This window comes from Clostridium sp. AF35-15 (genome assembly GCF_003477745.1).
GTDB classification, from domain to species: domain Bacteria; phylum Bacillota; class Clostridia; order Lachnospirales; family Lachnospiraceae; genus Otoolea; species Otoolea fessa.
This window is the reverse complement of record NZ_QUDY01000007.1, coordinates 1-115,343: the sequence shown is the minus strand read 5'-3', so window position 1 is coordinate 115,343 and position 115,343 is coordinate 1. Positions and strand designations below refer to the sequence as shown.

Below are 115,343 nucleotides of genomic sequence, written 5' to 3'. Positions count from 1 at the left end.
GCAGTTGTACGGCAAGATCCCCAGAATCGCGTGCGCCAGCAGGCTTTTTCCCGAACCACTCGCCCCGACCACCGCCGTCAGCTCCCCACTGAAAAGTTTGCAGGAAAGGTCGCGGAGCGGATGGAGTTCGCGCCGTCTAAGCCCACGCGCGTACTGCGTAAAATATAAGTTTAGATTTTGAATTTTCAATATCGGCTTTTCCATGGAATCACGATTTTCACGCAATCTCCGTTCTTTGAGAACGTCTGTCTGTTCCAAATCTGATAGCCGCATCGTTTTTGATTGTTTCTGTCTTAATCGCATCATTTTATCAAAATATATGTTTTTCTGCCTCATTCCCAGCATCCTCTACTCATGCACGCTCCCCGGATCCATCAGCCGCCCCAGGCTCTGCCCGATCGCCTGAAATCCCAGCGTTACCAGCACCAGTGCCGCGCCCGGAAAGAGCGCCAGCCACCATTTTCCGGTAATCAGGTACGACATACTCTCGGATAAAATAACACCGATCGCCGGTTGCTCGGAGGAAAGGCCGAAGCCCAGAAAGGTCACGCCCGCCTCATGAAGAATCGCATGGGGAAAGAGAAGAATTAACCCGGTTACAAATTGCCGCGATACCTGCGGTACTATGTGGTTCCAGGCAATCCACCAGGGCTTTTTCCCCAGTTTTTCGGAGATCCGCATATACGGACTGTCCCGGATCTGTAAGATTTCCGCCCGCAAAAGCCTCGCCAGGGACGCCCAGTGCGTCAGGGCAATCCCGGCTGCTACACCCCGGAATCCCTTTCCCAGACTGTAGGAAATCAGGATCAGGAGAAGCATGTGCGGGATTCCCATTACCAGATTAATCAGCCCGCATACCAATGAATCCATCAGGCCCCCGCCAAGCGACGCCAGCAATGCAAGCGCCAATGCCACCGCGGCGCTGATCGCCGCGGTCAGAAGCCCCAGCCGGATGCTTAAAGAAAGCCCCGCAACCGTCCGTTTCAGCATATCCCGCCCCATCCAGTCGGTTCCAAACAGCCCGCCGGTTCCCGGAGGCAGGTTTTTTCTCGCAAAATCGACCTGCTGTGCGGCATCCTCCCAGACGATTCCAAGCACTGTCACCAGAATCAAGAAAAGGAGGGAAATTCCCAGCAGCCAGAGTGTTTTCTTTCTCATGCCCTACCTCCTTTCCTAAGTCTCGGATCGACCAGCCGGTACAGCCCATCCGCCGCTGCATTTCCTGCAAATACAAGCACGGCACTGATGAGTGTAATTCCCAGCAGAAGCGGGATATCGCTTCCCAGCCCCGCCGTGACCGCCGCCCGTCCGAGTCCCGGATAGGAAAAGACCTGTTCCACCAGCACCGAACCGCCGAAAATCTCGCTGATCGAGCCAAATTGCAGCGTAATTACCGGGAGAAGCAGGTTGCGGAGTCCATGCCGGAAAATCAGCCGCCAGCCGCTCTCGCCCCGCGCCCGCGCATAGAGTACGTAATCACTTTCCAGAATCTCAATCACTTTTTCGCGCGTGTGCATCGCAATCGAAGAAATCCCTGTCAGTCCCAGCGTACACGCCGGCAGAAATGCGTGATACAGGCGATCCGCCAGGCTGACCTCGTCCGCCGCCATTCCCACCGGGACACTGAACCCGATTGGGAAGATGGGAAGCTGCACTGTAAAGAGAAGCAGCAGCACCAGCGCCAGCCAGAAGGACGGCGTTCCCGCGATCACGATGCAATAGCCCGTAATCAGGCGATCCACCCACTTGCCCCGTTTTGCCGCCGCTGCAATTCCTAAAAATATCCCCACGATTCCCGAAAACAGCCACGCAGACAGAAGGAGCCACACTGACGCAGACGCCTTTTCCGCGATCACCTCCAGCACCGGTCTGCGGTACAGAAGGGAAATGCCAAAATCACCATGACAGATGCCCGAAATCCAGCTAAAGAAGCGCTTCCAGACCGGCACACCAACGCCCCAGTACGCCTGCAGCTTCTCGATCTGCTCCGGCGCCATCGAGCCGAGCGCCGTCTGCCCGACATTCGTCTGCAGCGGATCGACCGGAGACATCGACACCAGCAGAAACGATACCAGACTGACTGCCAAAAGCAGCAGAATCAGGTGCAGCAGACTGCGCCCAAACCATTTCATCCTACTCATAGTACCACCGATCGACATTGTTGACGATGGACCAGCCGTGACCGTGCGGATGCACCTTCTGCTCTGCGACATGAAGCCCGTCTCTCACCCAGTACAGATGATCGACATTTACCAGCCAGATCCACGGAAGATCACCCTCGGCTGAAACGCCCGTCTCGCCGTCCCACTGCGCCGTTTTCCACAATTCATACGAACTTTCCAGATCCGGTGCTTCCAGGGCCTCATCCATATAAGCGTCCACGGTCTCATTCGCATACGGCGAATATTCTGCCAGCCCCGTATCTGCCTTTGTATGGTAAATATTATAAAATTCCATCGGCGTGTGCGCGCCCCAGCCCCAGAGAAGCGGCTGCGACTGTGCCTCGTCATACGCAGTATCCCAGCCGGTGCCGCGGATCGATGCGTCAATTCCAATCTCTTTTAACTGCTGTGCCGTATCGGCTGCCAGCGCCTGACGCACCGAATCCCCGGTCGGATAGAGAAATTCCAGAATGGCTTTCACTCCATCCTTTTCGCGGATGCCGTCAGCATTTTTCTTCCATCCCGCCGCATCCAGCATCTCTTCCGCCTTCTCCACATCATAGGAAATTTTCTCCATTTCATCGTTGTACCACGGCATCTTGTCACAGACACTATATGCCGGGCTGCCGTAACCATTTAACACATGATCGATCATTTCCTGCCGGTCAATCGCCAGGTTGATCGCCCGGCGCACCTGCACATCCGCGGTAAAATCATTGCCGATTTTTACGCCATCCCCCCGTACCGTCTCCGGCACTGCCGGGAGGTTAAATCCACGGTTGTCCACCGTCTCACAATCCAAAAGACTGAATTCTGGAACCGACTGGTCTGCATAGGACGCCGCCGTGTACGCCACATCCACCTGCCCGGCGCGCACCGCCACAAATGCCGCATCCTCTTCCATAAAGAGAATCGTGACCTGCCGCATCTTCGGCGCATCCCCATAATAATCCGGGTTGGCTTCCAGAATCACCTGCTGCCCCTTGTCCCACTGTTTCAGGATATATCGCCCGGAACCGATCGGATGTGTGCCGTAATCCGTTCCATATGCATGCTCCGGCACAATTCCCGTCACCGCCATCGTGTATGACCAGATAGCAAACGGGCGTTCCATCTCAAACACAACCGTCACATCATCGATCGCCTCCGCCTGTTTCAGCATTGAAAAATCGTTGACGGAACTCGTCTTTTTCAATGTGTTATAAGTGAATGCCACATCCTCCGCGGTCAGCGCCTCGCCATCCGTGAATTTCGCATCGTCGCGGATCGTCACCGTCCATGTCATTCCATCCTCGGAGGTCTCCACATCCGTCGCCAGATCATACCCGATACTCAAATCTGCTTCTGTCACCGTCAGGGTGCTCTGGATCAGCGGTTCATGCATATGCTCGCCCGCGCCCCAGCCATATGCCGGATCAAAGCCCGCCTCCGGCTCTGAAGTCGGCGGCATCGCGATAATAACGCTTGTTTGGGTATTTTCCGTCTGTTCTGCGCCGGAACCGCCTTTCTGTGCCTGATTTCCAGCGTTTCCGCATCCGGAAAGCATGACTGCCGCCGCTAAGGCAGTAACGCCAAGTTCCCTGGCTTCTCCGAACACCTTTCCAATGATTTTGCCTGTATTTTCTCGTTTTTTCATATTTTCTGTTGTACCCCTATATTTTTCTTTATGAAACAAAAGGATATCAGAAAAGTGCGATCCCTACTGAACCGCTGTACCTTCCTGGTATCCTTCTCCATTTTTCTTATTTATTTTATGTGCGGCTATTTAACTCGCTTCTCTGCCAACAGCATAGACACCTGATTCCTATTTTTTCGTTCCCCCGCTTCTGCAAGGCAGCATCTGCTTGTGCAGCGCTGTTTTCTTTTTCTTATATACATTTAGACTCATTTTAGATGTCTGTTATCTTATTATTATTCCGTCGGCGTCGTCTTTCTCACATTCGTCTCCAGGAAACGGTTATATCCGAGCCAGCCCGGATTCTCCCCGCCGCTCTTTAAGACTTCCAGCATCGTCTCCATCTTCGCATCGGTATTGTCCGCGAAATTCAATGCCAGCGCCTCCAGAAGCGCCGGTTTCTTCGGGGAACCGTACTCTAATTCGCCGTGGTGCGCAAGGATGCAGTGCTTTAACTCCGCCGCTGTCTTTGCCGGGAATCCCGGAATCTCCTTAATACGGTCTGCAACCATCATCGTGCCGATCACGATATGACCTAAGAGCTGACCGTCGTCCGTATAATCATTTTCCGGAAACGCGGATAATTCCTGCACTTTTCCGATGTCGTGGAACAGCGCCGCCGTCAGAAGCAGATCGCGATTCAGCGCCGGATATGACTTCGTGTAGAAATCACAGAGTTTCATAACACTTAACGTATGTTCCAAAAGTCCGCCCACAAAACCATGATGCACACTCTTCGCCGCCGAATGGAAGCAGAATTTCTTCACAAACGCCTTATCTTCCAGGAAATAGCTGGATGCCAGCTTTTTCAGGTACGGATTCTGGAAAGACTGCACCAGAGCCGTCAGATCCTGATACATTATCTTGATATCCTTTGAGCTGACCGGAAGGTAATCACTTTCCTGATACTCGCCCTCGTCTGCCTTGCGTATGCGCTTGATATTTAACTGGTTGGAACCCTGGAAAACCGTCACATCGCCGTCCACATAGACGTACTGCAGCGGCTCAAAATCATTGATGCCCGGAGAACTTAAATCCCAGATTTTGCAGTCTACCGTGCCTGTTTTATCCTGAAGCAGCACGGAAGCGTACTCTTTTCCGTTTTTCGTCACCGCGTGCTGTTTCGTCTTACATAAATATACGTCCGAGACTCTCATTCCTTCCCGGAACTGTTCAATATATCTCATTCTGCCTATATCCTCCTGAATTTCTATCTGGCGCGCAGAGATACCAAAAATGGAATTTCCGTGTATCCGTCGCGCCCTTTCCGCATCACATTTACCGATACAGACACGCCGCTCGCGGAATTTTCAATCTGCGCCTGGAGATCTTTGAAACTTCCGATCTCCTTTGTGCCAAATTTCACAATAATATCGCCGGGCTGGATGCCAGCGTCATATGCCGGGCTGCCGGAGACTGCCTCCGTCACGTAAACGCCCGCCGGAATGCCGCTCCCCTGCATCGCACGGCTCACATCCTGTCCCAGGATGCCCAGATATGCCGCCGAAGCGCCATTCGTCAGCCGCTCCAGAATCGGCTTGTAGCTGGAAATGGTGTACGCCGCCGTCCGATCCGTACAGCTCTCGCTGCGGCAGGACTCCGATGTCCAGCCGACCATCTCTCCGGCTGTATTGATCAAAAAGGTACCCGTCTGCGAATTGCTGCTGATATCCGCATACAGGATCCGCGTCAGTCCATCTGTAATCTGCACATTGCGCGCCACGTAGGATACCGTTCCGAACGAAAGCGAATGCACCTGTCCGGACGGACCGCCGATACCTACGAGGACATCGCCTGCCTTGACCGTATATGAATTGGCAAGTGAAAGCACCTGCACCTTTTTCCGCTCTTCTTCCGGCAGATTGCCGGACGGCACCGCCACAACTGCCATTCCGAGCACTTCGTCAATCTGGCGCACTGTACCAGCGATCTTCGTTCCATCCGAAAATCTCACATTGATCGAATCTGCTGCCCGCACCGCATCGGCGTAAGTAAAGATCAGAAATTCTCCATCACTCTCCGCGATGACTGCACCTGCATAATCACCCGTATTTTCCACCGGGTTTCCAAATATATCCGTATCCTGTTTGCCGGAGCTGACCGTCACGATCGACTTATCACCCTGTTCCCCGATTCCACGCAGCACCGACGTCATCGAATTGAAATTGTCTGCGGAAAACTGATAGCTGGAAAGCGCCTCGCTGACCGCCTCATCAATCTCCTGCTCCATTTGTTCCGGCTGCGCTGTCATATCCGCATCTGCACCGTCCGACGGCGAAACAGAGTCCGGATCGTCCTTGGAAAACTCGACTGAGGATGTCTCCTGCATCCCATTTTCCTGAAAACACCGATCCGCAAACGGCTTTACCGCCGCAAACGAAACCGCCGCGACTCCTCCAAATGCGGCTGACGCGCATACAAAGAGAGCCACCCGCTTCGCAATCTGTTTTCTGGTCAGCGGCGGCTTCACTATCGTTTCTCTCATGAATTCCCGTTTTTCCTTTTTTTCAAGTTCTTCTGAATCCGGCATTTCACTTTCCCCTTTGCATAACATATCCTAATTATACTTTCCTTCTTAAGGTTATGCAAGAAAAAAGTGCGAATGCTTGGCTAGACGGCGGGGAATGTGATATAATGTGAACACTTGACGAGGTCTTTTCGAGTCTAGTGAGAACTTATACCTGACCACTTAATGAGGTCTTTCACGAATTTAGTGGTCACGGTATCATGTGAACACCATTTAAATTAAGAGGATTACCACAACATGAATGAAAAAGCATTAAAAACTCTCGAATATACAAAGATCATCGACCAGCTCACGGAGTACGCCTCCACGGAGATGGGAAAACAGATGTGCCGGGAACTGCAGCCGTCCTGTGATCTGGGGACGATCCGGCAGAGCCAGACGGAGACGACCGATGCCCTGACGCGCGTCCGCATGAAGGGAAGTCTCTCCTTCGGCGGCGTGAAGGATGTGCGTGGTTCCATGAAACGTCTGGAAATCGGAAGTTCCCTGGGGATCCCGGAGCTTCTCGCTGTCAGCTCCCTGCTGACAGTCGCTGCCCGCGCGCAGAGCTACGGACGCCATGAGAAATCCGAAGAATTTCCAGATGATTCCCTCGATGAGCGCTTCCGCGCCCTGGATCCGCTGACGCCGGTCAACAATGAGATCAAGCGCTGCCTGCCATCCGAGGATGAGGTCAGCGATGACGCAAGTCCGGGACTTGCCAAAGTGCGCCGCTCCATGAAGATCGTGGGCGGACGCGTCCATACCCAGTTAAATTCTATTTTAAATTCCAGCCGGACCTATTTACAGGATGCCGTCATCACAATGCGCGACGGGCGCTATTGCCTGCCGGTCAAGGCTGAGTATAAATCCCAGGTACCAGGCATGGTGCACGACCAGTCCTCAACCGGTTCGACTGTATTTATCGAGCCGCTCGCGATCGTCAAGCTGAACAACGAACTGCGCGAGCTGGAAATCCAGGAAAAACGGGAAATTGAATTTGTTCTGGCAGCTCTTTCCAGCCAGCTTATGCCTTACACCGACGCGATCCTCTCGGATCTTTCGATTCTGGCAGAGCTCGATTTCATTTTCGCAAAGGCAGCTCTTTCCCGCCACTATAACTGCGTGGAACCGAAATTTAACAACAAACGGTATATCAATATCAAGGACGGACGCCATCCGCTCTTAAATCCGAAACAGGTCGTTCCGATCAACATCTGGGTTGGCGATTCGTTTGACCTTCTGATTGTGACGGGTCCAAACACGGGTGGTAAAACCGTTTCTTTAAAAACCGTCGGACTCTTTACCCTGATGGGGCAGTCAGGACTCCATATCCCGGCATTTGAGGGATCCGAGTTGGCTGTTTTTGACAATGTATTTGCCGACATTGGCGATGAGCAGAGCATCGAGCAGAATCTGAGTACATTCTCCGCCCATATGACGAATATCGTTTCGATTTTAAATGAGGCGGACGCCAATTCGCTCTGTCTCTTCGATGAGCTCTGTTCCGGTACCGACCCGACCGAGGGCGCGGCGCTGGCGATTGCGGTTTTAAATTTCCTGCACAACATGACCTGCCGGACGATCGCAACCACGCATTACAGCGAATTAAAAGTCTTTGCGCTGACCGCGCCAGGCGTTGAAAATGCCTGCTGCGAGTTCAACGTCGAGACTCTCCGCCCGACCTACCGCCTGCTCATCGGTATTCCAGGAAAAAGTAATGCATTTGCCATTTCCCGCAAGCTGGGGCTGCCGGATTATATCATCGACGAGGCGAAAAACCAGATGGAGCAGAAGGACGAATCCTTCGAGGATCTGCTTGCCAATCTGGAAAACAGCCGCGTGACCATTGAAAAAGAGCGCGAAGAGATCGCCTCCTATAAACAGGAAATTGAAACGCTGAAGAACCGCCTCCAGCAGAAGGAAGAACGTTTCTCCGAGCAGAAGGAAAAAATGCTTTCCAAAGCCCGCGAGGAAGCTCAGAAGATCCTTCAGGATGCGAAGGACACCGCCGATCAGACGATCCGCAACATCAACAAGCTTGCCAAGTCTTCCGGCGTCAATAAAGAACTGGAAGCTGAGCGGACCAAGCTACGCGGCAAGATCCAGGATGTAGACAAGAAACTGGCAGTTAAGAAAACCGCCGCACCGAAAAAAGCCGTTTCCGCGAAAAAGCTGCGTCTCGGCGATACCGTGCGCGTTCTCTCGATGAATTTAAAGGGAACCGTCAGCTCCCTGCCGAACGCCAAGGGCGATCTGTATGTACAGATGGGAATTCTGCGCTCCCTCGTCAATATCCGCGATCTGGAAATGGTCGAGGAAGCATCCATCACCGGACCGGGACTTTCCGGCACGCATACGGGTGGTTCCCGCGGATCCGGAAGCGGAAGCAGCAAGATCAAGATGTCCAAGTCCTTCAGCGTATCGCCGGAGGTCAACCTGATTGGCATGACCGTCGATGAGGCGATCCCGGTACTCGACAAATACCTGGATGATGCCTACCTGGCGCATCTTCCGCAGGTCCGCGTCGTACATGGTCGTGGAACCGGCGCTTTGAAAGCGGGCGTACACCGCCACTTGAAGAAATTAAGCTATGTCAAGGAATACCGGCTTGGCGAGTTTGGCGAAGGCGATACAGGCGTTACAATCGTGACATTTAAATAAGAAATATCCATAACTGTGAAGGTACTGAACAGTTACAAATATCCAAAAAAACAGGAGGAATCAACATGGCTGAAAAGCAGCGCATTCTCATCGTAGATGACGACTACAACATTGCTGAACTAATCTCACTTTACCTGACGAAAGAATGTTTTGAAACGAAAATTGTCGGAGACGGGGAAGAAGCTCTCCGGGTATTTCCCGAATTTCAGCCCAACCTGATTCTCCTTGATCTGATGCTTCCGGGCATCGACGGCTATCAGGTCTGCCGGGAACTGCGAAGTACCTCCCAGGTGCCAATCATCATGCTCTCCGCCAAGGGCGAAATCTTTGATAAGGTGCTGGGGCTGGAGCTGGGCGCCGATGACTACATGATCAAACCATTCGATTCGAAAGAGTTGGTTGCCAGAGTCAAAGCCGTTCTGCGGCGCTACCAGCTGCCGGTGCAGATGCCTGCATCGTCCGTGACCGAACAGCATGGCAATTTTGTCGAATATCCGGATCTCATCGTCAACCTGACGAACTACTCCGTCATTTACAACGGACACTCGATCGAGCTGCCGCCGAAGGAACTGGAACTGCTCTATTTCCTCGCGTCCTCACCAAACCAGGTATTCACAAGGGAGCAACTTCTCGACCATATCTGGGGATATGAATACATCGGCGACACGCGGACGGTAGATGTCCATATCAAGCGGCTCCGTGAAAAAATCAAGGGCAACGACAAGTGGGCGCTGACGACCGTCTGGGGGATTGGATATAAATTTGAGGTAAAACGGTAACTGTTAGTAAAGGAACTGAACTGTTACGTGAAGAGGTAACCGGAGGTTTACCATGAAATCAAACCACTACACACATTCTCTTTATTATAAACTGCTGATCGGCTATCTCATCTTCGGTCTGCTTGGATTCATCACGATCGCGACCATCTCATCTGAGATGACCTACCACCATCTGGTGGAACGCGAATCGGAGGTTCTGTATGACGAGGCGACCATGATTGCCGATCGGTGCAGCAAAGCCTACGAGGGCAAAACCATCAATCTCGACTCGGCATACCCACAGCTCGAGGCGGTTTCCGCCTATCTGCAATCGGATATCTGGATCCTGAACCATGAGGGCACCATCGTTGCGGACAGCAGCGACAGTCGTACCGGCATCGCAATCGACGATTTCGACCCGACCGCACAGGGCAATCGGCTCTATTCCATCGGACAGTATTACAACCTGTTTGACAGCAAAGTACTCTCCGTTTCCGCCCCGATCACAGGCAATATGAAGACCTACGGCTACATCGTGATTCATATGCCAATCCAGAACATTGAGGCGGAACAGAACGGATTTCTAAATATTATTTACATAACATCGATCATCCTGTTCTTCCTATCCCTGGTGGTGCTTCTTGTTTTTACAAAAGTGGTCTATTTCCCGCTCAAAAAGATTACGGTCGCAGCCAATGAATATGCAGCCGGAAACCTGGCACACAATATCCCGATTACCACCCACGACGAGATCGGCTATCTCGCCAGCACATTAAACTATATGTCCAGCGAGTTAAATGAAATGGAACAGTACCAGCACAATTTCATCGCGAACGTATCGCACGATTTCCGCTCGCCGCTGACCTCCATCAAGGGCTATCTCGAGGCGATTCTCGACGGCACAATCCCGCAGGAACTCTATCATAAATACCTGCACATCGTCATTTCCGAAACCGAACGCCTCAACAAGCTGACCCAAGGCATGCTGACACTCAACTCCCTGGACAGCAAAGGCTACTTAACCCGGACAAATTTCGATATCAACCGGACGATCAAGGATACCGCCGCAACCTTCGAGGGCACGTGCAGCGCGAAAGGCATCACGTTTGACCTGACCTTTGCGGATAGCATCCAGATGGTCTACGCCGATCTCGGAAAAATCCAACAGGTTCTCTACAACCTGATCGACAACGCGATCAAATTCAGCCACGAGGATTCGATCATTTACATCCAGACCTCCATCCGGTATGAAAAAATCTTCATTTCCGTCAAAGACACCGGCATCGGCATCCCGAAGGACAGCCAGAAGAAAATCTTTGAACGTTTCTACAAGACCGACTTATCGCGCGGAAAAGATAAAAAGGGGACCGGACTGGGGCTTGCGATTGTCAAAGAGATTGTTCAGGCACATGGGGAAAATATCGACGTTGTCAGCACCGAGGGCGTGGGGACGGAATTTATTTTTAGTCTGCCGAAGGCGACTGCGCTATAGCAAATTGAAACTGTCCAATTCCTTCGCAATTACAGCAAATCTTCCATCTGGCATCCCAGTGACCGTGCAAGCGCACGCACGGTTTCTGCGGATGCTTTTTGAATCTTCTTTTTTCCCTGTTCATACTGCTGAATACTCCGCAGCGTAACCCCCGATTGCTCTGAAAGATCCTTTTGGGTATATCCCGCCATCTTCCGGATCCGCCGCAACGCGTTTTTCCCCTGCTCTTTTCTTCGAATGATTCTGTCTGCCGCCTCAACAAATTTATCCTCCGGAGCTTCATGAAGTGCCGGATACATTTCCACAACCTCCCGGACCGGAAGCCCTGCTTCAATTTCCTTAAATTTCTTCTCACTGTACCACTGATAATACGCCAGTATCCAGCCACTCCAATACTCTCTGGAACAGGTAAATTCTACCTGCGGTTCCGGCAGTTCGTCCTTTTTTCCCGCTTTTCGAAGCACTTCCTCCGCAAGCTCCGTTCCAGAAAAGCCGCTCACTACTCTTGGTACACCTTCCCCAAATTTTTCTGCATACCCGGTTGTAAGAAACAATTTCCAAAAATCTTCCAGATCCATCCCACAGGCATTGACCGCATAATCTGTCATTTCCCCCAGATTCCTCATCGCATCATCCAGATATTCAATCCCATAAGCGCTCATCCTCAGCCGACACCTCCCCTCGAATCAAATCCCGCATATAAATACCGTCGATATCATCCTCTTCCACCTTTTTCCGGTATGCATTTCTAGCTTGCTCATCTCTGGCTCTTCGTTTTACATAATATTCCACTGAATCTACTCCTTCATAAGAAAGAAAGTGTATCGCCTGAAATGCCTTCTGACTCTTTAATACATACTGCTCTCCCAATTTTCCCAGCCGCATCGCATACGAAAGCTGCTCTAACGATATTTCATTATTTACAAACGCCCTTGCAAATGAAAAATACGAATCATCCGCCCGGTACCCAATCACCACATCATATCCGTCCACATCCGGGAGGAAATGTTCCAGCAGCCACTCTCTTCCCCGTTTCATGACCGCCGAAGAAAGGCGGATTTTCCGGTATTTCATCAAAATCGCCAGCCAATGAAGAACGCTGTAGTGCTTCTCCATCAAATTTAAAATCAAAAGACCGGTTTCATCCATTTCATACTGATTCACATAGCCGTCCTCCCGCTCGGCGCACGACCACTCCTTCGCCAGCTCCAGACTCTCCGTACAATAAAAGCCCTGTCCGTAGTCATTATAGACCTTTCCCTGACCATACATAGGAGTAGAAATAATTTCCAAGGAACCGTGATATAAAATTTTTCTCATTCTGAGGCAACCTCCTTATCTATTATGGGAGCAAGTAGAAACATGGGGTATATAAAAAATAGATTCGTTTTAATAAAAATAACTCTATAGAGATATTTTTATTAATATTATATCTCTATAGAGTTATTTAATCAATTTTTATTTCAGATCTTAAAAAGATATGCCACCTTACAGTACGCACCTTACACAAACTGTAACTGTCCTTTCACGATGTTTTGAATTACACCTACCGCGCCTCTTCCCCCGGAAAATGCGCGTCGGACCGCTTCAGAATCTCCCGTGCGGTCTTTGTCTTTCCAAGACCACCAAAGGTACACCGCAGTTCCAGCGGCAGCGACAGACCGATCTCATAGATTGCACCAATTGTCTCATCCAATGGGATCACTTTGTCATAGCCTGCCAGAATCATATTGGCGCTGGCGAGCGCATTGCTTCCGCCCATGATATTTTTGCCGAGACATGGCCATTCAACACGGTTTCCAACCGGATCGCAGGCAAGCCCTGTGATATTCTGAAGCCCTACAGACGCCGCATCCATACAATTTTCGATGGTTCCGCCCATCATCGCCGTGAGTGCCGCCGCTGCCATACCGGAACCGGCACCGCACTCTACCTGGCATCCTGCTACTTCCGCCGAAAACGTCGCTTCCTCTGCGAAAAAGACACCGACCAGACCCGCAACCAGAAGTCCCTGTACTACCATTTCTCTCGGAAGTGACAGCGCCCGCGCCAGTCCGATGACCGTTCCCGGCAGGCATCCGCAGGAGCCACAGGTCGGTGCTGCTACGATCACGCCCATGGAGCTCTTGCTTTCCATCACCGCCGTGATGCAACGGATGAGCTCATTGACAATCGGATCCGGAATCAGGCGTCCTGCCTGTTCGGCTGCTGCCACCCTGCTGACCTGCTCGCCCAGAATACGGTCCTGATATTTCGTCCCGGCTAATCCCGTCTCAACCGCCTGTTCCATGACCGACAAGATCTGTTCCATCTGACGGTATACGGCTTCTCTCGACTGACCGCCCCGACAAGCTTCATATTCCAATGCATACTCCCAGGACTCCATCGGATGCTCTTTCGCATAATCAACCAGGGCGGCTGCCGTTGAAAATGGAACCTGACAGGTTCTGCTGGAATGCGTCGGAAGCACCGGTTCAAGATAGCACGCCTGGTTGACACCCGCCACATCACGGACGGCTTGGATCACATTTTTTGTCAGCGGAACAGCTAATTTCCAATTATATAAGATCTGACCATTTTTCTGATCGCTCTGGAAAAATTCAGCATCCGGCAAAAGTGCTTCTATTTTTTTCTCAATTCCCGGTGCCACATCCGCAATCACCAGAAGCTCATAGAAATCTCCGGCTATCTGCACCGAAAATTCCTCGTATTTCTGCATCTCGACCATACCGCCGCCGACTGCGATCGCCTCCCAATGCACGACATTTCCATTCTGGTCCCAGACCTCTGCCCGGTAATTGCCCGGATGCTCTGCCCCATAATCAAGGATCCGGTATTCAATCTCCAATCCCCGTTCTTTCGCAATCGCCTCATACTGTGCGACATCCGGCGCATCCAGCTCCATATTCAAAAGCCCGCTGGCAAATCCCATATCCGTTCCGTGTCCCGTGTGCGATGCCGCCAGCGCACCATTGACATCAAAATCAACGATCGCTTTTTTCACCGGTGCATCCAGAGATTGCCGGATCATGGAGGCGATCCGCGCCGCCCCCGCCACATGGGAACTGGAAGGTCCGCGCATCACCGGACCGAGTACATCATTGAAGATACTGCAGGGTAGTTTTTCCATGGTTTGTCCTCCTTTTTGTATCAATCATTCCATGTTTTTTATTCATCATTTTTGATTCGTGTTTTTGTAAAGGAAAAGGGAACGTCCAACTTCAACGTCCCCTCTCGTTTCTATCGTCCCATTAAAATAAATGGAATTCTGGATACTACCGGAACATTCGTAATAATCGCTAATGCTGCCAGCATCGCTACCAGGAATGGTATTGCATTTCGAACCGTATCTCCAAATTTACATCTTGCAATATTGGTTGCCGTGTATAAGCAGACACCTACCGGCGGAGTTGCCAGACCGATGGTCAGGTTCAGGCAGACAATCATACCAGTCTGAATCGGGTCAACGCCCAGGCTTGCCATCGCCGGTGCCAGAATCGGCGCTACCAGCATGATTGCCGGAGCACTATCCATAAACATACCAACAACCAGAAGAACCAGATTGACCAGTAACAGTTTCACTGCTAAAGAAGTATGAAGGCCAACCAGCATATTCGTTACAGAAACTGCCCATCTCTCATTGGAGATAACCCATCCAAACAGATAGCAGCCGCCGACAATCAGCATAACCGTACCACTGTCGATCGCGCTGTCGATAATCGATTTCCAGAGCTCTTTCCAGCCAACGGTCCGGTATACAAATGCCGACAAAATCAGGGAATAAAGAACCGCTGCCGCCGCTGCCTCGGTCGGAGTAAAGAAACCACCCATGATACCGCCAACAACGATGATCGGAAGTCCGATACATGGAAGTGCCTGTCTGGTTGCTTCCCATTTTTCCTTCCAGCTTGTCTTAGGACCTGCTGAAAAATCACGTTTCACTGCAAATACATAAACAACCAGCATCATGATAATACCCATCAGGATACCCGGTACTACTCCGGCGATAAACATATCGCCAACGGATACCTTCGCTGCCGCACCGTAAATAACGAATGCCAGACTCGGTGGGATAATCGGGCAGCAGCAGGATGCACACGCGGTCAGACCTGCTGTAAACGCCGGATCATACTTTTCATCCTTCATTGCCGGAATCATCAGGCATCCAACTGCCGCCGTACCAGCTACCGCCGAGCCTGAAACTGTACCAAACATCATACATACCAGGATGTCTACCATCGCCAGACCACCCTTGATATGTCCAACGAATGCCTGTGCGAAACGAACCAGACGCATGGTAATACCGCCGTGATTCATAATATTTCCTGCCAGAGCGAAGAATGGAAGACAAAGCATGGTAAAACTATTAATACCATAGATAATTCGCTGCGGAACCAACGCCAGGTTGGCATCACCGGTACTTAAAAGCGCATAGGAGACCGTCGCTACGATCAATACAAAAGCAATCGGAACGCCTAATGCAAGAAACAAGAAAAAGCTTCCAAATAAAATTATACTGCTGAACATATTGACCTCCTACTCTTCATCCCCCGGAAGAGGAATCTTTTTCGCTTCCCCGTAACATATATTTTCAAGAAGCTGCACAAATGTATAATAAATCATAATGAGACCGCTGACCGGAAGGGCTGCATAAAAGAGCGCCAGCGAAACCTTGATCGTCGTTCCCAGATGTGGAATCTGTGCAACTGTATAGTTCCAACCTGAAATTGTAAATAAAACAAGTGCAAATAATAAAATCACATCCGCCAGAACCAGCATAAACTGACGTGTTTTTCCATGGCACAAGTTAATTACCATGTCAACACCGATATGAAGCAGATGACGGCTTGCTACGGCACTGCCAAGCATCGTGGTCCAAACGAAGATATAACAGGAGAACTCCGTTGCCCATGGCATCGTAGCTCCAAACCATCGCAAAATAAACTGGCCGATTACCGCGATACATAAAGCAATTGACGTAACCCCTAATGCAACTCTGGCAACCGTATTGATCACGTCGCCAATCTTGTGAAGTTTTTCAATCAATCCTGCCATTTTTCTCCCCTCTTTGTAAATGTACTCCCGAAAACAGGCTCCGGGAGTACATGATAGTTCAAAAATTATTGTACTTTATTTCGCTGCGCGAACCATCTCAACCAGACCTTCCCAGGTCGGATGTGCCGCGTACATTTTATCATATACCGGAGCAACTTTTTCTTTCCATGCATCAATATCAGTCGGACGTGTTACGGTATAACCTTTTTCTTCATACTCAGCAATCTTTGCCTCGTCATTTTCCAGGAACCAAGCTCTCTGCTCTTCGCCTGCTTTTATAGCTGACTCTTTCACGAGTTTCTGGTCTTCTTCGCTTAAACCCTCATACCATTTTGAAGAAGCAACAATGATACCGCTGGAATAGTAATGATGAATATCGCAGATATTATTAACAACCTCAATATAACCATCTGCTACTGCATATAATGCACTATTGTCTGTTCCATCTACAACGCCATTCTGAAGTCCTGTGAACTGCTCGCCAGATGCCAATGCAACCGGTGTAGCACCAAGTGCTTCGTAGGTTGCCACGCAAACTTCATTCTGCATGGTTCTCATACGAACGCCCTTCATATCATCTACGGTATTAATTGTCTTATCTTTAGTCAGGATATTTCTCCAGCCATCCTCATGGAAACCAAGTCCTGTAATTCCATCAACCGCGCTTAACTGTTCCAGAAGGGAATTGCCAAATTCTCCCTCCAGCGCTTTATTGACATTATCCTCATCCTCAAACAGGAATGGAAGCTCAAAAATGCCTAAATCTGGTACAAATCCGCCCAGGGCACCAGTTCCTACCCAGCCGATTTCCAGGTTATTATTCTGAACCATCTCAACACACTCAACCTCGTCGGTTGTCATATCGCCTGCATAAACCTCTACTTTAATCCGTCCGTTGCTGCCCTCCTCGACCAGCTTTTTAAAAGCATTCGCACCGTAATCATACGGAGAACCGGTTCCACATACATGTGCTACACGGATCGTCATCTCCGCTCCGGAAGTATCTACGCTGGAACCACTATCTGCTGCTTCGGTTCCGGCTGCAGATGCGGATGAAGAAGAATTTCCGCCTGAACACCCCGCCATTGCCATCGCTCCGATTACCAATGCCATCGTACCGCAAAGCCATCTCTTTTTCATAAAGTATCCTCCTTTATACTGTTTTTATGTGAACTCCCGAGGTACTTCTTTCCCTCAGAAGTACCTCCCTGTACCTTTAAACTCTTATTTTGTTTCTATCAATTTAGCCTAATAAGAAACCTTCCGGGAATGGATCGTCCGGATCGAATAACCATGTACTCTCTCCCATCACAAACGCCCGTCCGCTGATCTCCGGTACTACTGCCGGAATTCCTGCCACCTCTGTCTCTTCAACGATATGGCAGTGGAATAAACTTCCAATCAGGCTCTCATGCACAAACGGCTGTCCGACTGCCAGCTTTCCTTCCGCATGAAGAAGTGCCATCTTCGCTGATGTACCGGTTCCGCAAGGGCTTCGGTCAATCGCTGCCGGGGGAATGACAACTGCATTTTTTACATCCGAAACCCCTTCTGTACCCGGTTCGAAAAATTCCACATGCGTTACCTGGTTCATGATTTCCAGATACGGATGCTTGACTGTTACCTGCTCATTGATAAACTTTTTAAGATAATTTCCTTTTTCGACAATCTCTTTTGCATTTTCTTTATCCAGCTTTAAGCCCATTGCCGATGCCGGTACTAACGCAAATACATTTCCGCCGTATACGATGTCTAACGGAATCTCACCATATCCAGGAACCTGTACCTTTACATCCCGATTCATCACAAATGCCGGGGCATTTTTAAAGGATACCCGCACCGCCTTGCCATCTTTCACCTCAATTTTCACTTTTACCAGTCCAGATGGTGTATCTAAGGTCGCATATGTATACGGTTCCTCCGCTTTTAAGAGTCCGCTTTCAATCAGTGCCGTTGAAACTCCGATCGTATCATGTCCGCACATCGGCATCCAGTTTCCAACCTCGTAATATAAAACACCAAAATCTGCCTCCGGATTGCACGGCTTGGTAACAATCGTTCCGGACATTACGTCATTTCCACGCGGTTCAAAACAAATTGCTTTTCTCATCCAGTCCTGTTCCTGCATCATATAGAGCATCTTTTCTTCCATCGTGTTCCCCGGAATTTCCGGAAATCCCGATAAAATGGTTCGGGTTGGCTCTCCCTCTGTATGTGTCTCGATACAGGTTACTGCCTTTCTCCCCTTAATCTCCTGCAAACAAAATTCATTCTTTTTTTCCATAGGCTCCTCCGTATTAAAAATTTTGTCCGTTCTCTTTCAGTTTTCTGAAATCTCGTTGTTAAAATCATATCATGATGAAAACTTTCAAAAAACATCATTTTTAATACAAAGTTTTTTGTGTTTTGGTTATTATGATGCATGACGTCAGTTAACGGTAGATACTTTCGGTTCTATCATAGTATACTTTTGGATACTTTTTCTATTTTCAAAGTTTTTCCACTTGCAATAATCATAACAACATTTTATTATGCTTTATATATTATCAGTCTATTAAAAATAGTTTAAAACAATAGTTGGACTATAGTCTAGTATTGATTCCATTTTGTTTTCACTAATTGAATACTCACGGGAAAGGAGGCATCTTCATGAGTGCTGAAAATCTTTTTACAACATCACGAATTGAAAACGTCAATCAGATCATTGCTGAACTTTACGACGATTCAATTCTTCTTGAAAAACGGATGGAGAGTTTTTTCCTGAACCTGAACAATATTGTTTTCTTTGAAAAAGCAAATTTTTTGTTTTACCAAAAGCAGGGACAGAATTACAAAACCCATTCCATCTACACCATCAACTGGAATGATGAACAGAAACGGCGATATCAGGAAGAATACTGCCATATGGATGATGTTCTGTCGATTCTGGACTCCGACAGCAATGTAACTTTCCTGACTAACCAGCTGTTCAATCAGGAGGTTCGAAAAAATTCTCTTTATTTTCAGGAATTTCTACTTCCCATGGGGCTGCATGATTCCATTGAAACGAATTTTTCGATTCGGAACCGGGAGCTGCGGGGTGTGTTTTCCATCCACCGATCCAACGATAAAAAAAATTTCCTGCCAGATGAATTAAGCCTTGTCCGGTTATTCCAGCCGCATTTCTGCAACGTATTTAAAAATTACGGGCGGGAGCTCAACATCGGACGGGCATTTCATGTACTGGAAAATTACAACTGCATCGGAATCGGCTGTTTTGACGATAAACTGAATTTTATCGGGTGCAACACAACCTACCATACATACATGGAGAATCATGGATTTGCAGATTTATCTAACAACCCCATTTCCAATTGTTTTCGCTCTCTTTGCCGTCAGCTGCTCCGTTCTGGAAGCATTACCGGACAAAATATCGAATACAAGATGGAAAACAGCCCTTTGTTTCTGGAGGTAAGCCGCTCCCATCTTAAGGAGGGACCAGACAACGACTGCTTTGTATGTCTGTTCTTCGATTTATCCTATGTGATGGATCGTACTCTTTCCCAGATCAGCCGGGATTTTTCCCTGACGAACCGAGAAGTAAATGTTTTAAGCCTTTTACTGCGCGGCTATTCCAACGATCAGATATCTTCCACCCTCTTCGTCAGCATCCCTACTGTCAAAAAGCATCTGGCTTCCATTTATTCCAAAATGGAAATCAAAAGCCAGAAGCAAATTCTGGAACGCCTTCATTTCTACGACAAATATTTTTCGCATTAATCTTGTTTAACCACGAAAAAAGGGAGTCCGCTCATCCTGCAGACTCCCTTTTTCGTGCCCCTTTTTACTCTAGCTTTCCTCCTTGCTCTTCCTGGGTTTCTCTTTTTTCGTTCTTGATCTCCCAATGAATCAAAAATGTAAGCATTGCCCGAAGGACAATGATGGCTCCCAAAATTCCAAGTTCCGACCATTCCCGTACCACAACCGTCCTGAGTACCTCGCCGCCCATCTTAAATTCCAACGCCAGCGCAATTCCCTGTGCCAGATTCAGGCGGATCAGCTGACGCTTGTTTCGTATCCACTGAACAAAGCAGGATACCGCTGTCGAAACCAGCACAATGATTCCAAACAATTCTAGCACGACCGTGCATATCTGTACCAAATTCTCTAACAACCAGTCTAATACTTTAATTACTTCTCCCATTACCCCTTCCTTTCCAGGTATTCTTCCCTTCTCGCTTGTGCTAATTTTATCCATTTCCTGTAGCTCAGTAAATGCGTAAACCTACTGAACCGCTACAATTTTCTTTACTATACACGCCCCATTTCAAATATGCAACTTGATTTTTATTCTGTTTTCATCTTGACAATGAAACGTGAAACTGCTACAATCCAGCTATACAAACCACATTTGATTTGTGATAAATCTATTTTTAGTATATATGTTTTATTTCATTCATAAATATTCAGGAGGTTTTGATATGTTATTTCTCAGCGAACAAGAAATGTGGCAGTCCGTCACCTTAGAGGATGTCATGGACGCGATCGAAGATGCGTATGCGATTCACAAAAGCGGCAATTATAAGATGCCGGATCGTTTTATCGCACAGCGTGATAAAAATATGATGCTCTATATGCCGTGTTTTCTGGATTCCGTCATCGGTACAAAGATGTTATCCGAATTTCCGGACAATTCCTCTCTGGGAATTCCGTATCTGAACGGACTTATGATTTTAAATAACGCAAAGACCGGTCTGCCGAAGGCGATTATGAACGGAAGTGTCCTGACCGCAATGCGGACCGGTGCGGTCGGCGGTGTCGCACTGCGCTATCTGGCTCCAGAGGATGCTGCCTCAGTTGGTTTGGTTGGCTGCGGTATGCAGGGACTACACCAGCTTCTCTATGCCTGCGAGGTGCGCCCGATCACAGATATTTATCTGTATGACGCATACGCTAAGGATCTTTCCGGCTTTATCGAGCGCTTATCGGCGCGTCTGGCATCGTTTGGAAAAAACGACATCCAGATTCATACCTGCGCGGATACCCGTGAACTGGCTGAGCACAGCCGCGTCCTGATCTCCGCCACCCAGGCGGTCGATCCGGTCTACCCGGATGATGAAGAGCTGCTTCGCGGCAAATGCTTTGTTGCCATCGGCTCCTGGCGTCCGGAACGGCGCGAACTGCCGGATGCGGTGTGGAAACTCGTCAAGAACGCGTACACCGAGCTTCCGTATGCCTGCGAGGAGAGCGGCGATCTGAAAATTCCGCTGGAAAAGGGCGTTCTGACACAGAAGCGCGTCCACTTTATCGAGGATCTGATCGAAGATACCAAGCAGGGACATCCGCATGAGCAGAACGAGACCCGCTGCTTTAAATCAGTCGGCATGGGACTCTTTGATGTGCGGACGGCACAGCTTATCTATGAAAAAGCATTGGAAAAAGGAATTGGACAAAAACTTAATTTCTAGGAAAAATGGTTGGAATAGAAAAGGCTGTATCACCTACCGCGCGCTTCCATGCGGCAGGCAATACAGCCTTTTTCTTATTGTTATATGTGCATTAATTTTCCAGCATTTTTCTGAATCTATAGACTGGCAAATTTTTCGCTCCATATTCTTCTCTACTTATTTATATAACGGATACTTCTCACACAGTTTCGTCACTTCCGCACGGATGTAATCTGCCTTGTTCTCGAAGTCGGTAGCTGCCAGCCAGATGCACTCTGCAATCACTTCCATGTCCTCTTCTTTCAGTCCACGGGTGGTAACAGCCGGAGTACCGATGCGGACGCCAGAAGTAACAAACGGGCTTCTCGGGTCGTTTGGAACGGTATTTTTGTTCAGGGTAATGTATACTTCATCGCAGCGGTTCTGCAGCTCTTTACCGGAAATATCCATGCCGCGCAGATCAACTAACATCAGGTGGTTATCGGTTCCGCCGGTCAGAATCTTGAATCCCTGCTTCTGAAGTGCGGCTGCCAGCGCTGCTGCATTCTTCTTTACCTGAAGCTGATACTCTTTAAATTCTGGCTTCAGCGCCTCGCCGAAGCAGACTGCCTTGCCAGCGATGATGTGCTCTAACGGACCGCCCTGGGTTCCCGGGAAGATCGCCTTGTTGAAGTTGAACTTCTCAGCTGCTTCCTTATTTGCCAGAATCAGACCGCCTCTCGGTCCGCGCAGTGTCTTATGTGTGGTTGTCGTAACAACATCTGCATACGGAATCGGGCTCTGGTGAAGACCGGCTGCTACCAGACCAGCGATATGAGCCATATCGACCATCAGGTATGCGCCTACTTTGTCTGCAATTTCACGGAAACGTTTGAAATCAATCTCTCTTGCATAGGCACTTGCACCTGCAATGATCAGCTTCGGTTTTGCTTCCAGTGCAATGCGCTCTACCTCTTCGTAATCAATCACGCCATTGTCATCGACACCATACGGCACAATGTTGAAATATAAACCGGAGAAATTGACAGGGCTTCCGTGTGTCAGATGTCCGCCGTGATCCAGGTTCATGCCCATAACAGTATCACCCGGTTTCAGCATTGCGATAAATACCGCCATGTTTGCCTGCGCGCCGGAATGCGGCTGTACGTTTGCATAATCACAGCCAAACAGTTTTTTCGCTCTCTCGATCGCGATGGACTCTACAACATCGACACACTGGCATCCGCCGTAGTAACGTTTTCCCGGATATCCCTCCGCATATTTGTTGGTTAATACCGATCCCATCGCCATCATAACCGGCTCCGATACAATATTCTCCGACGCGATCAGCTCCAGGTTTCTTCTCTGACGGGCTGCCTCTGCTTCAATGGCTTCTCCCACTTCCGGGTCTGCCTCTGTAATGAACTTCATTACCTCATCTACCATGTCTGTTTCTCCTATTCTTTTCTGTCATCCATACAAAATCATCAAGTGGATTTTTCATATATAAATATAAAACCACACTTTTGTCTCTCCGGATTTTTTATTTAAAAAAGCCTTTTTCAGGTCTCATTAAATACTGTCACCAGACGCTTCTTATGCCAGCAGCGCTTCCGCCATCTGCTCCAGCGACGGAATATCGCTCTCCTTGAGCGCCCCGCGAACCGTAACGACCGGTTCAACCACCGTGATCTCCTTCATCGCATCCAGCATTCCCTTCATCGTGCGCGCTGCACTCGGCGCCCAGGAACCGTTTTCAATCAGGGCAACGGTGCGTTTCTGGTAATTCTTGCTCTGTAAGTGGTGCAGGAAATCTGCCATAACCGGCATCACACCCGCGTCATAGGACGGTGCTGCCAATACAATTTTTCCATACCGGAATGCATCTTCCAGCGCCTCCGCCATATCACCGCGCGCCAGATCCGCGATTGCCACTTTCGGGCATTCTTTTTTCTCAAGAATTTCCTTGCATTTCTTCGCCGCATCCTCGGTGTTGCCATGCAGGGACGCATATGCGATAAATACACCCTCAGACTCGACGCCGTAGCTGCTCCAAATCTGGTATTTTTCAAGCACATGACCGATCGTCTCTTTCAGAACCGGTCCATGCAGCGGGCAGATGATCTGGATCTCAAGACCGGCTTCTTTCTTAAGAAGTGCCTGCACCTGCATTCCATATTTTCCTACAATATTGAAATAATACCGTCTCGCCTCGCAGTCCCAGTCCTCATCCACATCAAGCGCACCGAACTTGCCGAAACCGTCGGCGCTGAACAGCACCTTGTCGCAGGAATCATAGCTTACCATAACCTCCGGCCAGTGTACCATCGGTGCCATGACGAACGTCAGCTCATGGCGCCCCAGTTTCAGGGTATCGCCCTCCTTGACCGTCAGCGCACAGCTGGTATCAAGATCAAAGTACAGTTTCAGCATCGGAAATGTCTTCGCATTGCCTACCAGTGTGATTTCCGGGTACCGTTCTAAGACTGCCTGGATACTTGATGCATGATCCGGCTCCATGTGGCTGATTACCAGATAATCCGGGGTTCTTCCAGCCAGTGCGGTTTCCAGATTTTCCAGAAATTCTGTCTGTTTGCGCTTGTCTACCGTATCCATGATCGCGATCTTTTCATCCATAATCACGTATGAGTTATATGAAATACCATTTGGCACCTGATACTGCCCCTCAAATAAGTCAATGTCATGGTCGTTTACACCGATGTAGCGAATATCTTCTGTGATCATCTCCTGCTTCCTCCTGTTCTTTTCGCAGCTGCTCCATCTCTTTACAGCTGCCTCTTTTTGTTCTCACAGGCATCTCGCATCCTGCTGTCAGCCTGCCTTATGATTTCATCCGTTACCTCTGACTCTGAATCAGTCTTTCTCCTCAATCGCCATAATCATATCCACGCGTCTCTGATGGCGTCCGCCCTCAAATTCTGCGTTGATCCACTCGTCAACGATCATCTTCGCAAGCTCACTTCCTACCACGCGGGCGCCGAAGCAGAGTACATTGGCATCGTTGTGGCGGCGGGACATCACCGCTGTGTACGGCTCGCTGCATACGCAGGCGCGCACGCCTTTTACCTTGTTAGCTGCCAGTGAAATACCAAGACCGGTACCGCAGATTGCAATACCCAGATCGGCTTCGCCGGAAACAACTGCACGGCCTACCTTCTCTCCGTAAACTGGATAATCACAGCTCTCGCTGCTGTCTGTACCCAGATTTAACACTTCGATTCCTTTTTCTTTCAGGAAATCCACAATAATGTTCTTCAGTTCTACCGCCGAATGGTCATTTCCAATCGCAATTTTCATCTCATCTTCTCCTCATCTGACTGACTTCCGGAACAAATGATATAGTCCGGTCATTATGGAATCATTTTAGTAAAGTTGCCGGGCAATGTCAAGACTGTGAAAATCTCAGAAATACATAAAAAGAGCGCAGAGGAAGCTCTTTCGCACTTCTCCGCGCCCTATTGTTTCTTCTATATAATAGTTATAAATCCGCCGTAAGACGTTTTCCGCTTACGCGCTATGGACAGCCGAAGCCGTCAGCTTGCCATCCGAAAGCCCGATCTCTATCGTATCGCCCGCACGGACGCCGTCCGCCAGAATCAGCTTCGCTGCCAGTGTCTCGACGTTCTTCTGCAGGTACCGTTTCAGCGGTCTTGCACCGTAAACCGGATCGTAGCCATTTTCAATGATGAAATCCTTTGCCTCGTCCGTCAGGGCAATCTTTAACTCCTTATCCGCCAGACGTTTGTTGACATCTGCAATCAGAAGCTCAATGATGCCTCCGATGTTGCCTTTCGTCAGCGGCTTAAAGAGAATAATCTCATCCAGACGGTTCAGGAACTCCGGACGGAAGTGAGCTCTCAAGTCATGCATAACGGAGCTTTCCGCCTCCGGCTTGATCTGTCCCTTTTCATCGATGCCGTCCAGCAGATACTGGGAACCGATGTTGGAGGTCATAATCAGGATCGTATTCTTGAAATCGACAGTTTTGCCGGTCGAATCCGTGATACGTCCATCATCCAGAACCTGCAGCAGGACGTTAAATACATCCGGGTGCGCTTTCTCAACCTCATCGAAGAGGACAACGGAATACGGTTTGCGCCGTACTGCCTCGGTCAGCTGACCGCCCTCGTCATATCCGACATATCCTGGCGGCGCTCCGATCAGACGGGAAACGGAATGTTTCTCCATGTATTCACTCATATCGATACGAACCATGTTGTTCTCATCGTCAAACAATGCCTCCGCCAGCGCTTTTGCAAGCTCTGTCTTGCCGACACCGGTCGGACCTAGGAACAGGAACGAACCGATTGGTTTCGTCGGATCCTTGATGCCCGCTTTGGAACGGATAATCGCCTCCGTTACCTTGGTAACGCCCTCATCCTGTCCGATGACACGTTTATGCAGCAGTTCGTCCATATGCAGGGTCTTGCTGCGCTCGCTCTCGGTCAGTTTGGCAACCGGAATACCGGTCCACTTCGAAATAATCCTGGCAATCTCATCCTCGGTGACACTCTCATGTACCAGACTGAGATCCTGATTTTTCACTTTCTCTTCCTCTTCCGCCAACTGTTTCTGCAGTTCCGGCAGCTTGCCGTACTGGAGTTCAGCCGCTTTGTTTAGGTCATATGCCTGCTGCGCTGCCTGAATCTCGCCATTTACATGCTCAATCTCTTCACGCAGTTTGGACAGCTTATCAACGGAAGATTTTTCATTCTCCCACTGGGCTTTCTGGGTCGAAAAGCTGCTCTTGAGCTCTGCCAGTTCTTTCTGCAGTTCTGCCAGGCGATCCTGACTTAAGCGGTCAGTCTCTTTCTTAAGCGCAGCCTCTTCAATCTGCAGCTGCATGATACGTCTCGACAGTTCATCCAGCTCCGCCGGCATTGAATCCATCTCCGTCTTGATCATCGCGCACGCTTCATCAACCAGATCGATCGCCTTATCCGGAAGGAAACGATCCGTGATATAACGATCCGAGAGAATTGCCGCCGATACAAGCGCAGAGTCGGTAATCTTGACCCCGTGGTAAACCTCATATCTCTCTTTCAGACCACGCAGAATGGAAATCGTATCTTCCACGGTCGGCTCATCAACGTGAACCGGCTGGAAACGACGTTCCAGAGCTGCGTCTTTTTCGATGTATTTACGGTACTCATCCAGGGTCGTCGCACCGATACAGTGCAGTTCACCTCTAGCCAGCATAGGCTTCAGCATATTCCCGGCGTCCATCGCGCCCTCGGATTTGCCCGCGCCGACGATCGTATGCAGCTCATCGATAAACAGAATAATCTGTCCCTCGCTCTTCTTGACCTCGTCAAGCACCGCTTTCAGTCTCTCTTCAAACTCGCCGCGGTACTTCGCGCCCGCCATCAGAGCGCCCATATCCAGGGCAAACAATTTCTTGTCCTTCAAGCCCTCCGGGACATCGCCGCGCACGATACGCTGTGCCAGTCCTTCAACAACGGCTGTCTTACCAACGCCAGGTTCACCAATCAGAACCGGGTTGTTTTTCGTCTTTCTGGAGAGAATCATAACCACGTTACGGATCTCACTGTCACGACCGATGACCGGATCGAGCTTCTGATCTCTCGCACGTTCCACCAGATCGTAACCGTACTTATTTAAAGTGTCATACGTTGCCTCCGGATTATCGCTGACGACACGCTGGTTGCCGCGCACAGTCGAAAGCGCCTGCAAAAAGCTCTCTTTCGTGATACCGTAGAGACGGAACAGTTCCTTGACCGCCTTATTCGGCTGTTTTAACATCGCCAGAAATAAGTGCTCGACGGAAACATACTCGTCTCCCATCGCCTTGGCTTCGTCCTCCGCGTTCACCAGCACCTTGTTGGCATCGTTGGAGAAATACACCTGACCGCCGGATACCTTCGGCAGCTTTCCAATCGCCTGCTGCACCTCATCACGGAACTGGTCGCCCGAGATTCCCATCTTTGTTATTAATTTAAAAATCAAGCTGTCTTCCACAGTCAAAAGACTGTACAGCAAATGTTCCTGATCAATCTGCTGGTTTCCATATTCATACGCCAGCTTTTCCGTATTTTGAACGGCTTCCAGAGACTTCTGGGTAAATTTACTGATATTCATAAACCTGCCTCCTTTCGAACAATCTGTGAAAACCTTTTGGTCTCCTTTTGTTCTAGCAGTAATATAACACTTGTTATTAGCACTGTCAAGAGTTGAGTGCTAATAATTTTGTGAATAATTTGTGAAAACATTTTTTTGAAAAACGGCACACCGCATTCTCATCACTAAGTAACGAGAATGCGGTGTGCCGTTCTTCAAATCCTATTTTGTAAAATATTTCTCTTTAATGATCTCCACCGGCATCTGCTGTCCTGTCCAGAGTTCAAAGGATGCAGCTCCCTGATAGAGAAGCATGTACATACCGTTGCTGGTCTTGCAGCCTGCCGCTCTTGCTTCGCGCAGTAAACGGGTCTCCTGAGGATTGTAGATGACATCGAATACGAACAGGTCTTTGTGGAACATCGTTGTATCAGTAATGATTGTGTTGTCTGTCTTCGGAGCCATGCCGACGGAAGTACCATTTACCAGAATCGCGCTGTCTGCGATGGACTGGCGCAGGATCTCCAGATCGGAGTAATCATGCAGGGTTACCTTGCACCCTGTGCGCTCGTTCAGTTTCTTTACAATCTCCTCGGCTCTCGGATAGAACGCGTCCTTGACGTTAAATACGTTAATTTCTGCCACGCCGTCTAAAGCTGCCTGTACAAGAATCGCGGTTGCGGCGCCGCCAGCGCCTAAAAGCGTCATTTTCTTGCCAATGATGTCTACACCATTTTCTGCAACTGCACGCATAAATCCGACGCCATCGGTCGTATAAGCAGTCAGAACACCGTCGTCATTGACAATCGTATTGCAGGCGCCGGAAATCTCGGAAGCCGGTGAAACCTTGTCTGCCAGCTTGCACATGATATTTTTGCCCGGCATCGTGATATTCCAGCCGCGCGCGCCCATCGTCCGCAGTCCCTCAACCGCCTGCGGCATCTTCTCTTCCGGCACATCAAACGCCAGATATGTATAATCCAGCCCCAACTGGCTGCACGCCTCGTTGTGCATCTCCGGCGAAACACTGTGTGCGACCGGGCTTCCCAGTAAACAAAGTAAACCTGTGTGTCCTGTGATATGATTCGACATCTTTTTTCCCCTTTCGTTTTCTCTGTCAGAACTTTCTGAGCAGTCACATTATTTAAACTTCTTCACCTGTGCAATGATCTCCTCGCAGATCTCATTCGCTGATTTTCCATCGGTCGCGATCACAATATCCGCTGCCGCTTCATACGCCGGTCTGCGCTTCTCCATCAGTTCGGAAACATATTCCACTGTCTTATTATTTTCCAGAAGCGGACGGTCATGGTTCTCTTTGACACGCTCCAGAATCGTCTCCGGCTTCGCGGTCAGAAGTATAACCTTGCCGCTCTTTCGCATCTCCTGTACATTGACCTCGCGCATCGCTACGCCGCCGCCGCAGGATACAATCTTGTTCTTCTCGTTTCCTACCTCTTTAAGCAGGTTTGTCTCCTCGTTGCGGAAATATTCCTCGCCGTGCAGATCGAAGATCTCGGAAATGCTCATGTTGTTCTTTTTCGCGATCATTTCATCCATTTCCACCACATCCATCGCAAAGGTATTCTGCAGTGCATTCGAAACGGTGCTCTTTCCGACTCCCATAAATCCGATCAGGAAAATATTGAATCCAAACAACTCATGGGACTGGATCCGTTTGCTCCGGTAGAGGACGCTGTCGTAAACTGCCATGATTGACTTTTTGTATTCATAATCATCCAGCTTCGCAAGCATCTTGCTCTTCTTGCGCTCTTCCTCCTCTGCCTGATAAATCGGAAGTCCGTTTTTCTGTTTATAATTTGTAATCTCCTGGATAATCTGGTAGCGCATCCGCAGGGCATCGATCAGAATCTCGTCGCACATGTCCAAATCATTTCGCAGCTTCTTTAATTCATCCATCTGTCTCATCCTTCTTCACTTGTATTCATTCAAATCACTTTTGCACTTTACATTGAAAGTGTGTTTTATTATTATACCCGAATCAGGATATGAACGCAAGTGCTAATGCGGAATAGCAGGTATAACTGTGGGGGCTATCGTTTAATTAGATTCCCAGCTTCTCCTTCATGTAATCCACCGGTGTTGATTTTCCTGTATACAGTTCAATCGCGATCAGCGCCTGGAACAGCATCATGCTCATTCCGTTGTATACGCGGGTGCAGCCAGCTTCTTTGGCCTGCTTCATCATCACGGTCTCACGCGGTGCATATACTGTATCAGTTACGATCAGATCCTTGCGGAAATAGGACGGATCCGGAATATTGGACAGATCCTCCAGCGGGTGCATACCAACGCCGGTTGCATCACAGAAAATGTCTGCTTCGTGCATTTTCTCTTTTAAGAGTGCCAGATCGCCCAGGTCATGCATCTCGGCCTTGCAGTTAGAGTTCTTGTTGATGATATCAACGATCTCCTCGCCGCGTGCATAGAATTTATCTTTGATATTGAAGATATGCAGCTCTGCAATGCCGTCCAGTGCGCCGCGTACTGCGATAGCGGTTGCTGCACCGCCAGTACCGATGAGAACCATCTTCATTCCCTTGAAATCAATGCCTTCTTCCTTGATTCCCTGCCAGTAGCCCATACCGTCAGTGTTGTAACCCTTCAGGTATCCGGTTACATTGCCGTCTTTGTCACGGGTGTTGACTACAGTGTTGATCGCACCGCACAGCTTTGCAGCCTCGTCTACCTCATCCAGATATTTGTGAACGACGGTCTTGTTCGGCATGGAGATGTTGGAACCCAGCATCTTCAGCGCACGGATACTCTCAACCGCTGCTTCCAGGGTATCGTTGTCTACCTCGAACGCAAGCTGGATAACATCGTCGCCATTCTTGTCATAGGCAAGGTTGTGGGTAGTCGGAGACTGTGTATGACGGATCGGGTAAGCCATTAATCCTACTAATTCGGTATGTCCTGTAATGTTTGGCATGATAATTTCCTCTTTTCTTCTCTATTTTTTATAATTAAATAAAACGATATTATTCGTTCAGCGAACAGTCAGAATCTTTCAAATGCAATATTCAATTCCCTACTCCAATGGTGCCAGCTCTAAAAATCCTCTCGCTTCCAGCACGTTCAGAATCGCACGTCCTTCCATCGTTCCCTCCATGATACGGCGGGCGCGGACGGAGTCTCCGATCGGGTAAATGAAGGTATCTGTGTTGTCAAATGCCTCTTCGAGCTGTGCCAGAATCGGATTGTTGGCGCGCATTCCCAGGCAGTTGAAACCGAGTTCAAAGTTCAGATCCTCGATCGTGCCATCCGGCAGCTTCACGGTAAATGCGTTCTCTTTGACTTCCTGCAGCGCAGTATTCACATACTCTTTCACACCGTATTTATCGTGTGTCTCACGCATGGAACATTTCGTAATCGGATCTGCCATCATGCCAATCTGCGGAAGCATATCCACGATGGTACACTCCGCGCCGCGCGGTGCGAAATACTCCACAACATCCAGACCAACGGAGCCGCCGCCGACTACAACCACTTTTTTGCCCTTGCAGAAATCATCCGGGTATTCTCCGGCTTTTACTTTCTGAATCATCTCGAAAATGGTATCGACATGACCGGCTGCGATGTTTTCCTTGAGTCCCTTGATCGGCGGAACGACTGGAACGGAACCGGTTGCGTTGACAATGATATCCGGCTTGAACTGTTTGATCTTGTCCACGGTTGCCTCGCAGTTCAGAAATACATACAGATTTTTCAGTCTCTTCGCACGTGCTTCCAGATATTTCGGGAAGTCTTTCATACGGTTCTTGCTTGGCAGGTCGGAGATAAAGGTGGAAAGTCCGCCTAATTTACCACTCTTTTCTAATAAGAATACGTTGCATCCAACCTCGGCTGCCGTGCAGGCTGCTTCCAGACCGGCTGTACCGCCGCCGACTACAACTACGTTGCAGTTTTTATTGACTTTCAGCTTCTTGTAGATATCGCCCTCCGGAACAGCCGGGTTGACGGTACAGCGGATCGGGCGGTTGACGCCGATTCGGTTGCCCGCACAGCCAACGTTACAGGAGATACATTTACGGAGAATCTCTTCCTCGCCGTTCTGCACCTTGCTGACCCAGTTCGGCTCTGCAATGAGTCCGCGTCCCATGCCGACAATATCGACATCGCCGCTCTCCAATACTTTCTCAACGACCTCCGGATCGCGGTAGTTGCCCGCATTGATAACCGGTTTACCAAATTTATCCTTCACGGCTCTTGCCATGTAGGAACGCCAGCCATCCGGCAGGAAGTTCGAGTCAATCTGATACTGTAAGGACGGGTTCAGACCGCAGGATACATCGTACATATCTACGTACTCATCCAGATATTCGAGGTATTCCAGTGTGTCTTCCAGCGTGTTGCCGCCCGGCACGCGCTCTTCCGCAGAGATACGGACGATGATCGGGAACCACGGACCTACATTTTTCCGCACCTCTTCCAGAACCATCTTCGGGAAACGGAGACGATTCTCGACAGAGCCGCCGAATTCATCGGTTCTTTTGTTGTAATACGGGGAAATAAACTGACTCATCAGATAAGAATGACCGCAGTGGATCTCAATCGCATCAAATCCGATCGCCTGTACACGTTTCGCCGCCTCGCCGTATTTTTTTACGGTCGTCAGGATCTCTTCCTTTGTCATCGGACGCGGAATCTCGCCGCCTGCCTTGGTCGGGATATTGGAGGAAGACACCGTCTCCATACCGGTTCTGGCAGAGGATGCAGAAGCACCCGCATGGTTGACCTGAATCGCTACCATCGCGCCATTCTTATGAAGATTCTCGACTAACTGATAGTAACGCGGCATAAAGCTGTCGTGATCGATGCGGATCTGGCTTGTGCCATTGGAACCAACCGGATATTCAATATTGGCATTCTCCAGAATAATCAGACCAGTTCCTCCCTTGGCACGCAGGGAATAATAATTCATATGGCGGTTGCTCATCTCACCGCTCGTCTCGCCATAGTTAGTACCCATCGGCGTCATGGCAACACGGTTTTTGATTGTCATGCGCTTAATGGTAATCGGTTCAAAAATTTTCGGGTATTTGCTCTTCATGATGAAATTCTCCTTCTCCATTGCATGAGAGGCATCCCTGTGTTTGTGACACTTTTATCATAACCGTTTTGCTTAAAAATTAACAATATCTTTCAAGTAAATTTTCAATACGTTTTTGCTATCGGTTTCCCGTTCCGCCTGCAGACCGTCCTGACGCGCCTGCTGTTTCATATATTCAATAAAGCGTTCCACCGCCGGAAGCCGGTAGCGTTCTTTCATCCAGAACATAAAAATCTGGTGATAAATGTCCAGATTTTCAATCGGATGAATGCAGACTCCCGGAGCAAGCTCCAGAATGTCCGTGCGCGGCATCAGTGCGATGCCAAAACTCTCCCGCACCAGCGCGACGATCGAATATTCGTCCGGACACTCCACAATGATGTCCGGCTGGATGTTGTATTTCGCATAGAGTGCGCGGGTGCGCGTCCCCATCCAGGAGTCCTTATCATATCCAATTACCGGATACCGGTTCAGCTCCGCAAATGGAATTCTCTCCCGTTCCGCCAGCGGATGATCCTTCGGTGTGATGATAACAAGCTTCTGGTTCGCCACCGGGAAAAATTCCATGTCATCCTTTTCCAGACAGCCGCCAAAGCCTACATCTAATTCACCCGTTTTTACCTTTTTTGCAATCGCCGGTGTGTGATTCTGCCAGAAATTAAACACAACCTTTTGATTTTCCGGTTGTTCTAAAAAGAGCTTGACCCGGTGCGGGATATAGTGGCCGGCCAGCGGAAACACGTAACCGATGTCGATCTTTCCCCCATCCATCGAAATCTCCCGCATTTTTCCGACCGCGATGTGGCAGTCTGTGAGAATCCGGTCCGCGTACTCCAAAAACATCCTCCCCGCCTTCGTCAGGGTCACCCCGCGTCCTTCTTTTTCAAAGAGCGTCACGCCCAGCTCATTTTCCAGTGATGCCATCGACCGGCTCAGGGATGGCTGTGATATATATAATTCTTCCGCCGCCTGATGATAATTTTCCAGATTCGCTATCTTCTGAAAATATAAAATCTGATTCAATGTCATTCCTAACGTCCCCCGTCTTTATGTATCTTCGTATTAACTCTTCGCAATATCAGCCGTAAATGCATCACACCAAACTTCCATAATCGTTACTGTTCACGCATACGTGCCCAGTAACGGAATTTGCCGTGGCTTCGCATTTAAATACGGCAAATTCCTGCTGCCACCACGTTTTCTTACGGCACTTTCGGTTCCAAAAGTGCCTACCCGTGAGCAGTAACCCATAATCATATTTATAACACATTAATGCTTAAAATGCATTGGTTTTTTGCTATAAAAGTATTAGACTTCGGCTATAATAATTATTAGAATAAAGGCATCAAACGTGTTATTTTTCTAACACTAAAACAGAACTTTTTATATCGGCATCTCCTTTGTGTCTGTGACAGAACATCAGCCATCATCCGCCCGGTTTCCGAAACGGCAGCACGACAGGCGGATCTTGAATTAAGGAGAAAATCATGAACAAGAAATATCTGCCAAGTGCACTTATCATGTACTTAAACTACTTTATCCATGGCGTCGGCTGTTCGATTCTCGGACAGGCAGTCATCAAGGAAGCGCTTGCCGCAGCCTGGGGCGTTGAGGCAATGGCGATCACCGCGATTTCCGCTGCTTTAGGACTCGGGCGTCTGATTGCACTTCCATTTGCCGGACCACTTTCCGACAAACTGGGACGCCGCATCTCAACCGCCATCGGCAGCGCCTCCTACGCGGTTTACCTGATTGGACTTGCTTTCGCTTTCAGCGCCGGACAAAACGGCGGCTATCAAATCGCTTATGTATGTGCAATCATCGGAGGTATCTCCAATTCGTTCCTTGATACCGGTATCTATCCGGCGGTTGCCGAGATTATCAGCAGCGCTCCGGGTGTCGCTACCATGGGAATCAAATTTTTCATTGCGATCGCGCAGATGCTTCTGCCGTTCGTACTCGGTGTTGCTGTGACAACCACCGCCACCGGCATGGTATCTTACAATCCGTTATTTATCGGATGCGGTATTATTTACGCTGTTTTATTTGTACTTATTTTCCTGTTCCCGCTGCCAGATTCTGAGCAGAAGGCAGAGGGCAAATCCGAGGGACTCATCGCCAGCTTAAAACACACAAATTTTTCGTTTGAGTCCATCGCCATGATCGTGATTGGTTTCACCTGCACCGGTACCTTCCAGTTATGGTTAAACTGCGCGCAGAACTTCGCAAAAGAAAATGCAGGCTGGGCGAACCCGTCCATCATGCAGACCTACTATTCCGCAGGTACCCTGATGGCGCTCGTTGTCACCTCCCTGCTGACCCGTAAAATCAAGGATGTACGTTTCATCCTCGTTTACCCGGTTATCTGCCTCGTTACTTTGGTTGCCGTACTCATCGGTCACAGCCAGACCCTTATGATTGCAGGCGCTTTCATCATCGGCTGGGCAGGCGCGGGCGGTCTGTTACAGATTGTAACCTCCGTCTGCAACATGCTGTTCCCGAAGATCAAGGGAACCGTAACCGCACTGGTTATGATTGCTTCTTCCTTATGTAATTACACAATTTTGACTGCCGCTTCCAAAATGGCACCATCCCATGTTATGATAATGAATATCGTACTGACTGCCATCGGCGTTCTCTTGGGACTCTTTGTCAATGCCCGCTACGCGAAAATGGTGTCTCTGGCAGAAAGCGACGAATAAATATTTATTGATAAAATGAAAGGATTCTCTGATTATGAATACTATCAAAGTTAGAAATATCGAAATCGGCTCCGGCACACCGAAGATCATCGTTCCGATCGTAGGCGTTACCAAACAGGAAATCATCGACGAGGCCAAAACGTTTGATTCTATTCCGGTTGATATGGTAGAATGGCGTGTAGACTGGTTCGAAGGTGTCTTTGATTTTGAGAAGGTAGAAGACGTCTTAAAGGAACTGCGTGCCGTTCTCGGCGAGACTCCGATTCTGATGACCTTCCGTACCTCCAAAGAGGGCGGCGAGAAATCCATCGAGCCGGAAGATTACGCAAAGCTGAACATCAAGGCAGCTCAGACCGGCTATGTTGATTTCATTGACGTAGAGATCTTTACCGGCGACGCGATTGTAACCAAGATCATCGACGGCGCACATGCGGCTGGCGTGAAAGTCATCGCTTCCAACCATGACTTCCACAAGACGCCGGAGAAATCCGACATCATCTACCGCCTGCGTAAGATGCAGGATATGAATGCAGATATCCCGAAGATCGCAGTTATGCCGCAGAACAAGAAAGATGTTTTAACACTTCTCTCTGCCACTGAGGAAATGACTTCCCTCTATGCGGACCGTCCAATCATTACCATGTCGATGGCTGGCACCGGCGTTATCAGCCGTCTCTGCGGCGAGGTATTTGGTTCTTCCATGACCTTCGGCGCTGCCAAAAAGGCATCCGCACCGGGTCAGATGGGCGTAAAGGAGCTGGAGACTGTACTGGGACTGCTTCACAGTGCGATGTAATATCTGGCTTATCCAGTTATTCGGTTACTGTTCACGCTAACGTGCCCAGTAACTGAATTTGCCGTGGCTTCGCATTTAAATACGGCAAATTCCAGCTGCCACCACGCTATCTTACGGCACTTTCGGTTCCAAAAGTGCCTATATTATACTTTTAGCCACCTATTTTTTTACTCCCGGAAATCCCTGTACCTGCGGGTACGGAGGGATTCTCCGCGAGACACTCAAGACCTGCTACCTCCATCGCAGGTCTATTATTGTTATCAAGCGGCACATCCGTTTTCAAACGTGCCTGCATAAACAGCAACCTATTATCCGTATTTACAAGGGGATTATTCATGAAAAAAACACTTCACTGGCTGGATGAAAACCTGGAAGAATTTCTGCTGGTTGTCATGCTGGCTGCGATGACACTCATTATGGGAATCCAGATATTTTCCCGCTACGCGCTGGGACAGTCTCTGTCCTGGTCCGAGGAGGTTACCCGTTTTCTCTTTATCTGGAGCGGTTTTTTAAGCGTCAGTTATTGCAGCAAAAAATGCCTTTCTATCAAGATCGAACAGTTCGTCGCCGCCTTCCCGCGCAGAGGAAAGGCTCTTTTTAAGGTTGTCAACCACACCTTTGAGCTGATTTTTTTCCTCTATATGATCCCATTTGCATACTCTTACATGATGTCCGCCATTCACAGCGGACAGTTATCCCCCGCCTGCGGGATTCCGATGTACTATATTCAGGCAGCGCCGTTTGTTTCCTTTCTTCTGGTAACATTCCGCATTCTGCAGCGCTGGATCATCGAATTTAAGGTTGCCCGCGGCGAAGATGTCTACGATCCGGCCCACCCGGAGCGCAATACACCGGAATCCTTTATCCATGCAAATGCAGATATGCCGGAAACGGAATCCAATGAAATCGAATCTCTCATCGAGGCAAATACACCATCTGGAAAGGAGGAACACTGATGCCTGCTGCTCTCTTATTTGTTATCTTTGTCGTGCTGCTTGTCATCGCGATCCCGGTATCGATCACGCTCGGTATCGCCTCGGTTCTCCCTTCCGTTTTTGACCCGTCCTTCACGGTCGGCGCTAAGTATCTGATCCGCGCCATGTTCGGCGGACTGGATTCTTTTCCCCTGCTCGCCGTGCCGATGTTCGTCTTATCCGGCATCATCATGGCAAAGGGCGGTATTTCCAAGAAACTGTTTGACGTATTCGCCTTCTTTCTTGGCAATTTTACCGCCGGTATGCCATGCGCGGTCATCGTGACCTGCCTCTTCTACGGCGCTATCTCCGGCTCTGCCCCGGCAACCGTCGCAGCCGTCGGAAGCATGACGATCCCGATTTTAAGCGCCCTCGGCTATGACCGGACTTTCTCTACCGCGATCGTGGCAGTCGCAGGCGGTCTGGGCGTTATCATTCCGCCGAGTATCCCGTTTATCATGTACGGCATGGCGTCCGGTGCCTCTGTCAGCAGCCTGTTCTTAGCCGGCGTCATTCCGGGTCTGATGATTGGTCTGCTCCTGATGCTGTATGCCATCTATCACTGCCGACGTTACGGTGAAGATAGAGAAAAAATCCACGCTGAAATCCATCTGCTGCACGAAAAAGGACTGTTCCGGGTGCTGCGCGAAAGCTTTTTCGCTCTCTTAAGCCCGGTCATCATCCTTGGCTGTATCTACAGCGGCATCGCCTCCCCCACGGAAGCAGCAGTTATCTCCGTTTTCTATGCCCTGTTTGTCAGCCTGTTCCTCTACCGGACCATGAAATTCCGGGATATCCCGCCGATTTTTGTGGAAGCGATCCGCACATTCACACCGATCCTCTTTATTCTGGCAGCTTCCACGGCATTTTCCAGAGTCCTGACCCTGATGCAGGTGCCGCAGGCGGTCAGCAGCTTTATCCTGGAGCATTTCAACAGCCCGGTCATGATCCTGCTTGTCATCAACCTGTTCCTGCTTATCGTGGGAATGGTCATGGATACAACCCCGGCGATCCTGATTCTGACCCCGATCCTGCTCCCGATCGTGACAGCGATCAACATGGATCCGGTCCAGTTCGGTGTGATCATGGTTGTCAATCTGGCAATCGGCTTCGTAACCCCGCCGATCGGCGTCAACCTCTTTGTCGCCAGCTCCCTGACCGACGTCCCGATCATGGCGATCGCCAAAAAAGCGATGCCGATGATTGGATTGTTCCTGGTGGCGCTGCTGCTGATTACGTTTATACCGGCTTTGTCGCTGGGATTGTTATAATGCTGAATGGACGCTTGGAAATGTTGAAGTTCTGAAAGATTTCATATAACGACCTGCTTCACGCTTTCAGGCTGTGAATGGAATATTTCACATATGAAATGGATGTTTTTAAATTTGAAAGGATCTCCCATTATGATTTATATTTCAAACCTAGTGTCCCGCCGATGCCGGACTTCTTCCCGATTCGCTGCGGCGCTCATTTCTTCCTCGGTTCTTTTATTCGGTGCCTCGCTCGCGCTGAGCGGCTGCGCCTCCAGCAAGGAAGAACAGCGCTATTCCTGGCCACTGGCGACCGCCAGCCCGGAGGACACGGTAACGCAGCTGTTTGCCGAAAAATTTGCGGAGGAAGTACATGACTTAAGCAACGGCGCAATGCGGATTCAGGTTTACGCCAACTCCACACTCGGCGGTGACCGCGACCTGCTCGAAACGTGCGCGGACGGCGATATCCCGTTTGTCGTGCAGAACACCGCCCCTCAGGTTTCTTTCATGAAGGATCTCGCCGTTTTTGACCTTCCATGCGTCTTTGATTCGCTGGATGACTGCCGCAAAAAGCTGGATGATCCGGATTTTTACAATCTCATCAGCCAGGTGTACACCGACGGCGGTTACCACCTGCTCGGCATGGCAGATCAAGGATTCCGCATCATGAGCACAAATAAACCAGTTTACTCCCTGGCAGATTTCAAAGGGCAGAAAATCCGTACCATGGAAAACAGCTATCATCTCGCATTCTGGAAAGCAATCGGCGCCAATCCGACGCCAATGACCTTCAGCGAGGTGTATATCGGTCTCCAGCAGCACACGATCGACGCGCAGGAGAACCCGTATGAGGTCATCGTCTCCAACCGTCTCTACGAACAGCAGGATTATGTGGTCGAGACGAACCACCTGCCGCATCTGATCTCCTTGATTGTCAATGACGATTTCTTCCAGAACCTGACTCCAGAAGAACAGGAAATCATGACGCAGGCAGCCAAAACCGCGACCGAGTATGCCAGAGAACAGTCCGACGCGCGCATCTTTGACCGTATCGCTACGATCGAAGCGAGCGGCACCGCGATTTTAACTCTCTCGGATGAAACGCGCGATGCCATCCGGGAGGCGGCTGGAAGCGTATATGAGAATATCCGCGAGAATATTGATCCGGAAATTTATGACGCATATATGGAGCCATAACCTCATCCTCTTTTACCGTCTGCAAAAAAAGTTCATACAAAATTCAAAAGCGGATATACCGACCATCTGGTCAGTACATCCGCCTTTTCTCATGTTTCAATCATTCCGCGAAACTTTTTATCTGCCTTGCGGACAGCATCCCGTTTCGCTTCATCCTGGCACTGCGCTTCAATTATTTAGCTTCTTCTGCGTCAGCCTCTTCATCGGTCTCCGGTACATTGTTGTGAACCGCTGTGACGGTAGCAACTACTGCCTCCAGATCGGTCAGAATATCAATGTCTTTATCTTTTGCGATCGAAAGGTCTTTGACACGAATCGTATCACCAATCTCCATCTCACCAACATCAACTTTGACTTTCTCAACCAGTGCAGCCGGTAATGCACGGTACGATACTTCTTTCAGTACCTCCTGCAGAACGCCAGCTTCTACCTTGTCGTGGTTCTCGAAGATAATCTCAGCAACGGAATGAACCTTCTCATTGCTTACCAGCGCCTGGAAATCTATCTCTACAACCTGATTTGCCATTGCATCATAGTCAACTTCCTTGATCAGGACATCGTAGACTTCACCTTCTACATCCAGCATAATCTGTCCGCCCTTGGTCTCGGTCTTCAGCAGACGATCCACGTCTTTCTTTTCCATCTTAACAGGAATGGAGCCCTGAATCTTCTTACCAAATACGTTGCCTGTTACATAGCCTTCTCTTCTGAGTCTCTTTGCCTTAACATCCATGCTTCTTTTTTCAGCTTTTAAAGTAGTCATTTGTCTTTTCCTCCAAAAATCTGATCTGCGCCTTCCGCACACCCTGTGTGGAAAACACATTGTGCTTAGCAGCCCTCAGCCATGGGGTTTTGTTAAGTATCTATCTCCTTGTTACGGCTCATATTATAGCAGGGTTCTCTGAAAACGATTCACCAAAAATAAAATCATTTCGGCTTTATTTTCAGCATTTTTTAGCTTGAAATTTAGAATTTGTATATTTTTCTTTCTGTCTTTTTTATACAAGAAGTATCTCCCTAAATCCGCCACCCGGTTTCAGGGCACACACACTTTTAAATCCACACGCCACCGCCAGCTCCTGCGCCTGCTTAAACCCATATCCGATCGTGTCGGTACTGTGGCTGTCGGAGTTGATGAGGATACGTCCACCGCAGGCACACAGCTCTTTTAACAGAGCTGCGGACGGGTACGGCGCACTCCGATAGCCGCGGGACATGGCGCCTGTGTTGATCTCAAACGGAATCCCCAGAGTCGCCAGTTTGTGCATCGCCGTGATCGCCGGTTCCAGATAGGCGTCTTTCGTCTCGTCAAAATGTTTATATCCCTCGTTAAATTTTGTCAACAGATCAAAATGTCCGATGAAATCGCATTTTGTCCGGTCATAAATCTGCGCCTCTGCCTCGAAATACTCCCGTGCAAACGCGTACCAGTCACCATGCCACAGCGTCTCGACTGCTTTTACCAGTTTCTCCTCCGTATCATCCACACAAACATACTCGCCATCCTTGATGAGCGCATGGGTCGAGCCGATCGCGTACTCTGCTTTCTGCACCGGTCCCAGTCCATCCAGCTCGATCCCGATATAGAGATTCATCTTTCCCCGGTATTCCTCCCGGAGTTCTTGAAGTTCTTCGGTATACTGGCGAAGCTTCTCGTCGTCCATCCCGAATCCCGGCTCAAACATCGAAAAATCAGCATGTCCTGAAACGCCCAAATCGGTCATTCCCATCCGGTATGCCGCCTCCACCATCTCCCGCGGCGTACTCTTTCCGTCGCAGAACGTGGTGTGGGTGTGAAAATCCGTATGAAGCATCGGTAATCTCCTTTCTTATTTCACTCTGTCAAAACGGTTCAGCCTCTTCACAGCTGGGGGCAAACATCCTTGCGGATTTGTCTTCAACAAAGGATTTATCGCAAACTCCGCTCCGCCATCTGCATCCGCTTTTCAAACTGCTCGTAAAAGTCCTTCTCTCCATCATACGGAAGCAGATAGAACAGTTTCATAATCAACAGATTGCGCCGTTTTTCGCGCTCGGCTGCCGCAGCGGCACGGTTTTTCTTCTGTATCTCCTGTTCCTCCGACGTTCCGATGCATGGTTCTGCCAAAAGGTTTTGCGCCGCCTCCGTTTCCGCCATTCTTATATCTTTTAAGAAATAATGCCACCGGCTGATATACGCCTCATACCGCTTTAAATCTGGCGTATCAATCCATTTTTTCACTTTAACTTTCGTCCGGTTTTCCTTTTTACACTCATGAATCTGGAGAAAATACTGGAAACTTCCATTTTCATAAAAGCGCCCCAGTGGAAACAGGCGGCAGATACCCGGCCGGTATGCATGGATCCGGCAGCGCCCTGCTTCATCGAGAAACCCACAGGCTTCATCCGCCCCGCTCCGGAGAGCCAGATTCGGCAGAATCTGTCCGTCCACGACGTTCCACTCCACCTTTTTCTCCTCCAGCAGATGTTCCAGCGTGTCCCCGCGCAAGGTGGTCAGACGGTACACATCATATGGATCCAGCACGATCGAATTACCCATTCCGTGGCAGCACGCCGAACAGCCCCGGCAATCATCGCATCCGACTTTTACCATATCGTCCCGGCTGTACAGCTTTCCATCTGAAATCTCCGCCATCGTTACATTACGTTCCATCTCTACTTCTCTCTTTCTGCCTCAATCCGATCTAAAATCTCCCACAAATGTTCCAGATCCGCCTCTCTGGTCGCCCAGCTCGTCGCAAAACGGACAACGGTGTGATCCTCGTCATACCGCTCCCAGAAGCTCACGGAAACCTCTTTTTCAATCTGCTCCATCCGATCATTTTCCAAGATCACAAACTGCTGGTTGGTCGGGGACTCACGGAAAAACGTATAACCGCGCTGTTTTAACCCTTTCTTTAAAGCTGCCGCCATCTCTACCGCATGGCGTCCCAGGCGCTCGTACAGCCCGTCTGTAAACAGCACATCAAACTGGATTCCCAGCAGGCGTCCCTTTGCCAGCAGCGCGCCCTGCTGCTTGATCCGGGTAATAAAATGCGCCGGAACATTCTTCTTCTCACCAAATACAACTGCCTCTCCGCAGAATGCGCCAACCTTCGTGCCGCCGATATAAAATACATCACACAGATGCGCGATCTCCGAAAGACTCAGGTCATTTTTCTCTCCCGCCAGACCATATCCAAGACGCGCTCCGTCCAGATAGAGCGGGATTTCATACGAACGGCAGATCTCCGAGATCGCCTGCAGCTCCTTCCGGCTGTATAAGGTTCCGTATTCCGTCGGATGGGAAAGATACACCATTCCCGGAAATACCATATGATCATTGTTTGCGTCCGCCTCGAAATTTTGCAGATATTCCTGCAGATCCGCCGGATCAATCTTCCCATCTTTTTCCGGAAGCTGCAACACCTTATGCCCGGTGTACTCGATCGCCCCGGCTTCATGAATACTCACGTGCCCTGTCTGCGCTGCCACTACGCCCTCATACGGTGCAAGCATGCTGCTGATCACGACCGCATTCGTCTGGGTACCGCCCACCAGAAAATAAACCTCCGCCTCCGGGCATCCGGTCGCCTCCTGTATTTTTCTGGCGGCACTCTGGCAGTACCGGTCCATGCCATATCCCGGCAGACTCTCCCGGTTCGTCTCCGCCAGCTTCTGAAGTATCTCCTCGCAGGCGCCCTCTGTATAATCGCTTGCAAATGAAAGCATCGTAGTATCTCCTCCTGTTCTTTCCTCGAGCAAACACAATCCTGCGTTCTCGAAATTGTTTGTATTTTTATGTCCTCACCAGTGCCAGAGAAGCCCCCGCATCAGCATCGCCGTCAAATTTGCTGCACTGTGAAATAACACAGGTTCCCACAGACGGTTCTTTTTTTCATACAGCCACGCCAGTATAAGTCCCATGAGCGCCGCATAAATCCCCTGCGCCCAGTTTCCATGCACCAACCCGAAAAATACCGCCGATCCAAGTGCCGCCCAGAAAAATGGAAGCGCCATACGCAGGCGCTCAAATAAAATGCCGCGAAACAGCAGTTCTTCGGAAAGTGGGGCGGCAATGCCCATGAGAAAGAACTGCTGCCACAGGGCGCCGGAAAATAAAGCGGCGGCGCCCTCCGACGCACCTTTTCCCAGAGCTGCCGCAAGCATATCCCCCTGAGGCATTTTCAAACACAGAGACACCGCTTCAGCTGCCTGCCCAGTCACCCGAACCTTTTGCACTGCAATATGCAGCACTCCCAGGAAAATCTCCTTTTTTTCTAATGCCCAGAAAATCATGTTAAACACAGCGCTGAACGCAGCTGCCCCCAGCAGGATTTTCCACACATCTGGCACTTTTTCCCAGAAATATCCACATTTCTCTTCCTTTGTCGTCTTTATCTGTGGAGAGACCTGCTCTTTCATCCCGTCTGCCTCTGCTATGCGCCTTTTTTCTTTCTTTTTCTGGATCCTCCGCCAGTAAAATGGATAAATCACGGCAAATGTAAGAAACGACGACACGGTTCTTCCCGCATTTCCCTCCAGATGTCCCAGCACCTCCACACATCCGCCGATTAAATCGCTGATGACGCACGGAAAAAACATCTGCCAGACGATACGCCAATCCGCTGTCTCCTGCCGTTCTTCGTCCATTTTTCTGCCTCCTGTCATCCTTTTCCTATCTGCATCTGTTTCCATGACTTTTTCAGACTTTCTACTCCACGCCTGCCTTCGCGCAGATATCCTGCAGACAGCACTTGTCACAGTACGGCTTCGTCCGCGCCGTACAGACTTCACGCCCGTGATACACCAGGCGGTGGCAGAAATCGCTGCCTTCCTCCGGTGGAATCAGCTTCCAGAGTGCCATTTCCACGCGCTTCGGGTCCTTGATTCCTTCCACCAGCCCTATCCGGTTTACCAGGCGGATGCAGTGCGTATCCGTGACGATCGCCGGTTTTCCAAACACATCCCCCATAATGAGGTTGGCACTCTTTCTGCCGACTCCCGGAAGCTTTAACAGAGCGTTAAAATCATCCGGCACATGCCCGCCGTACTCGTCGCGCAGCACCTTCATACAAGCGCTGATGTCCCGCGCCTTGCTGTGTCCCAGACCGCACGGCTTCACAATCGCCTCGATGTCTTCCACCGGGGCATCCGCCAATGCCGCCACATTTGGATATTTCTCAAACAATCCCTTGACTACCACATTGACACGCGCATCGGTACACTGCGCCGCCAGACGGACACTGACCAGCAGCTTCCACGCCTGATTGTAGTCCAGCGTACAACCCGCATCCGGATATTCTTTTTTCAGGCGGTCAATTACCTCTAATGCAAGCTCTTCCTTTGTCATGTTCCTGTCTCTCCTATCTGCTATCCTTCACTTTTCAATTTACAGTCTGTCTTTGTAACACCTGACACAACACTACAACCACTGCTGCATTCTTCCAGCCTCATACGAATCACAGCCGCTTCTGCAACTTTTTATTCTCATACGAACCGCATATGCTTACTATTCTTCCGCGTCCGCATCCTTCTTTCGTTTTCCGCCGCGCCGTACCTTGGAAAGTACCGGCTTTTCTTCTTTCTGTTTGACACGCACATAGATGATCGACAGAATCTTATTGTGCGGATTGCGCGCTGACCGAACCTCAACGGAATCAAACAGCTCGATAAACTGCTTTAACTTCGTGCATTTATAATTTCGCGGGTCAAATCCCGGCACACGCTTTGGAAGATTGTCTCCCAGCTCCGATAAATCCACCCATCCGTCATCGTCCGCATGTGTGTTGATGATCGAGATAATCTCTTTCTCCATCTCCTCCATGTTCGGAATATTGCTGACTGCATTCGGATCGCTTTCTTTCTCTGCCTCTTTTCTGGAACCATCCGCCTCACTCTCCTTGCGCGTCTGCGGCAGGGACGGATTCTGCGACGGATTTTCATCGTTTAATAAAATATCCAGGAATTTAAATGTCTCACACGCCGAGACAAACGCATTCGGCGTCTTGCGCTCTCCCATGCCGATCACCGTCATGCCTGACTCACGCAGGCGCAGCACCAGCTTCGTAAAATCACTGTCCGAGGTGACGATACAGAAGCCATCCACATTGCCCGAATATAAAATATCCATCGCATCGATGATCAGCGCTGAATCGGAGGCATTTTTCCCCTGCGTATAATTGTACTGGAAAACCGGCGTGATCGCATAGTCGCGCAGGTTCTTCATCCACGCCCGCACGCTCGGCGTCTGAAAATCGCCGTAAAGGCGCTTGTATGTCGCACTTCCATAATTGCTGACCTCATCTAAAATCAGCTTGATATACTTGCCGGACACATTTTCCGCATCGATCAGTACGGCTATTTTTTTGTCATCCATCTCCTGTTTCCTTTCTCAAATACCGCTCAAAATATTCTCTGCCGCTTTCATCAGGGCGCACTTTCCTTTGAAATAAAAAGGCACCGGAACTTTCGCACAGTCGCATGATCGTGACTCTGAAAGCCTCCGGTGCCGGAATTTCTCAATTTCTCATCTTCACACCGCCGAAACGGTCGTGATCGACAGCCGATACAGCTTATCTATAAGTGTATCACGTTCATGAGAAATCAGCAAATATTCTTTTTATTGTTCAGGCAAATGGATTCTCCGTCTTATAAAGCATTCCCTTCGGCTGGTTAAAGCCAATCTCCGGGATGGCAAAAATACCGATGAAACCAAAGGAATGCGTCGCGACCGGAAGCACCTCGCCCCATGCGATATACGCACGCAGGATACCCTGAATTTTACACTTCTCTTGTCGCTATCTTTTTAGTTAATAAAGCTACCGTCTCCACATGCCCGCTCATCCCGAACATATCACAGCATCTCACGCGCTCCACCGCGTATCCTCTTTCATCCAGATACTTCACATCGCGCGCCAATGTGGCGGAATCGCAGCTGACATAGACTACCCGCTTTGGCTGCATCCGGACGATCGTGTCGAGGCAGACGCTGTCACAGCCTTTGCGCGGCGGATCGACGACGATGACATCGGCATAGACCTGATTTTTTTCATACTCCCTTGGAAGTACCTCTTCAGCTTTTCCGACGAAAAACTCGACATTTTCCATGCCATTTAATGCCGCGTTCCGGCGGGCATCCTCGATCGCCGGAGGGACGATCTCTACACCGTACACTTTCTTCGCTTTCTGCGCCAGAAACAGGGAAATGGTTCCGATTCCGCAGTACAGATCCCATACAGTCTCCCCACCGGTCAGCCCCGCGTATTCCAGCGCCGTTCCATAGAGTTTTTCCGTCTGCACCGGATTGACCTGATAGAAAGAAAGCGGCGAAATCTGGTATGATACATTTCCGATTTTATCTGTGATATAGCCCGGTCCGTATAAGTTTACAAGCTCCGAACCAAGAATCACGTTTGTTTTTTCCTGATTGATGTTGTAGGAAATACTGGTCATGCCAGGGACTTCTTTTAAGCGTTCCACAAAAATATCCGCGTGCGGCAGCTTCTTTCCATTGATGACGAGACAGACCATCAGCTCGCCGTTTGCAAATCCCTTCCGAATCAATGCATGGCGAATCAGACCCTTGTGCGTCTCCTCGTCATATGGCGCAATCTGGTATTCTTCCATGATTTTCTTGATAATATCCAGAATTACCGCATTTTCTTCGACACCCAGCAGGCAATCCTCCGCTTCCACAATATGGTGGGTGCGTCCCGCGTAAAATCCGGCAATGATTCTTCCATCCTTATCGCGTCCAAACGGAAACTGTGCCTTGTTGCGGTAGCGCCACGGGTGCTCCATCCCCAGGATCGGCTCCATCACGATGGTTTTATCCACAATCACACTATCCGCCCGCTCCGGCAGCCGCAGGTTCTCCATCCCGCCGATCCGGCGCAGGTTATTGTAGACCTTGCGCTCCTTAAAATGAAGCTGCGCCTCATAACTCATCATCTGAAGCTGGCAGCCGCCGCACTGTCTTGCGACCGGGCATTCCGGCATCACGCGGTCTTTGGATGCTTCCAGCACCTCCATCAGACGGGCAAAGCCATAATTTTTCTTCATTTTCATCGCCCGCGCCCGGATCCGATCCCCGATCACGGCATCTTTTACAAACCAGATATAGCCGTCCTGCTTTCCGATCCCGGCTCCATCTTCGCTCATATCTTCGATTGTCAGTTCAAATTCATCATTTTTCCTGATTTCCACGTTTTTTTGTACTCCTCATTTTCTTTATTTCGCATCCAGATAATGCGCCCGCTCTCCGCCAATATATTTCAGCCTCGTTCTCGCACACGTCACATGGGCGCCGCCGATCGCACGGATCGAGGTCCGCACCGGAACTGCAACCGGGCGCAGGTGCATACCGATGAAAGTGTCTCCGATATCGATGCCCGCGTGTGCCTGAATCCGCTCTACGGCTGTCGGATGTTCAAATCCCGCATAGGCTGCCGTTGCAAAGGAACCGCCTGCTTTTAGCTGCGGCACGACGTTTACCATCTCCAGACCATATTTTTCCGCCGCTTCTTCTTCCACAATCAGCGCCCGGTTCAGATGTTCACAGCACTGTGCCGCCAGATAAAGCCCCTGCGACTTGGTAACTGCATACAGCTCCTCAAACACCACTTTTCCGATCTCAGCGCTGGAATAGGAACCGATCTTATGCGATGCTATCTCGCTGGACGAACATCCGACCACCAAAATCTGTCCCGGCTTCATATTTGCCGCACTGAGAAGTTCCTCTGCGGCAATCCGTACTTCCTGGCGCAGCTCCTCTAACTGTCCTGCTGTCTCTATTTCTTTTGAAATTCCTGTTGCACTCATCCTGCTGCCTCCTGATTTAATGCCAGAAAAAGCCGCGGTTCAAACAGGCTGAGCCCGCCGCAGCTTTTTCAAAATTTTTATTTGCATTCCCTTACTTCCGGTAAAACTCCTGAATCCGATCCAGCCTCGCCGTCATGCCGCCCAGCAGCATATCCGCCGCCGCAAATGCCGCCATCGTCTCAACCACGACAACCGCTCTCGGCACAATGATCGGATCATGGCGTCCCTTGATGCTGATGCCGATCTCCTCGCCGCTCTTATTGACGGTTCTCTGCTCTGCGGCAATCGACGGGGTCGGTTTAAATGCCGCACGGAACACAACTTCGCTTCCATCCGTCATACCGCCTAAAATGCCGCCTGCATGGTTCGTCGCCTTGCCGACGCTTCCATCCGCCTCCATGACAAATGCGTCGTTGTTCTCGCTTCCTGCCATCTGCGCCGCATGGAAACCCTCTCCGATCTCGAAGCCTTTAACGGCACCGATCGAGCAGATTGCCTTTGCCAGGTTCGCATTAAATTTATCAAAAACCGGTTCACCAAGCCCTGCCGGAAGACCGGCAATCACGCATTCCACGATACCGCCAGCAGAATCTTTCTCCGCCATCTTCCTTTCCAGATACTGCTCTGCCTCTGCGGCTGCGGCAGCATCCGGCATATACAGCTTATTCTTTTCACATTCTGCCAGATCAAACCGATCCGGCGCCACTTCCACCGGTCCGATCGCTTTCGTGTATGCTTTTACCCGAATGTTCAAGGATTCCAGCAGCTTTGTCGCGATAGCGCCTGCTGCCACGCGTCCGATCGTCTCGCGTCCCGAAGAACGTCCGCCGCCCCGGTAATCCCGGAAACCGTATTTTTCATCGAAGGTATAATCTGCATGTCCAGGACGGTAATAACTGGCGATCTCACTGTAATCCTTCGAATGCTGATCCTGGTTCCGCACCAGCATCGAGATCGGCGTGCCCGTCGTCCGCCCTTCAAAAACGCCTGACAGGATCTCCACCGTATCGCTCTCGCTGCGCTTCGTCGTAAAACGGCTCTGCCCCGGTTTGCGGCGGTCCAGATAACGCTGAACGTCTTCCTCACAAAGCGCAAGCCCCGCCGGACAGCCATCTACGACCACGCCCACGCCTGCGCCGTGGGATTCGCCCCACGTTGTCATTGTCAGTATTTTTCCGTATGTTGATCCTGCCATTCTCGCTATTAACTCCTTCTGCCATTTAGTCTGCTTTCTTTCCTCTCGTAGGTACCTTTGTAATCACACAGCAGTTCGGCTCATTCACCGAAATACTGCGTCCGCTCATCACCAGCAGTTTCTCCTTATATTCCACCTGGAAGAAAGAAATGCTGTTACTGCCGTGGTTGATCGACGCCAGATGGTTTCCATCCGGGAAAATCGCGATATCCTTCGGGTAATCTCCACTGATCGGCAGACAGCAGAGCAGCTTCAAAAGCCCCGTCTGTGCATCGCGCTCGTAGACACTGACTGAATTATCGCCCGCATTGCTGCAGAACAGATGTGTCTCGTCCTCGGACATCCGGATCGTGCACGCTGCGGTCAGCTGGCTGGTGCGCTCCGGTGCGGTCGATGGGATCGTCTGGATCTTCTCGATCTTCGGCACACGATCGCCCGTTTCATACGTGTATACATCAATCACATTTTTGATTTCATACATCAAATACAAGAATTTTCCATCCTTGCTGAACATGAAATGTCTCGGACCAGATTCCAAATCACAGCGGATCGCGTCCACCAATGAAAGTGTTCCCTTCTCGCCATCAAACCTGTAAATCTTGACCTGGTCAATTCCCAGATCGGCTACCAGCAGGAATCTGCCATCCGGTGTGCGCTCCGCACAGCTCACATGCGGGCGGAACGTGCGCTCTGCCACGCTTCCAAGTCCCTTGTGGTAAACGCCGTCGGTCACTTCCCCGATAGAACCGTCCGGCTTCAGGCGGACCACCGTCTCCTTGCCGTCATGATAGCCGGATACGAAGATAAACTTGTCCTCCGCATCGGTCGCAATATGGCAGCCGCGCATCGCCTTGATATTTGCGCTGTTCACACGGCTGAGTGCGCCGTTTTCCAGAATCCGGAACGCCACAACGCCCTCGTCCGCGATGGAATAGAGCATCCGCCCGTCATGTGAAACAGTTAAATAGGAAGAGTTGTCCACTTCCACCTCGCACCGGTAGATAAATTTTCCCTTTTTTACATCCACATCATACACGGTAATTCCCTTTGCCTGACCGTTGTATGAGTAAGAACCCACATATGCCATATACTTATCCTGCATGAAATGTTCCTCCTTTGATCCCCCAGAACCGTTATAACGGTTTCTATCAAATTATCTGCCCCTATTTTATCATCATACCGCCATTTTTGCACCCTTTTTTCACACAATTTGAGAGCCCCCGGATTTTCCCGTTTTTTTCCTTGACACCTTCCCCACATTCTGTATAATAGATACTCGGAAGCAAGTTTATTATTTCTAAACAAAAAGATTAATTTTACATTCATTTTAGAATTTCTAAACTTTCATCTTACTTTTGTATGTTTCTAAAAACGCCGGACGGATGGTTTTCCCACCCGGTTTTTATAAAAAAGAATGTGCCCTAGCGCATCCTCGCGGAGCGTTTTTTGTTTCATAGGACGCAATTTCCTATGAAACCAGGAAAGGAGGTTCCCTCTGTTGAGTATAGGAGGAAAATTAAAGGAACTGCGAATTTTAAAGGGTCTGACGCAGGAAGAGCTGGCTGACCGCGCAGAGCTTTCGAAGGGATTTATCTCCCAGGTAGAGCGCGATCTGACCTCCCCGTCCATCGCTACTTTGATGGATATTCTCCAGTGTCTCGGCACAACCATAGGGGAGTTTTTCAACGAGGCTCCGGAAGAGCAGATTGTATTTGAAAAAAACGACTATTTTATCAAGGAAGATCCAGAACTGAAAAATGAGATTCAGTGGATCATCCCGAACGCCCAGAAGAACACGATGGAACCGATCCGCCTGACACTCGGTGTCGGCGGCTCCACCTATCCGGACAGCCCGCATGAGGGTGAGGAATTTGGCTACGTTCTTTCCGGCAGCATCCTGATTCATCTGGGGAACCGGACGTACAAAGCCAAAAAGGGCGAATCTTTTTACTATACGAGCGACAAGACGCATTACCTTGAAAGCCGCTCCGGCGCGACGATCCTCTGGGTCAGCTCGCCGCCAAGTTTCTAATACTACACATTATTTTACTATTTACGGAGGAAACGCATGAGCCAGCCATTAATCGATTTACAGCATATCTCGAAACGCTTTGACGACACCCTGGTCCTGGATGACTTGAGCCTTTCAGTAAAGGAAAATTCCTTTGTAACGCTCTTAGGTCCCAGCGGCTGCGGCAAGACGACCACGCTCCGCATCATCGGCGGATTTGAATCCCCAAATACAGGAAAAGTAATTTTCGGCGGCGAAGACATCACCAAACTTCCGCCAAACAAGCGCCAGCTAAACACCGTATTCCAGAAATACGCACTGTTTCCGCATATGAGCATCGCAGATAATATCGCATTTGGGCTAAAAATTAAGAATAAATCAAAAGCATATATTGATGACAAAATTAAGTACGCTTTAAAGCTTGTAAACCTAAACGGCTTTGAGCATCGCAGCATTGACTCTTTGAGCGGCGGTCAGCAGCAGCGTATCGCCATTGCGCGTGCGATTGTCAACGAGCCAAAGGTCCTGCTTCTCGATGAGCCGCTCGGTGCCCTAGATTTAAAACTGCGCCAGGACATGCAGTACGAGCTGATCCGTCTGAAAAATGAGTTAGGCATCACTTTTATCTATGTTACCCACGATCAGGAAGAGGCATTGACGATGTCCGATACCATCGTTGTCATGAACCAGGGTTATATCCAGCAGATGGGTTCCCCGGAACAGATCTACAACGAGCCGGAAAACGCATTCGTTGCCGACTTCATCGGCGAGAGCAACATTGTGGACGGTCTGATGATCCACGACGAGCTGGTTGAAATCTTCGGTGCGAAATTTGCCTGCGTCGATAAGGGATTCGGAACAAACCAACCTGTAGACGTTGTCATCCGCCCGGAGGACATCGACCTCGTAAAACCGGAGGAAGGCACGCTGCAGGGCATTGTCACCCACCTGATTTTCAAGGGCGTCCACTATGAGATGGAAGTCACCACACCGGACGGCTATGAATGGCTGGTTCACAGCACGGATATGTTCCCGGTCGGCGAGAAGGTCGGCATCCATGTAGACCCGTTTGACATCCAGATCATGAACAAGCCGGCGTCAGAGGACGAGGAAGCTGTGGGCGTCAATGAATAGAAAGGAGTCGGACTTAGCATGAAATCAAACGTGAAACGGCTCTTCGCCGGTCCTTATATTCTCTGGATGATCGGTTTTACCATCATCCCGCTCCTGCTGATCGTATACTACGGTCTGACAACCAAAAGCGGGGCATTTACACTGGCAAATGTCTGTTCCATCACGACACCGGAGCATATGAAGGCGCTGCTCTTATCCCTGGGTCTGTCTCTGGCTGCGACCGCCATCTGCCTGCTTTTGTCCTATCCGCTGGCTTTGGTGCTGCGCCGCCGCGGCATTGGGGCAGGCAGCTTCATGGTATTCGTCTTCATCCTTCCGATGTGGATGAATTTCCTGCTCCGCACCCTCGCGTGGCAGACGCTCCTGGAGAAAAATGGCGTTATCAACGGCATTCTTTCCTTTCTCCATCTGCCAAATATTGCCATCATCAATACCCCGTGGGCGATCATTCTGGGTATGGTATACAACTTCCTGCCTTTCATGATTCTCCCGATTTATAATGTGCTGGCAAAGATCGACGACAATACCATCAACGCCGCCAAAGACCTGGGTGCAAACAATTTCCAGACACTCATTCACATCTGGATTCCGCTCAGCATCCCGGGCATCATCAGCGGCATTACCATGGTATTTGTCCCGGCGCTGACAACCTTCGTTATTTCCAGTCTCTTAGGCGGCAGCAAGATCCTGCTCATCGGAAATGTCATCGAGCAGGAGTTCACCAAGGGAAGCAACTGGCACTTAGGTTCCGGTCTCTCGCTGGTTCTGATGATTTTCATTTTACTGAGTATGGCGCTCATCGCCAAATACGATAAAGAAGGGGAGGGCAATGCGTTCTGATGAAACATAACCGCTTAAAACAGTTTTTCCAGGACTTTTACCTGGCGCTCATCCTGCTCTTTTTATACATCCCGATCGTGACCATGATCGTTTTGTCCTTTAACAACACAAAATCGAGAACCGTCTGGGGCGGTTTTACCACCCGCTGGTATACGCAGATGTTCCAGGATTCCGCCATCATGAATGCCTTAAACAATACGCTGCTCATCGCGTTTGCGTCGGCTCTGATCGCGACCGTCATCGGCACGATCGCCGCCATCGGCATCAACAGCATGAAACGGATTCCGCGCACCATCGTCATGGGAATCAACAACATCCCGATGCTGAACTCCGATATCGTAACCGGTATCTCCCTGATGCTGGCATTTATCGCGTTCGGTATCTCTCTCGGATTTAAAACCGTGCTGATCGCGCATATCACATTTAATATTCCATATGTGATATTAAGTGTCATGCCGAAACTCAAGCAGACGAACCGGTACACCTACGAAGCCGCTCTGGATCTCGGCGCCAGCCCGCTATATGCTTTCTTCAAGGTCGTATTTCCGGACATCGTCCCGGGTATCCTCTCCGGCTTTTTGATGGCATTTACGATGTCCCTCGATGATTTTATCATTACGCACTTTACAAGAGGTGCCGGTATGGATACCTTATCCACCCTGATCTACAGCCAGGTGCGCCGAGGCATCCAGCCGACGATGTACGCCCTGTCCACGCTGATTTTCGTGGCAGTCCTGGTGCTCCTGGTGATCACCAACTTTGCCCCGGAGAAAAAATCCACCGGCAATGCGACTGTGATTGACACAGAGACCATCAAGCGCCGCAAACGCAACAACCAGATCAAGAACGGCGTTCTGGGACTTGCCTGCACGCTGATTCTGCTTGTCGTTGGTGTCAGCACCTACAGCCGCTACACCACGACTCATTCAAACGAACTGTACGTCTACAATGCAGGCGAATATATTGATCCGGACCTGATTGAGGAATTTGAACAGGAAACCGGAATCAAGGTTACCTACGACGTATTTGAGACCCTGGAAGAAATGTATCCGGTCATCGAAGCCGGCGGCGTCAACTACGATGTAGTCTGCCCATCCGACTACATGATTCAGAAAATGAAGGAAAATGACCTGCTTGCCGAACTCAACTTTGACAATATTCCAAATGTCAAAAACATTGACCCGCAGTACATGGAAATGTCCAAGCAGTTCGACCCGGAAAACAAATATTCCGTGCCATACACCTGGGGAACCGTCGGTATTCTTTATAATACGAAGCTCATCGAAGAAAAAGGACTTCCGGTTCCGACCAAATGGTCCGATCTCTGGAATCCGGCTTATAAAGGCGAGATCCTGATGCAGGACAGCGTCCGCGATGCCTTCATGGTAGCGCTCAAAAAAGACGGCTTCTCTGCCAACTCGACCGACGAAACCGAACTCCAGCAGGCAAAGCAGGATCTGATTGACCAGAAACCGCTCATACAGGCTTACGTCATCGATCAGGTACGTGACAAGATGATCGGCGGTGAGGCAGCCATCGGCGTCATCTACTCCGGCGAGATCATGTACATCCAGGATGAGGTAGCCGCACAGAACCTCCCATTCTCCCTGGAATACGTGATCCCGGAAGAGGGAACCAACGTCTGGCTCGATTCCTGGGTAGTTCCGAAAAATGCGAAAAATAAGGAAAACGCAGAAAAATGGATCAATTTCCTCTGCCGCCCGGATGTCGCAGTCAAAAACTTTGAGTACATTACCTACGCGACGCCAAACAAGGCAGCCAAGGAAATGCTGGACGAAGAAATCCAGAACAACAAAGCCGTCTTCCCAGATGCAAAGCAGCTGAAAAACTGCGAGGTTTACCGGTATCTTGGGGATGAGGCGGACGAGCTTTATAATAGTTTGTGGAAAGAAGTTAAGTCGGATTAAGCGGTGTGCCGTTTTTCAAATCATATTTGCAAAAAAGAGTCAACAGAAGTGTATTCTGCTGGCTCTCTTTTTCTATCAAAGATATTATACTTCCAATGCCGCTTTTAAGTCTTCCATACTGGAATATCTCGGTGCATTTGGATCTTTTACAATCGTTCTTCCTTCTTCGATTGCTATCAGTAACGCATTCTTCTTTTCATTCTTCTCAATATTTACTCCATCCATACAAGCCACCTCCATATATGTCTATTATATATTTTTTCATAAATAGCATATACATTTATATTGATTTTTCAATTCTAAGCGCTATACTATCTCTAAAAAAGGAGGTCACTCATGAAAATTGCAGTCCCTTATGAAAACGGAGAAATCTGCTCCCACCTGGCTCAGGTGAAAGAATTTTTAATTTTTGATGTAGTTGACGATGAGATTATTTCCACCAAAACCGTGAAACAGACCTATGCAAACGATCCCGGCGCGCTGGTCGAGTTTCTGAAAAAAGAAAATACTGCCGTTCTCCTCTGCGACGCCCTTCCGATCCCGATGATGATCGCCCTGCGCGAAACCAGCATCCAGGTTCTCGGCGGCGCCAAAGGCGCTCCTAAAGACCGCGTCGAAGACTTCTTAAACGGAATGCTTCACTTTGACCGGAGCGGAAATAACGGACCATCCTGCGGCGTCCACCTGCCGGACAACAATAAAAATGGCACTGACTCCGACGCCGAATGCGACGGAAATATCAGTGCCTGTGGGACTTGGTGCCACTAATTCCTGTTTCATCTGAGACGTTGATGACGCACGTGTGGGAGAGAATCCACCTTATTTCCACTGGAGGTGATGCAGATGCCCCTCCGTATTCATCTTCTCAAACCCATTCTGCCGCAGCGCCTCATACAGAATGATCGCCACCGAGTTTGACAGATTCAGAGAACGCGTCTCACCCCACATCGGGATGCGGACGCAGCGCTCCGGGTCTTCGATCAGGAGTTCTTCCGGGATGCCGCGGCTTTCCGGTCCGAACATGATATAGCAGTCCAGATCGTAGTGAACGTCCGTATACACCTGCGTCGTCTTCGTGGTCGCCATATACGGGCGCGCGCCCGGATTCTTCTCCAGAAAATCTTTAAAATCGCTGTAAACTGTCACATCCAGATGCGGCCAGTAATCAAGACCCGCTCTTTTTACCATTTTATCATTCAATTTAAAACCGAGAGGCTCGATCAGATGAAGCCGCGTGTTCGTTGCCACGCAGCTTCGTCCTATATTTCCTGTATTCATCGGCATCTCCGGTTCATAGAGTACAATATTTAACATTTCTTCTCTCCATCCAGCCGTGCCACAAACCGCTTGATGCGCTCGATCGCCTTCTGCAGATCCTCCAGCGAATACGCATAGGAAACACGCAGATAGCCCTCGCCGCAGTTTCCAAACGCGGTGCCCGGCACAAGCGCCAGCTTCTCTTCCTGTAACAGGCGGTTTGCGAATTCATCCGAGGTCATGCCAAACCGTTTGATGCACGGGAACATATAAAATGCTCCATACGGCTCGAAACAGTCCATGCCGAGCCCCCGGAACTCTCTCAAAAGATAGCGGCGGCGCTCATCGTAGGCTTTCTTCATGCGGGCAATGTCCTCATCGCCATTCCGCAGGGCGTCAACCGCTGCATACTGGCTGGTGGTCGGCGCACACATAATCGCAAACTGATGGATTTTCAGCATCTGTTTTAAGATAAGCGCTGGAGCCGCCGCATAGCCGAGACGCCACCCGGTCATCGCATATGCCTTGGAAAATCCGTTGATCAGCACCGTGCGGTCACGCATCCCGGAAATTTCCGCGATGGAAACGTGCTTGCCGCTGTAGGTCAGCTCGGAATAAATTTCATCACTCAGCACAAACAGATCCTTCTCCTCAATCACCTTCGCGATCGCCTCCAGATCGGTGCGGTTCATGATCGCGCCCGTTGGATTGTTCGGGAATGGAAGAATCAGCACCTTTGTTTTCGGTGTGATTTTCTCCAGCAGCTTCTCCGGCGTCAGACGGAACTCATCCTTCTCCTCCAGCTCGATAATGACCGGCGTACCACCCGCCAGCACCGTACACGGCACATAAGAAACGTAACTCGGCTGCGGAATCAGAACCTCATCGCCCGGATTGAGCATCGCGCGCAGGGCGATATCAATCGCCTCGCTGCCGCCGACCGTTACCATCACTTCTGTATTCGGATCATACTCAAGGCGCTGACGACGTTTCAGATAATGGCAGATCTCCTGGCGCAGTTCCTTTAAACCAGAGTTCGACGTATAGAAGGTACGTCCTTTTTCCAGCGAATAAATGCCCTCCTCGCGGATATGCCACGGTGTATCAAAATCCGGTTCGCCCACGCCCAGGGAGATCGCGCCCTTCATCTCGCTGACAACGTCAAAAAACTTCCGGATTCCGGACGGCGGAATATTTACAATCGTATCTGATAATGGGTTTCTCACGGAACAATCAACATCCTTTCATCCTGAGGACCGTCGCAGAGAACGGTACCATGGTCTTTGTATTTTTTAAGAATAAAATGGGTCGCGGTACTCAGCACAGAATCGATCGTGGAAAGCTTTTCTGCCACGAACTGTGCAACTGCACGCATGGTTTTCGCCTCGATCATAACGGTAAAATCATAGCCGCCGGACATCAGGTATACCGAAGTCACCTCGCTGTACTGATAGATTCTCTCGGCAATCTTGTCAAAGCCCATCTCGCGCTGCGGCGTTACCTTTACTTCGATCAGTGCAATGACCTTCTCCTCATCTGTATTATCCCAGTTAATCAGGGTATGGTAACCGCAGATGATATGTTCATTTTCCATTTCGGCGATCTCCGCCGCGACCGCAGCTTCATTTTCCCCGAGTAAATCCGCCAGCTCTTTGACGCTGATGCGGCTGTTTTTTTCAATGACCGCTAAAATTCTCTCTCTCACTTTACTACCTCCTGTTAATGGGATTTTGGTAAGTCTTTCATTTTATCTATCTCATCCGGTTTTGGCCGGTCAAGAAAGCTATGTACTTCGCCGCTGTAAATCTCGCGTCCGATCGCGGTGCGCGTCCGACCGATGAGCGCCGCCGGAATGCCCTCTCTCTCCAGATTCTGGAGCAGTTTCGGACCGCTAGACGCCGTCAGCAGAATGCAGCCCTGCGACTGTAAACGGTATGGATTGAGGTCAAATACCTCGCAGACCTCCACCGTCTCCTGGCGGATCGGAAGTTTCCTAAGATCCATCTCAAATCCGAGTCCGAATCCATCAAAAAAATGCCACAGCGCTGCCATGACGCCGCCCCCGCCCGCCGGATACCACGCAGATGCGCCGAGACGGGTCAGCACTTTCCGCTCTTTATGTGCAGCAAATGCCTCCAGAAGCGGAGACGGATTCCATTTCTCATAGAGATTCTGGCATTCTCTCACATACCGTGCAGAAAATCGGTTCAAAAGCGCCGCCTCGCCGCTTTTTGCCGCCATCGAGGTACCAAGAAGCGCGGTGTAACCGACCGCCAGAAGATCCTGCTCGGCTTTCATCTCCCCGTATACCTCGAAAATTTCATCTTTTATGTTCATTCTGATTCCTTTCCCAGCTTCACATTCAAGTACAGTAATTTTCTGCGTTTACCACGCCATGTTACCACAAATCTCTGCTCTCATACCATCACTATATATGATCCGATATAAGCTATCACTCCATCGGCGGCGCTGCTTCCTGCGCCGGACCGGCTGGTCCCTGCGGCTGTGCCGGGGTCGGCTCCTGTGCTGCCGGTGCTTCCGTCGGTGCCGGAACCGGATTTTCCGGCTGTGGCGTCTCAGGCTGCGGTGTCTCAGGCTGCGGTCCAGCCGGAACCGCCGGTGCCGCAGCTGCAACGGCCGGACCTACACGGTAGATTGCCTTCGATGCCATATAGGTATCCGTCTGCAGCAAGGTTTTCTCCGTCTCCACGCCGTCCACGTAGACGTATTTCCAGAGCCGTGACTGCAGCCCATAGTGCGCCGACTGTTCCTTCACCCTCGCACCCGGCTTCAAAGATGCGTCCACCTTTGTGATCGGCTCGCCCGGATCCTTCTTCGACAGTGTCTCCGAAACGTATTTGATCGTCCGGTTTGCCGGCCGTGTCTCTTTTCCATATATCGTAAATGAAATAGTTCCACCGTTCACTGCCCCTTCCATATAGATCGGGGTATCGTATGGATTTTTAAATTTCAGATCCTTATAAGTACCCGCAATCGCCGAATCCTGCGATGCCGGAACGTAAGTAACAATCATCGAATGATTCTGGCGCTGGGTGATATCCATCTCCGCCAGAAGCGCTGCATTGTAGAGCGTCGTGCAGATCTGGCAGGCGCCACCGCCGACCGTATCGACTACCTGACCGTTCGCATAGGAACCTGCCGATGCATAGCCATTTTCCACCGTAAATGGGGTCAGCCATGTATAAGCCGAAAATTCTTCTCCCGGCATCAGAACCGTGCCGTTGATCTTCGCCGCACCGTTCCGCAGATTCTTGGAACGCGACACATTTCCCGGGTTGAATCCGGTACTGAATGTTCCAAGTGCATCCTGAATCGTAGATAATGCCTCTGTCGTGCGGGTCGGCTCTGCATTTTTGACTGTTGCATCCACCGAAACCGGTTCCGAAAGACCGCCCGCGAGCGCCTCATTCAGTGCTTTTGTCGTCGCATCTATGTCCACTTCCTGTCCCGCCGAAGACTGGCTGACCTGAAAGACTCCATTTTCATGCGTGATCACAGCGTCCTGCGGCGCTGTCGTAAATTCCGCGCACCGGGTCTGCACAAACTCGGCAACCTTCGCTTCATCGACCGCTGTCTCAATCTGCAGATCCACGCCGGACTGCTCTAATTCCTTCTGATTCAGATACCGGCGCAGAAGATTTCCGCCGGAAAGTTTCTCCACTTCCTCATCAATCTCGTTCTGGTTGACCCAGGAAAATCCCAGCTCCGCCGCCGTCGTCTGAACCTCATGACCTTCTACCCGGATCGAAATGGTCTGATTTTCCATCTCCCCGATCGATTTCTCAATCGTCTGATCCGCCTCTTCCCGTGTCATCCCGGAAAGATCAAACCCACCGACCTGAAAGCCCGTGGGAATCGTCCCCGCTGACGCGGTGCCCGTACCGGCTATAAGCAGTCCCATCACTGCCGCACCGCATACGCCTGCCATCCAATTTCTTTTTTTCATCATCTACCGAACCTTTACATCATAAGACCTGCCAAAATGGTTCCCGCTACCATCGCTACTACTACGATTATAATAACAACCGCTGATACGATCTGGCGTGTTTTCTGATTTGAAAATTTAAACATATCTCTCACCTCTTCTGCATTCTGCCATGCTGCGCGATAATCTGATCCGTAAGTCTCGAAATCTCATTTTTCGAAAGCGAATCAATCTGCGCAGATAAGTTTATTCTATGATATTTTAGTAATTCCCGCAAGACTTCTTTTTGCTTTTTTGACGCGGGCTGTTCGCGTTTTACCTTGTAAATCAAAGGCTGCGGTGCAAACACCTCCGGCACTTCCAGAAAATACCTGTTTTTAAGCTCCTGATACAGATGGTGCGCCGCCAGCGCATCCGAAAACGCCCGATGGCTCTCGCCCGGATCCACCGCAAAATACCGGCACGCGGCTGCCAGATTCTTCTTTTCCTCCTCCGGCATAAAATGGCGGCAGATTTTCAAGGTATCAAGCCCCGCGCGCTCAAATGTATACTTCCGGTTGACCGCCGCCCGCTTGAGAAAGCTGAAATCAAAGATAACATGATGCCCCAAAAGCGGCAGCTCCCCGCAGAATGCCAGAAGTTCCGGCAAAACTGTATCCAGCACCGGCGCATCCTTCAAATCATCGTCACAGATTCCCGTCAGCTCCCGGATGCGCGCATCCAGTTCCCGCTCCGGGTTGACAAACGTCGAATACGTCTGCACCACGGTTCCATCTTCCACCCGCGCCGCTCCGATCTCGATGATCCGCTCGGTTTTTGGATTTAACCCTGTTGTCTCCAGGTCAATCGCTATATAAGAATTGTCTGTTTGTTCCATTTTATTTATCCATCGTAACTGTTCAGTACCTTCACAGTCACGCGCAGTAAATGCACAGACCTACTGAACAGTTTACTATCCATCTAATTTAAAATATGGCTGTCTTACATTTCTTCCCATTCTCAGGTGTTCAGACTGCCGCCATCTGCAATTTCTTTTTCCTGTCTTTCTCTGGAAAATCCCATTTCTCACTATATTTCATCCTGGGAAATGGAAAATGCCGCCGCATTGCCAAACAGAGCATCCCGGTTTTTGTAATCAAACAGCACAAAGCTTCCGTCTTCCATCCGCTCTAAATGCGCCATTTTCGCCATCTGTCTGGAATCGTATGCCTCGTAGCCCTTCAAATAACGGCGTTCCTTCGCCTCGCGCATGAAAAACTGCTTCGTCTCGTTCTTCCACTCCGACGGATCCGGGGCAAAGGATGGGCGGCTCTTGACGTTTTCGCGGAGGTAGAGGTCATACATTAAAAGATCCTGATAGGATGTCTCATCGATAGAAAAAATTTCTGCCTGCTTCCTCCATTTCTGAATGAACCTGTATAAAATCTCATACCGCGCCAGCCGGTTATGGCTCACGCCATTCAATCCTTCATCCTCATAAAATGCCGCCAGGCGGTCATACAAATCAAACGCATCGCCCCATTCCTGCGACAGGCATTTCATCGTGCGGCGGAACTGCCCGCTGTTGTAATAGACCTCGACCATCTCTTCCACACCCTTGAGACGGATCACCTCTTCATAGGAAAGCCAGTTGGTTCTAAGCACCTCATACGGCGGCTTGCTCTGGCTGAGCAGACCGTATTTCTGCTTCATTTCTTCCATATAGGAACCTTTCAGCACCTTCAGAAAGCCAAGCTGAAGCTGTTCCGGCTCCATTTTGTATACATCGTTGAAGGAACGATGAAAGCTCTCGATATCCTCATACGGAAGCCCCGCAATCAGGTCGAGATGCTGATGGATGTTGCCAAAGGTGTTGACCTGCGCCACACGGCGCGCCACCTTGTCTAGATCCATCGTCCTCCGGATCTCCTTCACAACCACCAGGTTCGTCGTCTGCACGCCGATTTCCAACTGAATCAGCCCCGGACGCATCTGTTTCATCAGTGCCAGCTCGTCATCATCCAGAAGATCCGATGAAATTTCAAAATGGAAGTTGGTAATTCCATTATCGTGTTCCAGCAAATACTGCCAAATCGCCATCGAATGGCTCTTTTTGCAGTTAAACGTCCGGTCTACGAACTTTACCTGCGGCACCTTCCGGTCAAGGAAAAACTGCAGCTCCCTGGTTACCAGCGAAAGGCTGCGGAACCGCACTTTTTTGTCAATCGAAGACAGACAGTAACTACAGGAAAATGGACATCCACGGCTGCTCTCATAGTAGATAATGCGGTGTTCCAGCCCGCTTAAATCTCCGTAGGAAAATGGAATGTCGTCCAGATTCATGAGCGGCGCCGGGCGATGGACCTCGATGGTGCCATCCGAACGGCGTAGGACAATGCCTGGGAGCTCTGAAAAACAAACCTCCGTCCCGCACTCACACGCCTCCACCAACCGCGTAAAGGTCTCCTCGCCTTCGCCCTGCATGATCAGCTCGACCTCCGGCAGCTCATCCATCAGGTGAACCGCGTCATACGAAGCCTCCGGACCTCCCATCCAGATGCGGACCTGCGGAAGAACCTTTTTCAAATCGTGGATCAGTTCCTTCACGTAAACGATATTCCAGATATAACAGGAAAATCCCACCACATCCGGTTTTCTCCGGTAAATATCCTGCAGAATCTGATCCATCTGGTGGTTGATGGTGTACTCGCCGAGATCGATCTGGATTTCCGACACGGTTTTCGTTCGATTCGCGCCTTCTGCTGCCTCCGAAACCATTTCCATTCCAACAGCCGCACCCTGCTCATCCTTCTGTCCCAGCCCCAGCCGCTCCATCGCATATCGTCTCAGGCTGTAAATTCCCAGATTTGAATGTATATATTTGGCATTAATCGCCGCCAATAAGTACCGCATCGTCTCACACCTTCAAAATATGATAGCCAGCCGCCTTATTGAGCCGGTTCATAATCGCCCGTCCTAAATTGTCTTCCGAAAATCCTTCCGAAAAGATATATTCCGCGCCGCGATCGTCGAAATCGCGCAGAACTGCATACAGGTTGTGTGCAACAGTCTCCTGACGCGCCCGCGCACCGATGCTTTCCAGCATTCCCGCCGGGTAACGATCTTTCGTCTCGTCCGTGCAGATAATTCCAACCTTGCGCCCTTCTGCCAGCTTTTCGCCTGCCAGGCGGTTGATCGTCTCCACAACTGCCTCCGTCTCGCCCTCGACCAGTGTCAGATCGGCTTTCGGTGCATAATGGCGGTATTTCATTCCCGGTGCTTTCGGGCGCACATCCGCGCTGACCGGTCCTAAAATCGCCGGATCAATGCCGACTTCCCCGACCGTTTCACGCAGCATCTCCACGGTGATCGCACCCGGTCTTAAAACCATCGGCATTTCCTCCGTAACATCCACGATCGTCGATTCCAGACCAATTCCAACCGGACCGCCGTCGATGATCGCATCGATCTTTCCGTCCATATCCTGAAGCACGTGATCCGCGCGCGTCGGGCTTGGGCGTCCCGATGTATTCGCACTCGGAGCCGCGATCGGCACGCCGGACAGACGGATTAACTCTGCCGCGATCGGATCAGACGGCATCCGGATTGCCACCGTGTCAAGCCCGCCGGTCGTTCCATACGGCACGATCGCGCTCTTAGGAAATACCATCGTCATCGGTCCCGGCCAGTATGCCTTTGCAAGCTTTTTGCCATTTTCCGGCATATTCGATACCAGCGGCGCGATCTCCTCCAGACAGGACACATGCGCGATCAGCGGGTTGTCAGACGGGCGTCCCTTCGCCGCATAAATCTTCTTCGCTGCTGCCTCGTCCAGCGCATTCGCGCCCAGGCCGTACACAGTTTCCGTCGGAAATGCCACCAGACCGCCCGCGCGGATGATCTTTGCCGCCTTCTCAAGCACCTCCCGGTCATGCGCCGTAAAGTCCTTTGGATTTTCTATCTTCCACATCTGGGTGTGAAGTTCTTTTTTCGTTTCGTTTTGCATATTGACTCTTCTTTCTACTATCTCACAATGAATAAATCTATCTTCCGTACTAAGCTCGAAAACACCTCGCTAAGTACTCCTAGTATGCGCGGCATGACTCGTACTAAGCTCGAAAATACCTCGCTAAGTACTCCTAGTATACACAAGATTCCTCGCCAGTTCAAGGTTTCAGCGCCCATTCAGATACTCCATAATCCCCATATGCAGCGTATACGCCACGCGGTCCTGATATTCTTCTGTTTTCAGCAATGCCGCCTCTTTCCAGTTAGACAAAAATCCGCACTCGACGATGACAATCGGGCATTTGACGTGGAGCAGGAGGTAATAGCTGTCATTCGGTTTGGCTTTTCTGCGGTTCTGGTCTCCCAGCGCATAGTCAAAGCGCTTCTGCAATATCTCCGCCAGCCGTTTTCCCTTCTCCGACTTCCGGTAATAAAATACCTGAGCGCCGGATACGTCCTCCTGGTGGTAGCTGTTCTGATGGATGCTGACGACCAGATCCGCGCCGGATTCCTCGACGCGGGCGCAGCGGTTTTTCATGTCGGACATTTTCCGGCTTCCGGCTGACGTATCGTAAAGTCCCCGGTCATCCTCCCGGCTCATCACGACCTCCACATCCGACTGCTCCAGATACCATCTAAGGCGCTTCGCGATTGCCAGATTGATGTCCTTTTCCAGGCTTCCGTCCACACTCACCTTTCCCGGATCAAAATCCCCATGTCCGGCGTCCAAGAAAACAACCGGCTTTTCCTTTCCAAGCACAGCGTCCGCCCCCGCTGATGCCAGCCCCGCATACCGTGCCGCCAGAAAGACGCCGCAAAATAAAAGAAGGCAGACTGCCAATTCCACTGACAGCCGCCTTCGCATTTGTTTTAGAAACGGGTGTGTTTCAAACCATTCGTTCAAGTGCACCGCTCCTGATGCATTCTTATGATATCTATATTCGCCTTGTTCGCGGCATATCCCGCTATTTTCTAATTCTAATCCCGGCTCCTACTGCTGCGCCTCCGCTACATCCTTAAACCCAAGTCCAAAAATGCCCGAGGTTTCCTTCACAATCACAAACGCATTCTCATCCGTCTCCGCAATAATGCGTTTTAAACGATTGAACTCCGTTTTGCGGACGGTACATAAAACCACCGTCGTGTCCTCGCCGCTGTAGCCGCCCTTGCCCGGAAGCAGCGTTACCGTACGGTCAATTTCCTTAATGACACGTTCTGCGATTTTCTGCGGGTATTTCGTCACGATCGACGCCTCGCTTCCGGCATCATTTCCGTAGATGATCATGTCGATGACCTTCGTCTGCGCGTACAGGGAAATCAGTCCGAACAGTGCCGCATCGACATTTCCAAAGACGAAGATCGAGGTGGAGAGGATGATTCCATCGATCATCATCAGGGCGCGCCCGATCGAGACATGCGGATATTTCTTCTGGAGCAGGTAGCCGACCACATCGCTGCCGCCCGTCGTCGAACCGGACAGAAAGATGAACGCCATGCCAACGCCGACCAGAATGCCGCCGTAGAGACTTCCCATAAGCTGGTCGCCCATATAAACCGGAAAGACCGGGGCGATCACGTAGTCAAGCACCACCGAACAGATTCCGCACGCAAACGCCGTCCGCAGCGCAAAGGCACGGCTCAAATGAAACCACGCCAATATTAAAAGCGGCACATTGACCATCAGTGTCAGCCGTCCGACCGGCAGGTTCGTCACATGGTTTAACATCAGTGCCACGCCGACCGCACCGCCCGGCGCAATATTCGCCGTCTCAATAAAGCTGTGCGTGCCGATACTGTAGATAAATGCGCCCAGAATCAGATATAAAAAATCTTTTACAGAATATTTTCCAATGTATTTCTCCATTTCTGCATTTCCTCCTGTTATTCTGTCTGAGCGTTCCATCCTTTCCGGGCTGATTCCGCTTCCCGCATCGTCCTCAATTTTCCGTATCTATCCTCCATCGCTCAGATTTCTTTTTCCTGTTTTTCCTTCGCCTTTTCGCCCCGCAGCTGGCTCGCCTTTCTCTGCAGCGTCTGCCTCGGCACATCCAGAATCCGCGCTGCCTCAGATATATTTCCGTGCGCCGCCTCCAACGCCTGCCAAATCAGTTTTTCCTCATAGGCAGCCACCGCCTCACGAAGCGACGAGCAGAGTTTTGGAACTTCTTCCAGGCTTTCCGGCGCCTTTTTCCTGTCCGCCTGCTTTTCCAGCAGAAGCTTTCCCTTGATGTCTTTATACTGGAGCAGGGCGCTCGTCTCATCCACCATGCTCATGCCGTAAACGATCACGTGTTCCAGCTCCCGGACATTGCCTGGCCAGTCATATTCTTCCAGTTTTTTTAGCAGATCCTTTGACACATACTGAACCTGCTTGTGGAACGTGCCATTGTGTTTGTTTACATAAAACTTGACAAAATGTCCAATATCCGCCTTCCGTTCCCGCAGCGGCGGAATCCGGATCGACATCATGCTCAGACGATAATAAATATCGCGCCGAAGCTGTCCTTTCTCGATCGCCTCAAGCGGTTCCACATTGGTCGCCGCAATGATCTTCACATTCGTGCGTTTCGTCTCACTGCCGCCCAGGCTGCGGAAACTGCCGTCCTGCAGAACCCGCAGAAGCTTTGACTGCAAAAACAGAGGCATCGAATTGATCTCGTCGAGAAACAGTGTTCCGCCGTCCGCCAGCTCAAAGAGTCCCTTATTTTCCATTGCCCCGGTAAACGCGCCCTTGGACGTTCCAAATAAGATACTTTCGAGCAAGGTATCCGGCAGCGCCGCACAGTTCTGCGCGATAAACGGTTTATCCCTCCGTTCACTGGCATTGTGGATCGACTGTGCAAACACCTCTTTTCCGGTTCCCGTTTCCCCATAGATCATAACCGGCAGATCGCACGCCGCCACCACCGGTATATAGTCTCTGGCATTTTTCATTTTTTCATCCACTGCGATGATATCTTCCATCGTAAAAGATGCGCCGCTGTGTTTTTTCAGCTTTCCAGCGCCGCCGACCGGGATCTGTTCCGAAGTCAGTTCCACACTCTCCGGCTCTTCCTCGCCGTCTGTCATCTCCTCCATCGACAGATCGATCGCGCCCACCACGGCGCGCCCGCTCTTGATCGGAATCGAAAGAGAGCTGATATGGATGCCCTCCTGCCCCTTGGTCTGAAGTAGCTGGTTTTCCACGTAAACCGGCAGTCCGACCTCCATCGCCCGGATCATGCTGCTGTTCTTAGCGTTCAGGTTTTCAAATACATCGAAAAAATTTTGTCCCACCAGCGCCTGGTAAGCTTCTCTCTCTTTCCGGTTTGAAAATTTACTATTTAACTTTGCTGAAAACAGAATCTCGCCATCCAGGTTGATGATCGTGATTCCGTCAATATATCCTTTTCCATGAAATAACTGTCTTAAAAACTCCATGCATTTCTCCCCTGTCTGAAACACCGCTGACCGGAATCACGCGCTAAGTCTCACGGACGTTCGACTTGAATCTGCGTTCATCCGGCCTGACAACGGTGTTATGTTTACACCTGTTCCAAGTGTATCAGAGGAAACAGGCAAAGACAAGTTTATCCGATCTCCTCCACACCTGGGCGATCCAGCGGAAGTTTCAGCCACCACCATTTAAATACGATATTTGCGATGATGCATGCTGCCATGATTACCAAATAGATGCCGATAAACTTCCAATGGCTGCCATTTAAGAGCATCATCGGTCCCATCGACCACGCAAACATCTCTGCCGGAGTTGTAAACGGCGCTGCAAATGCAGTATCGTTCAGCGTCTTGGAGCGGTTTTCCGGATCAACGATTCGAAGAAGGATGAAGCCGATCGCAAAAACGCCCGTTGAATAGCCAAATACGAAGATCGCGCGCTCAAACCAGCTGCCGCGGTTCATCGCCGGACCAAAGAACATCAGAGTTGCCACTACGATTACAATACCGCAGAGCAGAAGAAGTGCCAGCGGAGCTGCATATTTAACGATAACTGCCAGTTTGATGGAAGCGATTCCGAAAAACACCAGATAATCCGTCGCAGTACCGGAGATACGTCCCACTACATTTTCATCAATATAATCACCGACGCCGACTTTTCGGAAAACGAGGAACATCACGATCGCGGTCAAAAATGCCATCAGGTAATTCGGCAGATCCAGACCGATCGCTGCATAGATTCCCTTACTGAGTCCCACACCGATACCGGATGCGATCAGCATCACTGCCAGATGCCATGCCAGCGGATCCAGGACGTTGGATGAAATAGTTTCCTCGCCCATCGACTTGCGCTCATTTTTGGGCACCAGACCACAGCGCAGATCATCGGAGATCTGATTGAAGCCTTTCATATATTTGGTCCAGCCCTTTTTCGTTCCCAGCTTGATGAAGAACAGACCGCCAAAGATACCCGATAAAATACCAACAGTTGCACAGGTCATCGCGATATCCATTGCATCCAGATCACCCAGTCTCTCAAACGCGGTACCAACAGCCGCTGCCGTTCCGTGTCCGCCGGAGAAACCAGCTGCCAGCAGCAGACCGAAGCCATAGTTAATGTTCGGGAATAATTTCGAAATTACTAAAATACTAAACAACGGTGCCAGTGAGAACTGAATCGCCTGTGCCAGCACTTTATAGGAAAAATAAGAACCAATCCGGTCAATTTCCGCTTTAAAATCTTTCTTATTGAAAGAAAATCCATTAATTCCGACACCTGCGAAAATCAGGATAATCAGAACACTTGCATAAGAACCAATATTTTCAGAAAACGGCAGGATTCCCAGTCCCTGCGCCCCGAGTGCCAGCGCGATAAATCCGGCAATCATGCTTGGCGGAATGAAAAATTTCTGTACCAACGGCACTTTTGCACGTAAAAGCTGACCAACCGCGATAAAAAACGATGCGATCGCAAAGTCCACTAAAATGTCTGTAACACTCACAGATACCCCTCCTATTCTTCTGTATCAAATGCGCCTCCAGCTATTTCCCATCCGGAAGCGCTTCTATTCTCCCCTCAAATGGCAGAGCGCTTTTCATCCGTATCCCCATACGTTTCACGAAAAGCGTTCTGCCGGTATCCTTTATCTGAAAAATCACTTCTCTAATTTGATAAAGTTATCCGAATGGCTCTTGGTTGCCGACGGAGCCAGATCCAGTTTCTGATCTGCGATCTCTAAGATGTCTTCCGGACGAACCCACGGTCTGCCCTGGATAGCACTTGTCTCCTCATGGGTTAAGTATCCCTTGTAGGCAGTTAAGCTGCGGCGCAGGAAACCATCCTTTGCACACGCCTGCGCCACACCATTGTTGATGATGCTTCTGAAGTGCGGCAGTACGGATGCTGCGTATGCGATCGAGGTAGACTGGGAAATTGCACCCGGAATGTTGCTTACGCAATAATGTACGACACCTTCTTCGATGTAGCGCGGATTTTCATGGGTGGTCTCATGGAATGTCTCGATTGCACCATAATCGTTGCTAATATCTACGATAACGGAACCTTTCTCCATCGAGCGGACCATCTCGCGGTCGATCATGTATTCTTTGGCATCCTTCGGCCATCTAACACAATTATATACGACATCTATCTCTGGTAAAATCTTTTTCAGATTATAACGGTTGGAAATCTGGGTGTTGACTTCCTCATTGAACTGTTTTCCGATATCGCGCAGGGTTCCGATATTAATATCCATAACCGTTACCCACGCGCCCAGCGCATGAAGAACAGAGATTGCTGCGCGTCCTACCACGCCGCCTCCAATGACCAGCGCCTTAACGCCCGGAGCACCGCCGAGACCGTTGACGAATTTGCCCTTGCCGCCGTTGATGGAAAGCAGGGATTCCAGGCCAAAGAGTGCACCCGCCTTACCAGCTGCCTCACAGTTCGGTGAACCGTAACGGTGGGAATCTTCTGCGGTAAATGCAATACACTTGCTGTCGAGAAGTGCCTGTACCTCTTCCGGATGTGCTGCTGGATGGATGCAGGTAAATACGATCTGGTTTTCACGGAGCAGTTTGTACTCGCACGGTTCAAACTCTTTTACCTTTGCGACGAAATCGCAGGTTGCATAAATTTCTTCCTTTGTATCAACCAGCTTCGCGCCCTCTTTCACATATGCCTCATCCGAGAATCCAGAACCTTCGCCCGCGCCCTTCTGAACGTAAACCTCATTGCCGTCACCTACCAGCATGCTTACCTCTGCCGGGGTTGCGATGACACGGTACTCGCCTACTTTGATGTCTTTCAATACGCCAACTTTCATAATGTGTTCCCTCCATGTAATATATTTTTCTTTTTGCTTGATACTTTTGCTTGATACTCATATATACAGCAAGTTCCGTGCCAACTTTTACGTTTTTCGATTTTATTTAATATTTTTATTTTTTATTTTCCAAAAAAATCGAGATTCTCCTTGTAAATACAAGGTTTTTGTCGACTTAAAATTTTTATTTATTTTTTTGATGATCTTCCAGAAATGACCCGTTCTTGTCTCATTTCTTTTCAGAGTGCAAAAAATGACTCATTTATGAGCTTTTATGCGCTCATAAATGAGTCATTCAAATTTTAAGTTTGAGTCACATGCCGATTTTTGAGTCTTTCATTTCCAGGGTGCTCATTTTCATTTCTACGCTTTCGCTGATAAACTTTTTATTTTTTCGCACCCAGTTTAATTCCTACTGCCCGACTTCCGCCGCTGCCAGCTTTCGCGACTCCGTCAGCGTCTTTCCCTCGCGCAGATGAACCGCCACGCGCTCCAGTTCCGCCGGATCTGCATAATTCGAATGGTTCACTGCATTGTACAAACTCCGCAGACTTTCCCTCGTACTGAATATCATCCGAAATAACGTGTCCTTGTGATCCCGCCTTGCTCTTGCGTAAGTTCCTTTTTTCATAAATTCTCCTTTCTGTCAGGAGAATTTCTTCTGCTTTGTAACACTCCCGTCACCTCACAGTCAGAGCAAAATCCATCGAAAATCTCCTGCTTTTCAATTGTTACTTAATTGGATATGCATAAGATTTTCTCAGATTCATAATTAGATTGGAATGTAAGATATACTTGAAATGTTTACAAAGAAAAATATATGCTTGATATGATAAATGTAACATATCCGAACCCATGATGCAAGGTATATGGTCCTAAATTGTCCATCCGTTCAAAAGATGGATTTGCCGGATTCGGTCATTGCATCCGCAAAAAAGGAAGCAGGTGAGCAAACCATTTAAGATCCCCTCACCTGCTTTTCTTATACCTTGATGTTGTCTTTGAAGTATTTCTCCCAAGAAATCTTGAACGCTTAATGGGGTCTGACCCCATTAACTTCATTCACTTTTTGGCTGTGTAGCTAAGGATACCGCAACTAATGTAATCAAAGCAATCGGGAATGCAACAAAAATTGTCTGTAATCCAAATGGAGAACCGGTTGCCTCCCAGATAATACTTAATCCACATCCAATAATCATAGATGAAATGCCTCCCGCTTTTGTAGCTTTTTTCCATACAAGTGCTCCAACAACTGCCGGTGTAATTCCTGCTCCATAAATAGTATAGGACCAATACTGAATTGCAAGAATCGATGGGAAGAAAGTCAGAATAATATAAGCGACAACACCTGCAATCAAAATGAACGCACGGCTGACTTTAAGCTCTTCTTTCTCTGTTGCATTCGGATTGATTTTACTATATAAATCGATGCAGAAGTTAGCTGCTGCAGATAACAGATATGAATCACCTGTTGTAATGGTAAATGCTGCTGCTGCGGAAAGTACGATGCCGCCCACAATCGTAGGAAGAAGTGTTGCCGCACCGATCAATGCCTGTCCTGCTGCAATACTGGTTCCAAAATACTGACGTGAAATGAATGCATAGCATGCAACAACCGGCATAATAACAAAACAAGCAAGCATAGTGCCCATCAGACCAACACGAGCTGTTTTTACATCCTTCGCTGCAACAATTCTCTGATAATAGTTCTGATCGGAACAAGTCAGAAGAATCAGCGGAAGATATCCGCCAACCCATTTAAGAAGCGTCTGACCGCCGAAGAACGTAAGGCTTTCCGGATCGTTGGCCTGTGCAGAAGAAATAACCCAATCCCAGCCACCTACTGTACTAATTAAAACAGGCAAGCCAATTGCAAGGCCACCTACCATCAAAAATGCGGACATTGCATCTGTCGTAGCAACTGTCTTCAATCCACCAGAAAGGGCTAGTACAATAACAAGTGCACAACAGATTATTGTACAATAAGTAGTTGGAATACCAGTTGTAGCGTTTAAAATAAATCCAAGACCTCGATACTGATAAGAAACGATAGAAACCATCGCAAGTGCTATGATAACCGCTGATATTGTTCTAGCTTTAGAACCATATTTCGTTTCAAGAAGCTGTGATACCGTGTAGCAGTTGCTTTCCCGGATTTTAGGGGTCAGATAACATAAAACACTCATACTGATAACCGGACAAATCGTAAAAAACAAACCACTCCACAATCCATAATTAAAAGCTAGGCTATTTCCACCACCGGTTACTGTACCACCACCTGTATATGTAGCCAAAATCGTACCAACTGCTACAATCTTTCCAAGGCCTCTTCCTGCTAAGAAAAAATCTTCTTTTCCTTCTTTTTTTACAGCTGCTTTCTTTGCGAAATAAGCTCCCGTTCCAACCAGAGCAAGTAAATAAACAATAACAACCAGAAGCATTTTAGGCTGAGCAATTAATTCATGCATAATGTATCCTCCTTTAATGTCAATATCATTTTCCATATTCTATACTAAAAGACCTTCTTTATATACCGCCGATAAATGTTCTGTAAACGCATGTAAATCTACCAATGGATTGGCATCCAGAACTACAATGTCTGCAATTTTTCCTTCTTCTAAAACACCTCTGTCTTTCACCCCTAGTTCCTCCGCTGCAGCCAAAGTTGCACAGCGAATCACCTGAGCAGCTGACATTCCATTTTCCTGCATTGCAACTAATTCTTTAAATATGGATGGGTGCGGGCCGAAATTCGGAGAACCTGCATCACTTCCCGCAACAATCTTCGTACCGATTTTCATGGCTGCTGAAAAAGCCTTTTTTTGATTTTCCTCAACAGCTGATGCCTTCTCTACGATAACATCTGCGATCATTCCTTTTCCTCGAGCCAGTTCTTTATATACCTGCAGAGTCGGAACCCACACCTGCCCATTTTCTTTCATCTTATGAAGAAGTTCTTCATCTAATGCACCTCCGTGCTCAATTGTATCAATTCCGGCATCAATACATTTTGAAATAGCATCTCGTGAAAGCGCATGTGCTGCGACCTTCATATTTAGACGGTGTGCTTCATATGTAATCGCCTTCAACTCATCCGGTGAATACATACATGGACCTACATCTTCCAATCCAGCTGCGCCTCCACTCGCCATGATCTTAATCCAATGAAGTGGTGGAATGCTCATCTCGATATTATAACCTTTCAAACGTTTAATTTTATCAATCAACTGCTCCTTTGTATTCGCAATATAGCCAATCATCGGACAATGTCCATAGGAACCTTGAATTGCACTTCCCGCCGGAACAATATGACTTCCTTTAATCAGTCCAATATTCACAGCTCTTGCCAGAGGAATCGAGCAATCATCATTACAGCCCAAATCGCGTACAGTCGTTACCCCGTTCTTTAAGGATTTTTCCGCCGAAGAAACACCTTTGGCAAAATTTAAATAGTTTCCATCCCGTACAGTCTCATACATGGGGTCCTTGGCTGTTCCTTCCCATACAAGATGCACATGAGCGTCCATAATACCTGGAATCAGATATTTTCCACTGCAGTCCACCTTCTTTGCTTCAGTCGGCGCCTTTTCCTGAACTGATGCAATTTGCTTACCAGTAATTTTTAAATCTGCCTTGATAAATTTTCCTGTTCTTACATCCAGAATTTTACCATTAACCAAATAGAATTCTTCCATACTTCCAACTCCTTCCTGATTTTTCAATCAATGTTGAATATAAATATCCGTAGCCAAAATCAAAATAATGTAATAAAATGAGGATTAAGAATAATTATTTTGATGAACAGATTATAAAAAAAATATAAACTGATTACTTCGTATATCTGATACAATATCAAAAAAACATCTTGTGCAGAATGCACAAGTAGAAAGGAGTCCCTTATGCTATCATTCCTATCATTCATGCAAAAGCTTTCTGCTTATCACGCTTTAAAAAAAGAAAGCATCCGCTACCCGGATTCCCCAATTTTTCACGTTCAAAACAACCTCCCTGTAAGAGAAACATTTACAGAAGCTACCGCATATATTATTCATTCTGATGATTGCCTTCAAATCCCCAAAGACAACCAAAATATACTTTGGATCATTTTGCCGAACGGCACAGATGACACAGAAATCCCTGATTGGATCGAAAACTATGTTATGCTGGCTGAACCTACCATTCAAACTGAGCTTACATTCCAGCTGCAGCATATACTAAAAGTAGAGCGACGAATCGAAGAAGCTCATTACAAACTCAGCCAATGCCTGATAAACCGTAAAGATGTGAATACCATCCTATCTACAGGTGCAGAACTTCTCGAAAACCCCTTATTTTTATCGGATACATCCACCCGTGTTCTTCACTGGTCTGATCTGAACGAACTAAAGAAAGTTGATGACGAACTAATTCAATGCATCATCAAACACAATTTTGTAACCTCCGATCTATTCGAAAAATATGACTATAAAACACTTCTCCCCAATATCGAACAAACCGAACATGCCTTTATTGAACATTCTAATTACCAGAAGAAAAAAGAACGTCTGATTGTAAAAATTGTTATTGAGCACCGATATTTTGGTTGGATCGTAGTGATTCCACAGAAACGTCCCTTTGAAGACGGCGATTGTCAAATACTAGATATTTTGGCAAACGTCCTATCGTTAGAATTAGAGCGAAATAAAATAGGCTTTGCACTCAGTTATCGTGAAAATCTTCTATTTGAACTTATTTCTGGACGCATCCGCAATCAGGAAGAATTTAATTTACGGGCAAAAGGATTTGGCTGGATTCCGGGAGAACACTTCTATACCATGGCTATTGGCTTCCGGGATGCGTACCAATCGGACAATCAAGAACGTTCCATCACTGCTTACAAAAATCATCTTGGTATGATTTATCCAACCTATAAAGCAGTCTGTATCGGCAATATCTTATATCTGCTTCTTGAAACCGAAGATCTGGAATCAGTTGCCAATAACTTGGATAACTTCTTTCAAACTTATCATCTGGCCGCTGGTTGCAGTCACCATTTTTCAAATATCATTGAATTTAGTGCATCTGTAGAACAATCCTTAGAGATTCTACGAATTGGAATGAAACAGAATCCAAGGCAGAATATCTATCGATTTCAGGAATACAATATGCCTTACCTGGTTTCCACTTTGAAAAAATATAGTCAGCCGAACTATTTCTGCCTTCCAGAAATACTCAGATTACAGGCCTATGATCAAGAATTCGGAACCGATTATTTAGATACATTACAAACCTACCTCTTCTTCCGCAATGTAATAACTGCAGCAAATCATCTTCACATTCACAGGAACACTATGAATTACAGAATCCAAAAAATCATTGAAATTACGGGGTTAAAGCTTACCGAAGGCGAGGATTTGTATAAAATATGGCTTAGCTGCCTCATTCTTGGTGTTAATGGGTTCTGCCCCCATTAACTTTGAATCACTTTTTCTTTACCATGCAGCGTTTCTTAAAGAATGAAATACCATGCAAAGAATCTGACCAACGCCCCCACTGTGTATCACACACAGCGAGGGCTTTTTTTGCACTCCAGGAGTTCATTTTATTTCCGTCATAAACTATACACTTCCACCATAAGCCGTATCCCAACTTTCAGACCTTCCTGCTCCTGCTTCAGCTTCTTCCGGTCTCCACCGGGCTTTCTGACTTTATATGCTCTTTTCTCTCCCATAATTATTCGTGCAGCTCCAGCGGCAATCCGTCCGGGTCAAGGCAAAATCAAAATATAAAATTCTAAACTTGAAATTTCCAAGGTAATTTTGCTTGAGTAATTTCACAAAAAGCCGTTTTTCTGAAATTTCTTCTGTTCTTTATTTTCACAATAAGTTGATTTCTTGAAATTTCTATGCTAAAATAGCCTCAAAAATTTCAATTTCCATTTTTCGGAGGAAAAAACAATTATGACAAACCGAGCAGGAACACTCGTGAGTAATCTGTCAGGCGAAATGGCGTATGAATCCTTTCGACCAGCTCCGCTTCCACCAAATCCTCCTATTGAGGTATCTGGTGAACTTCTCACGAAACTTATTGATGCAAACAAGAAAATAGCAACACTTGAAGGGCTTTCCTCCCGTATACCAAACATGGGACTTTTTGTTTCCATGTATGTCCGTAAAGAAGCCCTTCTTTCCTCACAGATTGAAGGTACACAGTGCACCCTTGAGGATATCTTGAATCCTCTGATTGAAGACAACACCAATCGAGATGTTTCCGATGTTGTTAACTATATCCGTGCGACTGAGTTTGCGCTTGAGCGGCTGAAAACACTACCTCTGTGCAATCGTCTAATTAAAGAAACTCATGCAGTTCTTTTGGAAAGCGCGCGAGGACAGGAAAAGAATCCTGGCGAATTCCGGTATTCACAAAACTGGATTGGCGGTCAGGGAAGTACTCTCAAAAACGCTCGATATATTCCGCCAAATCCTGAAGATATGCTAACAGCCATGTCCGACCTTGAAAAATATATCAATAGTGATGATACTCTTGACCCTTTGATTCAAGCCGCATTAATCCACTATCAATTTGAAACCACTCACCCTTTCCTTGATGGTAATGGACGTGTTGGACGACTTCTCATTACGCTCTTCCTAATGAAAAAAGGCATTCTGTCTACTCCCGCACTCTATATTTCTTATTACCTCAAGATGAACCGTATTGAGTACTATGACCGTATGACTCAGGTGCGACGTACTGGTGATTATGAGCAATGGATTTCTTTTTTCCTTCAGGCTTTTGCAGATTCCGCAGAAGATGCGATTCATACAATTGATTATCTTACTGCATTACACGATAAAAGCACAAAATTATTTGATGCTCTCACAAAGAGACAGCGTACCAGCGTTCTTAAAGTGTTTGCCTATTTGGAATCAAATCCTATTATTGATATTCAGAAAACCTCTACAGCTCTTGACATGTCCTATAATACTGTGTCAAAGGTAGTCTCCATTTTGGTCAATGATGGAATCTTGAAGCAAACAGACAAATCTGGAAAGGCGAAGATATATTCTTATACCGAATACCTCGATATTCTCCGTAAGGACACTTAACGCCTTGACTATCACCGCAAAAAGCGCTCCAAACAATGTCTTTTTCTCAATTTCTTTCACAATCTTCACTCTTATTCTACCACAAGATTACTACAAATGTCTTTCTTCCGTCAAGTCGCACGAAAAAGCGCCTGCACATCCGCACAGGCGCCTTTTCCCAAAATAAATAAGTTGGTGAATAAGTAGTTATTGTATATAAAAATATAATGGAGGCATAATTAATAAATGACTACGCTTCTTTCTCTGCTTCCAGCTGTTTTTTCAGTGTTCTCAGCTGTCCGCCATTTAAGACAACTTCGATTTCCTTATCTGTCAGTTCTAATTTAACCCAGAAGGAAAATCCTTTTGTCTTATCAGTAATCTGCACACGGTGTGCTGCAATCTGCTCCCGCAGGTTATCGATATGAAGCTCATCTGTCTGCTCCAGGCGGTCATAATCAGCTCCATCCTCAAACAACATTGGAATTACGCCATGATTTACCAGGTTTCCCTTATGGATACGGGCAATACTCTTGGCAATGACCGCTTTTACACCCAGATACATGGGATTAATAGCCGCATGCTCACGGGAGGAACCCTGTCCATAGTTTTCACCGCCGATGATGATGCTCTGTCCCATTTCTTTCGCACGGGCTGCAAATTCCGGATCATAGCGGTGATAGCAATACTGGGACATCAGCGGAATATTGGAACGCATGCTGCTGAACTCAGCACTTGCCGGTGTAATATCATCGGTGGATACATTATCACGGGCTTTTAAGCTGATAGGAGCATCCAGTGTCTCCTGCGGCGGCTCCGGAACCGGAAGAAACTTGATATTCGGTCCGCGGACAATCTCCACCTTGGCAGCCTCTTCCGGTGACAGTGGCGGCAGAATCATCGAATCATCAATATCGTACTGATCCGGCTCATGGATGGTATCCAGAATCTTCACATTTTCACCCATAATATCTTCTGCCGTTGCGAAAGTTCCCACAATCGCAGTTGCCGCAGCACTCTCCGGGCTGACAAGGTAAATCTTCGCGGTCGGATTTCCGGCACGTCCCTTGAAATTACGGTTGGAGGTGCGGACTGCCACACCGTCGGTCGCCGGAGTCTGACCGATTGCGCAGCACGGACCACAGGCAATCTCCAAAAGACGGACACCTGCATCCAGAAGCATCTCCACATATCCATCGCGCATCAGCTGACGGTACACCTGCTTGGAAGAAACCGCACAGGTACAGCTTACATCCTCATTCACATGATGTCCCTTAAATACAAGTGCTGCTTTTGCAATATCGGCATAGCTTGCATTGGTACAGCTTCCGATAAATACCTGCTGTACTCTCTTCTTTTCCGCCTGATGCAGCGGCATAACATTGTCCGGCTGGTGCGGACATGCGATCAACGGCTCTAACTCGCTTAAATTGATATCGATCGTCTCGTCGTACTCGGCGTCCTCATCCGGAAGAAGCTCTGTGTATGCTTCCGGACGTCCCTGTGCAGCCAGAAATCTCTTTACCTGTGCATCTGCCGGGAAAATGGAAGTGGTCGCGCCCATTTCCGCACCCATGTTTGCGATAGTCGCACGTGCCGGAATCTCCATCTCGGCAACTGCCGGTCCCACGTACTCATATACATTTCCCAGACCGCCCTTGATGGTCACGCGGCGAAGCATTTCCAGGATAACTTCCTTCGAGTTGCAGCCCGGTCTTAATTTACCGGTCAGGTTGACACGGACGACTCTCGGCATCGTCAGACGCATCGGAACACCCGTCATCGCCGTTGCTACATCCATGCCGCCGACACCGATACACAGCATACCGATCGCGCCGCCATGCGGTGTGTGACTGTCTCCGCCCATCGATACCTTGCCTGGCACACCAAAACGGGATACATGAACGGTATGGCAGATGCCGTTGCCCGGTCTGGACACATACACGCCGAATTTCTTTGCTGCGGACTGCAAATAAATGTGGTCGTCCGGCGTCTTATTATCTACATATAATAAATTGTGATCGAGGTAGCTGACGCTGCACTCCGTGCGGACACGGTCCAGCCCGATCGCCTCGAATGCCAGATAAGTCATAACGGCATTGATATCGTGTGTCAATGTCTGATCCACCTTGATAAAAATTTCTTTGCCCGGCGTCATATCGCCCGATACGAAATGTGACTCAATAATCTTTCTGGTAAGTGATTTCCCCATGTTTTGATTTCCTCCATTTGGTTTGTCATATTCTCTCGGAGTCTTTCCTGCACTCCGCCATCTCTATCAGCCCCGCAGCCCTGACCCGGCTGCCCGTCTGTTTTTTCCGTCCTTATTGTAACGCCTGCCTGCGGGGAAAATCCAATTAAGAAAGGGAATGAAGGTATAACTTTCTGTTATCAGGGCTTTTCCCCGTACTCCTCCCTACTCAATTCTTCGCTTCCATTTACGCCTCCTTATTTTCGCTCATTTTTCGTATATCTACAAAATTATATTATGTATTTTAGGTAGCATTAAAAATTATTTTATTTTATTATGTAATTTTATGTATCTTTTTGTATTTTTATGACTGTTTTATGTTAGAATCCAGCCATGTTTGGGAGGACAATTTGTATTAGGGAGGAAATTCGAATGAGAAAAATTAAAATGATGACCAGTGCAGTGCTTCTTTCTTTATCCCTGGCTTTTTCTTTAACAGCTTGTGGAACAAAGTCTGAACCGGCAGCCGATACAACAGCGGCTGAAGCCGAAGTAACCGAGACAGAAGGCGAAGCAGAGACTGCCGAAGAAGCGGCGAATGACGAAGAAGAGAAAGTCAAAGTCGGCGTTTCATGGAATGCCGACGAAATCGACGAAGATGCACAGTTATATATAGATGCCGTTACCAAAGCTGGCGGCGAAGCAATTTATCTTCCTCAGATCAAAACCGAGGATGACGCGAAAAATGCTCTGGCAGAAATCGATGCTCTGGTTATGACCGGCGGCGAAGATATTGATCCGAGCTACTACGGCGAAGAGCCAAACGAAAAATTAGAGACTGTAAACGAAGTCAGAGATACTTCTGATTCTCTTTTAATCAAGGCAGCTCTCGATGAGGATATCCCGATGCTCTGCACCTGCCGTGGCATGCAGTTCTTAAACGTATTAAGCGGCGGTACCTTATATCAGGATCTTCCGACTCAGAATCCGTCCGATATCGAACATCGCGATCCGGACCGTAAGGTATTCGCAAAACATGAGATTACCGTAGACAAAGATAACATCGTTGCTGCCGCATTTGGCGGAGAAGGCACCTACACTGTAAACTCCTGGCATCATCAGGCAGTCGATCAGTTAGGTGACAACCTGAAAGTCGTTGCTACTGCTCCAGATGGAATCATCGAAGCAATCGTCAGAGAAGATAAAGACTACGTGATGAGCTTACAGTTCCATCCGGAAGCTATGATCGCTGAAGGTGATGACAGTTTTCTTGCTTTCTACACCAACCTGATCGATCAGGCAAAAGAGGCAGAATAATCACATTTCTCCCAGACAAAACAATATTTTTGATGTTTTAATAACCTCCAGGCGGATGAATCAATCTTTCCGCCCGGAGGTTTTTTGTCCAAGACGCTCTTTTTTATAAAGAAGAATGTGCCTTGGCACATTCTCGCGCCGAGCGCGGTCGCTTGCGACAAACTACATCTTCGCGCGAGTGCGCATCATTGGCACGTTAGTGCCTTTTTGTGTAATAGGGGATTCCAAGGAATTTCCTATTACATAAAAAAGCAGAAGCCCCACGCTCCCGCATGAGACTTCCACCCTACTTTGAATCATTGAATCTTAATTAAATTGTCTCTACTCCCAGCCAATCACATCCCAGACGTCGCTGGTTTCCAGCCCCAGCCGCCATCCGGCTACGCCTGCCAGGTCGTATTTCTTGATTAAATCCATCTTGAGTCCCAGAGACCTTGTCTCCTCCATCCAGAGCTGCTGTTCGCCGTTCTGGCTGTCCAGCCTGCCGTAATACTGACCAGCCGAATCATCCCAGGTCAGATCCATGCCGCTCTCCGACACCCATTTTGTCGCCTCGGAGATTCCCATCGCACGGGAGGACGCATTGTCGCCGCTTCCCGTCCAGAGCCTTGTGTAGAACGGAACTGCGTTGATTACCTTTTCCTTCGGAACCAGGAAAAGCATATCTTTAATGCCGTTTTCGACATATCCGATCGAAGAAACAGAACCGGCTTCACCGCCTGCATAGTGCTCATCATAACCCATGATAATCACATAATCTGCGACGTTGCCCTGCTCTTTCTGGTTATAGAAACGGTTATATACCGCCGGAACATAGTTATCGACCGACAGCACCAGCCCTTTCTTGCGGCAGGAAACCGACAGCTCGCGGATAAACTCAATGTAATGGACGCCCGCCGCCGTCTTCAAACTCTCAAAATCCAGATTGATACCGTCAAATCCATAACGATCCGCCTCTGTCATCATATTTTCAATCAGTTTTTCGCGCACAGACGTCCTGGAAAGAAGCACCTCCGCCTGCACGTTCTTGCTGCATTCGCGGCTGAAATTGTCGAGTACCGCCCAGACCTGCAGACCTTTTTCATGCGCCCGATCCACATAGGACTTATCTGCCAGAGATTCATACGCGCCGCTGTTGCTGCTAAGCGTAAACCACGTCGGCGCGATGACATTGACACCTTTCGTCTTTGCAATCAGAGAATCCATCGCCTGGTTTGCCGCCGCGATCGTTACCTGATGCCAGACCATCACAATCTTCTGATCCAGTGAAATATTCTGGTAGACCGGAGCAGTAAAATCACTCTTTAACGTCTCCTCATGCAGATTTTTCATCTTCCACTTGTGCATATATCCAATATGACCGTCCGGTGTCATGACTCTCGCCCAGTTGTCATACTGTTCCAGCACCGTCACTGTCCCGCCGCGCTTTATCTCAGTCACAATCGGGCTTTTCAAGCCGCCTCTTAAGCGGATCTTGGCGCTCCACGCCGCATCTGCCACCGTAACCGGATCCCAGTTATTTTCCACGAAAACCCGCTTCTGTGCCTCACCATCATACGCCTGCAGACGCACATCGGTGTATTGCTGAATCAGAGCCAGTGAAAGATAAACTGCATCGCCATCCCGGTAAAGGATCTTTTTTCCGTCCTCATCCACTGTCGTCTCGTCGCTTTTCACGATCTCCTCCGGCAGGGCGTACACCAGTATTTCCTCATTGGCATCCCAGTAAAAACGTTCATTTAAGTTCGCATCTACCCACGCAGCCGGCAGATATGTCTGACCGTCCACGTAGACCCCGCTCTCCTCCTGACGTTCATAGTTCAGATACAGCGCCACCCGGTCGCTGCCGCCCGCCGCGTACAGAGCATCCAGATCCGCCCTCTCCCGGCTTGGCATATATTTGACCGCTGCAATCACGCCAACGGCTGCCACGATTAAAAACAGCACAAACCCGAAAATCCGTCCCAGACAGCCCGAACGTGCTTTCCTTGATCTTCCTCTTTCCATGTTTTCCTCCGGTGTATGTTAAGGTAATACCATAAGCACTAAGCTCGAAAATACCTCGCTAAGTGCCCTTATTATATCACACCAGCTCCATGGAATGTTGACTTTTTTCTTAACTCCTCTTTCATTTTCCCTGTAATAGGTTACTGTTTACGCATACGTGTCCAGTAACTGTAATAGCACCATCTAAACAGTTCTCACCATTTTCTCCGAAAGAAAAATCCGGCGGACTGTCCAGATACGGACAAAACGGCACCTCTCTTATCACCGGTTGTAAACCCGGTCAAAATGTATCTCTGTCAGCACTCCTGTCTCCGCTCCGACGTAATCAGCCATATAAAACGAGCCGTCCTCCCGGAACTCACACAGCTTCCTGTATTCTTCTGGCCTGCACTCCCTCCCATCAATTAAAATCTGGATTCCTTTGCTTTTATATCGCTGTAATCCCTCGACAAATATTCTCTGCTGTTCCCTACGCCTCCTCTCTGCCTCTTCTTTTTTACTTTTTCTCACTACCATTCCACACCTTCTCCATTCCGCGAAAACAGCCCCTTTTAACTTTTGACCTTTCGGAGATAATCGGTAATTTATAACCCCAGGTCTGCCTCGCTTATCGTAGGAATTTTCCAAAAAAAGTCATGGACTCTCCCGTAACCATCAATGCGTTCTTCTGCAGTGGGATTCGCCGGATCCGGATATCCAGATATTGCTCTGCCATTTTTACAGCTTCCTCTTCTCCAAATGAGACGAAATACTCACACCATTTTTTCCATTTTTGCTTTTCTGCTGCCAATGCCGCAAAATCTGCCAGCTGCCATCCGCTGACCGAACCGACCAGAAAACAGCGGCTGCATCGAAAAAAGGCATCCTGATTCTTCTGTGTCAAGGCTCCGAAGTCGATCACCATCGCCTCCATCCCCCTTTCCGAACAATCGTACCATTCTGCACGTTCAGCCTTTTGATAGAAAAAAATTCCCCTAATTTCAAACGGCTGTCCTGCCCCGTCTATAACCGGTTTTTCCCTTCTTTTTCCCGTCCGGAATATCTTTTCAAGCTGTGCAAATGAGCCGCTCTCATTTTGTTCCAGAACCGCCGTTCGCCGGCACAGAACCCCGGACAGATATGCTGCCGTCATAAGCGAAAAGTGTGTCACCCCAACCGATGGTCCGCTCCCGGCTATCCCGATACATTCCAGGCGTTCTGTCCCGGCCTGCTTTGTGTCTGGCACTGGTTTTTGCCTGAATTTTCGCCCCACTTTTGAGCCTTCGCCCCGTTTTCCGATTCTAATCTGTATTTCCTCCTATTTCCACTGCCACGGGAATCCACCCATAAAGCGCTCCCACCTTCGCCGGATGTTCCGCCAGAGTCCCCCTTCTTTTGCTGCCTGTCTGGTCCCCCGTCCTTTTTTGAGAGCTGCCTCCCGGAAAATCCTTTCAAAAAATTCTGTCTCCTCCGCTGCCTCATTTTCCTGCCCCCGCCTTCCGCCTGCATCGAACGGCGGGGTTAAAAACGGAAGCCGCAGATACCTAAGATGCCGGACCTCCTCCGGAAGATAATCCCGCCCGCATTTTCTGTGATTTAATAAAATCTGGAGTCCCTCTTCTGCTCCCAGAAACCGGATCGCCCGCAGAGAATCTTCTTTCTCCCACGGCTGCAATCCACAGACGAAAAGAATCAAATCATACTCCCCCTCCAGAACCGTCTGGAGCTCGGTTCCGCAGTCATCTAAAATCACTTCAAACACCGGCTGTTCCAGCTGCACCACATCGCTGTATCTAGGTTTCAACGCCAGACCGTCCATGTAATAAATTCCATGTTCATCCGGCGCCAGCCCATACCAGGATGCCAGCCTGCGGACTGCCCCCGTGTCATTCTGCTCCCTGTAAAGGCAGGAAACTCCTTTCTGCCGCAGATATCGGACCGCGCCAAGTGCGGTATGTGTAACCCCGATTCCGCTCCGGCTGCCTGCTGCGGCAATCCTGAGAAGTGGTATATGACGTTCTGCAAATATGCGCGCCTCCAGTTTTTCCAATGCCTCTAACACTTCACGGACACTCTGGCAGCGCTCTTTTTTCTCTATTCTGAGACATCGCCCCATAAGAATGTACAGATCTCCCCGACAGCTTCCCTGTCCTGCTTTTATCTCCCCCTCTGGGGCATGCCCTGTCCCCATATAGTACAGGAGGGCGCCAATGGCATAGATGTCGGTCCTCTCATCCAGAGTCCCTCCCTCGTACTGTTCGGGGGCTGCAAAGCCTTTTGTTCCATAGCAAACAGATCGTTCCTGGCTCAAAGACGCCAATGCCGCCTGATCAAAATCAATCAATTTTAATTGTTCCCGGCAGATTAGAAGATTCCCGGGGTGGAGATCTAAATATAAGATTGGATTTGGTTTGAATGAATGCAGATAATTCATGATCCGGCAAAGCTCAATTCCCAGACGGATAAGCTCTCCCGTTTGCAGACTGCCCGTTCTCTCAATTCGGGCATACAACGACTCACCGCACAGATATTCCTCGATGAGATAATAATAATTTTCGTCAATTTCCAGATCGTAGATGATCGGGATTCCCGGATGGCGCAGCCGCTTCAAAAGCGCTGCTTCCTGAATGAAACCGCTCTCTGTCCGCCTGACACGCTTAATCGCTCTCTCTTCATCAAGCCCCAGATGCCTGGCTAAAAAAACAGTTCCGCTCCGACCGCGTCCGATCACACGTTCCAGCTGGTATTTTCCAAATAGAACGGCTGCTTCCGTACCGCGCCTCCTTTCGGTCTATACCACCTCTCAAGATTCATTGTATACGATCCCCTCGGTTCCCGCAACCGTTTTTAGAAAGATTTTATGCTTTTTTTTCATATTCAAATTGCCAAGTGATTATATTATATAGTATGATGAATACCAAGGTTCCAAAGTCCAAAACATGAGTAAGCAGCCTTTTTCCGCAGAAAAATGAGCGGCTTACGAATGTCTTGCAAAATTGCGGAAGTGCGAAGCACGAAGCATTCGGTATCTTAACCACCCAAAAGACAAGGAAGTGAAAATCCATGAAAATAGAACGCATCAACGAAAACCAGATCCGCTGCACCCTGACAAGCAGCGATCTGAGCGCCCGCAACTTAAATCTGGGCGAACTCGCCTATGGCACGGAAAAGGCGAAAAAACTGTTCCATGAAATGATCCAGAAGGCATCGAATGAAGTCGGCTTCGAGGCGGACGATATTCCTCTGATGGTGGAAGCAATTCCGCTCTCCAGTGAGAGCATCATGCTGATCATTACCAAGATCGAGGACCCGGAAGAGCTGGACACCCGCTTTTCACGCTTTTCCCCGGGAAACGAGGACGAGCCTCTGACAGCGCTTGCCAACGAGCTTTTAGAGGGCGCGGACGGGCTTTTAAGCCTATTTACTGACAATGGCAAAAATACCGCCGCAAGCCCGCTGACCGGTTCGGACGCGCCTTCCACTGAAAATGCAGAGCCAGGTTCCAAACTGCCGGCAGCGCGTATTTTTACTTTCGGCTCCCTCGACGAGGTCTGCCGGGCAGCGCGCATCGCAGCTCCAGTCTGCGAAACACCGAACACGCTTTATAAACACCCGTCCGATGGTCGTTACTACCTTGTTGTCCGCCAGACAGCCGACAGCACCGACGCATTCAACCGCCTGTGCAATCTCCTGTCCGAGTACAGCGAACCATTAAAGACTGCCGCTGCCCCGAATGCATTTGAGGCATACTATGAGGAGCATTATGAGACGATCGTCCGGGAGCACGCGCTCTCAACGCTCTCGACCCTGTAGGAATACTGACTTCCAGAAAAATCGGTTTTTTCCATTGCTTTTATTTTAGAACATGAAAACCATCAATTTCTCCTTGAATATTTCGCATTTTTAGTATAGAATATAGCCAAACGCATAAATATAAAAGGAGGATTTTATCATGGCATTTGTAATTACTGATTCTTGTGTAAGTTGTGGTTCCTGTGCTGGCGAATGTCCAGTTGGAGCAATCTCTCAGGGAGATGGCAAATACGATATCGACGCTAACAGCTGCATCGACTGCGGTACATGTGCAGGCGTATGTCCGACCGGCGCTATCGAGCAGGGCTAATTAAACACAAACAAAAACGAAATATCTACATAAAAAAGCCTGTCGTTTCCGACAGGTTTTTTTATGCCCTTTTGCAGAACTTATCACATCTTATTCCCATTCCGTCCAAATTTCTTTTTCTTTACACGGGACCGGAAAAATGGAAACCGCCCTGGCGCAGCCGCTGCTGCTTCCGCTCGCCCCTGGTTTTCCCGCTGATACGCGCGGATGACCTCGTCGAGGCGCTTGAAGCGCTCTTCCTCCCGCTCATCAGAGACCCGCATCAGGTATTCCAGCTCCTTCATCAATTTATCATGCACCAGATAGCTAACATCCTGGCTCAGTTTTTCACTGTTTTCCTCGATCGCGCGCCCGATGACCTGGTTCATGATCTCCTGAAACTGGCGCATTTTCTCCCCCGCCAGAGGCTGGGAAACCTCTGCCTGCGGCAGTTCTGTTTCCTTGTTTTCTACCTCTGTATTTTTTTTCATTTCCATATTTTCCTGCCTGCTCATGTTACGCTCTCCTGTTCCCGTTTCCCGGAAAACCGCCTGTGCCTGCGCTTCCAAAAGCGCTTCCGGTTCTGTTTTCTGATTTTCTTCCACTTTTCCGAGGATTCCCCGTATGGCTTTCAACTGGTACCCCTGTTCCTTCAACTGCTTGATCTGACGGAACAGCTGGATATGAAACTCCGTATAGTACCGATGCCCCAGTTCATTTCTCGGAATCGGAAGCCCCAGCTCGTCCTCCCAGTACCGGAGCACGTGAGCCTCCACCTGCACCTGTCTGGAAGCATCCGAAATCAGGTAATGCTTGTTCTTATTCATTCTGCTTGTCCTCCCCGGTACCTTACTACTACTATATGCGGGGTTCAAACTAAATATGAATAGCATTTACATAAAAAACCAGTTCCGGAACTCCTTCTCCATCGATCGGAACGATTACCATATCGTAGCTAAATGCCATCTCGCTGACGGTAGAAGGCGAATGAATGACATAAATAAAAAGAGGGGATTAAATTTCCCCTCTCCATTCTATAGCTTCTTCTCAAAGCACCAGTAATCATGCCCCTGCAGCACATACTCGCCAACCTTTACAAATGTCAGCTTCTGGTACGAACGCAGTGCTTTCACGTTGTCCTTTGCCACCAGCATATGGGCGCTCCTGCAGCCGCGCTTTTTAAGCTCCTCCATCGCACCTGCCAGAAGCTCCCGCGCGATCCCGCGGTTCTGATACTTCTCCGCCACACCCAGTCTGGAAATCTCCGCCGACGGCTGCAGCTCCTTTGACCAGCACGGAATTGACTCTACCTCCGGATCATCATCGATCGAAACCACCCCCGCGATCTCTCCTGACGCATCATCCCGGATGCAGAACAGCGAATTTCTTGAAACATCCGACTGCAGCTCCGGCTCCCCCGGATAGGCATCCGTCCACGCGCAGAACTCCGTTCCCGCTAACGCGCGATAAAAATGGCGAACTGTATCTAAATCCGCCACATCTGATTTCTGTATTAATTCAAGCATCTTCCATTCCTTTTCTCCAGTCCCGTCCCCCAGCGACCCTATTTCGCCAAATTCGCAAACTTCGTCAGCTCCGGTCTCCACATCAGCTGCACCGTTCCTATCGGACCATTACGCTGTTTGGCAATGATTACCTCCGCGATATTCGGCGTATCCGTATCCTTGTTGTAATAATCATCACGGTACAAAAACATAACCACATCGGCATCCTGCTCAATCGCACCAGACTCACGCAGATCCGAAAGCATCGGGCGATGGTCCGGACGTGTCTCGCAGGCACGGGAAAGCTGCGACAGGGAGATAACCGGCGCATTCAGCTCTCGCGCCAGCGCCTTTAGTGAACGGGAAATCTCCGAAATCTCCTGCTGGCGGTTCTCTCCGCTCTTTCCGCTGCCGCTCATCAGCTGTAAATAGTCGATAATGACAAGGCTTAAACCGTACTCCAGCTTCACCTTGCGGCATTTCGAGCGCAGCTCCGAGATCGAGATACCCGGCGTATCATCGATGATCAGCTTGGAACTTCCGATCGTACCGATGCCTTCCACGACGGCATCCCAGTCGGAATCCGTCAGCGTACCGGTACGCAGCTTCTGGGAATCGACATTCGACTCCATCGACAGCATACGGTTGACCAGCTGTTCCTTCGACATTTCCAGGCTGAATACCATGCACGGAAGCCCTTTTTTGACCGCCACATGCTCGACGACATTCAGAACAAACGCCGTCTTACCCATCGAAGGACGCGCCGCAATCAAAATAAAATCGGACGGCTGGAATCCCGACGTCCGGTAATCCAGATCGATAAATCCGGTCGGAATACCCGTGACGGTGCTGTTGCTCTTCGACGCCGCCTCAATCTTTTCCAGAACATTCAACGCCACCTGGCGGATCGGCACAAACTCTCCGCCTCCGCGGCTCTGAAGCAGGTCAAACACCGATTTCTCCGTGTGCGCCAGAATATCCTCCAGCTTGTCCCTTCCGCCGTAACAGAGGTTTTCAATCTCCTCATTCACTTTTATCAAACGGCGCAGGACTGCCTTTTCCCGCACGATATTGGCATACGATTTGACATTGACCGAGGTCGGCACAGATGTCATGATATCCCGGACAAAGTCCAGGCTGCTGACCTCCGGCGGAACATCTTTTTCGCGCAGCCGATTTTGAAGCGTCACCAGATCGACCGGCTTTCCTTCATTGAAAAGCTCGACCATCGACTCAAACATGACGCCGTACTGGTGCTGGTAAAAATCGGCGCCTGTGATAATCTCAGACGCCGCGATAATTGCTTCCCGATCCATAAGCATGGATCCGATGACTGACTGTTCCGCCTCTACACTGTGCGGGAGAACCCGCTTTATCAGGGCTTCATCCATGATTCAGTCCTCCATATTAAGCTTCTACAACCTTTACTGCCAGTTTTCCGGTTACTTCTTTGTGAAGCTTGATCGGAACTTCGTGTGTGCCAAAGGTCTTAATCGGCTCCGGCAGAACCAGTTTCTTCTTGTCAATATCCAGATTTAACTGATCTTTGATCGCCTTTGCAATCTCCTTGGAAGAAACAGAGCCGAATGCTTTTCCGCCCTCGCCTGCCTTGATGGACAGGGTGATGGACTTATCCTCCAGATGTTTTGCCAGATCCTTCGCTGCTGCCAGGTGCTCTGCCGCGATCTTCGCCTCATTTGCCTTCTGCAGCTTCAGATCATTTAAGTTCTTCGGTGTTGCCTCGATTCCCAGTTTCTTTGTCAGAATAAAGTTGCGTCCATAGCCGTCGCTTACCTTTACAATCTGACCTTTTTTGCCAAGTGCCTTTACATCCTCTAATAATACAACTTCCATCGTTATATTTCTCCTTTCTCCATCATATCCGTAATGAGATCTTTTAATTTCTCTCTGGCTTCATCGATCGTCACACCCTTAAGCTGTGCGCCCGCAATCGTGCGGTGTCCGCCGCCGCCTAAGCGCTCCATGATAATCTGCACGTTGATCTCATCGATCGAACGCGCACTGAAATAGATCGTGTCACCCATCTGCGTCAGGATAAATGACGCCTTGATGCCTACAATATCCAGAAGCTCATTTGCCGCCTGCGCGCCGACCACGGTCGGACTTTCAAGCCCCTCGGACGGACACACGGAAATCGCAAACGCGCCGTGATAAATCTCTGCTTTCTGGATCGCCTCGGCTCTTGCCCGGTAGTCCTCCAGCCGGTCGCGGAACAACTTTCTCACACGCACGACATCCGCGCCATTTCTACGCAGGAACGCCGCTGCCTCGAAGGTGCGGACACCTGCCTGGTTCATGAAATTGTTTGTGTCAATCACGATACCGGCATACATCGCATCTGCCTCCGCCGGCTTGATCTTGATGCCGTCGTCGCCGATATACTGCAATACCTCGGCTACCATCTCACACGCCGAAGATGCATACGGCTCGACATAAGATAACACTGCATTATCAATGATCTCGCTGCTCTGGCGGTGATGGTCAAGCACCACGATCGTTTTGATCTGCTTGAGCAATTCCGGTGCCTCCGTGATACTCGGGCGGTTGACATCAACCACAACTAACATCGTGTTGGAATCCGCCCACTCTGCCGCTTCCTCGCCGGTTAAGAACAGATCCTCCGGGTAATCAGAGCTGTTTTCAAACCGCGCCATCATCGGTTTCACGGAAGAATTGACCCCATTGATGACGATCCGCGCCTTTTTATTAAAAGAGGTCGCAATCCGCCAGATACCAATCGCCGCGCCAAAGGAATCCGTATCGCCGATCTTGTGTCCCATGATCAGCATCTTATCCTTCGTATCCATCAGCTCGCGCATCGCATGCGCTTTGACACGTGCCTTGACACGGGTCGTTTTTTCCAGCTGCTGCGATTTGCCGCCGTAGTAGCGGATCTTCGTGCCATCCTTGACGACCGCCTGATCGCCGCCGCGTCCCAGCGCCATATCAATCGCCGTTCTCGCATACTCATAGTTGCGAATGTAGCTGTCGCCGTTCATACCCATACCGATACTCAGCGTGACAGCCATATCATTTCCGATATTAACCGTCTTGACATCCTCCAGGATCGAAAAGCGGCTCTCCTGAATCTCTTTCGTGTACTGCTGCTTGATCACAAACAGATACTTGTCATTTTCCAGCTTCTTGACGATACCTTCCATCGCCATAAAATACTTCGTAATTTTCCGGTCAATCAGGGCAACCAGCAGGGAACGGCGTACCTCCTCGACACTCTCCAGCGCCTCGTCGTAGTTGTCGAGATAAATAAGTCCCGCCACCAGACGCTGGTTGTTGATCTGCTGCTTGCAGCGCAGAATCTCCGTCTCATCGCAGAGATACAGCACTAAAAGCATCTCACCGCTGTCCTCGTCCACCGCGCCAAGCTTCATACCTTCCGTCTCGCTCAGCGCCACCTGCTGGATATCGATCCGGTAAAATCTGCCGTCAAATGAAGAATGAACGCTCGTTTTTTCGTCCATCTCATCCAAAAATTCCCGCGTCAGTTCCGGAAAGACCGCCGCGATATTCTTACGGCAGTTTTTATCTTCCCCGACGATCTCCGAAAAGGAGTGGTTCAACCAGAGGAAATGTCCCTCTGTGTCCGCGATGGCATACGGCACCGCCATCTCATAGAGGAGCTGTTTCTGCACCCACGCATACTCCGCCGAAAACTCCACCAGTCCGCCCATCAGACGTTTTCTCCGGTATATGAACAGCCAGAGTGCCACCAGCACATATATAACCGTAAATCCGGACATCACAAGACCGGCAGCCGGGCTCACAATCCCAACTGCCAGGTTCGCCGCCAACAGGAATACCGACAGTATGATCGGCCACTGCAGATACGTCCGCAGCTGACCTCGTATTTTCATATTTTCTTTCATCTCATTCTCCCGTGCATACAATGTTGCTGTCCATGTGCCGGTTTTCAAAATACCTGCCATGAGCAGTAACGATAAAGCAACCAAAATGACTTGATGCCCCTTATTATAGCATAGTGAGGGGGATTCGTCCAGACAATCCCCCATTGACAAACCAGAGCCGCCGTGCTAGTTATTGTGCACGCATACGTGCCCAGTAACCTGCGCTCGTATATCTTTTACAAAATGCTTTATATGCTTTAGTCTCGGCTATAAAGTTGGTCGAGCTAGTAATAAGACACAAAAATAACCGCCCCGGTCCTGCAAACTTGAGCGGTTATTTTTAACTTATCATTTAAGGGTCCAACCGTCTATCGGTGAGATCCTTTATATATAGATAACATAACTACAAAAAATTTCAATCATCTTCTTTGCATCTGTTATCTTAGATATCCTCATATCGACTGCATGAAACTATAAATGCCACTCTTCTTTTACTTCACCGCCTGGCAAATCAACTCCACGCACTTCTCAATTCCCAAATCTCCGCTGTTCAGCATCAGATCATAGTTTTCTCTGTCGCCCCAGCGCTGATTCGTATAGTTTTCATAGTAGATCCGGCGGCGTTTGTCGGTCTGGTGCATAAATTCATCAATATGCTCTTCCAGATCCCCGTACTCATCAATCGCGCGGCGAAGCCGGATATCACGATCCGCATAAACAAAGACACGCAGTACATCCGGACGGCTTTTCAGAATATAATCAGCACATCTGCCGATGAATACGCAGCTTCCGCGCTTTGCCGCCTCCTCGATCGCCTTCTTCTGCGCCACATAGATCTGCTCTGTCAATGGCAGTTCACTGAGCTTCGGCTCCTTCGGATAGGAAAGTCCATACAAAGTTCCCATCGCGAAATTGTAAAGCAGGCTATTTGTCAAGCGCTGCTCACGATCCGCAATAATTTCCGCTGGAAAACCGATCTCCTTCGCAGCAGCATCGATCAATTCCTTATCATAAAATTCCATTCCCAGTTTTTTAGCGGCTGTCAGACCAATCTGACGACCTCCGCTTCCATATTCACGACTGATAGTGATAATCTTTTTCTCCATACAACTGCCTCCTCCCTGTTCCTCCGGGGACTCCCTCTTTTTCTGTCTTTAGTATAACATATGCCTCAAAATTGTTCAAGTTTAGTCGCATATCCTTCTTATTTTTCTGCATCTTATTCCATATATGTAATTATTTCTGTTTTCTTTTGCTTTTATTTTTCTCTTTTCTTCTTACTTTCTATAAAATTTCAACTAACTTCTTCGTTTCATTCACAAAAAAGATGGGTGAAAGCGTTTTATGTATTCCACTTTCACCCATCTGGCCTTCATTTTAAATTATCATTTTATCTAAACTGTCGTTTTTACAGCCAAACGCTTTTTAGTCTCCTAACCGGTAAATTTCCCGGCGCAGCTTCGGTCCGATCAAAGCTGTGAAAATGATTTTGACTGCATCGCCCGGCAGATACGGGATAACGCCCACACCCAGTCCGGCTACAAAGGTCATGTTAAGCTGACCTGCCAGCCATACCGTTCCGAAAATATAGCAAATTGCCAGTCCCAATACCATGCCTACGATATGCAGGGCTACTTTGCCCGGAAAATGATCTACGAAAAATCCAACAATCAGCGCCATCAGGATAAATCCGACGAGATAGCCGCCGGTCGGTCCTGCCAGTTTACCGACTCCTGCCGTAAATCCGGAAAATACCGGAATGCCCACCATGCCAAGCAGCATATAAATCAGGTAACTGATCGTGCAAGCTTTCATTCCCAGCACATATGCCGCCAGATAAATAGCAAGATTTGTAAAGGAAATCGGAACCGGGCTGAATGGAAGCGGAATCGAGAGCGGTCCCAGAATACAGGTTACCGCCGTCATCACGCCAATCAGCGCCATCCGTTTAGTTGTAAAGTAAGGTCTGTGCTCCGCTTCTGCAGAAAGTATTTTACTCATGATATGAATGCTCCTTTTTTATAATGTGAAACCCATCGCCGCCAGCATCTCCTGGTCCTCGCTGATGCGGTTTCCGGAGGTTGTCAGCATATCTCCGGTGATGGCTGCATTCGCGCCGGAGCGGAATGCCCGTTCGCCGGAATGTTCCATTGAATTTCGTCCTGCTGCCAAACGGACCATCGCAGTCGGATTGATATAGCGGAAAATAGCAATCGTCCGCAGGATCTCATCCTCCGAAAGCGCTGCCTGATGTTCCAGCGGCGTGCCCGGAATCGGACGCAGGATATTGAGCGGAATTGACTTGATTCCAAGCTCGCTCAGCGTGATTGCCATGTCGATCCGGTCTTCCCAGGTTTCTCCCATGCCGATGATACCGCCGGAACAAACGGAAAGTCCTGCCGCCTGCGCACGCCGGATGACCTCCAGCTTGTCCTCAAATGTATGTGTGGTACAGATATTCGGGAAATTTCTCCGGGAAGTCTCAATATTAGCATGATACCGTCCCACGCCCGCCTCTTTCAGGCGGTTGAAATCTTCCTGTGACAGAAGTCCGTGGGAGGCGCAGAGCTCTACCTTACATTCCTTCTTCATAGCGCGGTATGCCCGAAGCGCCTTCTCCATCTCCGCTCCCGTCAGCGCACGTCCCGCCGTCACGATGGAGTAACGATGTACCTTCTTCGCCTCATGACGCTTGCAGTCCTCCAGAATCTCCTCTGGCTCCAGAAATGGATATTCTTCCACCTTCGCATGATGACAGGCTGACTGCGCGCAAAACTTGCAGTCCTCGCCGCAGCGTCCGCTTCGTCCATTAATGATAGAACACAGATCCACATGGTTGCCGCAGAGCTCCTTTCGGATTTTATCAGCCCCCGCACAGAGCTCATCCAGATCCTCACTCAATAAAAAGCTTAAATCCTCGCCCCGTTTCAGACGGCGTCCTTTTATAATATCTTCTGCCAGTTGTAAACTCATATCTTCTACTCCTTATCAAAATCAAAACACTTTTTCTCTAGTTATCCTTCGGTCAAATTCAAAAATATCCCATTTTTCTCATTTAGCTAACTTTCGCTATTATAAACCGTTGATTTTTAAATGTCAACATGACAAATTGATATAGTTTACATTCTGGCATCTGCTAAATCCAAAAAACCTGCATTTTTCCAGATATTCTCCAGCTATTTTCCAGACTCATGGCAGCAAAAAAAATGTGCCTTGGCACATCCGGGCGTCTCGCGCGGTCGCTTGCGACAACCTACATCTTCGCACGAGTGCGCATCATTGGCACGTTAGTGCCTTTTTGTGTAATAGGGAATTTCCTATGAAACAAAGCTGCTGTCCGACAGGCATTCCCATCGTCCAGCAGCTTTGTCAGCCTTTATTTCTAAGTTTCGTAACTGTTCAGTATCTTCACAGCCACGCGCAAAAATCCATTAAAAATTTCCTACCTGATCGGCTCCAGTGCCCCCATGCTCCGTTTCAAAATTCCCTTCATATAGGCAATCAAAATCCCATAATTGGTCATCGGGATCTCCTGATCGGCAGCGCTGCGAAGACGGCTCTTCATCTCCCGCGCATTCAGCATACAGCCGCCGCAATGAACGATCAGCTTATAGCCGGACACATCCTCTGGAAATTCCGTCCCCGATGTAAAATGAAACTCCGGCGCTTTTCCCGTGTACTGACGGATCCAGGCCGGCAGCTTCTCCGTGCCGATGTCACCGCACTGGCGATGATGCGTACAGCCCTCGGAAATAAGGATCGGATCTCCGTCCTGTATCATTTCCAGCGCTTTTGCGCCCTCTGCCGCCTGTTTCAGATCCCCCTTATACCGCGCAAACAAAATGGAAAAGGAAGTCAGACGCACCTGCGGCGGCGTCAGCCGGTCTACCAGCGGAAATACCTGGCTGTCCGTGATTACCAATGCCGGAGCTTCTTTCAATTTTGCAAACGTCTCCGAAAGTTCACTTTCCCGGCAGACAAACGGCATCGCACCGATGTCCAGCAGATCCCGGATGACCTGCTGCTGCGGCAGAATCAGCCGCCCCTTCGGCGCCGCCTTGTCAATCGGAACAACCAGAATTACCGTATCAAACGGTTTTACTAGATCCGCAGCCAGCCGTTTTTCATCCGTCTCCTGTGACGTAAGACGTGCCATTTGCTCTTTTAACTGCTGGATTCCTTCTCTCGTCCGAGCACTCACATAGGCGCTATGTTCCACAACCGGTTCCTGTTCCGATTTTCCCGTCAGCAAATCCATCTTATTGTAAACCACCAGATACGGGATTTCCTTCTTCTCAAACAGCCGGATCATCTCTTCTTCCCAGCTGCTGATTCCTTCCACCGCATCCACCACCAGGACTGCCAGATCCGCCTTATTTAAGACTTGACGAGTCTTGCCAACTCTCTTTAAGCCCAGCTCGCCCTCATCGTCGATTCCAGGCGTGTCGATGATAACCACCGGACCGAGCGGCAAAAGCTCCATCGATTTATAGACCGGATCGGTCGTCGTTCCCCGGATGTCCGACACGATCGCCAGCTCCTGCCCGGTCACCGCATTGACCAGACTCGATTTTCCCGCATTTCTCCGTCCAAAAAACGCGATATGTACCCGCTCGCCAGACGGCGTCTCATTCATTCCCATTTTGATCCTCCTGATTTAGCTAAAACCTGAAATCCCGCTGCCCCTTTTCAATTTCAACCAGATTTTTCCTCACAATCTCCTGCACTTTTTCTTTCGGAATCGAACCGATCTCCGCCTGAATCAGCTTCTCTCCAATCTCTTTCGTCCCCGGTGCCGCATAATCTTCCAGATACTCCTTGAGCGTCATCAGCGCATTCGGATGACAACAGTTCTGAATCTGCCCGCTCTTGCACAGGCTCATAAAGCGGTCGCCCGTCCGTCCTTCCCGGTAGCACGCCGTACAGAAGCTTGGGATATAGCCTAATTCCATCAGCCAGCGGACCACCTGGTCGAGTGTCCGGTTGTCGCTCACATCGAACTGCGCCGAATTTTCCTCCTCCGGCTCTTCCTCTGCATATCCGCCGACACTGGTGCGGGAACCGCCGCTGATCTGCGATACGCCCAGCCGCAGCACCCGCTCCCGACAGGCTTTGCTCTCTCTCGTTGAGATAATCATGCCCGTGTACGGAACTGCCACCCGGATGCAGGCTACGATCTTCTCAAAAATATCGTCGCTGATGCCGTTGTCAAAGGTCGATGGGTCGATATCGTCCGCCCGGCGGATGCGCGGCACACTGATGGTGTGCGGACCAACACCAAAAACTGCCTCCAGATGTTCCGCGTGCATCAAAAGTCCTGCAAATTCATACCGGTACAACTCCAGACCAAATAAAACGCCGATTCCTACATCGTCGATACCGCCCTCCATCGCGCGGTCCATCGCCTCCGTGTGATAACAGTAATTGTGCTTTGGTCCCGTCGGATGCAGGCGCTCATAGCTCTCCTTATGGTACGTCTCCTGGAACAGGATGTACGTTCCGATTCCCGCCTCTTTCAGCTTCCGGTAATTCTCCACCGTCGTCGCCGCAATATTGACATTGACCCGACGGATCGCCCCGTTTTTATGCTTGATGCTGTAAATTGTCCTGATACTGTCCAGCACATATTCGATCGGGCTGTTAACCGGATCCTCGCCCGTCTCCAGCGCCAGACGTTTATGTCCCATATCCTGAAGCGCAATTACCTCCTGCCGAATTTCCTCCTGCGTCAGCTTCTTTCTGGCAATGTGCTTGTTTTTCATGTGGTATGGACAGTACACGCAGCCATTCACGCAGTAATTCGACAGATACAACGGCGCAAACATGACGATCCGGTTTCCGTAGAAATCCTGCTTGATCTGACGTGCCAGTTCAAAGATCTCCTCCACCTTTTCCGGAATCTCACAGTCAAGAAGCACTGCCGCCTCACGGTGGCTCAGCCCTTTTCGAAGCCGCGCCTTCGCCAGAATCCGATCGATCAGTTCCACGTTGTTTTTGTTCTTCTCGGCATAGGAAAGAGTCTCTAAAATTTCCTCATGGTTGATAAATTCCTCTGCCTTTTTGGATGATGGGTTGTAATTGTAACTCATAGTCTCTTCTCCTTCTCTTACAGGTCAGGATGATAGCTATCATGTTTTCCTCCGGCATTTTCAATTTCAAAAATGCCCGCATAACCAGCCGCCAATCGCGTCCTTCCCCGTCAGTTTATTTATCTGTAAGCATCTTTCGATGCCAACAAACCAAATCGCAGGCTTTTACCCCTTATAATCTCCCCGGTCGACGACTACCTCGTACCCGATGCTTTCCATGCGCCGTTTCATGCAGCTGACGCACTCCGCCGCCTCGTCTCCCGTGCAGATTTTATTGTCATAGAGCATATATTTGGCGCGCACCCCGACCGGAGACAGGTTCGGCATCACGACGTTTCCGCCTGCCAGAATCCCCAGTTCGCGTCCCATCGGATGAATCGTTCCGAGCGCTGTCGTCGCCGGAAGCAGCACTTTCGGCTTCAGCAGGCGAAGCAGCCCTAAAAGAAACAGTGTCTCTTCCAACGTTCCTGCCGCCTCCCCGCCAAACGGAGTGTCGTGCTGCGGAATAAACGGACCGATTCCCACCATTTCCGGATCCAGTTCTTCGATAAAACGCATATCTCTCGCCAGACAGCGCGCCGTCTGGTGCGGCGAACCGACCATAAAACCGCATCCGGTCTGATAACCAAGCGCCTTTAAATCACGCAGGCACTGCATCCGGTGTTCAAATGACATCTCTGCCGGATGCAGGCTCGCGTAATGGCACGCGTCCGCCGTCTCATGGCGCAGCAGATACCGGTCCGCCCCTGCCTCTTTCCAGCGTTTCAACGTATCATACTTCTTTTCTCCGAGCGACAAAGTAATCGCACAATCTGGAAATCCTGCCCGGATCGCCTGCACCATCTCCATCACCCAGTCGTCCGTCATCGCCGGATCCTCACCGCCCTGCAAAACAAAGGTGCGGAATCCCAGCTGATAACCATTCTCACAGCAGGAAAGAATCTCCTCCCGACTCAGGCGGTACCGGCTTGCATTTCGGTTGCTCCTTCGGATGCCGCAATAAAGACAGTCGTTTTTGCAATAATTGCTGCACTCAATGAGTCCCCGCACATACACCGCTTTTCCGTACTCTCTTTCCCGGATGCAGCGCGCTTTTTCAAAGAGGTAGTCCGCCAGCTCCGGTGAACGTCCCTCGATCAGACTGACCCACTCATCCTCCGTCAGGGACTCCCCCGCTTCCAGACGGTCAATCAATCTCTTTAATTCTGTAATCGTTTCTATCTGTTCAGCGCCTGGACGGACCGCCTCCCGCCACCAGTCAGACGGTCGAAGCCCCGCGCGTGTAAAATCTGCCATTCCGTCACCTCGTTTTCATTCCTGTGCTTCCGGCGCCTTCGAATACAGCGCCTTCGAAGAAATCCCCCGCAGCATCCCCAGCTTCCCGGACAGCGCACTGATCACATCACCCGGCGCGTCAATCACGACGCTGATAATATTCACGTTCCGTTTGTGGTAAGGAATCCCCATCCGCCCTACGATATACTGCCCGTACTGGTGCAGCACCTTATTCAACTCTTCCGTATTTCCCGTCTGATCGACCACAATACCAATCACGGCAACTCTTGATTCTGTCTCCATGTTTTTCCCTCATATCTTCCTGTTTATCTGTCCAAATTTTTCTCTACAACAGATACCATTTCAAATGTCTCCGCTAAAAACCATGCTGCGATCCTGTCCTGCAAAATCTTCCATCTACAGGCACCACTTTTTCCAGCCCCGCCTTTCTATAGAGCAAATGGATCAAAAAGAGCCCGCGCAGACGCGGACTCCATCCATCTCAAAAAGGGTATACGAATCTCCATGAACCGCTCCCCTTTCCTTCAAGACCCGTCTCAAACGTCAGCATCGCTTTTCACCACTTCCAGCATCGCCGGAACACTCGATTATTTCTGTTCCATTCCTTTTTGAAAGGTATCTACTGCCTCGCAAATCGGAATACTTGGTAAAAGCGTATCACATTTACTGTAAAATTGCAAATAACACTTATATGCTTCCCCATAAAAAACGGGCGTCGCCGATTTTCCACTCCAAAACCAGCAACGCCCATCTTCCATTTTCCTAATTATTTCTTACAGAATCTTACCATACCGTCCCAAAAAGCTCTTCGTTCTCTCATTATCCGAAGCAAACACCTTCTCCGGCGCGCCCTCCTCGACGATGAGTCCGTCTGCCATGAAGATCACGCGGTGGGAAATATCTTTCGCAAACGCCATCTCATGGGTAACAATCACCATCGCGATGTGCAGATCCGCTAACGACTTAATAACCTTCAATACTTCTCCCGTCAGCTCCGGATCCAGTGCGGAGGTCGGCTCGTCGAAAAACAGAATCTTCGGATTCAGTGCCAATGCACGGGCGATCGCCACACGCTGGCACTGACCGCCGGAGAGCTGGTACGGATAATAGTCCTCCTTATCCTCCAGCCCCATTTTTTTCAGAAGCTCGCGCGCCTCTTTATAAACCGTCTCCTTGTCGCGCTTCTGCACATGGATCGGCGCGTCTGTGATATTTTTCAGCACAGAATAGTGCGGAAACAGGTTAAAATTCTGGAATACCAGACCGTACTGGCTGCGGATCTCCTTCATGTCCTTCTTGTCCGCATAGCTGACCTTGCCATCCGCGCCTGTCCAGGCTGCTCTCTTTCCTAAATATACGATCTCGCCGTGGTCCATCGTCTCCAGCATCGTCGCGCAGCGCAGAAGCGTCGATTTACCCGAGCCGGACGGTCCGATGATGGACACGATCTCGCCCTCGCCCACACTCAGTGAAATATCCTTTAAAACCGACAGATCGCCGAATGATTTTTCCACATGATTTAATTCTAACAGGTTCATTTTCCACATTCCTCCCGCTTCTATCGGTAATAATCCAGCTTTTTCTCAATCCATTCCATTGCAACCGCCACAACCAGATTGAAAATATAGTAAAAGACGGCTGCTGCCACAAACGGCATCATATTCGTCTGGGATGCCGCCAGCGCCTTGGCGATTGAGAACATCTCCGCCACGCTCAACGTAAACGCCAGAGACGTATCTTTTACCAGCGTGATGACCTCATTCGTCACCGACGGAAGAATCCGCTTGATTACCTGCGGCAGGATGATCTTGAAGAAGGTCTGTGCCTTTCCATAACCCAGAATCTCCGCTGCCTCATACTGTCCGACCGGCATCGACTGGATGCCGCTGCGGTAAATCTCGGCAAAATATGCCGCATAGTTAATGACAAAACCGATGAAGGTAGCCCACAGACGGTAACTGCTGCCGACTTTGATGCGGAACAGATAATACGGTCCAAAATACACCACCATGAGCTGCAGCATCAGCGGCGTGCCTCGCATAATCGAAATATATACTTTTACAATCGTCTGGATCAGCTTGTTCTTCGACATACGCCCGAACGCGATCACGAGTCCTAACGGAAGTGAAAATAGCAGTGTGATCACAAAAATCTGTGTGCTGACTGCCATACCACCCGCAAGCTGTGTAATCATCTGCTGGAGTGTCATCTTACCCATAATTATTCCATACCTGCTTTCTAAAATGTAGATTCGTTACTGTTCACGCATACGTGCCCGGTAACGGAATGTGCTGTGACTTCACAGTTAAACACATAAACCGCGAATGGGGACTGCCATGAAATCATTCACAGCCGTCCCTATTCCTATTATTTAATAATGTTTCGTTTTTACAATCAACGATTAATTACTATTTGCCGACGGTAGTTACGTCCTTGCTAAACCATTTCTCAGAAACTTCCTGTAAGGTTCCATCCTCTGCCATCTCTTCCAGAGTGCTCTGAACTTTATCTCTTAACTCGGTGTTGCCCTTCTTGAAGCCTACGCCGTATTCTTCCTCAGAAAGGGAATCGTCCAGAATCTTGAAATCAGCGTTTCTCTGCTGAATCTGATAGCCAGCTACGATTACGTCCATCGCAATGGCATCAACGGCGCCCTGCTCCAGATCCATAAATGCGGTGTTGTAATCAGCGGTTGTCAGAAGCTCCTTGAAAGTAGCGGTCAGTTCCGGTGCCTCTTTTAAAGCTGCCTCTGCGGAAGAATCTGCCTGAACCTCTACGATCTTGCCTGCCAGATCCGCCTGGCTGTTGATATCCGAATCATTGGCTACGACAAATACCTGCTGGTTTGCCATGTACGGCTCAGTCCAGGTGTAATCATCCTCACGACCCGTCATCGTAAATCCATTCCAGATGCAGTCGATATTGCCGGACTCAAGCTCCATATCTTTAGAATCCCAGGCAATCGGCTGTGCCTTATATTCCAGACCCAGACGTTTTGCAACTTCCTGTGCCAGCTCCAGGTCAAATCCGGTGTACTCGCCGTCATCGCCTACAAATCCCATCGGCGGGAAATCCTGATCGAAGCCAACAATCAGAGTGCCGCCGTCGGTTGTCTTCGCCTCTTCTGCGGTGGTTTCCTCTGCCTGGCTCTCAGCCGCCTCTGTGTCTGCTGCGGTTGTCTCTGCTGCGCTGTTGCTGCTACCACATGCGGTCATGGAAAGTGCCATTACTGCAGCCAGCGCTGCGCTCACAAATCTCTTTTTCATAATTAGTGTCCTCCTCATTTTCAGACAGTGGAAGCCGTTCTCCCTTTGCCGGTTTCCGTCTCGCTTTTTAATATGCTACCATATTAGCATACTAAAGCGTCTTTGTAAAGCACTTATTTTTGAAATTTGTCTTTTTGTGTAATAGGGAATTCCATGGAATTTCCTATTATACAAAAAGGGATCCCACATGATCTCTCACATGGAATCCCAATCATTTTTATCCTCAATAATTGAGTGAAATTTGAGTAAAAATCTTCTTTTACCCTTAAAAAAACCTTATTTTACAAGGATTACTCGCAAACATACGGCATCAGGGACAGATGTCTTGCTCTCTTGATAGCTACAGTCAGAGCTCTCTGATGTTTAGCACAGTTGCCAGTGATACGTCTCGGAAGGATTTTTCCTCTCTCGGATACGTATCTCTTTAATTTATTTGTATCTTTGTAATCGATTTCGCCGTTCTTCTCGCCGCAGAATACACAAACTTTTTTTCTTCTACGCATACCGCCTCTTCTGATCTTGGAAGCGTCTGTTTTATCGCCTTTATTGAATGCCATTGGTCTTTCCTCCTTCACACACATCAGCCTGATGGCGCTCTCGCGCACTCCGTCCGCCGGGGGACCGATTCCCGAACCTAGTTGAACGGAAGGCCTTCGTCTTCTACTCCATCAGGAATATTCATGAATCCATCGCCGATTGCGCTGGACGGAGCCGGGCGCTCTGCCGGACGGTAACCGCCGTCGCTGTTGCCAGATGCCGCATTCTTGCTCTCTGCAAATTCCTGATCCTCTACAATCACTTCTGTCGTATATACTTTCTGGCCGTCACGATTGGTATAGCTGCCAGTCTGAATTCTTCCGGTTACTACGAGCTTGGTTCCCTGATGAAAATACTTCTCAGCGAATTCGCCTGCTCTGTCAAATGCAACACACGGAATGAAATCCGCTGTCTGTGCGCTGTCGTCTCCGTTTCCGCCTCTGCGGCCTCTGCGGTCTACTGCCAGCGTGTATCTGGCGATTGCCATAGCTCTCTCGCCCTGAGAGTATCTCACTTCCGGATCTCTCGTTAATCTGCCCATCAGAATTACTTTATTCATACGATCACTCTTTCTTTATCTACTCTTACGCATCCTGTCTTACGCATAAGTATCTGATAACCGGCTCCATGATGCGGATGTGGTTCTCCACCTCATTCGGGCATACGGAATCAGACTCGAAATGTACGAAGTAGTAGAATCCTTCTTTCATTTTCTGAATCTCGTAAGCAAGTCTCTTCTTGCCCCATTCATCAATGTCAGTTACTGTACCGCCGAAACGTGTGATGTAACCTGTTACTTTCTCCATCGCTGCGGCTCTCTCTTCGTCCTCGAGTTTTGCGCTAAGAACAACTGCTAATTCATATTTGTTCATGCTCTTTCTTACCTCCTTGTGGTCACTGACCCCCTGACTCCAGCAGGGAGTAAGGATTTTTGTGTTATATATTACCGAATATCTATGATACCAAAAAAGGAACGGCTTGGCAAGCACTTTTTCGAGATTTTCTATGTAAATTTTCTCGTTTTTTCCGGGCTTTCTGCCCCTTCTTGCAGCATTCTTTTACTGGCTGCCAGATCATGAAGCTGCCTGCATCTGTACGCCCACCCGCCGCTCTTATTCGGGCTTCTCTCCCGCTTTTTTCAGTCCTCTGGTACTCTTTTCTACCAATGGTCGTGCCATCATCACCTGATGCCCGCAGCCGGCACATTTCAAACGGAAATCCGCGCCGACCCGCAGGATCTCCCACTCATGGCTGCCGCACGGGTGCGGCTTTTTGAGTTTTACAATATCTCCAACCTCGTATACCATTTCCTCTCTCCCCTGTTACTACCTTATACTCCGACCGCGTCCCCCAGCACCTTCCCGATGCTGTCGCTGATAACCAGATCCGCCTGACCATCGCGCGAGGTCGCTGATTTATTGATCAGAACCAGTTTATTTCCATGATAATAATCAATCAGCCCCGCTGCCGGGTACACTACCAGCGAGGTCCCGCCGATGATCAGCATATCTGCCTTGCGGATATGGGCAATTGACCGCTCAATTACCTCATTGTCCAGTCCTTCCTCATACAGCACGACATCCGGCTTGATCACGCCGCCGCAGCCGCACTTCGGCACGCCCTTCATCTTCAAAATATCATCCAATCCGTAAAACCTGCCGCAGCGCGTACAATGGTTGCGGAGCACCGATCCGTGCAGCTCCAGCACCTCTTTGCTGCCTGCTGCCTGGTGCAGCCCGTCGATATTCTGGGTAATAACCGCTTTCAGCTTTCCTTCCTGCTCCAGCTTCGCCAGCGCCAGATGCGCCCGGTTCGGCTTTGCATTCGGGAACAGCATCTTATTGCGGTAAAACCGGTAAAATTCCTCTGGCTTTCTCATATAAAAGCTGTGGCTTAAAATCGTTTCCGGCGGATAGTCATACTCCTGATGGTACAACCCGTCCGTGCTTCTAAAATCCGGGATATTGCTCTCGGTCGAAACACCCGCCCCGCCAAAAAATACAATATAATTTGACTCATTAATCCATTTTTTTAATGTGTCTGTCTCTCCCATCTGACGCACTCTCCTCTCCTTTTTCTGAAAACATAAAAGCGGTTGCTATTAGTTTACATAAAATCAGCATATTCTCTATCCTATACAATTACAGCACGCACTCTACACAATCTCATCCAGATACACGCCGTTCACCGTATCCACCTGTGCCAGAATCTCTGCCAGCCCCTTATTTTCAAGCTGTCCGCCCCAGATTTCTTCCGCTTTCCGGCAGCCAAACAGCCAGCTCACCAGCTCTTCCGGCTTCGTCTCCAGCCATATGGAAACATTTTCCGTGCAGCCGCAGGTATCCGGCTCCGGCTTCCGCGCCTTCAGGCTGGAACCTGTCTCCCCAATCGTCCAGACAAACTCACCGTTGTTCATTTCCAGAATCGGATCATTCATACGGATGCACAGTGTGAGCATACGTTTTTCTTCTCCCTGCTGCTCTGCCTGTTTTAATCCAAATGCCGCCAGCAGCGCCCCGATATTTGTCAGGCGCGCCATATTCCACGGCTTCTCGCCCGTCTTGACCGTGTATGCGTCCTCCGCATACAAAAGCCGGTGTTCACGGACTTCCCAGCCCCAGTAGGCATCCAGGCCAACCAGCCTGCCGTCCTGTTCCAGGAATTCCAACGTGCCATTTTCAGAAGCCAGCTCCTTGATGAGACGGCTCACATACGCCGCATCCCGGCGCGTATACATCTCATACCGTGCGCCCAGCCACTGTTCCATATAGACGGCAGCCCGCCCGCAGTCCTCCGGAGTATCCTGGCACACCGTGCGCGTCAGCGTCTGTTTCGCCTTCTCGGTCAGCTCATAGGATGCCACATTTCCGATGAAGGTAAATCCCATCGGCGCATACACAGCCGGGTTGACCGGGACCAGATACGTGATCGGCTTTCCGGCTGCCTCCTCGTCGTGAAGCATTTTCACAAATACGTCCCAGAAATGTCCTTCGCGGCGGCGGCTCTCCTCGGTCGCCACCCCGACCAGATAATCGAGCTTCCAGAGGCGTCCACGCAGCTTCACCGCATACGGATTGTACTGCACCATCGAAATCAGAAGTCCATTATCCTTTTTCACCAGAATCTCGTTATCCTTCGTCTTTTCCTTATAATAATACTCGATAAAACTCTCCGAATCTTCCGGGAAACACATATGCCAGAGATGCTTCGTCTCGTCCTTATCCTCCGCGTCCAGATACGTCAGCACACTTCCCGCCGTCGTATTGGCGATCTGCTCCGCCCAGTGATAGCCCTTGCTGCCGTTTAACAGCTGTTCTACCAGATATTTGCGTGCATAATCCGCCGGATAATACGTCATTTTCGCCTTCCGGAGTCCCTCTAAGCCCATATCGTCCTCGCGGTTGACCCACTCAGCCTCAGGAAATTCCTCTATCAGGAACTGTTGGTTGATAAACTGGTACAGACCGTTGATCTCCGGGTTTGCCTTCTCAATATGGATAACCGCCATATGTTCCACCGGATTGTAGCTTCCGATCGTAAATGCCTCCATCTGACCGTCGATATACACGCCGCCCATGTGGATGCTGAATTCTGAACAGTTTTTCAGAATATCGTGAATGCCCTTTACCTCATAATCGAGATGTTCCTCGACCTCCTCGCCCTTCTGCTGTCTCCAGCGGTCCAGAAAAACCCAGACATCGTGGCTGTCCGAACAGCACAGACGGCGGTACCCATAGCGCCCCTCATATTCGCGCTTAAATGCGTTGACGCGGTTTTTCTTCTTATGCAGTTTCTTTCCCGCCAGGGAACGCATCGCATCGCCGTTGTAGAGATAATCCCTCGAATCGACCTGCTCTTCCACCAGATATTTGTCCTCCGGCAGATTTAAATATTTCACTGCATACTCATCCGCCAGATTGATAACCAGCGGATATCCCAGTTCTTCATTAAAATACTCCTCAATCGCCGCAAACGCCCCCGGCAGGTCTTCCTCCCGGCACAGCGGCATCGCGGAAAAACAACGTCCTTCATTCTCCATCAGCCATAAAAGCGCCTTATTTTCCCAGATTGCATAACGGACATTATAATAATCTTTCCAGACATAGCTCTCCAGAAATACGCTGTCGCACGTCATATTGTGGCGCATCGCGTAAAACGGAAGCATCTCCTGGATACTGTTAACTTCAATTTTTTTAAACTCTAAACTCATGAAACCTCCTGTGTAAAATCAAAGTGGGTTTTATTTGACTTCTCATATTATACCATAAATACTAAATTCAGCTATCGCCTTTGGCTCTGCTTCATTAAGTATTTAGGTATGACTCGCACTAAGCTCGAAAACACCTCGCTAAGTGCTCATATTATACCACAAATTTCCTACTTAAAAACAAGGATTTTCTTCCCTTGACTCTATAATTATTGTAGACATTATAGTCATTTCTGATAAACTATACTCAGAAAATGATTTCTACGACGTTTTCTTTCTGACGGCCGACGGCAGAGTCATCTATTTTTACCAGAAAGACGAGGATTTATTCATGGAAAAGAATCTCACCTCCGGCAGTGTGCTGAAAACAGTTATCTATTTCTCCCTGCCATATTTGTTATCTTATTTTTTGCAGACACTCTACGGCATGGCGGATCTGTTTATTATCGGGCAGTTTGGAGGTGTGGATGGGACGACGGCGGTCTCGGTCGGCAGTCAGGTCATGCATATGCTGACGGTTATGATCGTTGGTCTGGCGATGGGCGCAACGGTTCTCATCGGACGCGCGGTCGGCGCGGGTGACCGGAAGCTTGCGGCGCGCGGCATCGGTAACACGATTTCCTTATTTGCAGGTCTGTCCATTCTTCTGACCGGACTTCTGCTGACGGCGGTTCACGGCATTATCAGGCTGCTGTCTGTCCCGGAGGAAGCGGTAAACGGCACCGCGGCATATCTGATGATCTGCTTTGCCGGCATCCCGTTCATCACCGCCTACAATATCATCAGCTCTATTTTCCGCGGCATGGGCGACTCCAAAAGTCCGATGTATTTCGTTGCAATCGCCTGTATTATCAATATTGCGCTTGATTACCTTTTAATGGGCGTGTTTTCGCTCGGTCCGTCCGGCGCGGCGCTCGGCACGACCCTGTCACAGATGTGCAGTGTCCTGATCGCCCTGGTCGTAATCATTAAAAAACGGATGTTTCCGGGTTTTCGTCTCCGTGACCTCCATCCACATAAGACTACCATAGCCTCCATCCTGCAGGTCGGAATCCCAGTTGCAGTTCAGGACGGCTTTATACAGGTTTCTTTTCTGGTTATTACCATGTTTGCCAACCAGCGCGGATTAAATGATGCGGCGGCGGTCGGAATCGTTGAAAAGCTGATCGGAATCCTGTTTCTGGTTCCATCCTCACTTCTCTCCACGGTTTCCGCCCTCTCCGCTCAAAACCTGGGGGCTGGAAAACCTGAGCGTGCCCGTCAGACGCTGCGCTACGCGATCTGCATCACATTTTCTTTCGGGCTGATCATCGCAATCGCCATGCAGTTTGCTGCCGGTGCCGCCGTCTCCCTCTTTACTGATGAGGCAGAGGTTGTCCGGCTCGGAACCCAGTATATGAAGAGCTATGTGCTGGACTGCATGATCGCCGGTATCCATTTCTGCTGCAGCGGTTTCTTCTGCGCCTGCGGACTGTCCGGGCTGTCGTTCCTGCACAACTGCATCTCGATCGTGGTAGCGCGCATCCCGCTCGCATGGCTCGCCTGCCGCTATTTCCCAGAAACACTGTATCCAATGGGACTCGCCGCGCCGATCGGATCTCTCATCTCCGTTGCCATCTGCCTGATTGCATTGCGGTGGATTAGACGGCATCCGGAAAAGCTGGTTATGAATTTACATCCAGTTGAAACTGAATAAATGCTGCTTTCCCATCTGGATCTTGAAACTTCCATCCGCCAGTTCGACAAGTCTCAGACTGAAACAGCGGTCTGACCTGGAAAGGTCGGTGTCGGCATTTCGCCGGAAGCTCCCTCCATTCCGAGCACAGACAAATGGCAGGAAACTACCTGCATGGTTGTCCGCTTTCGCGGCAGCCATCAGGAAGCTCCTGCCCCATATAAAACTCTTCTGCAATTTATCCGGGATTATTCTTTCTCCATCACTGTCTTCTTCCGAGATCTCACCCGCTTACTTTTCCCGCATCTCCAGCAGTCTCCACGCCTTCTTATTCTGGACTTCCAGCACGGAACCACAATATTCACACTTTTTCAACCCCAGCTTCTGAATCGGTGCACCGCAGTTTGGACAGATAAGCGAAACCGCTGCCCCTGCTGTTTTCGCATCCTCATAGACATATACCAGTTCCGTCTCATAAACCGTCTGAATCAGATTCGAATGCAGTTCTGACTGCATCTCAGGCGTTTTCTCATATTCAGTCATTTCCTCATACTCGACCGCCGACTCACACAGAATCCGGCAGAGTCCTTTTTCCTTCTGATAGCGGCTGATGACCGTCCGGTGGATATGTACCTTCTGATACTCTTTTTCCAGTTTTTTTCTCAATTCTGTCTCGATCTGAGCCTTCCACTCGCTCCAGTTAAACTCCGGGAAATCTTTTGCAATCTGCGGCAGGCACAGCCGGTCCATTCCCGCCAGCGAACGCGGTTTGGATGCGTCTGGCTGCGTCAAATCACCTTCCGATAAATGCTTTGCCACATACCGAAGCACCTGTACCTCCGGCGTACTCGCCAGCTGCCGCATTTTCCTCTTTATTTTGCGGTAAATCCACCAGACAAGCGCTGCCGCAATCAAAATGCCAATGATCCACCCTATCGTTTCTGTCCGCACCGCTGCCTCTCTTTCTATGTTGCTGCACACACACGTGACCAGTCACTTTTCTTTATCTCCGTGCATGATACTTAAACCTGATACTCCTTATTCCGCCTTGCTCGCAGCCTTGTCGCTCATCGCCTTTGAATTTACCATGATCCGCAGATGGGACCCTTCGCCGCATTTGCCCTTCTCATCGTTTACTTCAATATCAAACCACATTTTCCGGCGCTCAATGCTGCGGAGTTTTGCAGTCGCTGTTACCTTCATTCCCACCGGCGTCGGCGCCAGATGGCGGCAGTGAATCTCCGCTCCGACCGTCGTCTGTCCTTCCTCCAGATACGATTTCGCCAGTTCCAGCGCTGCCGCCTCCATCAAGGCCACCATATTCGGAGTAGACAAAATTTGGGAACCTGCGCTTCCGATTCGCTTTGCCGTCATCTCATCCGTTACTTCCCAGGTCAGGCTGTATTCCTGTAATTTTTCTGCCATTTTCGCTTCCTCCATATTATAAAATGATTTTGTCGCGGCTATTTAAAATGCCGTTTCGTGAATGATTCTATTATAGCAGAAGATGTGAAAATCGGATAGCGCCATCTTACTTCACAGCTAATCAAACAGTTAAAATTCCGAAAATTCTTGTAAAACAAAAAAAGGAACCATCTTTCGATGATTCCTCAGAGGCGACAACCAGATTTGAACTGGTGATCAGGGTGTTGCAGACCCACGCCTTACCACTTGGCTATGTCGCCATAAATGACCCCAACGAGATTCGAACTCGTGTTACCGCCGTGAAAGGGCGATGTCTTAACCGCTTGACCATGGGGCCAGATATTAAATTAAAACTCCCCGAGTAGGACTCGAACCTACGACAGCGCGGTTAACAGCCGCGTGCTCTACCGACTGAGCTATCGAGGAATAAAAGGTATATACCTTCAAAACTGCACACTGAATTTCTTCTACTCTCTATCTTTCATCCTTCAGGAAATAACTTCCTCTTACCTATCCAATTCTTAACCATATCCTTTTGGTTAAGCCCTCGACCGATTAGTAACAGTCAGCTTCACGTATTACTACGCTTCCACCTCTGCCCTATCTACCTCGTCGTCTTCAAGGGGTCTTACTACTTGCGTATGGGATATCTCATCTTGAGGGGGGCTTCACGCTTAGATGCCTTCAGCGTTTATCCCGTCCCGGCTTGGCTACTCTGCCATGAGCCTGATGGCTCAACAGATACACCAGAGGCCAGTCCACCCCGGTCCTCTCGTACTAAGGGCAGCTCCTCTCAAATATCCTACGCCCGCGCCGGATAGGGACCGAACTGTCTCACGACGTTCTGAACCCAGCTCGCGTACCGCTTTAATGGGCGAACAGCCCAACCCTTGGGACCTACTTCAGCCCCAGGATGCGATGAGCCGACATCGAGGTGCCAAACCACTCCGTCGATGTGAACTCTTGGGAGTGATAAGCCTGTTATCCCCAGGGTAGCTTTTATCCGTTGAGCGATGGCAATCCCACTTTCTACCACCGGATCACTAAGTCCTACTTTCGTACCTGCTCGACCCGTCGGTCTCGCAGTCAAGCTCCCTTCTGCCTTTGCACTCTTTGAATGGTTTCCAACCATTCTGAGGGAACCTTTGAGCGCCTCCGATACCCTTTCGGAGGCGACCGCCCCAGTCAAACTCCCCACCTGACATTGTCCCACCTCCGGGTCACGGAGGTTGGTTAGAAATCCAGTACCACAAGGGTGGTATCCCAACAGCGACTCCGACAAGACTGGCGTCCTGTCATCAAAGTCTCCCACCTATCCTGTACATGCAGTACCGAATCCCAGTATCAAGCTAGAGTAAAGCTCCATGGGGTCTTTCCGTCCTGGCGCAGGTAACCAGCATCTTCACTGGTATTTCAATTTCACCGGGTGCATTGTCGAGACAGCGCTCAAATCATTACGCCTTTCGTGCGGGTCGGAACTTACCCGACAAGGAATTTCGCTACCTTAGGACCGTTATAGTTACGGCCGCCGTTTACTGGGGCTTAGATTCAAAGCTTCGATTGCTCTAACCTCTCCTCGTAACCTTCCAGCACCGGGCAGGCGTCAGCCCATATACCTCACCTTTCGGTTTCGCATAGACCTGTGTTTTTGCTAAACAGTTGCTTGAGCCTATTCTCTGCGGCCACATCTCTGTGGCACCCTTTATCCCGAAGTTACAGGGTCATTTTGCCGAGTTCCTTAACAATGCTTCTCCCGCCGGCCTTAGGATTCTCTCCTCATCCACCTGTGTCGGTTTACGGTACGGGTACATATCACACAATAGCGGCTTTTCTCGACAGCTCGAATCCCGGACTTCGCTACTTTAATTCGCTCCGCATCACGTCTTCGGCTTACTAAGCGGTTTTGCCAGCTTAGCACCTACCTCGCTTGCCCTGGTATCTTCATTCCCAGGTTCCGGTATCTCTCTGTGTCCCCACAGTTCTGATGATATGCAGTACAGGAATTTCAACCTGTTATCCATCGACTACGTCTTTCGACCTCGCCTTAGGCCCCGACTTACCCAGAGCAGATCAGCTTTACTCTGGAAACCTTAGATATTCGGCCTGGAGGATTCCCACCTCCATCTCGCTACTCATTCCGGCATTCTCTCTTCTTAAAAATCCACAGCTCCTTATCGGTACTGCTTCGTCTCTTTAAGAATGCTCCTCTACCAATGTATAATTACATTCCTAAGCTTCGGTGTTGTGTTTTAGCCCCGGACATTTTCGGCGCAGGACCTCTCGACTAGTGAGCTATTACGCACTCTTTGAATGTGTGGCTGCTTCTGAGCCAACATCCTAGTTGTCTTCGAAATCCCACATCCTTTTCCACTTAACACACACTTTGGGACCTTAGCTGTAGGTCTGGGCTCTTTCCCTTTTGACTACCCAACTTATCTCGTGCAGTCTGACTCCCGTACATCATTTATGCGGCATTCGGAGTTTGATATTCTTCGGTAGACTTTGACGCCCCCTAGGAAATTCAGTGCTCTACCTCCGCTAAACTAATACGAGGCTAGCCCTAAAGCTATTTCGAGGAGAACCAGCTATCTCCGGGTTCGATTGGAATTTCTCCCCTATCCACACCTCATCGCCACCCTTTTCAACGGATGTGCGTTCGGTCCTCCATTCCCTTTTACGGGAACTTCAACCTGGACATGGATAGGTCACCCGGTTTCGGGTCTGCACATGCTGACTTTACGCCCTATTAAGACTCGCTCTCGCTTCGGCTCCGGAGCTTTACTCCTTAACCTCGCCAGCATCCGCAACTCGCCGGACCGTTCTACAAAAAGTACGCGGTTGCACCTTAACGTGCTTCCACAGCTTGTAAACACAGGGTTTCAGGTTCTCTTTCACTCCCCTCCCGGGGTCCTTTTCACCTTTCCTTCACAGTACTATGCGCTATCGGTCACTAAGGAGTATTTAGCCTTGGGGGGTGGTCCCCCCGAATTCCCGCAAGGTTCCACGTGTCTCGCGGTACTCTGGATCCTGCCGCTGCTTATCGTTTTCATGTACGAGGCTTTCACTCTCTCTGGCCGGTCTTTCCAGGACCGTTCCATTAACGAATCAGCTCACTTATGCAGTCCGTAACCCCAGAGTGCACGCACTCTGGTTTGGGCTCTTCCCATTTCGCTCGCCGCTACTTTGGGAATCGATGTTTCTTTCTCTTCCTCCGCCTACTTAGATGTTTCAGTTCAGCGGGTTCCCTTCCATACGTTATGTATTGGCGTATGGATGACTGAGGTCTTCTCAGCCGGGTTTCCCCATTCAGATATCTCCGGATCAATGGATATTTGCTCCTCCCCGAAGCTTTTCGCAGCTTATCACGTCTTTCATCGGCTCTTAGTGCCAAGGCATCCACCCTGCGCTCTTATTAGCTTAACCAATTGATTCACACCGCGGGTACGGTGTTCCTCTCAGATGCATAGCGTTGCATCTTTGGCTTATGGTGTTTACAATTAATAATTGCTTGTTTTTGGTTTGTTTGGTTACACTTTCGTGTAACACCTCGGATGTCTTGATATTTGTTTCAAACCTCTCGGTTTGAACTTTGTATCAGATTTTCAATATGCAGTTTTCAAGGTACAT

Annotated in this window: 101 protein-coding genes, 3 tRNA genes and 1 rRNA gene (1 of these 105 running past the window's edge); 21 read left to right on the top strand and 84 right to left on the bottom strand. The window is 49.3% G+C overall.

Annotated features, from left to right (window positions below):
* The 6 genes from DWZ76_RS09815 to DWZ76_RS09790 all read right to left on the bottom strand — a co-directional run.
* Positions 1-189, bottom strand: the 5' end (the start) of a protein-coding gene (locus DWZ76_RS09815; RefSeq protein ID WP_243015259.1) for an ABC transporter ATP-binding protein. Its footprint begins 582 nt before the window's first position; the window shows 189 of its 771 coding nt (coding positions 1-189); it begins with the start codon at positions 187-189; the stop codon falls past the left edge of the window.
* 159 nt (positions 190-348) lie between these two features.
* Positions 349-1,158, bottom strand: coding sequence for an ABC transporter permease (locus DWZ76_RS09810; protein WP_118469274.1), 810 nt, complete (start codon positions 1,156-1,158; stop codon positions 349-351).
* Positions 1,155-2,141, bottom strand: coding sequence for an ABC transporter permease (locus tag DWZ76_RS09805; protein WP_333549120.1), 987 nt, complete (start codon positions 2,139-2,141; stop codon positions 1,155-1,157). The genes DWZ76_RS09810 and DWZ76_RS09805 overlap by 4 nt, the downstream gene beginning before the upstream one ends.
* Positions 2,134-3,798: an ABC transporter substrate-binding protein gene (locus DWZ76_RS09800; RefSeq protein ID WP_118469276.1), complete on the bottom strand. Its 1,665-nt coding sequence runs from the start codon at positions 3,796-3,798 to the stop codon at positions 2,134-2,136. Before DWZ76_RS09800 ends, DWZ76_RS09805 begins: the two co-directional genes overlap by 8 nt.
* Positions 3,799-4,073: 275 nt before the next feature.
* Entirely contained in the window at positions 4,074-5,024 is a 951-nt protein-coding gene (locus tag DWZ76_RS09795; RefSeq protein ID WP_118472547.1) for an HD domain-containing protein, read from the bottom strand.
* Positions 5,025-5,047: 23 nt separating this feature from the next.
* Positions 5,048-6,322: a S1C family serine protease gene (locus tag DWZ76_RS09790; RefSeq protein ID WP_233430292.1), complete on the bottom strand. Its 1,275-nt coding sequence runs from the start codon at positions 6,320-6,322 to the stop codon at positions 5,048-5,050.
* Between the two features lie 279 nt (positions 6,323-6,601).
* On the opposite strand from DWZ76_RS09790, the gene DWZ76_RS09785 reads away from it, so the two are divergent.
* The 3 genes from DWZ76_RS09785 to DWZ76_RS09775 all read left to right on the top strand — a co-directional run bounded on the left by DWZ76_RS09785 (position 6,602) and on the right by DWZ76_RS09775 (position 11,257).
* The gene (locus tag DWZ76_RS09785; RefSeq protein WP_117796702.1) at positions 6,602-9,007 is read left to right on the top strand and encodes an endonuclease MutS2; all 2,406 of its coding nucleotides are present in this window, start codon (positions 6,602-6,604) and stop codon (positions 9,005-9,007) included.
* A 65-nt stretch (positions 9,008-9,072) separates the two neighbouring features.
* Entirely contained in the window at positions 9,073-9,786 is a 714-nt protein-coding gene (locus tag DWZ76_RS09780; protein ID WP_107001860.1) for a response regulator transcription factor, read from the top strand.
* Positions 9,787-9,838: 52 nt separating this feature from the next.
* Positions 9,839-11,257: a HAMP domain-containing sensor histidine kinase gene (locus DWZ76_RS09775; protein WP_117796703.1), complete on the top strand. Its 1,419-nt coding sequence runs from the start codon at positions 9,839-9,841 to the stop codon at positions 11,255-11,257.
* Between the two features lie 29 nt (positions 11,258-11,286).
* Here the strand turns inward: DWZ76_RS09775 and DWZ76_RS09770 are convergent, their stop codons facing one another.
* The 7 genes from DWZ76_RS09770 to DWZ76_RS09740 all read right to left on the bottom strand — a co-directional run bounded on the left by DWZ76_RS09770 (position 11,287) and on the right by DWZ76_RS09740 (position 18,596).
* Complete coding sequence (locus DWZ76_RS09770) at positions 11,287-11,919, bottom strand: helix-turn-helix domain-containing protein (protein ID WP_022358806.1); 633 nt, start codon at positions 11,917-11,919, stop codon at positions 11,287-11,289.
* Positions 11,900-12,577, bottom strand: coding sequence for a DUF3990 domain-containing protein (locus DWZ76_RS09765; RefSeq protein ID WP_107001858.1), 678 nt, complete (start codon positions 12,575-12,577; stop codon positions 11,900-11,902). The genes DWZ76_RS09770 and DWZ76_RS09765 overlap by 20 nt, the downstream gene beginning before the upstream one ends.
* Before the next feature lie 226 nt (positions 12,578-12,803).
* Positions 12,804-14,387, bottom strand: a complete 1,584-nt coding sequence (locus DWZ76_RS09760) for an L-serine ammonia-lyase, iron-sulfur-dependent, subunit alpha (RefSeq protein WP_118472546.1) — start codon at positions 14,385-14,387, stop codon at positions 12,804-12,806.
* A 110-nt stretch (positions 14,388-14,497) separates the two neighbouring features.
* Positions 14,498-15,784, bottom strand: coding sequence for a TRAP transporter large permease (locus tag DWZ76_RS09755; RefSeq protein ID WP_118469282.1), 1,287 nt, complete (start codon positions 15,782-15,784; stop codon positions 14,498-14,500).
* 9 nt (positions 15,785-15,793) lie between these two features.
* Positions 15,794-16,312, bottom strand: a complete 519-nt coding sequence (locus DWZ76_RS09750) for a TRAP transporter small permease (protein WP_118469284.1) — start codon at positions 16,310-16,312, stop codon at positions 15,794-15,796.
* A gap of 75 nt (positions 16,313-16,387) precedes the next feature.
* On the bottom strand, positions 16,388-17,452 hold the full coding sequence (locus DWZ76_RS09745; RefSeq protein WP_022358811.1) for a TRAP transporter substrate-binding protein: 1,065 nt from the start codon (positions 17,450-17,452) through the stop codon (positions 16,388-16,390).
* A gap of 103 nt (positions 17,453-17,555) precedes the next feature.
* Positions 17,556-18,596 (bottom strand): proline racemase family protein, encoded by a 1,041-nt coding sequence (locus DWZ76_RS09740; protein WP_207663647.1) that lies wholly within the window; start codon positions 18,594-18,596, stop codon positions 17,556-17,558.
* 365 nt (positions 18,597-18,961) lie between these two features.
* Between DWZ76_RS09740 and DWZ76_RS09735 the strand changes: the two genes are divergently transcribed.
* The gene (locus DWZ76_RS09735) at positions 18,962-20,071 is read left to right on the top strand and encodes a helix-turn-helix transcriptional regulator (RefSeq protein ID WP_118472545.1); all 1,110 of its coding nucleotides are present in this window, start codon (positions 18,962-18,964) and stop codon (positions 20,069-20,071) included.
* 64 nt (positions 20,072-20,135) lie between these two features.
* On the opposite strand, the gene DWZ76_RS09730 is transcribed toward DWZ76_RS09735, so the two are convergent.
* The gene (locus DWZ76_RS09730) at positions 20,136-20,495 is read right to left on the bottom strand and encodes a DUF1622 domain-containing protein (protein ID WP_118472544.1); all 360 of its coding nucleotides are present in this window, start codon (positions 20,493-20,495) and stop codon (positions 20,136-20,138) included.
* 277 nt (positions 20,496-20,772) lie between these two features.
* On the opposite strand from DWZ76_RS09730, the gene DWZ76_RS09725 reads away from it, so the two are divergent.
* Positions 20,773-21,759 (top strand): ornithine cyclodeaminase family protein, encoded by a 987-nt coding sequence (locus DWZ76_RS09725; RefSeq protein WP_182431310.1) that lies wholly within the window; start codon positions 20,773-20,775, stop codon positions 21,757-21,759.
* A 156-nt stretch (positions 21,760-21,915) separates the two neighbouring features.
* Here the strand turns inward: DWZ76_RS09725 and glyA are convergent, their stop codons facing one another.
* From glyA to DWZ76_RS09680, 9 genes are all read right to left on the bottom strand, one after another.
* A complete protein-coding gene (gene glyA / locus DWZ76_RS09720; protein WP_022358816.1) occupies positions 21,916-23,163 on the bottom strand; it encodes a serine hydroxymethyltransferase in 1,248 nt (415 codons plus the stop codon).
* Between the two features lie 150 nt (positions 23,164-23,313).
* Entirely contained in the window at positions 23,314-24,462 is a 1,149-nt protein-coding gene (locus tag DWZ76_RS09715; protein WP_118472542.1) for an FprA family A-type flavoprotein, read from the bottom strand.
* Positions 24,463-24,591: 129 nt separating this feature from the next.
* On the bottom strand, positions 24,592-25,035 hold the full coding sequence (gene rpiB, locus DWZ76_RS09710) for a ribose 5-phosphate isomerase B (RefSeq protein ID WP_022358818.1): 444 nt from the start codon (positions 25,033-25,035) through the stop codon (positions 24,592-24,594).
* 210 nt (positions 25,036-25,245) lie between these two features.
* Entirely contained in the window at positions 25,246-27,837 is a 2,592-nt protein-coding gene (gene clpB, locus DWZ76_RS09705; protein ID WP_118472541.1) for an ATP-dependent chaperone ClpB, read from the bottom strand.
* A 201-nt stretch (positions 27,838-28,038) separates the two neighbouring features.
* Positions 28,039-28,908, bottom strand: coding sequence for a shikimate dehydrogenase (gene aroE, locus DWZ76_RS09700; RefSeq protein WP_118472540.1), 870 nt, complete (start codon positions 28,906-28,908; stop codon positions 28,039-28,041).
* A 48-nt stretch (positions 28,909-28,956) separates the two neighbouring features.
* Positions 28,957-29,736 (bottom strand): shikimate kinase, encoded by a 780-nt coding sequence (locus tag DWZ76_RS09695; RefSeq protein ID WP_118472539.1) that lies wholly within the window; start codon positions 29,734-29,736, stop codon positions 28,957-28,959.
* Positions 29,737-29,881: 145 nt separating this feature from the next.
* A complete protein-coding gene (locus DWZ76_RS09690; RefSeq protein ID WP_022358823.1) occupies positions 29,882-30,769 on the bottom strand; it encodes a shikimate dehydrogenase in 888 nt (295 codons plus the stop codon).
* A gap of 99 nt (positions 30,770-30,868) precedes the next feature.
* The gene (locus tag DWZ76_RS09685) at positions 30,869-32,890 is read right to left on the bottom strand and encodes an FAD-dependent oxidoreductase (protein ID WP_118472538.1); all 2,022 of its coding nucleotides are present in this window, start codon (positions 32,888-32,890) and stop codon (positions 30,869-30,871) included.
* A 72-nt stretch (positions 32,891-32,962) separates the two neighbouring features.
* On the bottom strand, positions 32,963-33,919 hold the full coding sequence (locus DWZ76_RS09680) for a LysR family transcriptional regulator (RefSeq protein WP_118472537.1): 957 nt from the start codon (positions 33,917-33,919) through the stop codon (positions 32,963-32,965).
* Positions 33,920-34,377: 458 nt separating this feature from the next.
* On the opposite strand from DWZ76_RS09680, the gene DWZ76_RS09675 reads away from it, so the two are divergent.
* The 5 genes from DWZ76_RS09675 to DWZ76_RS09650 all read left to right on the top strand — a co-directional run bounded on the left by DWZ76_RS09675 (position 34,378) and on the right by DWZ76_RS09650 (position 39,812).
* Positions 34,378-35,592, top strand: coding sequence for an MFS transporter (locus DWZ76_RS09675; protein WP_107001849.1), 1,215 nt, complete (start codon positions 34,378-34,380; stop codon positions 35,590-35,592).
* A 31-nt stretch (positions 35,593-35,623) separates the two neighbouring features.
* Positions 35,624-36,388, top strand: coding sequence for a type I 3-dehydroquinate dehydratase (aroD, locus tag DWZ76_RS09670; protein ID WP_333549121.1), 765 nt, complete (start codon positions 35,624-35,626; stop codon positions 36,386-36,388).
* A gap of 335 nt (positions 36,389-36,723) precedes the next feature.
* A complete protein-coding gene (locus DWZ76_RS09660; RefSeq protein WP_118472535.1) occupies positions 36,724-37,344 on the top strand; it encodes a TRAP transporter small permease in 621 nt (206 codons plus the stop codon).
* The gene (locus tag DWZ76_RS09655) at positions 37,344-38,633 is read left to right on the top strand and encodes a TRAP transporter large permease (protein ID WP_118472534.1); all 1,290 of its coding nucleotides are present in this window, start codon (positions 37,344-37,346) and stop codon (positions 38,631-38,633) included. Before DWZ76_RS09660 ends, DWZ76_RS09655 begins: the two co-directional genes overlap by 1 nt.
* Positions 38,634-38,765: 132 nt before the next feature.
* A complete protein-coding gene (locus tag DWZ76_RS09650; RefSeq protein WP_107001903.1) occupies positions 38,766-39,812 on the top strand; it encodes a TRAP transporter substrate-binding protein in 1,047 nt (348 codons plus the stop codon).
* A gap of 172 nt (positions 39,813-39,984) precedes the next feature.
* Here DWZ76_RS09650 and DWZ76_RS09645 read toward each other — a convergent pair whose 3' ends face one another.
* From DWZ76_RS09645 to DWZ76_RS09595, 11 genes are all read right to left on the bottom strand, one after another.
* Positions 39,985-40,575, bottom strand: a complete 591-nt coding sequence (locus DWZ76_RS09645; protein ID WP_022358832.1) for a 50S ribosomal protein L25 — start codon at positions 40,573-40,575, stop codon at positions 39,985-39,987.
* A 235-nt stretch (positions 40,576-40,810) separates the two neighbouring features.
* Positions 40,811-41,626 carry a histidinol-phosphatase gene (locus DWZ76_RS09640; protein WP_118472533.1) on the bottom strand — a complete coding sequence of 272 codons (816 nt, stop codon included), beginning with the start codon at positions 41,624-41,626 and terminating at the stop codon, positions 40,811-40,813.
* 95 nt (positions 41,627-41,721) lie between these two features.
* Positions 41,722-42,465: a YkgJ family cysteine cluster protein gene (locus DWZ76_RS09635; RefSeq protein WP_118472532.1), complete on the bottom strand. Its 744-nt coding sequence runs from the start codon at positions 42,463-42,465 to the stop codon at positions 41,722-41,724.
* Positions 42,466-42,467: 2 nt separating this feature from the next.
* Positions 42,468-43,523, bottom strand: a complete 1,056-nt coding sequence (locus DWZ76_RS09630; protein WP_118472531.1) for an aminotransferase class I/II-fold pyridoxal phosphate-dependent enzyme — start codon at positions 43,521-43,523, stop codon at positions 42,468-42,470.
* A gap of 75 nt (positions 43,524-43,598) precedes the next feature.
* Positions 43,599-44,444 carry a CPBP family intramembrane glutamic endopeptidase gene (locus DWZ76_RS09625; protein ID WP_182431309.1) on the bottom strand — a complete coding sequence of 282 codons (846 nt, stop codon included), beginning with the start codon at positions 44,442-44,444 and terminating at the stop codon, positions 43,599-43,601.
* Between the two features lie 61 nt (positions 44,445-44,505).
* On the bottom strand, positions 44,506-45,144 hold the full coding sequence (gene nth, locus DWZ76_RS09620) for an endonuclease III (protein ID WP_117796723.1): 639 nt from the start codon (positions 45,142-45,144) through the stop codon (positions 44,506-44,508).
* Positions 45,145-45,303: 159 nt separating this feature from the next.
* A complete protein-coding gene (locus DWZ76_RS09615; RefSeq protein WP_022358838.1) occupies positions 45,304-46,170 on the bottom strand; it encodes an NYN domain-containing protein in 867 nt (288 codons plus the stop codon).
* Between the two features lie 404 nt (positions 46,171-46,574).
* Positions 46,575-47,999 carry a 23S rRNA (uracil(1939)-C(5))-methyltransferase RlmD gene (gene rlmD, locus DWZ76_RS09610; protein WP_333549119.1) on the bottom strand — a complete coding sequence of 475 codons (1,425 nt, stop codon included), beginning with the start codon at positions 47,997-47,999 and terminating at the stop codon, positions 46,575-46,577.
* Between the two features lie 24 nt (positions 48,000-48,023).
* Positions 48,024-48,614 (bottom strand): TIGR01440 family protein, encoded by a 591-nt coding sequence (locus DWZ76_RS09605; RefSeq protein ID WP_118472529.1) that lies wholly within the window; start codon positions 48,612-48,614, stop codon positions 48,024-48,026.
* Between the two features lie 91 nt (positions 48,615-48,705).
* Positions 48,706-49,809 (bottom strand): chorismate synthase, encoded by a 1,104-nt coding sequence (gene aroC, locus DWZ76_RS09600; RefSeq protein WP_118472528.1) that lies wholly within the window; start codon positions 49,807-49,809, stop codon positions 48,706-48,708.
* A 25-nt stretch (positions 49,810-49,834) separates the two neighbouring features.
* Positions 49,835-50,911, bottom strand: a complete 1,077-nt coding sequence (locus DWZ76_RS09595; RefSeq protein WP_107001837.1) for a lactonase family protein — start codon at positions 50,909-50,911, stop codon at positions 49,835-49,837.
* A gap of 396 nt (positions 50,912-51,307) precedes the next feature.
* On the opposite strand from DWZ76_RS09595, the gene DWZ76_RS09590 reads away from it, so the two are divergent.
* Genes DWZ76_RS09590 through DWZ76_RS09575 form a run of 4 tightly spaced genes read left to right on the top strand, consistent with a single transcriptional unit; the run spans position 51,308 to position 55,722 of the window.
* Positions 51,308-51,841, top strand: a complete 534-nt coding sequence (locus DWZ76_RS09590) for a helix-turn-helix domain-containing protein (RefSeq protein ID WP_107001836.1) — start codon at positions 51,308-51,310, stop codon at positions 51,839-51,841.
* Between the two features lie 36 nt (positions 51,842-51,877).
* Positions 51,878-52,954, top strand: a complete 1,077-nt coding sequence (potA, locus tag DWZ76_RS09585) for a spermidine/putrescine ABC transporter ATP-binding protein (RefSeq protein ID WP_107001835.1) — start codon at positions 51,878-51,880, stop codon at positions 52,952-52,954.
* 18 nt (positions 52,955-52,972) lie between these two features.
* Positions 52,973-53,794 (top strand): ABC transporter permease, encoded by an 822-nt coding sequence (locus tag DWZ76_RS09580; protein ID WP_022358845.1) that lies wholly within the window; start codon positions 52,973-52,975, stop codon positions 53,792-53,794.
* Complete coding sequence (locus DWZ76_RS09575) at positions 53,794-55,722, top strand: extracellular solute-binding protein (protein ID WP_107001833.1); 1,929 nt, start codon at positions 53,794-53,796, stop codon at positions 55,720-55,722. Before DWZ76_RS09580 ends, DWZ76_RS09575 begins: the two co-directional genes overlap by 1 nt.
* Before the next feature lie 84 nt (positions 55,723-55,806).
* On the opposite strand, the gene DWZ76_RS15075 is transcribed toward DWZ76_RS09575, so the two are convergent.
* Positions 55,807-55,947, bottom strand: coding sequence for a hypothetical protein (locus DWZ76_RS15075; protein WP_181357268.1), 141 nt, complete (start codon positions 55,945-55,947; stop codon positions 55,807-55,809).
* 111 nt (positions 55,948-56,058) lie between these two features.
* Between DWZ76_RS15075 and DWZ76_RS09565 the strand changes: the two genes are divergently transcribed.
* The gene (locus DWZ76_RS09565) at positions 56,059-56,490 is read left to right on the top strand and encodes a NifB/NifX family molybdenum-iron cluster-binding protein (protein WP_118469322.1); all 432 of its coding nucleotides are present in this window, start codon (positions 56,059-56,061) and stop codon (positions 56,488-56,490) included.
* 51 nt (positions 56,491-56,541) lie between these two features.
* Here the strand turns inward: DWZ76_RS09565 and trmL are convergent, their stop codons facing one another.
* The 16 genes from trmL to DWZ76_RS09485 all read right to left on the bottom strand — a co-directional run bounded on the left by trmL (position 56,542) and on the right by DWZ76_RS09485 (position 74,867).
* Positions 56,542-57,036 (bottom strand): tRNA (uridine(34)/cytosine(34)/5-carboxymethylaminomethyluridine(34)-2'-O)-methyltransferase TrmL, encoded by a 495-nt coding sequence (gene trmL, locus DWZ76_RS09560; RefSeq protein ID WP_118472527.1) that lies wholly within the window; start codon positions 57,034-57,036, stop codon positions 56,542-56,544.
* A complete protein-coding gene (locus tag DWZ76_RS09555) occupies positions 57,030-58,205 on the bottom strand; it encodes an aminotransferase class I/II-fold pyridoxal phosphate-dependent enzyme (protein ID WP_118472526.1) in 1,176 nt (391 codons plus the stop codon). The genes trmL and DWZ76_RS09555 overlap by 7 nt, the downstream gene beginning before the upstream one ends.
* The gene (locus tag DWZ76_RS09550) at positions 58,202-58,684 is read right to left on the bottom strand and encodes an Lrp/AsnC family transcriptional regulator (RefSeq protein WP_022358850.1); all 483 of its coding nucleotides are present in this window, start codon (positions 58,682-58,684) and stop codon (positions 58,202-58,204) included. The genes DWZ76_RS09555 and DWZ76_RS09550 overlap by 4 nt, the downstream gene beginning before the upstream one ends.
* A gap of 14 nt (positions 58,685-58,698) precedes the next feature.
* The gene (locus tag DWZ76_RS09545; RefSeq protein WP_118472525.1) at positions 58,699-59,316 is read right to left on the bottom strand and encodes an AIR synthase-related protein; all 618 of its coding nucleotides are present in this window, start codon (positions 59,314-59,316) and stop codon (positions 58,699-58,701) included.
* Between the two features lie 115 nt (positions 59,317-59,431).
* Positions 59,432-60,949, bottom strand: coding sequence for a VanW family protein (locus DWZ76_RS09540; RefSeq protein WP_243017806.1), 1,518 nt, complete (start codon positions 60,947-60,949; stop codon positions 59,432-59,434).
* 127 nt (positions 60,950-61,076) lie between these two features.
* Positions 61,077-61,802: a 3'-5' exonuclease gene (locus DWZ76_RS09535; RefSeq protein WP_118472524.1), complete on the bottom strand. Its 726-nt coding sequence runs from the start codon at positions 61,800-61,802 to the stop codon at positions 61,077-61,079.
* 191 nt (positions 61,803-61,993) lie between these two features.
* Positions 61,994-63,817: a B12-binding domain-containing radical SAM protein gene (locus tag DWZ76_RS09530; RefSeq protein WP_118472523.1), complete on the bottom strand. Its 1,824-nt coding sequence runs from the start codon at positions 63,815-63,817 to the stop codon at positions 61,994-61,996.
* 4 nt (positions 63,818-63,821) lie between these two features.
* On the bottom strand, positions 63,822-64,874 hold the full coding sequence (locus tag DWZ76_RS09525) for an L-threonylcarbamoyladenylate synthase (protein WP_242995804.1): 1,053 nt from the start codon (positions 64,872-64,874) through the stop codon (positions 63,822-63,824).
* A gap of 204 nt (positions 64,875-65,078) precedes the next feature.
* Complete coding sequence (locus tag DWZ76_RS09520; RefSeq protein ID WP_333549118.1) at positions 65,079-65,816, bottom strand: N-acetylmuramoyl-L-alanine amidase; 738 nt, start codon at positions 65,814-65,816, stop codon at positions 65,079-65,081.
* 87 nt (positions 65,817-65,903) lie between these two features.
* Complete coding sequence (locus DWZ76_RS09515; RefSeq protein ID WP_107001826.1) at positions 65,904-66,776, bottom strand: YitT family protein; 873 nt, start codon at positions 66,774-66,776, stop codon at positions 65,904-65,906.
* A gap of 101 nt (positions 66,777-66,877) precedes the next feature.
* Positions 66,878-68,332 (bottom strand): sigma 54-interacting transcriptional regulator, encoded by a 1,455-nt coding sequence (locus DWZ76_RS09510; protein ID WP_107001825.1) that lies wholly within the window; start codon positions 68,330-68,332, stop codon positions 66,878-66,880.
* Positions 68,333-68,481: 149 nt separating this feature from the next.
* The gene (locus tag DWZ76_RS09505) at positions 68,482-69,849 is read right to left on the bottom strand and encodes a sodium/glutamate symporter (RefSeq protein WP_022358860.1); all 1,368 of its coding nucleotides are present in this window, start codon (positions 69,847-69,849) and stop codon (positions 68,482-68,484) included.
* Between the two features lie 153 nt (positions 69,850-70,002).
* A complete protein-coding gene (locus DWZ76_RS09500; RefSeq protein ID WP_118472522.1) occupies positions 70,003-71,172 on the bottom strand; it encodes an alanine dehydrogenase in 1,170 nt (389 codons plus the stop codon).
* A 412-nt stretch (positions 71,173-71,584) separates the two neighbouring features.
* Positions 71,585-71,803, bottom strand: a complete 219-nt coding sequence (locus DWZ76_RS09495; protein ID WP_118472521.1) for a hypothetical protein — start codon at positions 71,801-71,803, stop codon at positions 71,585-71,587.
* Positions 71,804-72,230: 427 nt separating this feature from the next.
* Positions 72,231-73,640: a sodium:solute symporter family protein gene (locus tag DWZ76_RS09490; RefSeq protein WP_182427998.1), complete on the bottom strand. Its 1,410-nt coding sequence runs from the start codon at positions 73,638-73,640 to the stop codon at positions 72,231-72,233.
* A 39-nt stretch (positions 73,641-73,679) separates the two neighbouring features.
* The gene (locus tag DWZ76_RS09485) at positions 73,680-74,867 is read right to left on the bottom strand and encodes an amidohydrolase family protein (RefSeq protein WP_107001821.1); all 1,188 of its coding nucleotides are present in this window, start codon (positions 74,865-74,867) and stop codon (positions 73,680-73,682) included.
* 204 nt (positions 74,868-75,071) lie between these two features.
* Here DWZ76_RS09485 and DWZ76_RS09480 point away from each other — a divergent pair, with 204 nt between their 5' ends.
* Both DWZ76_RS09480 and DWZ76_RS09475 read left to right on the top strand, forming a co-directional pair.
* Positions 75,072-76,625, top strand: coding sequence for a helix-turn-helix domain-containing protein (locus tag DWZ76_RS09480; RefSeq protein ID WP_118472519.1), 1,554 nt, complete (start codon positions 75,072-75,074; stop codon positions 76,623-76,625).
* Positions 76,626-77,111: 486 nt separating this feature from the next.
* Entirely contained in the window at positions 77,112-78,257 is a 1,146-nt protein-coding gene (locus DWZ76_RS09475; protein ID WP_118472518.1) for a Fic family protein, read from the top strand.
* 229 nt (positions 78,258-78,486) lie between these two features.
* Here the strand turns inward: DWZ76_RS09475 and DWZ76_RS09470 are convergent, their stop codons facing one another.
* The gene (locus DWZ76_RS09470) at positions 78,487-80,448 is read right to left on the bottom strand and encodes an aconitate hydratase (RefSeq protein ID WP_118472517.1); all 1,962 of its coding nucleotides are present in this window, start codon (positions 80,446-80,448) and stop codon (positions 78,487-78,489) included.
* A 411-nt stretch (positions 80,449-80,859) separates the two neighbouring features.
* On the opposite strand from DWZ76_RS09470, the gene DWZ76_RS09465 reads away from it, so the two are divergent.
* On the top strand, positions 80,860-81,744 hold the full coding sequence (locus tag DWZ76_RS09465; RefSeq protein WP_182431307.1) for a gamma-glutamyl-gamma-aminobutyrate hydrolase family protein: 885 nt from the start codon (positions 80,860-80,862) through the stop codon (positions 81,742-81,744).
* 321 nt (positions 81,745-82,065) lie between these two features.
* Here DWZ76_RS09465 and DWZ76_RS09460 read toward each other — a convergent pair whose 3' ends face one another.
* The 4 genes from DWZ76_RS09460 to DWZ76_RS09445 form a co-directional block, all read right to left on the bottom strand.
* Positions 82,066-83,751 carry a glycosyl hydrolase family 18 protein gene (locus DWZ76_RS09460; protein WP_118472515.1) on the bottom strand — a complete coding sequence of 562 codons (1,686 nt, stop codon included), beginning with the start codon at positions 83,749-83,751 and terminating at the stop codon, positions 82,066-82,068.
* 261 nt (positions 83,752-84,012) lie between these two features.
* The gene (locus DWZ76_RS09455) at positions 84,013-84,267 is read right to left on the bottom strand and encodes a hypothetical protein (RefSeq protein WP_022358865.1); all 255 of its coding nucleotides are present in this window, start codon (positions 84,265-84,267) and stop codon (positions 84,013-84,015) included.
* Positions 84,268-84,358: 91 nt separating this feature from the next.
* The gene (locus DWZ76_RS09450; RefSeq protein ID WP_118482014.1) at positions 84,359-84,976 is read right to left on the bottom strand and encodes a hypothetical protein; all 618 of its coding nucleotides are present in this window, start codon (positions 84,974-84,976) and stop codon (positions 84,359-84,361) included.
* A gap of 72 nt (positions 84,977-85,048) precedes the next feature.
* Positions 85,049-86,470: a serine/threonine-protein kinase gene (locus tag DWZ76_RS09445; protein WP_118472514.1), complete on the bottom strand. Its 1,422-nt coding sequence runs from the start codon at positions 86,468-86,470 to the stop codon at positions 85,049-85,051.
* Between the two features lie 323 nt (positions 86,471-86,793).
* Between DWZ76_RS09445 and DWZ76_RS09440 the strand changes: the two genes are divergently transcribed.
* Both DWZ76_RS09440 and DWZ76_RS09435 read left to right on the top strand, forming a co-directional pair.
* Entirely contained in the window at positions 86,794-87,543 is a 750-nt protein-coding gene (locus tag DWZ76_RS09440; RefSeq protein ID WP_107001812.1) for an adaptor protein MecA, read from the top strand.
* A 139-nt stretch (positions 87,544-87,682) separates the two neighbouring features.
* Positions 87,683-87,853: a 4Fe-4S binding protein gene (locus DWZ76_RS09435; protein ID WP_107001811.1), complete on the top strand. Its 171-nt coding sequence runs from the start codon at positions 87,683-87,685 to the stop codon at positions 87,851-87,853.
* 83 nt (positions 87,854-87,936) lie between these two features.
* Here the strand turns inward: DWZ76_RS09435 and DWZ76_RS09430 are convergent, their stop codons facing one another.
* The 21 genes from DWZ76_RS09430 to DWZ76_RS15480 all read right to left on the bottom strand — a co-directional run bounded on the left by DWZ76_RS09430 (position 87,937) and on the right by DWZ76_RS15480 (position 108,619).
* Entirely contained in the window at positions 87,937-88,659 is a 723-nt protein-coding gene (locus DWZ76_RS09430; protein ID WP_107001810.1) for a helix-turn-helix domain-containing protein, read from the bottom strand.
* 207 nt (positions 88,660-88,866) lie between these two features.
* Positions 88,867-89,358, bottom strand: a complete 492-nt coding sequence (locus tag DWZ76_RS09425; protein ID WP_118472513.1) for a GNAT family N-acetyltransferase — start codon at positions 89,356-89,358, stop codon at positions 88,867-88,869.
* Between the two features lie 38 nt (positions 89,359-89,396).
* Positions 89,397-90,728 (bottom strand): replicative DNA helicase, encoded by a 1,332-nt coding sequence (gene dnaB, locus DWZ76_RS09420; RefSeq protein ID WP_022358873.1) that lies wholly within the window; start codon positions 90,726-90,728, stop codon positions 89,397-89,399.
* A 16-nt stretch (positions 90,729-90,744) separates the two neighbouring features.
* Complete coding sequence (gene rplI / locus DWZ76_RS09415; protein ID WP_022358874.1) at positions 90,745-91,191, bottom strand: 50S ribosomal protein L9; 447 nt, start codon at positions 91,189-91,191, stop codon at positions 90,745-90,747.
* A 2-nt stretch (positions 91,192-91,193) separates the two neighbouring features.
* A complete protein-coding gene (locus tag DWZ76_RS09410) occupies positions 91,194-93,242 on the bottom strand; it encodes a DHH family phosphoesterase (RefSeq protein ID WP_118472512.1) in 2,049 nt (682 codons plus the stop codon).
* A gap of 470 nt (positions 93,243-93,712) precedes the next feature.
* On the bottom strand, positions 93,713-94,327 hold the full coding sequence (locus tag DWZ76_RS09405) for a cytidylate kinase-like family protein (protein ID WP_107001807.1): 615 nt from the start codon (positions 94,325-94,327) through the stop codon (positions 93,713-93,715).
* Between the two features lie 319 nt (positions 94,328-94,646).
* On the bottom strand, positions 94,647-95,222 hold the full coding sequence (locus tag DWZ76_RS09400) for a biotin transporter BioY (protein ID WP_107001806.1): 576 nt from the start codon (positions 95,220-95,222) through the stop codon (positions 94,647-94,649).
* 18 nt (positions 95,223-95,240) lie between these two features.
* Entirely contained in the window at positions 95,241-96,194 is a 954-nt protein-coding gene (gene bioB / locus DWZ76_RS09395; RefSeq protein ID WP_118472511.1) for a biotin synthase BioB, read from the bottom strand.
* Positions 96,195-96,663: 469 nt separating this feature from the next.
* A complete protein-coding gene (hydF, locus tag DWZ76_RS09390) occupies positions 96,664-97,863 on the bottom strand; it encodes a [FeFe] hydrogenase H-cluster maturation GTPase HydF (protein ID WP_118472510.1) in 1,200 nt (399 codons plus the stop codon).
* Between the two features lie 19 nt (positions 97,864-97,882).
* Positions 97,883-99,310: a [FeFe] hydrogenase H-cluster radical SAM maturase HydG gene (gene hydG, locus DWZ76_RS09385; RefSeq protein ID WP_107001803.1), complete on the bottom strand. Its 1,428-nt coding sequence runs from the start codon at positions 99,308-99,310 to the stop codon at positions 97,883-97,885.
* 165 nt (positions 99,311-99,475) lie between these two features.
* The gene (gene hydE / locus DWZ76_RS09380) at positions 99,476-100,531 is read right to left on the bottom strand and encodes a [FeFe] hydrogenase H-cluster radical SAM maturase HydE (protein WP_243017809.1); all 1,056 of its coding nucleotides are present in this window, start codon (positions 100,529-100,531) and stop codon (positions 99,476-99,478) included.
* 90 nt (positions 100,532-100,621) lie between these two features.
* Entirely contained in the window at positions 100,622-100,888 is a 267-nt protein-coding gene (locus DWZ76_RS09375; protein ID WP_118472508.1) for a TM1266 family iron-only hydrogenase system putative regulator, read from the bottom strand.
* Between the two features lie 491 nt (positions 100,889-101,379).
* Complete coding sequence (locus DWZ76_RS09370) at positions 101,380-102,144, bottom strand: amino acid ABC transporter ATP-binding protein (protein WP_118293961.1); 765 nt, start codon at positions 102,142-102,144, stop codon at positions 101,380-101,382.
* Positions 102,145-102,164: 20 nt separating this feature from the next.
* Positions 102,165-102,815, bottom strand: a complete 651-nt coding sequence (locus DWZ76_RS09365; protein WP_333489850.1) for an amino acid ABC transporter permease — start codon at positions 102,813-102,815, stop codon at positions 102,165-102,167.
* A gap of 199 nt (positions 102,816-103,014) precedes the next feature.
* Entirely contained in the window at positions 103,015-103,872 is an 858-nt protein-coding gene (locus DWZ76_RS09360; protein ID WP_118293963.1) for an amino acid ABC transporter substrate-binding protein, read from the bottom strand.
* Between the two features lie 290 nt (positions 103,873-104,162).
* A complete protein-coding gene (gene rpsR / locus DWZ76_RS09355) occupies positions 104,163-104,429 on the bottom strand; it encodes a 30S ribosomal protein S18 (protein WP_022358893.1) in 267 nt (88 codons plus the stop codon).
* A gap of 77 nt (positions 104,430-104,506) precedes the next feature.
* Positions 104,507-104,968, bottom strand: a complete 462-nt coding sequence (locus DWZ76_RS09350; RefSeq protein WP_022358894.1) for a single-stranded DNA-binding protein — start codon at positions 104,966-104,968, stop codon at positions 104,507-104,509.
* Positions 104,969-104,993: 25 nt separating this feature from the next.
* Positions 104,994-105,281 carry a 30S ribosomal protein S6 gene (gene rpsF, locus DWZ76_RS09345; protein WP_107001800.1) on the bottom strand — a complete coding sequence of 96 codons (288 nt, stop codon included), beginning with the start codon at positions 105,279-105,281 and terminating at the stop codon, positions 104,994-104,996.
* A 240-nt stretch (positions 105,282-105,521) separates the two neighbouring features.
* The gene (locus DWZ76_RS09340; RefSeq protein WP_118472507.1) at positions 105,522-105,716 is read right to left on the bottom strand and encodes a DUF951 domain-containing protein; all 195 of its coding nucleotides are present in this window, start codon (positions 105,714-105,716) and stop codon (positions 105,522-105,524) included.
* 23 nt (positions 105,717-105,739) lie between these two features.
* The gene (locus DWZ76_RS09335; RefSeq protein WP_117796749.1) at positions 105,740-106,462 is read right to left on the bottom strand and encodes an NAD-dependent protein deacylase; all 723 of its coding nucleotides are present in this window, start codon (positions 106,460-106,462) and stop codon (positions 105,740-105,742) included.
* A gap of 102 nt (positions 106,463-106,564) precedes the next feature.
* A complete protein-coding gene (locus DWZ76_RS15480; protein WP_118472506.1) occupies positions 106,565-108,619 on the bottom strand; it encodes a GNAT family N-acetyltransferase in 2,055 nt (684 codons plus the stop codon).
* A 328-nt stretch (positions 108,620-108,947) separates the two neighbouring features.
* On the opposite strand from DWZ76_RS15480, the gene DWZ76_RS09325 reads away from it, so the two are divergent.
* Positions 108,948-110,312, top strand: a complete 1,365-nt coding sequence (locus tag DWZ76_RS09325) for an MATE family efflux transporter (RefSeq protein WP_118472505.1) — start codon at positions 108,948-108,950, stop codon at positions 110,310-110,312.
* Here DWZ76_RS09325 and DWZ76_RS09320 read toward each other — a convergent pair.
* The 7 genes from DWZ76_RS09320 to DWZ76_RS09290 all read right to left on the bottom strand — a co-directional run bounded on the left by DWZ76_RS09320 (position 110,289) and on the right by DWZ76_RS09290 (position 115,139).
* Positions 110,289-110,492, bottom strand: coding sequence for a hypothetical protein (locus DWZ76_RS09320; RefSeq protein ID WP_118472504.1), 204 nt, complete (start codon positions 110,490-110,492; stop codon positions 110,289-110,291). The two genes, DWZ76_RS09325 and DWZ76_RS09320, sit on opposite strands and share 24 nt — an antisense overlap.
* A gap of 90 nt (positions 110,493-110,582) precedes the next feature.
* On the bottom strand, positions 110,583-111,242 hold the full coding sequence (locus DWZ76_RS09315) for a hypothetical protein (protein ID WP_118472503.1): 660 nt from the start codon (positions 111,240-111,242) through the stop codon (positions 110,583-110,585).
* An 87-nt stretch (positions 111,243-111,329) separates the two neighbouring features.
* Positions 111,330-111,716, bottom strand: coding sequence for a thioesterase family protein (locus DWZ76_RS09310; RefSeq protein WP_022358901.1), 387 nt, complete (start codon positions 111,714-111,716; stop codon positions 111,330-111,332).
* A 189-nt stretch (positions 111,717-111,905) separates the two neighbouring features.
* A tRNA-Cys gene (locus DWZ76_RS09305) sits at positions 111,906-111,976 on the bottom strand.
* 5 nt (positions 111,977-111,981) lie between these two features.
* A tRNA-Glu gene (locus DWZ76_RS09300) sits at positions 111,982-112,053 on the bottom strand.
* A 16-nt stretch (positions 112,054-112,069) separates the two neighbouring features.
* Positions 112,070-112,142, bottom strand: a tRNA-Asn gene (locus tag DWZ76_RS09295).
* Between the two features lie 109 nt (positions 112,143-112,251).
* Positions 112,252-115,139: ribosomal RNA gene (locus tag DWZ76_RS09290) — 23S ribosomal RNA — on the bottom strand.
* Between the last annotated feature and the right edge of the window lie 204 nt (positions 115,140-115,343).

Coding starts and splice junctions, on each gene's coding strand:
- DWZ76_RS09530 (WP_118472523.1), bottom strand. CDS start 63,817: ATGCGGTACTTATTGGCGGCGATTAATGCCAAATATATACATTCAAAT.
- DWZ76_RS09645 (WP_022358832.1), bottom strand. CDS start 40,575: ATGACTACTTTAAAAGCTGAAAAAAGAAGCATGGATGTTAAGGCAAAG.
- DWZ76_RS09615 (WP_022358838.1), bottom strand. CDS start 46,170: ATGGATGACAAAAAAATAGCCGTACTGATCGATGCGGAAAATGTGTCC.
- DWZ76_RS09525 (WP_242995804.1), bottom strand. CDS start 64,874: ATGTGGAAGATAGAAAATCCAAAGGACTTTACGGCGCATGACCGGGAG.
- DWZ76_RS09320 (WP_118472504.1), bottom strand. CDS start 110,492: ATGGCTGCCGCGAAAGCGGACAACCATGCAGGTAGTTTCCTGCCATTT.
- DWZ76_RS09635 (WP_118472532.1), bottom strand. CDS start 42,465: ATGGAACGTAATGTAACGATGGCGGAGATTTCAGATGGAAAGCTGTAC.
- clpB (WP_118472541.1), bottom strand. CDS start 27,837: ATGAATATCAGTAAATTTACCCAGAAGTCTCTGGAAGCCGTTCAAAAT.
- DWZ76_RS09340 (WP_118472507.1), bottom strand. CDS start 105,716: ATGGTATACGAGGTTGGAGATATTGTAAAACTCAAAAAGCCGCACCCG.
- DWZ76_RS09685 (WP_118472538.1), bottom strand. CDS start 32,890: ATGAAGAGCAAATACCCGAAAATTTTTGAACCGATTACCATTAAGCGC.
- DWZ76_RS09745 (WP_022358811.1), bottom strand. CDS start 17,452: ATGAAAAAGAGATGGCTTTGCGGTACGATGGCATTGGTAATCGGAGCG.
- hydF (WP_118472510.1), bottom strand. CDS start 97,863: ATGGGAATGAATGAGACGCCGTCTGGCGAGCGGGTACATATCGCGTTT.
- DWZ76_RS09695 (WP_118472539.1), bottom strand. CDS start 29,736: ATGGATGAATTAAAGAAGCTGCGAAATGATTTGGACATGTGCGACGAG.
- DWZ76_RS09790 (WP_233430292.1), bottom strand. CDS start 6,322: ATGAGAGAAACGATAGTGAAGCCGCCGCTGACCAGAAAACAGATTGCG.
- DWZ76_RS09755 (WP_118469282.1), bottom strand. CDS start 15,784: ATGTTCAGCAGTATAATTTTATTTGGAAGCTTTTTCTTGTTTCTTGCA.
- DWZ76_RS09740 (WP_207663647.1), bottom strand. CDS start 18,596: ATGGAAAAAAAGAATGAATTTTGTTTGCAGGAGATTAAGGGGAGAAAG.
- DWZ76_RS09325 (WP_118472505.1), top strand. CDS start 108,948: ATGGAAAAGAATCTCACCTCCGGCAGTGTGCTGAAAACAGTTATCTAT.
- DWZ76_RS09680 (WP_118472537.1), bottom strand. CDS start 33,919: ATGACATTGAATCAGATTTTATATTTTCAGAAGATAGCGAATCTGGAA.
- DWZ76_RS09430 (WP_107001810.1), bottom strand. CDS start 88,659: ATGAATAAGAACAAGCATTACCTGATTTCGGATGCTTCCAGACAGGTG.
- DWZ76_RS09370 (WP_118293961.1), bottom strand. CDS start 102,144: ATGAACCTGTTAGAATTAAATCATGTGGAAAAATCATTCGGCGATCTG.
- DWZ76_RS09660 (WP_118472535.1), top strand. CDS start 36,724: ATGAAAAAAACACTTCACTGGCTGGATGAAAACCTGGAAGAATTTCTG.
- DWZ76_RS09810 (WP_118469274.1), bottom strand. CDS start 1,158: ATGAGAAAGAAAACACTCTGGCTGCTGGGAATTTCCCTCCTTTTCTTG.
- nth (WP_117796723.1), bottom strand. CDS start 45,144: ATGACAAAGGAAGAGCTTGCATTAGAGGTAATTGACCGCCTGAAAAAA.
- DWZ76_RS09630 (WP_118472531.1), bottom strand. CDS start 43,523: ATGCTTTCATTTGCAAGCGATTATACAGAGGGCGCCTGCGAGGAGATA.
- DWZ76_RS09475 (WP_118472518.1), top strand. CDS start 77,112: ATGACAAACCGAGCAGGAACACTCGTGAGTAATCTGTCAGGCGAAATG.
- potA (WP_107001835.1), top strand. CDS start 51,878: ATGAGCCAGCCATTAATCGATTTACAGCATATCTCGAAACGCTTTGAC.
- DWZ76_RS09775 (WP_117796703.1), top strand. CDS start 9,839: ATGAAATCAAACCACTACACACATTCTCTTTATTATAAACTGCTGATC.
- rpsR (WP_022358893.1), bottom strand. CDS start 104,429: ATGGCATTCAATAAAGGCGATAAAACAGACGCTTCCAAGATCAGAAGA.
- DWZ76_RS09460 (WP_118472515.1), bottom strand. CDS start 83,751: ATGGAAAGAGGAAGATCAAGGAAAGCACGTTCGGGCTGTCTGGGACGG.
- DWZ76_RS09795 (WP_118472547.1), bottom strand. CDS start 5,024: ATGAGATATATTGAACAGTTCCGGGAAGGAATGAGAGTCTCGGACGTA.
- DWZ76_RS09655 (WP_118472534.1), top strand. CDS start 37,344: ATGCCTGCTGCTCTCTTATTTGTTATCTTTGTCGTGCTGCTTGTCATC.
- DWZ76_RS09470 (WP_118472517.1), bottom strand. CDS start 80,448: ATGGGGAAATCACTTACCAGAAAGATTATTGAGTCACATTTCGTATCG.
- DWZ76_RS09805 (WP_333549120.1), bottom strand. CDS start 2,141: ATGAGTAGGATGAAATGGTTTGGGCGCAGTCTGCTGCACCTGATTCTG.
- bioB (WP_118472511.1), bottom strand. CDS start 96,194: ATGAGTTTACAACTGGCAGAAGATATTATAAAAGGACGCCGTCTGAAA.
- DWZ76_RS09565 (WP_118469322.1), top strand. CDS start 56,059: ATGAAAATTGCAGTCCCTTATGAAAACGGAGAAATCTGCTCCCACCTG.
- DWZ76_RS09480 (WP_118472519.1), top strand. CDS start 75,072: ATGCTATCATTCCTATCATTCATGCAAAAGCTTTCTGCTTATCACGCT.
- DWZ76_RS09580 (WP_022358845.1), top strand. CDS start 52,973: ATGAAATCAAACGTGAAACGGCTCTTCGCCGGTCCTTATATTCTCTGG.
- DWZ76_RS09375 (WP_118472508.1), bottom strand. CDS start 100,888: ATGGAGACAGAATCAAGAGTTGCCGTGATTGGTATTGTGGTCGATCAG.
- DWZ76_RS15480 (WP_118472506.1), bottom strand. CDS start 108,619: ATGAGTTTAGAGTTTAAAAAAATTGAAGTTAACAGTATCCAGGAGATG.
- DWZ76_RS09625 (WP_182431309.1), bottom strand. CDS start 44,444: ATGGACGAAGAACGGCAGGAGACAGCGGATTGGCGTATCGTCTGGCAG.
- DWZ76_RS09640 (WP_118472533.1), bottom strand. CDS start 41,626: ATGCTTCATACGGATTTTCACACCCACACCACGTTCTGCGACGGAAAG.
- DWZ76_RS09535 (WP_118472524.1), bottom strand. CDS start 61,802: ATGGAACAAACAGACAATTCTTATATAGCGATTGACCTGGAGACAACA.
- DWZ76_RS09495 (WP_118472521.1), bottom strand. CDS start 71,803: ATGAAAAAAGGAACTTACGCAAGAGCAAGGCGGGATCACAAGGACACG.
- dnaB (WP_022358873.1), bottom strand. CDS start 90,728: ATGGATGAAGCCCTGATAAAGCGGGTTCTCCCGCACAGTGTAGAGGCG.
- DWZ76_RS09765 (WP_107001858.1), bottom strand. CDS start 12,577: ATGAGAAAAATTTTATATCACGGTTCCTTGGAAATTATTTCTACTCCT.
- DWZ76_RS09770 (WP_022358806.1), bottom strand. CDS start 11,919: ATGAGCGCTTATGGGATTGAATATCTGGATGATGCGATGAGGAATCTG.
- rpiB (WP_022358818.1), bottom strand. CDS start 25,035: ATGAAAATTGCGATTGGAAATGACCATTCGGCGGTAGAACTGAAGAAC.
- DWZ76_RS09515 (WP_107001826.1), bottom strand. CDS start 66,776: ATGGAGAAATACATTGGAAAATATTCTGTAAAAGATTTTTTATATCTG.
- DWZ76_RS09750 (WP_118469284.1), bottom strand. CDS start 16,312: ATGGCAGGATTGATTGAAAAACTTCACAAGATTGGCGACGTGATCAAT.
- DWZ76_RS09545 (WP_118472525.1), bottom strand. CDS start 59,316: ATGAACATAAAAGATGAAATTTTCGAGGTATACGGGGAGATGAAAGCC.
- hydG (WP_107001803.1), bottom strand. CDS start 99,310: ATGAGTTACAATTACAACCCATCATCCAAAAAGGCAGAGGAATTTATC.
- DWZ76_RS09605 (WP_118472529.1), bottom strand. CDS start 48,614: ATGAGTGCAACAGGAATTTCAAAAGAAATAGAGACAGCAGGACAGTTA.
- DWZ76_RS09425 (WP_118472513.1), bottom strand. CDS start 89,358: ATGCTTGAATTAATACAGAAATCAGATGTGGCGGATTTAGATACAGTT.
- DWZ76_RS09785 (WP_117796702.1), top strand. CDS start 6,602: ATGAATGAAAAAGCATTAAAAACTCTCGAATATACAAAGATCATCGAC.
- DWZ76_RS09730 (WP_118472544.1), bottom strand. CDS start 20,495: ATGGGAGAAGTAATTAAAGTATTAGACTGGTTGTTAGAGAATTTGGTA.
- DWZ76_RS09735 (WP_118472545.1), top strand. CDS start 18,962: ATGAGTGCTGAAAATCTTTTTACAACATCACGAATTGAAAACGTCAAT.
- DWZ76_RS09410 (WP_118472512.1), bottom strand. CDS start 93,242: ATGAAAGAAAATATGAAAATACGAGGTCAGCTGCGGACGTATCTGCAG.
- glyA (WP_022358816.1), bottom strand. CDS start 23,163: ATGGTAGATGAGGTAATGAAGTTCATTACAGAGGCAGACCCGGAAGTG.
- DWZ76_RS15075 (WP_181357268.1), bottom strand. CDS start 55,947: ATGGATGGAGTAAATATTGAGAAGAATGAAAAGAAGAATGCGTTACTG.
- DWZ76_RS09540 (WP_243017806.1), bottom strand. CDS start 60,949: ATGATGAAAAAAAGAAATTGGATGGCAGGCGTATGCGGTGCGGCAGTG.
- trmL (WP_118472527.1), bottom strand. CDS start 57,036: ATGTTAAATATTGTACTCTATGAACCGGAGATGCCGATGAATACAGGA.
- DWZ76_RS09725 (WP_182431310.1), top strand. CDS start 20,773: ATGTTATTTCTCAGCGAACAAGAAATGTGGCAGTCCGTCACCTTAGAG.
- DWZ76_RS09310 (WP_022358901.1), bottom strand. CDS start 111,716: ATGGCAGAAAAATTACAGGAATACAGCCTGACCTGGGAAGTAACGGAT.
- DWZ76_RS09575 (WP_107001833.1), top strand. CDS start 53,794: ATGAAACATAACCGCTTAAAACAGTTTTTCCAGGACTTTTACCTGGCG.
- DWZ76_RS09400 (WP_107001806.1), bottom strand. CDS start 95,222: ATGAGTAAAATACTTTCTGCAGAAGCGGAGCACAGACCTTACTTTACA.
- DWZ76_RS09490 (WP_182427998.1), bottom strand. CDS start 73,640: ATGCATGAATTAATTGCTCAGCCTAAAATGCTTCTGGTTGTTATTGTT.
- DWZ76_RS09455 (WP_022358865.1), bottom strand. CDS start 84,267: ATGGTAGTGAGAAAAAGTAAAAAAGAAGAGGCAGAGAGGAGGCGTAGG.
- rpsF (WP_107001800.1), bottom strand. CDS start 105,281: ATGAACAAATATGAATTAGCAGTTGTTCTTAGCGCAAAACTCGAGGAC.
- DWZ76_RS09510 (WP_107001825.1), bottom strand. CDS start 68,332: ATGGAGTTTTTAAGACAGTTATTTCATGGAAAAGGATATATTGACGGA.
- rplI (WP_022358874.1), bottom strand. CDS start 91,191: ATGGAAGTTGTATTATTAGAGGATGTAAAGGCACTTGGCAAAAAAGGT.
- DWZ76_RS09675 (WP_107001849.1), top strand. CDS start 34,378: ATGAACAAGAAATATCTGCCAAGTGCACTTATCATGTACTTAAACTAC.
- DWZ76_RS09715 (WP_118472542.1), bottom strand. CDS start 24,462: ATGATCACAGAAGATATTCGCTACATCGGTGTAAACGACCATGACATT.
- DWZ76_RS09435 (WP_107001811.1), top strand. CDS start 87,683: ATGGCATTTGTAATTACTGATTCTTGTGTAAGTTGTGGTTCCTGTGCT.
- DWZ76_RS09690 (WP_022358823.1), bottom strand. CDS start 30,769: ATGCCAAACATTACAGGACATACCGAATTAGTAGGATTAATGGCTTAC.
- DWZ76_RS09650 (WP_107001903.1), top strand. CDS start 38,766: ATGATTTATATTTCAAACCTAGTGTCCCGCCGATGCCGGACTTCTTCC.
- aroC (WP_118472528.1), bottom strand. CDS start 49,809: ATGGCAGGATCAACATACGGAAAAATACTGACAATGACAACGTGGGGC.
- DWZ76_RS09365 (WP_333489850.1), bottom strand. CDS start 102,815: ATGACACTCCAGCAGATGATTACACAGCTTGCGGGTGGTATGGCAGTC.
- DWZ76_RS09800 (WP_118469276.1), bottom strand. CDS start 3,798: ATGAAAAAACGAGAAAATACAGGCAAAATCATTGGAAAGGTGTTCGGA.
- aroE (WP_118472540.1), bottom strand. CDS start 28,908: ATGTCGAATCATATCACAGGACACACAGGTTTACTTTGTTTACTGGGA.
- DWZ76_RS09760 (WP_118472546.1), bottom strand. CDS start 14,387: ATGGAAAAACTACCCTGCAGTATCTTCAATGATGTACTCGGTCCGGTG.
- DWZ76_RS09405 (WP_107001807.1), bottom strand. CDS start 94,327: ATGGAGAAAAAGATTATCACTATCAGTCGTGAATATGGAAGCGGAGGT.
- DWZ76_RS09500 (WP_118472522.1), bottom strand. CDS start 71,172: ATGAAAGTTGGCGTATTGAAAGACATCAAAGTAGGCGAGTACCGTGTC.
- DWZ76_RS09780 (WP_107001860.1), top strand. CDS start 9,073: ATGGCTGAAAAGCAGCGCATTCTCATCGTAGATGACGACTACAACATT.
- DWZ76_RS09360 (WP_118293963.1), bottom strand. CDS start 103,872: ATGAAAAAGAGATTTGTGAGCGCAGCGCTGGCTGCAGTAATGGCACTT.
- DWZ76_RS09335 (WP_117796749.1), bottom strand. CDS start 106,462: ATGGGAGAGACAGACACATTAAAAAAATGGATTAATGAGTCAAATTAT.
- DWZ76_RS09350 (WP_022358894.1), bottom strand. CDS start 104,968: ATGAATAAAGTAATTCTGATGGGCAGATTAACGAGAGATCCGGAAGTG.
- DWZ76_RS09485 (WP_107001821.1), bottom strand. CDS start 74,867: ATGGAAGAATTCTATTTGGTTAATGGTAAAATTCTGGATGTAAGAACA.
- DWZ76_RS09440 (WP_107001812.1), top strand. CDS start 86,794: ATGAAAATAGAACGCATCAACGAAAACCAGATCCGCTGCACCCTGACA.
- DWZ76_RS09595 (WP_107001837.1), bottom strand. CDS start 50,911: ATGCAGGATAAGTATATGGCATATGTGGGTTCTTACTCATACAACGGT.
- DWZ76_RS09465 (WP_182431307.1), top strand. CDS start 80,860: ATGAGAAAAATTAAAATGATGACCAGTGCAGTGCTTCTTTCTTTATCC.